At 63.3% G+C, this 112,673-nt stretch carries 107 protein-coding genes and 2 pseudogenes (1 of these 109 running past the window's edge); 56 read left to right on the forward strand and 53 right to left on the reverse strand.

Annotated features, from left to right (window positions below; genetic code table 11):
* Positions 1-451: 451 nt before the first annotated feature.
* Complete coding sequence (locus tag CAG22_RS19455) at positions 452-1,672, reverse strand: CaiB/BaiF CoA-transferase family protein (protein ID WP_085705987.1); 1,221 nt, start codon at positions 1,670-1,672, stop codon at positions 452-454.
* A 14-nt stretch (positions 1,673-1,686) separates the two neighbouring features.
* Positions 1,687-2,868 carry an acyl-CoA dehydrogenase gene (locus CAG22_RS19460; protein WP_003252907.1) on the reverse strand — a complete coding sequence of 394 codons (1,182 nt, stop codon included), beginning with the start codon at positions 2,866-2,868 and terminating at the stop codon, positions 1,687-1,689.
* Between the two features lie 161 nt (positions 2,869-3,029).
* Between CAG22_RS19460 and CAG22_RS19465 the strand changes: the two genes are divergently transcribed.
* From CAG22_RS19465 to CAG22_RS19510, 10 genes are all read left to right on the forward strand, one after another.
* The gene (locus CAG22_RS19465) at positions 3,030-3,929 is read left to right on the forward strand and encodes a LysR family transcriptional regulator (RefSeq protein ID WP_054572517.1); all 900 of its coding nucleotides are present in this window, start codon (positions 3,030-3,032) and stop codon (positions 3,927-3,929) included.
* A gap of 437 nt (positions 3,930-4,366) precedes the next feature.
* On the forward strand, positions 4,367-5,488 hold the full coding sequence (locus tag CAG22_RS19470; RefSeq protein WP_015268506.1) for a Re/Si-specific NAD(P)(+) transhydrogenase subunit alpha: 1,122 nt from the start codon (positions 4,367-4,369) through the stop codon (positions 5,486-5,488).
* Between the two features lie 11 nt (positions 5,489-5,499).
* The gene (locus tag CAG22_RS19475) at positions 5,500-5,814 is read left to right on the forward strand and encodes an NAD(P) transhydrogenase subunit alpha (protein ID WP_003256966.1); all 315 of its coding nucleotides are present in this window, start codon (positions 5,500-5,502) and stop codon (positions 5,812-5,814) included.
* Between the two features lie 2 nt (positions 5,815-5,816).
* Complete coding sequence (locus CAG22_RS19480; protein ID WP_015268505.1) at positions 5,817-7,253, forward strand: NAD(P)(+) transhydrogenase (Re/Si-specific) subunit beta; 1,437 nt, start codon at positions 5,817-5,819, stop codon at positions 7,251-7,253.
* Between the two features lie 186 nt (positions 7,254-7,439).
* A complete protein-coding gene (locus CAG22_RS19485; protein ID WP_013970344.1) occupies positions 7,440-8,933 on the forward strand; it encodes an acetyl-CoA hydrolase/transferase family protein in 1,494 nt (497 codons plus the stop codon).
* A gap of 437 nt (positions 8,934-9,370) precedes the next feature.
* On the forward strand, positions 9,371-9,586 hold the full coding sequence (locus CAG22_RS19490; protein WP_003256968.1) for a DUF1127 domain-containing protein: 216 nt from the start codon (positions 9,371-9,373) through the stop codon (positions 9,584-9,586).
* Between the two features lie 307 nt (positions 9,587-9,893).
* On the forward strand, positions 9,894-10,211 hold the full coding sequence (locus tag CAG22_RS19495; protein ID WP_025337247.1) for a DUF2388 domain-containing protein: 318 nt from the start codon (positions 9,894-9,896) through the stop codon (positions 10,209-10,211).
* Between the two features lie 88 nt (positions 10,212-10,299).
* Positions 10,300-10,593 carry a DUF2388 domain-containing protein gene (locus CAG22_RS19500; RefSeq protein WP_025337246.1) on the forward strand — a complete coding sequence of 98 codons (294 nt, stop codon included), beginning with the start codon at positions 10,300-10,302 and terminating at the stop codon, positions 10,591-10,593.
* A 36-nt stretch (positions 10,594-10,629) separates the two neighbouring features.
* Complete coding sequence (locus CAG22_RS19505) at positions 10,630-10,950, forward strand: DUF2388 domain-containing protein (RefSeq protein WP_003256970.1); 321 nt, start codon at positions 10,630-10,632, stop codon at positions 10,948-10,950.
* Positions 10,947-12,902, forward strand: coding sequence for a DUF4105 domain-containing protein (locus CAG22_RS19510; RefSeq protein WP_085691572.1), 1,956 nt, complete (start codon positions 10,947-10,949; stop codon positions 12,900-12,902). Before CAG22_RS19505 ends, CAG22_RS19510 begins: the two co-directional genes overlap by 4 nt.
* A 126-nt stretch (positions 12,903-13,028) precedes the next feature.
* Here CAG22_RS19510 and CAG22_RS19515 read toward each other — a convergent pair whose 3' ends face one another.
* On the reverse strand, positions 13,029-13,430 hold the full coding sequence (locus CAG22_RS19515) for a GFA family protein (protein WP_085705988.1): 402 nt from the start codon (positions 13,428-13,430) through the stop codon (positions 13,029-13,031).
* Positions 13,431-13,697: 267 nt separating this feature from the next.
* On the opposite strand from CAG22_RS19515, the gene CAG22_RS19520 reads away from it, so the two are divergent.
* From CAG22_RS19520 to CAG22_RS19560, 9 genes are all read left to right on the forward strand, one after another.
* Positions 13,698-15,005, forward strand: coding sequence for a CitMHS family transporter (locus CAG22_RS19520; protein ID WP_015268498.1), 1,308 nt, complete (start codon positions 13,698-13,700; stop codon positions 15,003-15,005).
* Between the two features lie 71 nt (positions 15,006-15,076).
* Positions 15,077-15,847: a TerC family protein gene (locus CAG22_RS19525; RefSeq protein WP_025337243.1), complete on the forward strand. Its 771-nt coding sequence runs from the start codon at positions 15,077-15,079 to the stop codon at positions 15,845-15,847.
* Between the two features lie 351 nt (positions 15,848-16,198).
* Complete coding sequence (locus CAG22_RS19530; RefSeq protein ID WP_085705989.1) at positions 16,199-17,857, forward strand: Na/Pi cotransporter family protein; 1,659 nt, start codon at positions 16,199-16,201, stop codon at positions 17,855-17,857.
* A 30-nt stretch (positions 17,858-17,887) separates the two neighbouring features.
* Positions 17,888-19,294 carry a pitrilysin family protein gene (locus CAG22_RS19535; protein ID WP_075046868.1) on the forward strand — a complete coding sequence of 469 codons (1,407 nt, stop codon included), beginning with the start codon at positions 17,888-17,890 and terminating at the stop codon, positions 19,292-19,294.
* 94 nt (positions 19,295-19,388) lie between these two features.
* On the forward strand, positions 19,389-20,411 hold the full coding sequence (locus tag CAG22_RS19540; protein ID WP_085691568.1) for a DUF5924 family protein: 1,023 nt from the start codon (positions 19,389-19,391) through the stop codon (positions 20,409-20,411).
* 202 nt (positions 20,412-20,613) lie between these two features.
* The gene (locus tag CAG22_RS19545; RefSeq protein WP_025337239.1) at positions 20,614-21,747 is read left to right on the forward strand and encodes an ABC transporter permease; all 1,134 of its coding nucleotides are present in this window, start codon (positions 20,614-20,616) and stop codon (positions 21,745-21,747) included.
* Positions 21,744-22,535: an ABC transporter ATP-binding protein gene (locus CAG22_RS19550; protein WP_015268492.1), complete on the forward strand. Its 792-nt coding sequence runs from the start codon at positions 21,744-21,746 to the stop codon at positions 22,533-22,535. The genes CAG22_RS19545 and CAG22_RS19550 overlap by 4 nt, the downstream gene beginning before the upstream one ends.
* A 3-nt stretch (positions 22,536-22,538) precedes the next feature.
* The gene (locus tag CAG22_RS19555; RefSeq protein WP_046616914.1) at positions 22,539-23,477 is read left to right on the forward strand and encodes an MlaD family protein; all 939 of its coding nucleotides are present in this window, start codon (positions 22,539-22,541) and stop codon (positions 23,475-23,477) included.
* Positions 23,474-24,100: an ABC-type transport auxiliary lipoprotein family protein gene (locus CAG22_RS19560; RefSeq protein ID WP_085691566.1), complete on the forward strand. Its 627-nt coding sequence runs from the start codon at positions 23,474-23,476 to the stop codon at positions 24,098-24,100. The genes CAG22_RS19555 and CAG22_RS19560 overlap by 4 nt, the downstream gene beginning before the upstream one ends.
* Positions 24,101-24,241: 141 nt before the next feature.
* Here the strand turns inward: CAG22_RS19560 and CAG22_RS19565 are convergent, their stop codons facing one another.
* The 6 genes from CAG22_RS19565 to CAG22_RS19590 form a co-directional block, all read right to left on the reverse strand.
* Positions 24,242-25,471, reverse strand: coding sequence for a nucleoside recognition domain-containing protein (locus tag CAG22_RS19565; protein WP_085705990.1), 1,230 nt, complete (start codon positions 25,469-25,471; stop codon positions 24,242-24,244).
* A 270-nt stretch (positions 25,472-25,741) separates the two neighbouring features.
* The gene (gltP, locus tag CAG22_RS19570) at positions 25,742-27,070 is read right to left on the reverse strand and encodes a glutamate/aspartate:proton symporter GltP (protein WP_025337235.1); all 1,329 of its coding nucleotides are present in this window, start codon (positions 27,068-27,070) and stop codon (positions 25,742-25,744) included.
* A gap of 746 nt (positions 27,071-27,816) precedes the next feature.
* On the reverse strand, positions 27,817-28,287 hold the full coding sequence (locus tag CAG22_RS19575) for an inhibitor of vertebrate lysozyme family protein (RefSeq protein WP_025337234.1): 471 nt from the start codon (positions 28,285-28,287) through the stop codon (positions 27,817-27,819).
* A 2-nt stretch (positions 28,288-28,289) separates the two neighbouring features.
* Entirely contained in the window at positions 28,290-28,451 is a 162-nt protein-coding gene (locus CAG22_RS19580) for a DUF1328 domain-containing protein (RefSeq protein WP_003252966.1), read from the reverse strand.
* Between the two features lie 41 nt (positions 28,452-28,492).
* Positions 28,493-28,783: a hypothetical protein gene (locus tag CAG22_RS19585; RefSeq protein WP_025337233.1), complete on the reverse strand. Its 291-nt coding sequence runs from the start codon at positions 28,781-28,783 to the stop codon at positions 28,493-28,495.
* A gap of 174 nt (positions 28,784-28,957) precedes the next feature.
* On the reverse strand, positions 28,958-29,779 hold the full coding sequence (locus tag CAG22_RS19590) for a BON domain-containing protein (RefSeq protein WP_025337232.1): 822 nt from the start codon (positions 29,777-29,779) through the stop codon (positions 28,958-28,960).
* 213 nt (positions 29,780-29,992) lie between these two features.
* On the opposite strand from CAG22_RS19590, the gene algB reads away from it, so the two are divergent.
* Positions 29,993-31,339: a sigma-54-dependent response regulator transcription factor AlgB gene (gene algB / locus CAG22_RS19595; RefSeq protein ID WP_025337231.1), complete on the forward strand. Its 1,347-nt coding sequence runs from the start codon at positions 29,993-29,995 to the stop codon at positions 31,337-31,339.
* A complete protein-coding gene (locus CAG22_RS19600; RefSeq protein WP_085705991.1) occupies positions 31,336-33,117 on the forward strand; it encodes a KinB sensor domain-containing domain in 1,782 nt (593 codons plus the stop codon). The genes algB and CAG22_RS19600 overlap by 4 nt, the downstream gene beginning before the upstream one ends.
* Positions 33,118-33,238: 121 nt before the next feature.
* Here the strand turns inward: CAG22_RS19600 and CAG22_RS19605 are convergent, their stop codons facing one another.
* The 7 genes and pseudogenes from CAG22_RS19605 to CAG22_RS19635 form a co-directional block, all read right to left on the reverse strand.
* On the reverse strand, positions 33,239-34,843 hold the full coding sequence (locus tag CAG22_RS19605; protein ID WP_025337229.1) for an EAL domain-containing protein: 1,605 nt from the start codon (positions 34,841-34,843) through the stop codon (positions 33,239-33,241).
* A 228-nt stretch (positions 34,844-35,071) separates the two neighbouring features.
* Positions 35,072-35,860, reverse strand: coding sequence for an N-acetylmuramoyl-L-alanine amidase (locus CAG22_RS19610; protein ID WP_085588945.1), 789 nt, complete (start codon positions 35,858-35,860; stop codon positions 35,072-35,074).
* Positions 35,861-35,940: 80 nt separating this feature from the next.
* Positions 35,941-37,884, reverse strand: a complete 1,944-nt coding sequence (locus CAG22_RS19615) for a diguanylate cyclase (RefSeq protein WP_085705992.1) — start codon at positions 37,882-37,884, stop codon at positions 35,941-35,943.
* A gap of 27 nt (positions 37,885-37,911) precedes the next feature.
* Positions 37,912-38,744 (reverse strand): annotated as a pseudogene (locus CAG22_RS19620) (endonuclease/exonuclease/phosphatase family protein).
* A gap of 34 nt (positions 38,745-38,778) precedes the next feature.
* Positions 38,779-39,411, reverse strand: a complete 633-nt coding sequence (dsbA, locus tag CAG22_RS19625; RefSeq protein ID WP_025337225.1) for a thiol:disulfide interchange protein DsbA — start codon at positions 39,409-39,411, stop codon at positions 38,779-38,781.
* Between the two features lie 284 nt (positions 39,412-39,695).
* Positions 39,696-40,313, reverse strand: coding sequence for a cytochrome c (locus tag CAG22_RS19630; protein WP_003256951.1), 618 nt, complete (start codon positions 40,311-40,313; stop codon positions 39,696-39,698).
* A 31-nt stretch (positions 40,314-40,344) separates the two neighbouring features.
* A complete protein-coding gene (locus CAG22_RS19635) occupies positions 40,345-40,647 on the reverse strand; it encodes a cytochrome c5 family protein (RefSeq protein WP_015268479.1) in 303 nt (100 codons plus the stop codon).
* A 201-nt stretch (positions 40,648-40,848) separates the two neighbouring features.
* Between CAG22_RS19635 and yihA the strand changes: the two genes are divergently transcribed.
* On the forward strand, positions 40,849-41,481 hold the full coding sequence (gene yihA, locus CAG22_RS19640) for a ribosome biogenesis GTP-binding protein YihA/YsxC (RefSeq protein ID WP_085588940.1): 633 nt from the start codon (positions 40,849-40,851) through the stop codon (positions 41,479-41,481).
* A gap of 399 nt (positions 41,482-41,880) precedes the next feature.
* Here yihA and polA read toward each other — a convergent pair whose 3' ends face one another.
* Entirely contained in the window at positions 41,881-44,628 is a 2,748-nt protein-coding gene (gene polA, locus CAG22_RS19645; RefSeq protein ID WP_085588937.1) for a DNA polymerase I, read from the reverse strand.
* 75 nt (positions 44,629-44,703) lie between these two features.
* On the opposite strand from polA, the gene CAG22_RS19650 reads away from it, so the two are divergent.
* Together CAG22_RS19650 and CAG22_RS19655 are read left to right on the forward strand one after the other, a co-directional pair.
* Positions 44,704-44,991, forward strand: coding sequence for a DUF2782 domain-containing protein (locus CAG22_RS19650; protein ID WP_013970316.1), 288 nt, complete (start codon positions 44,704-44,706; stop codon positions 44,989-44,991).
* A 69-nt stretch (positions 44,992-45,060) separates the two neighbouring features.
* Complete coding sequence (locus CAG22_RS19655) at positions 45,061-46,011, forward strand: homoserine kinase (RefSeq protein WP_024087954.1); 951 nt, start codon at positions 45,061-45,063, stop codon at positions 46,009-46,011.
* 112 nt (positions 46,012-46,123) lie between these two features.
* Here the strand turns inward: CAG22_RS19655 and CAG22_RS19660 are convergent, their stop codons facing one another.
* Positions 46,124-47,080, reverse strand: a complete 957-nt coding sequence (locus CAG22_RS19660) for a zinc ABC transporter substrate-binding protein (RefSeq protein WP_085705993.1) — start codon at positions 47,078-47,080, stop codon at positions 46,124-46,126.
* 18 nt (positions 47,081-47,098) lie between these two features.
* Between CAG22_RS19660 and zur the strand changes: the two genes are divergently transcribed.
* The 4 genes from zur to CAG22_RS19680 all read left to right on the forward strand — a co-directional run bounded on the left by zur (position 47,099) and on the right by CAG22_RS19680 (position 49,967).
* Positions 47,099-47,584, forward strand: a complete 486-nt coding sequence (gene zur, locus CAG22_RS19665) for a zinc uptake transcriptional repressor Zur (RefSeq protein WP_025337220.1) — start codon at positions 47,099-47,101, stop codon at positions 47,582-47,584.
* Positions 47,581-48,357, forward strand: coding sequence for a zinc ABC transporter ATP-binding protein ZnuC (znuC, locus tag CAG22_RS19670; protein WP_025337219.1), 777 nt, complete (start codon positions 47,581-47,583; stop codon positions 48,355-48,357). The genes zur and znuC overlap by 4 nt, the downstream gene beginning before the upstream one ends.
* Complete coding sequence (gene znuB / locus CAG22_RS19675; protein WP_003253007.1) at positions 48,350-49,132, forward strand: zinc ABC transporter permease subunit ZnuB; 783 nt, start codon at positions 48,350-48,352, stop codon at positions 49,130-49,132. The genes znuC and znuB overlap by 8 nt, the downstream gene beginning before the upstream one ends.
* A gap of 127 nt (positions 49,133-49,259) precedes the next feature.
* The gene (locus CAG22_RS19680) at positions 49,260-49,967 is read left to right on the forward strand and encodes a PA5502 family lipoprotein (protein ID WP_046615275.1); all 708 of its coding nucleotides are present in this window, start codon (positions 49,260-49,262) and stop codon (positions 49,965-49,967) included.
* A 114-nt stretch (positions 49,968-50,081) separates the two neighbouring features.
* On the opposite strand, the gene katE is transcribed toward CAG22_RS19680, so the two are convergent.
* Positions 50,082-52,217 (reverse strand): catalase HPII, encoded by a 2,136-nt coding sequence (katE, locus tag CAG22_RS19685; RefSeq protein WP_085588929.1) that lies wholly within the window; start codon positions 52,215-52,217, stop codon positions 50,082-50,084.
* 226 nt (positions 52,218-52,443) lie between these two features.
* Here katE and CAG22_RS19690 point away from each other — a divergent pair, with 226 nt between their 5' ends.
* The 3 genes from CAG22_RS19690 to CAG22_RS19700 all read left to right on the forward strand — a co-directional run bounded on the left by CAG22_RS19690 (position 52,444) and on the right by CAG22_RS19700 (position 54,957).
* Complete coding sequence (locus tag CAG22_RS19690) at positions 52,444-53,451, forward strand: methionine ABC transporter ATP-binding protein (RefSeq protein ID WP_003256960.1); 1,008 nt, start codon at positions 52,444-52,446, stop codon at positions 53,449-53,451.
* Complete coding sequence (locus CAG22_RS19695; protein ID WP_013970307.1) at positions 53,451-54,122, forward strand: methionine ABC transporter permease; 672 nt, start codon at positions 53,451-53,453, stop codon at positions 54,120-54,122. The genes CAG22_RS19690 and CAG22_RS19695 overlap by 1 nt, the downstream gene beginning before the upstream one ends.
* 64 nt (positions 54,123-54,186) lie before the next feature.
* Positions 54,187-54,957, forward strand: a complete 771-nt coding sequence (locus CAG22_RS19700) for a MetQ/NlpA family ABC transporter substrate-binding protein (RefSeq protein ID WP_025337216.1) — start codon at positions 54,187-54,189, stop codon at positions 54,955-54,957.
* A 210-nt stretch (positions 54,958-55,167) separates the two neighbouring features.
* Here CAG22_RS19700 and CAG22_RS19705 read toward each other — a convergent pair whose 3' ends face one another.
* From CAG22_RS19705 to CAG22_RS19725, 5 genes are read right to left on the reverse strand one after another with little or no spacing between them, the layout of a single operon-like run.
* A complete protein-coding gene (locus CAG22_RS19705) occupies positions 55,168-55,800 on the reverse strand; it encodes an SCO family protein (RefSeq protein WP_013970305.1) in 633 nt (210 codons plus the stop codon).
* Positions 55,797-56,690 (reverse strand): heme o synthase, encoded by an 894-nt coding sequence (gene cyoE, locus CAG22_RS19710; protein ID WP_025337214.1) that lies wholly within the window; start codon positions 56,688-56,690, stop codon positions 55,797-55,799. Before cyoE ends, CAG22_RS19705 begins: the two co-directional genes overlap by 4 nt.
* Entirely contained in the window at positions 56,675-57,754 is a 1,080-nt protein-coding gene (locus CAG22_RS19715) for a heme A synthase (protein WP_015268468.1), read from the reverse strand. Before CAG22_RS19715 ends, cyoE begins: the two co-directional genes overlap by 16 nt.
* A gap of 9 nt (positions 57,755-57,763) precedes the next feature.
* Positions 57,764-58,345 carry a hypothetical protein gene (locus CAG22_RS19720; RefSeq protein ID WP_025337212.1) on the reverse strand — a complete coding sequence of 194 codons (582 nt, stop codon included), beginning with the start codon at positions 58,343-58,345 and terminating at the stop codon, positions 57,764-57,766.
* On the reverse strand, positions 58,314-59,051 hold the full coding sequence (locus CAG22_RS19725) for an SURF1 family protein (protein ID WP_075046854.1): 738 nt from the start codon (positions 59,049-59,051) through the stop codon (positions 58,314-58,316). The genes CAG22_RS19720 and CAG22_RS19725 overlap by 32 nt, the downstream gene beginning before the upstream one ends.
* A 63-nt stretch (positions 59,052-59,114) precedes the next feature.
* Between CAG22_RS19725 and CAG22_RS19730 the strand changes: the two genes are divergently transcribed.
* Positions 59,115-59,318, forward strand: a complete 204-nt coding sequence (locus CAG22_RS19730) for a twin transmembrane helix small protein (protein ID WP_003258925.1) — start codon at positions 59,115-59,117, stop codon at positions 59,316-59,318.
* Positions 59,319-59,417: 99 nt separating this feature from the next.
* Here CAG22_RS19730 and CAG22_RS19735 read toward each other — a convergent pair whose 3' ends face one another.
* From CAG22_RS19735 to coxB, 4 genes are read right to left on the reverse strand one after another with little or no spacing between them, the layout of a single operon-like run.
* Positions 59,418-60,305, reverse strand: coding sequence for a cytochrome c oxidase subunit 3 (locus CAG22_RS19735; RefSeq protein WP_003258926.1), 888 nt, complete (start codon positions 60,303-60,305; stop codon positions 59,418-59,420).
* A gap of 16 nt (positions 60,306-60,321) precedes the next feature.
* Entirely contained in the window at positions 60,322-60,888 is a 567-nt protein-coding gene (locus tag CAG22_RS19740; RefSeq protein WP_085705994.1) for a cytochrome c oxidase assembly protein, read from the reverse strand.
* A gap of 10 nt (positions 60,889-60,898) precedes the next feature.
* A complete protein-coding gene (gene ctaD / locus CAG22_RS19745; protein WP_015268463.1) occupies positions 60,899-62,488 on the reverse strand; it encodes a cytochrome c oxidase subunit I in 1,590 nt (529 codons plus the stop codon).
* A 43-nt stretch (positions 62,489-62,531) separates the two neighbouring features.
* Entirely contained in the window at positions 62,532-63,659 is a 1,128-nt protein-coding gene (gene coxB, locus CAG22_RS19750) for a cytochrome c oxidase subunit II (RefSeq protein ID WP_015268462.1), read from the reverse strand.
* A 369-nt stretch (positions 63,660-64,028) separates the two neighbouring features.
* On the opposite strand from coxB, the gene CAG22_RS19755 reads away from it, so the two are divergent.
* The gene (locus CAG22_RS19755) at positions 64,029-64,670 is read left to right on the forward strand and encodes a hypothetical protein (protein WP_085705995.1); all 642 of its coding nucleotides are present in this window, start codon (positions 64,029-64,031) and stop codon (positions 64,668-64,670) included.
* Positions 64,671-64,801: 131 nt separating this feature from the next.
* Here CAG22_RS19755 and CAG22_RS19760 read toward each other — a convergent pair whose 3' ends face one another.
* From CAG22_RS19760 to prlC, 6 genes are all read right to left on the reverse strand, one after another.
* On the reverse strand, positions 64,802-66,334 hold the full coding sequence (locus CAG22_RS19760) for a SulP family inorganic anion transporter (protein ID WP_085705996.1): 1,533 nt from the start codon (positions 66,332-66,334) through the stop codon (positions 64,802-64,804).
* Between the two features lie 191 nt (positions 66,335-66,525).
* Positions 66,526-67,245: a carbonic anhydrase gene (locus CAG22_RS19765; protein ID WP_085705997.1), complete on the reverse strand. Its 720-nt coding sequence runs from the start codon at positions 67,243-67,245 to the stop codon at positions 66,526-66,528.
* Between the two features lie 411 nt (positions 67,246-67,656).
* Entirely contained in the window at positions 67,657-68,715 is a 1,059-nt protein-coding gene (locus CAG22_RS19770; RefSeq protein ID WP_085705998.1) for a PA0069 family radical SAM protein, read from the reverse strand.
* A gap of 77 nt (positions 68,716-68,792) precedes the next feature.
* Complete coding sequence (locus tag CAG22_RS19775; protein ID WP_085705999.1) at positions 68,793-70,787, reverse strand: M3 family metallopeptidase; 1,995 nt, start codon at positions 70,785-70,787, stop codon at positions 68,793-68,795.
* Positions 70,788-70,912: 125 nt separating this feature from the next.
* The gene (locus CAG22_RS19780; protein ID WP_013970292.1) at positions 70,913-71,194 is read right to left on the reverse strand and encodes a YheV family putative zinc ribbon protein; all 282 of its coding nucleotides are present in this window, start codon (positions 71,192-71,194) and stop codon (positions 70,913-70,915) included.
* Complete coding sequence (prlC, locus tag CAG22_RS19785) at positions 71,191-73,242, reverse strand: oligopeptidase A (protein ID WP_256582441.1); 2,052 nt, start codon at positions 73,240-73,242, stop codon at positions 71,191-71,193. The genes CAG22_RS19780 and prlC overlap by 4 nt, the downstream gene beginning before the upstream one ends.
* A 102-nt stretch (positions 73,243-73,344) precedes the next feature.
* Here prlC and CAG22_RS19790 point away from each other — a divergent pair, with 102 nt between their 5' ends.
* Together CAG22_RS19790 and CAG22_RS19795 are read left to right on the forward strand one after the other, a co-directional pair.
* Positions 73,345-73,893, forward strand: a complete 549-nt coding sequence (locus CAG22_RS19790; RefSeq protein WP_003261048.1) for a gamma carbonic anhydrase family protein — start codon at positions 73,345-73,347, stop codon at positions 73,891-73,893.
* A gap of 120 nt (positions 73,894-74,013) precedes the next feature.
* Complete coding sequence (locus CAG22_RS19795) at positions 74,014-74,664, forward strand: HAD family hydrolase (protein WP_085706000.1); 651 nt, start codon at positions 74,014-74,016, stop codon at positions 74,662-74,664.
* A 132-nt stretch (positions 74,665-74,796) separates the two neighbouring features.
* Here CAG22_RS19795 and CAG22_RS19800 read toward each other — a convergent pair whose 3' ends face one another.
* Complete coding sequence (locus tag CAG22_RS19800) at positions 74,797-75,870, reverse strand: aminopeptidase (protein WP_085706001.1); 1,074 nt, start codon at positions 75,868-75,870, stop codon at positions 74,797-74,799.
* An 85-nt stretch (positions 75,871-75,955) separates the two neighbouring features.
* Between CAG22_RS19800 and CAG22_RS19805 the strand changes: the two genes are divergently transcribed.
* Positions 75,956-76,369, forward strand: a complete 414-nt coding sequence (locus CAG22_RS19805) for a hypothetical protein (RefSeq protein ID WP_015268455.1) — start codon at positions 75,956-75,958, stop codon at positions 76,367-76,369.
* Between the two features lie 55 nt (positions 76,370-76,424).
* The gene (locus CAG22_RS19810) at positions 76,425-76,838 is read left to right on the forward strand and encodes a hypothetical protein (protein WP_013970286.1); all 414 of its coding nucleotides are present in this window, start codon (positions 76,425-76,427) and stop codon (positions 76,836-76,838) included.
* 96 nt (positions 76,839-76,934) lie between these two features.
* Here CAG22_RS19810 and CAG22_RS19815 read toward each other — a convergent pair whose 3' ends face one another.
* The gene (locus tag CAG22_RS19815; RefSeq protein WP_003261043.1) at positions 76,935-77,168 is read right to left on the reverse strand and encodes a DUF1161 domain-containing protein; all 234 of its coding nucleotides are present in this window, start codon (positions 77,166-77,168) and stop codon (positions 76,935-76,937) included.
* Positions 77,169-77,241: 73 nt separating this feature from the next.
* The gene (locus CAG22_RS19820; protein WP_013970285.1) at positions 77,242-77,667 is read right to left on the reverse strand and encodes an OsmC family protein; all 426 of its coding nucleotides are present in this window, start codon (positions 77,665-77,667) and stop codon (positions 77,242-77,244) included.
* Positions 77,668-77,819: 152 nt separating this feature from the next.
* Here CAG22_RS19820 and CAG22_RS19825 point away from each other — a divergent pair, with 152 nt between their 5' ends.
* A complete protein-coding gene (locus CAG22_RS19825; RefSeq protein WP_085588901.1) occupies positions 77,820-78,824 on the forward strand; it encodes an LLM class flavin-dependent oxidoreductase in 1,005 nt (334 codons plus the stop codon).
* A 99-nt stretch (positions 78,825-78,923) separates the two neighbouring features.
* Here the strand turns inward: CAG22_RS19825 and CAG22_RS19830 are convergent, their stop codons facing one another.
* Positions 78,924-79,145 (reverse strand): DUF1161 domain-containing protein, encoded by a 222-nt coding sequence (locus CAG22_RS19830; RefSeq protein ID WP_003261041.1) that lies wholly within the window; start codon positions 79,143-79,145, stop codon positions 78,924-78,926.
* A 101-nt stretch (positions 79,146-79,246) separates the two neighbouring features.
* Entirely contained in the window at positions 79,247-79,462 is a 216-nt protein-coding gene (locus CAG22_RS19835) for a dodecin (protein ID WP_013970282.1), read from the reverse strand.
* Between the two features lie 150 nt (positions 79,463-79,612).
* Here CAG22_RS19835 and CAG22_RS19840 point away from each other — a divergent pair, with 150 nt between their 5' ends.
* Positions 79,613-79,936: a YqjD family protein gene (locus tag CAG22_RS19840; RefSeq protein WP_003261039.1), complete on the forward strand. Its 324-nt coding sequence runs from the start codon at positions 79,613-79,615 to the stop codon at positions 79,934-79,936.
* Here the strand turns inward: CAG22_RS19840 and CAG22_RS19845 are convergent.
* A complete protein-coding gene (locus CAG22_RS19845) occupies positions 79,933-80,829 on the reverse strand; it encodes a LysR family transcriptional regulator (protein ID WP_085665589.1) in 897 nt (298 codons plus the stop codon). The two genes, CAG22_RS19840 and CAG22_RS19845, sit on opposite strands and share 4 nt — an antisense overlap.
* Positions 80,830-80,939: 110 nt before the next feature.
* On the opposite strand from CAG22_RS19845, the gene trpB reads away from it, so the two are divergent.
* Together trpB and trpA are read left to right on the forward strand one after the other, a co-directional pair.
* A complete protein-coding gene (gene trpB / locus CAG22_RS19850; RefSeq protein WP_015268451.1) occupies positions 80,940-82,157 on the forward strand; it encodes a tryptophan synthase subunit beta in 1,218 nt (405 codons plus the stop codon).
* A complete protein-coding gene (gene trpA, locus CAG22_RS19855; protein ID WP_085588898.1) occupies positions 82,154-82,963 on the forward strand; it encodes a tryptophan synthase subunit alpha in 810 nt (269 codons plus the stop codon). The genes trpB and trpA overlap by 4 nt, the downstream gene beginning before the upstream one ends.
* Positions 82,964-83,083: 120 nt before the next feature.
* Here trpA and CAG22_RS19860 read toward each other — a convergent pair whose 3' ends face one another.
* Positions 83,084-83,416, reverse strand: coding sequence for a DOPA 4,5-dioxygenase family protein (locus tag CAG22_RS19860; protein ID WP_013970278.1), 333 nt, complete (start codon positions 83,414-83,416; stop codon positions 83,084-83,086).
* A 52-nt stretch (positions 83,417-83,468) separates the two neighbouring features.
* On the opposite strand from CAG22_RS19860, the pseudogene CAG22_RS19865 reads away from it, so the two are divergent.
* Positions 83,469-84,086, forward strand: a pseudogene (locus CAG22_RS19865) (NAD(P)-dependent oxidoreductase).
* Positions 84,087-84,217: 131 nt separating this feature from the next.
* Here CAG22_RS19865 and CAG22_RS19870 read toward each other — a convergent pair.
* Positions 84,218-85,117, reverse strand: a complete 900-nt coding sequence (locus CAG22_RS19870) for a LysR family transcriptional regulator (RefSeq protein ID WP_085664219.1) — start codon at positions 85,115-85,117, stop codon at positions 84,218-84,220.
* A 108-nt stretch (positions 85,118-85,225) separates the two neighbouring features.
* On the opposite strand from CAG22_RS19870, the gene betC reads away from it, so the two are divergent.
* The 3 genes from betC to CAG22_RS19890 all read left to right on the forward strand — a co-directional run bounded on the left by betC (position 85,226) and on the right by CAG22_RS19890 (position 89,397).
* Positions 85,226-86,743, forward strand: a complete 1,518-nt coding sequence (gene betC, locus CAG22_RS19875; RefSeq protein ID WP_085706002.1) for a choline-sulfatase — start codon at positions 85,226-85,228, stop codon at positions 86,741-86,743.
* 14 nt (positions 86,744-86,757) lie between these two features.
* Positions 86,758-87,687, forward strand: a complete 930-nt coding sequence (gene choX / locus CAG22_RS19880) for a choline ABC transporter substrate-binding protein (RefSeq protein WP_085706003.1) — start codon at positions 86,758-86,760, stop codon at positions 87,685-87,687.
* A gap of 144 nt (positions 87,688-87,831) precedes the next feature.
* Complete coding sequence (locus CAG22_RS19890) at positions 87,832-89,397, forward strand: SulP family inorganic anion transporter (RefSeq protein ID WP_085706004.1); 1,566 nt, start codon at positions 87,832-87,834, stop codon at positions 89,395-89,397.
* 138 nt (positions 89,398-89,535) lie between these two features.
* Here CAG22_RS19890 and aroE read toward each other — a convergent pair whose 3' ends face one another.
* Both aroE and hemF read right to left on the reverse strand, forming a co-directional pair.
* On the reverse strand, positions 89,536-90,360 hold the full coding sequence (aroE, locus tag CAG22_RS19895) for a shikimate dehydrogenase (protein WP_085706005.1): 825 nt from the start codon (positions 90,358-90,360) through the stop codon (positions 89,536-89,538).
* A 25-nt stretch (positions 90,361-90,385) separates the two neighbouring features.
* Complete coding sequence (gene hemF / locus CAG22_RS19900; RefSeq protein WP_019098072.1) at positions 90,386-91,297, reverse strand: oxygen-dependent coproporphyrinogen oxidase; 912 nt, start codon at positions 91,295-91,297, stop codon at positions 90,386-90,388.
* A gap of 134 nt (positions 91,298-91,431) precedes the next feature.
* Here hemF and CAG22_RS19905 point away from each other — a divergent pair, with 134 nt between their 5' ends.
* Complete coding sequence (locus CAG22_RS19905) at positions 91,432-92,409, forward strand: NADPH:quinone reductase (protein ID WP_085706006.1); 978 nt, start codon at positions 91,432-91,434, stop codon at positions 92,407-92,409.
* Positions 92,410-92,568: 159 nt separating this feature from the next.
* Here the strand turns inward: CAG22_RS19905 and CAG22_RS19915 are convergent, their stop codons facing one another.
* The 3 genes from CAG22_RS19915 to dprA all read right to left on the reverse strand — a co-directional run bounded on the left by CAG22_RS19915 (position 92,569) and on the right by dprA (position 95,021).
* Positions 92,569-92,877, reverse strand: a complete 309-nt coding sequence (locus CAG22_RS19915; RefSeq protein WP_031324379.1) for a hypothetical protein — start codon at positions 92,875-92,877, stop codon at positions 92,569-92,571.
* 446 nt (positions 92,878-93,323) lie between these two features.
* On the reverse strand, positions 93,324-93,881 hold the full coding sequence (locus tag CAG22_RS19920) for an L-threonylcarbamoyladenylate synthase (protein ID WP_085706008.1): 558 nt from the start codon (positions 93,879-93,881) through the stop codon (positions 93,324-93,326).
* 42 nt (positions 93,882-93,923) lie between these two features.
* The gene (gene dprA, locus CAG22_RS19925; protein WP_085706009.1) at positions 93,924-95,021 is read right to left on the reverse strand and encodes a DNA-processing protein DprA; all 1,098 of its coding nucleotides are present in this window, start codon (positions 95,019-95,021) and stop codon (positions 93,924-93,926) included.
* A gap of 207 nt (positions 95,022-95,228) precedes the next feature.
* Between dprA and def the strand changes: the two genes are divergently transcribed.
* From def to CAG22_RS19950, 5 genes are read left to right on the forward strand one after another with little or no spacing between them, the layout of a single operon-like run.
* A complete protein-coding gene (gene def, locus CAG22_RS19930) occupies positions 95,229-95,735 on the forward strand; it encodes a peptide deformylase (protein ID WP_003260000.1) in 507 nt (168 codons plus the stop codon).
* A gap of 60 nt (positions 95,736-95,795) precedes the next feature.
* Positions 95,796-96,728, forward strand: coding sequence for a methionyl-tRNA formyltransferase (fmt, locus tag CAG22_RS19935; protein ID WP_085706010.1), 933 nt, complete (start codon positions 95,796-95,798; stop codon positions 96,726-96,728).
* The gene (rsmB, locus tag CAG22_RS19940; RefSeq protein ID WP_013970265.1) at positions 96,725-98,035 is read left to right on the forward strand and encodes a 16S rRNA (cytosine(967)-C(5))-methyltransferase RsmB; all 1,311 of its coding nucleotides are present in this window, start codon (positions 96,725-96,727) and stop codon (positions 98,033-98,035) included. Before fmt ends, rsmB begins: the two co-directional genes overlap by 4 nt.
* A 23-nt stretch (positions 98,036-98,058) precedes the next feature.
* A complete protein-coding gene (trkA, locus tag CAG22_RS19945; protein ID WP_013970264.1) occupies positions 98,059-99,432 on the forward strand; it encodes a Trk system potassium transporter TrkA in 1,374 nt (457 codons plus the stop codon).
* Between the two features lie 11 nt (positions 99,433-99,443).
* A complete protein-coding gene (locus tag CAG22_RS19950) occupies positions 99,444-99,752 on the forward strand; it encodes a tetratricopeptide repeat protein (RefSeq protein WP_085706011.1) in 309 nt (102 codons plus the stop codon).
* Between the two features lie 117 nt (positions 99,753-99,869).
* Here CAG22_RS19950 and CAG22_RS19955 read toward each other — a convergent pair whose 3' ends face one another.
* Both CAG22_RS19955 and CAG22_RS19960 read right to left on the reverse strand, forming a co-directional pair.
* Positions 99,870-100,757, reverse strand: a complete 888-nt coding sequence (locus CAG22_RS19955; protein ID WP_015268436.1) for a lysophospholipid acyltransferase — start codon at positions 100,755-100,757, stop codon at positions 99,870-99,872.
* 41 nt (positions 100,758-100,798) lie between these two features.
* Positions 100,799-101,350, reverse strand: a complete 552-nt coding sequence (locus CAG22_RS19960) for a DNA-3-methyladenine glycosylase I (protein ID WP_003260004.1) — start codon at positions 101,348-101,350, stop codon at positions 100,799-100,801.
* Positions 101,351-101,433: 83 nt separating this feature from the next.
* Between CAG22_RS19960 and glyQ the strand changes: the two genes are divergently transcribed.
* Genes glyQ through CAG22_RS19980 form a run of 4 tightly spaced genes read left to right on the forward strand, consistent with a single transcriptional unit; the run spans position 101,434 to position 105,792 of the window.
* Positions 101,434-102,381, forward strand: coding sequence for a glycine--tRNA ligase subunit alpha (gene glyQ / locus CAG22_RS19965; RefSeq protein ID WP_025337182.1), 948 nt, complete (start codon positions 101,434-101,436; stop codon positions 102,379-102,381).
* Positions 102,378-104,429 carry a glycine--tRNA ligase subunit beta gene (glyS, locus tag CAG22_RS19970; protein ID WP_025337181.1) on the forward strand — a complete coding sequence of 684 codons (2,052 nt, stop codon included), beginning with the start codon at positions 102,378-102,380 and terminating at the stop codon, positions 104,427-104,429. Before glyQ ends, glyS begins: the two co-directional genes overlap by 4 nt.
* Positions 104,430-104,432: 3 nt before the next feature.
* Complete coding sequence (gene gmhB, locus CAG22_RS19975) at positions 104,433-104,960, forward strand: D-glycero-beta-D-manno-heptose 1,7-bisphosphate 7-phosphatase (RefSeq protein ID WP_025337180.1); 528 nt, start codon at positions 104,433-104,435, stop codon at positions 104,958-104,960.
* A 46-nt stretch (positions 104,961-105,006) separates the two neighbouring features.
* Positions 105,007-105,792, forward strand: a complete 786-nt coding sequence (locus tag CAG22_RS19980) for a 1-acyl-sn-glycerol-3-phosphate acyltransferase (protein WP_025337179.1) — start codon at positions 105,007-105,009, stop codon at positions 105,790-105,792.
* 362 nt (positions 105,793-106,154) lie between these two features.
* Here the strand turns inward: CAG22_RS19980 and CAG22_RS19985 are convergent, their stop codons facing one another.
* Positions 106,155-107,774: an MFS transporter gene (locus CAG22_RS19985; RefSeq protein WP_075046831.1), complete on the reverse strand. Its 1,620-nt coding sequence runs from the start codon at positions 107,772-107,774 to the stop codon at positions 106,155-106,157.
* Between the two features lie 98 nt (positions 107,775-107,872).
* Entirely contained in the window at positions 107,873-109,519 is a 1,647-nt protein-coding gene (locus CAG22_RS19990) for a GMC family oxidoreductase (RefSeq protein ID WP_085706012.1), read from the reverse strand.
* Between the two features lie 221 nt (positions 109,520-109,740).
* Between CAG22_RS19990 and CAG22_RS19995 the strand changes: the two genes are divergently transcribed.
* Entirely contained in the window at positions 109,741-110,628 is an 888-nt protein-coding gene (locus CAG22_RS19995; protein ID WP_013970255.1) for a LysR family transcriptional regulator, read from the forward strand.
* On the opposite strand, the gene CAG22_RS20000 is transcribed toward CAG22_RS19995, so the two are convergent.
* Together CAG22_RS20000 and CAG22_RS20005 are read right to left on the reverse strand one after the other, a co-directional pair.
* Positions 110,617-111,435 carry a sulfite exporter TauE/SafE family protein gene (locus CAG22_RS20000; RefSeq protein ID WP_085588882.1) on the reverse strand — a complete coding sequence of 273 codons (819 nt, stop codon included), beginning with the start codon at positions 111,433-111,435 and terminating at the stop codon, positions 110,617-110,619. The genes CAG22_RS19995 and CAG22_RS20000 overlap by 12 nt on opposite strands.
* Positions 111,432-112,673: the 3' portion of an FAD/NAD(P)-binding oxidoreductase gene (locus tag CAG22_RS20005; RefSeq protein ID WP_085706013.1), read on the reverse strand. Its footprint extends 30 nt past the window's final position; 1,242 of the gene's 1,272 nt are visible here — the last part of the coding sequence; its start codon lies beyond the right edge, outside the window; the stop codon is at positions 111,432-111,434. The genes CAG22_RS20000 and CAG22_RS20005 overlap by 4 nt, the downstream gene beginning before the upstream one ends.

Raw genomic sequence — 112,673 nt, forward strand, 5'->3', positions numbered from 1 at the left:
TCACAAGCACCCACACGAATTGCTTGATTCGATTTGTTAAAGAGCGTTTGGTTAAGAGCTTTTCGTCTCAACCGAGGCGCGCATTCTACGCTTTCCTCAGGGTCTGTCAAGCGTTTATTTTGAAGTTTTTGCGAGAAACTCGTTTAGCTTCAAACACTTGACTCGCTGCGATCTCTCGTAGCGGGAGGCGAATCATACAGCGTTTAGAAGCGCTGTCAACCATCATCTCAACCGCTGCCGATCATTCGACCGAAGCACTCCTGATACTACCTGAATCGCTTAACCAATTGATTTACAAGAAGTTTTGCGCTTCGACTACGTCAGAAGTGGGGCGCATTATAAGGGGATTCGAAACCGCGTCAACCCTTAATTTCAAGAAACCCTGATATCGCTGAAAAGCAAAGCGGGGAGGCCTGACGGCCTCCCCGCTTTTCACCAAGGCCAAACGCCCTTAAAGCACACCGGTACTGCGCAGCCGCTGCACCTCACCGGCATCCAGCCCCAATACATCCTCCAGCACCACCTCGGTATGTTCACCCAGCAACGGCGGCGCCCGACGGTACTCAACCGGCGTCTCCGACAACCGTATCGGGCTCGCCACCTGCGGCACACTCCCCGCCAACGGATGCGGAATGCTCACCGCCAATCCGCGCGCCAGAACCTGCGGGTCCTGGAACATCTGCGCCAGGTCATTGATAGGCCCGCACGGCACCCCTGCAGCCTCCAGTTGGCTCACCCACTCCGCCGTGGTCTTGAACACCGTGGCCTGGCGGATCAAAGGAATCAGCTCGGCCCGGTTGGCAACCCGCAGCTTGTTGGTAACGAAACGCGGGTCGTCCGCCCACTGCGGCTGACCGGCCACCTCGGCGAACTTGCGGAACTGGCTATCGTTGCCCACGGTAAGGATGAAGTCGCCATCCGCCGTCGGAAAATCCTGATAAGGCACGATATTGGGGTGCGCATTACCCAGGCGACGAGGCGGGTTGCCCGTGGTCAGGTAGTTCATCGCCTGGTTCGCCAGGCAGGCCACCTGCACATCGAGCAACGCCATGTCGATATGCTGGCCCACCCCGGTCTGCTCGCGATGGGCGAGGGCAGCGAGGATCGCCACCGTGGAATACAACCCGGTAAGGATGTCGGTCAGCGCCACCCCTACCTTGACCGGCCCCGCACCTTCTTCACCTTCCGGGCGGCCGGTCAGGCTCATCAGCCCGCCCAACCCCTGGATCATGAAGTCATAACCCGCGCGCCTGGCATAAGGCCCGGTCTGGCCGAACCCGGTGATGGAACAATAGATAAGCCGCGGGTTGATCGCCTTCAGGCTCTGGTAGTCCAGGCCATAGGCAGCCAACCCACCAACCTTGAAGTTTTCGATGACGATATCGGACTTCGCCGCCAACTCACGTACCAGGCGCTGCCCCTCGGCCTGGGTGAAGTCGATGGTAACCGAGCGCTTGTTGCGGTTGGCCGACAGGTAATAGGCCGCCTCACTGGTGTTCTCACCCTCGGCATCCTTGAGGAAGGGCGGCCCCCACGAGCGGGTATCGTCACCACTACCAGGGCGCTCGACCTTGATCACATCGGCGCCAAGGTCAGCGAGAATCTGGCCAGACCATGGGCCGGCCAACACGCGAGAAAGGTCCAGCACCCGCAGATGTGATAGCGCGCCCATGGGCTGGCTCCTTATCAATAGAAGGCCTGGATGCCGGTCTGCGCACGCCCCAGGATCAGTGCATGCACATCGTGAGTACCTTCATAGGTGTTGACCACCTCGAGGTTGACCAGGTGACGAGCCACGCCGAACTCATCGGAAATGCCATTGCCACCCAGCATGTCACGCGCCATGCGGGCAATATCCAGCGCCTTGCCACAGGAGTTGCGCTTCATGATCGACGTGATCTCCACTGCAGCCGTGCCTTCGTCCTTCATCCGCCCCAGACGCAGGCAGCCCTGCAGCGCCAGGGTGATTTCGGTCTGCATGTCGGCCAGCTTCTTCTGGATCAGCTGGTTGGCAGCCAACGGGCGACCGAATTGCTGACGGTCCAGGGTGTACTGACGCGCGGTGTGCCAGCAGGCTTCCGCAGCGCCCAGCGCACCCCACGAGATGCCATAGCGGGCGGAGTTCAGGCAGGTGAACGGGCCTTTGAGACCGCGCACATCCGGGAAGATGTTTTCCTCCGGCACGAACACGTTGTCCATGACGATTTCGCCAGTGATCGAGGCGCGCAGGCCGACCTTGCCGTGAATCGCCGGCGCGCTGAGGCCTTGCCAACCCTTTTCCAGAACAAAGCCGCGGATATCACCCGCATCGTCCTTGGCCCAGACCACGAATACATCGGCGATAGGGCTGTTGGTGATCCACATCTTGCTGCCGGTCAGGCGGTAGCCGCCGTCGACCTTCCGGGCACGGGTGATCATCGAACCCGGGTCGGAACCATGGTTGGGCTCGGTCAGGCCGAAGCAACCGATCCACTCGCCGCTGGCCAGCTTGGGCAGGTACTTCTGCTTTTGTGCCTCGGTACCGAACTCGTTGATTGGCACCATCACCAGCGACGACTGCACGCTCATCATCGAGCGGTAACCCGAGTCGATGCGCTCTACCTCGCGAGCAATCAGGCCGTAGCACACGTAGTTCAGGCCACTGCCACCGTATTGCTCGGGAATGGTGGCGCCCAGCAACCCGACCTCACCCATTTCACGGAAGATTGCCGGGTCGGTCTGTTCATGACGGAAGGCCTCGAGCACACGCGGGGCCAGCTTGTCCTGGGCGAACTGATAAGCGCTGTCACGCACCATGCGCTCTTCTTCAGTGAGCTGCTGATCGAGCAGCAGCGGGTCGATCCAGTTGAAGCTTGCTTTACCGGCCATGAGCGAAATCCTCGAAATAGGGAGCAGTTTCTTGTGCCTTTGAGCCTAGGCCTGATCGGCCGCCGGGACAAACGAGGATTGCGCACCAATTAGTGATAATTTGTCACTTCGTAAATCGGCAAAACACCATATTTACAGCCTTACGAGTGAGGTTGACGTACATGCGCCGCAAGATCCCCAGTACCGCCGCCCTGGTTTGCTTCGAGGCGGCGGCGCGCAACGAGAGCTTTACCAAGGCCGCCCAGGAACTCGCCCTGACCCAGGGTGCCGTCTGTCGGCAGATAGGCGGCCTGGAAGCCTTTCTCAATGTGGAACTGTTCCGCCGCTCGCGTCGCGGCGTAAAACTGACCGAAGCCGGCCTTTCCTACAGCCGCCAGGTGGCCGCCCAACTGGACGCGGTAGAGCGCGACACCTTGTCGGTAATGCGCCAGCAGGGCGCCAACGTGATCGAGCTGGCCGTGGTGCCTACCTTCGGCACCCAATGGCTGCTACCGCGGCTCAAGGACTTCCAGCAGCGCCACCCGGAGGTCACGGTCAACCTCACCAACCGCACCCGGCCATTCCTGTTTGCCGACACCACCTTCGATGCCGCTATCTACTTCGGCGATGCCGACTGGTCCGGCACCCAGTCGCACCGGCTGATGGGGGAAAACCCGGTACCGGTGTGCAGCCCGGCGCTGCTGGGCGGGCAGGGCACACTCGACGCGCAGCGTATTGCCCAACTGCCACTGCTGCAGCAGAGCACGCGTCCCTATGCCTGGCGGCAATGGTTCGGCAGTGTCGGCATGAATGTGGAACGCGACATGACAGGCCCGCGCTATGAACTATTCTCGATGCTCGCCCAGGCGGCCATGCATGAGATGGGCATCGCGCTGATTCCGCCGTTCCTGATCCAGCGCGAGCTGGAGGAGGGTAGGTTGGTGGTCGCTAACAGGCATGCCCTGAGTAGTGACAAGGCCTACTATCTGATGATTCCGGAGCGCAAGGTGGAGTCGGCTTCGCTGCGCGCCTTCCGCGACTGGCTGGTGAGCCAGGCTCAGGCGTATACGGCGAAGACGTAGGCAAGCGCGATAAATTGACTCCGTAGTCAATTATTTTGAACACCTACAGATATATGTATTTGTCGCATCTACATAAACTGTTATGCAGGGTGCAAAAATCCGCTTTAACCCTGCTTACGGCGCGGCTTTGCGGGTTATTTTGCGACATTCACCAAGCCGTAAGCGAATTGACCGCAAAATTTTTGTTTTTTTCTCCTAATCTGCCAATAGCCTATGTTTGACAGGCTGCAGCCTGACCGTTGCGACATACGGTCACAGGGTGACTTGTAGTTTTGACTTCGTTTCGCTCCAGAACCGGTTGAAGGCCTCTGGCTTCGTCTGCAAAATGCTTCGCCCGCCCGGGATTCGGCGGGTCGGCGCTCCACAGCCGCCCCAGCGCACCATCCGAAGTGCGCTGGCTTTTAAAAAGACAAAAGGTCACCGCAGGAGAAATAGTCGTGCACATTGGTGTTCCTCTCGAGACGCAGACCGGTGAGACAAGGGTCGCTGCGACCCCGGAAACCATCAAGAAACTGATTGGCCAGGGCCATCAGGTCACCGTCCAACGGGGGGCAGGGCTCAATGCCAGCATTCCGGACAGTGCCTATGAGGCCGTGGGTGCTTCCCTGGGGAGTGCAGCCGATGCCTACGGCGCCCAATTGGTGCTCAAAGTGGTCGCCCCCAACGACCAGGAACTGGCCCTGATCAACAGTGGCAGCCTCCTGGTGGGCATGCTCAACCCCTTCAACAGCGAGCTGATCGGCAAGATGGCCGAGCGCGGCATTACCGCGTTCGCCCTGGAAGCCGCGCCGCGCACCTCGCGGGCGCAGAGCCTGGACGTGCTGTCGTCGCAGGCCAACATCGCCGGTTACAAGGCGGTGTTGCTGGCTGCCCATCACTACCCACGCTTCATGCCCATGCTCATGACCGCCGCAGGTACCGTCAAGGCCGCGCGCGTACTGATCCTGGGCGCGGGCGTTGCCGGCCTGCAGGCCATTGCCACGGCCAAGCGCCTGGGCGCAGTGATCGAGGCGTCCGACGTACGCCCGGCCGTGAAGGAGCAGATCGAGTCGCTGGGCGCCAAGTTCATCGACGTACCCTACGAAACCGATGAAGAGCGCGAGTGCGCCGAAGGTGTCGGCGGTTACGCCCGGCCGATGCCGGCCAGCTGGATGCAACGCCAGGCCCAGGCCGTGCACGAGCGCGCCAAGCAGGCGGATATCGTCATTACCACTGCGCTTATCCCGGGGCGCAAGGCGCCGACCCTGCTCAGCGCCGAAACCGTCGCGCAGATGAAGCCCGGCTCGGTGGTCATCGACCTCGCAGCAGCCCAAGGCGGCAACTGCCCACTGACCGTCGCCGACCAGGTGGTACAGGAGAACGGCGTGATCATCGTCGGCCCGACCAACCTGCCGGCCCAGGTGGGCGCCGATGCCTCGGCACTGTATGCACGCAACCTGCTGGACTTCATGAAGCTGCTGTTCGACAAGGACGGCGCGCTGGTCATCAACCTCGAAGACGACATCGTCGCGGCCTGCCTGATGTGCCGTGATGGTCAGGTCGTCCGCAAGAACGGCTAAGGAGCACGACAATGGAAGACATGCTGATTTCCCATGGCATCTACAACCTGATCATCTTCGTGCTGGCCATCTATGTGGGCTACCACGTGGTGTGGAACGTCACCCCGGCACTGCACACGCCGCTGATGGCCGTGACCAACGCCATCTCCGCGATCGTCATCGTCGGCGCCATGCTGGCCGCCGCCCTGACGGTGACCCCGGCCGGCAAGCTGATGGGCACCCTGGCGGTGGCCCTGGCCGCGGTCAACGTGTTCGGTGGCTTCCTGGTCACCCGTCGCATGCTTGAGATGTTCAAGAAGAAAACCAAGAACGAGGCGCAGAAGTAAGCATGAGCATGAATCTGGTAACGCTCCTCTACCTCGTCGCCTCGGTGTGCTTCATCCAGGCGCTCAAGGGCCTGTCGCACCCGACTACCTCGCGGCGCGGCAACCTGTTCGGCATGATCGGCATGGGTATCGCCATCGTCACTACGGTCGGCCTCATTTATAAGCTCGGGGCCGAGCTTGCTACCGCCGGCATCGGCTACGTCCTCGTTGGCCTGCTGGTCGGCGGCACCGCCGGTTCGATCATGGCCAAGCGCGTCGAGATGACCAAGATGCCGGAACTGGTCGCCTTCATGCACAGCATGATCGGCCTGGCTGCGGTGTTCATCGCCATCGCCGCGGTGCTGGAACCGCAATCGATGGGCATCGTTGCCGCCATGAGCGACCCGATCCCCACCGGCAACCGCCTGGAACTGTTCCTAGGCGCAGCCATCGGTGCCATTACCTTCTCCGGCTCGGTGATCGCCTTCGGCAAGCTGTCGGGCAAGTACAAGTTCCGCCTGTTCCAGGGCGCACCGGTACAGTTCGCCGGCCAGCACAAGCTGAACCTGATCCTCGGCCTGACCACCATTGCCCTGGGCCTGCTGTTCACCTTCACTGGCCACTACAGTGCCTTCACCCTGATGCTGGTCTTGGCCTTCATCATGGGCGTGCTGATCATTATTCCGATCGGGGGCGCCGACATGCCGGTGGTGGTGTCGATGCTCAACAGCTATTCGGGCTGGGCAGCGGCCGGTATCGGCTTCTCGCTGAACAACTCGATGCTGATCATCGCAGGCTCCCTGGTCGGCTCGTCCGGTGCCATCCTCTCGTACATCATGTGCAAGGCGATGAACCGTTCGTTCTTCAACGTCATCCTCGGTGGCTTCGGTGGTGATACCGATGCCGGCGCGGCGCAAGGCTCCAAAGAGCAGCGCCCGGTAAAGTCCGGCTCTGCCGACGATGCCACCTTCCTGCTCAGCAACGCCGACAGCGTGATCATCGTCCCGGGTTACGGCCTGGCGGTGGCTCGCGCCCAGCACGCGCTGAAGGAGTTGACCGAGAAGCTGAGCCACAACGGCGTGACCGTGAAGTACGCGATCCACCCGGTGGCGGGCCGTATGCCCGGGCACATGAACGTGCTGTTGGCCGAGGCCGAAGTGCCATACGACCAGGTGTTCGAGATGGAAGACATCAACGCCGAGTTCGGCCAGGCCGATGTGGTGCTGGTGCTGGGCGCCAACGACGTGGTCAACCCGGCGGCGAAGAACGATCCCAAGTCGCCGATCGCTGGCATGCCGATCCTCGAAGCGTTCAAGGCCAAGACCATCATCGTCAACAAGCGCTCCATGGCCAGCGGCTATGCCGGCCTGGATAACGAACTGTTCTATCTCGACAAGACCATGATGGTGTTCGGCGACGCCAAGAAGGTCATCGAAGACATGGTCAAGGCGGTGGAGTGACAACGGCCGCTGCAAACCAGCTGATATAAAGGAAGCCCCGGTCAGAATCTGCCGGGGCTTTTCTTTTATTGATCCGGATCAACGGCTCTATTCCAAGGCTTCTCATACGACCATGGTCGTGGGACGGCAAGGGGCGAAGTCTCTAGACTGCGCTGCAGTAGTTTCAGTAGCCCGAGATAACAATCCATGTACCGTGATCGTATCCGCTTGTCCTCCCTGCACAGCAAGGTAATGAGTGCGGCTGATGCCGCTGGTCTGATCGAGGACGGCATGACCGTCGGAATGAGCGGTTTCACCCGCGCCGGCGAAGCCAAGGCCGTACCACATGCACTGGCCGAACGTGCCAAGCAGTCGCCACTGAAAATCAGCCTGATGACCGGCGCCAGCCTGGGCAACGACCTGGACAAGCAACTGACCGAGGCCGGCGTGCTGGCTCGCCGCATGCCGTTCCAGGTCGACAGCACCCTGCGCAAGGCCATCAACGACGGCCAGGTGATGTTCATCGACCAGCACCTGTCGGAAACCGTCGAGCAGCTGCGCAACCAGCAGCTGAAGCTGCCGGACATCGCGGTCATCGAAGCCGTGGCCATCACCGAGCAGGGCCACATCGTGCCAACCACCTCGGTGGGCAACTCGGCCAGCTTCGCGATCTTCGCCAAGCAGGTAATTGTCGAGATCAACCTCTCGCACAACACCAACCTCGAAGGCCTGCACGACATCTATATCCCGACCTACCGCCCGACCCGCACGCCAATCCCGCTGGTCAAGGTCGACGACCGTATCGGCAGCACCGCCATCCCGATCGACCCGGCCAAGATCGTCGGCATCGTCATCAGCGACCAGCCAGACTCGCCGTCCACCGTATTGCCGCCGGATGACGAAACCCAGGGCATCGCCGACCACCTGATCAACTTCCTCAAGAAAGAAGTCGAAGCTGGCCGCATGACCAACAAGCTTGGCCCGCTGCAGGCCGGTATCGGCAGCATCGCCAACGCAGTGATGTGCGGCCTGATCGAGTCGCCGTTCGAAGACCTAACCATGTACTCCGAAGTACTGCAGGATTCGACCTTCGACCTGATCGACGCCGGCAAGCTGAGCTTCGCCTCGGGCAGCTCGATCACCTTGTCGACGCGCCGCAACGCCGACGTGTTCGGCAACCTGGAGCGTTACAAGGACAAGCTGGTTCTGCGCCCGCAAGAAATTTCCAACCACCCGGAAGTGGTCCGTCGCCTGGGCATCATCGGTATCAATACCGCGCTGGAGTTCGACATCTACGGCAACGTCAACTCCACCCATGTCTGCGGCACCAAGATGATGAACGGCATCGGCGGCTCGGGTGACTTCGCCCGTAACGCCCACCTTGCCGTGTTCGTCACCAAGTCGATTGCCAAGGGTGGCGCGATTTCCAGCGTGGTGCCGATGGTCAGCCATGTCGACCATACCGAGCACGACGTTGACATTCTGGTCACCGAGCAAGGCCTGGCCGACCTGCGTGGCCTGGCGCCACGTGAGCGCGCCCGGGCGATCATCGACAACTGTGTGCACCCGGACTACCGCGCAGCGCTGAACGACTACTTTGATCGCGCCTGCCAGCGTGGCGGCCACACCCCGCACATCCTGCGCGAAGCCCTGAGCTGGCATGAGAACCTGGAAGAAACCGGGCGCATGCTGGCTAGCTGATACAAATGAGGAATGGAACGGCGGCCCTGCTTCCGCTGTTCCGGCCTCTTCGCGGGCTTGCCCGCTCCCACAGGTCATGTGCAACCCTCAAGGGCAGCACTTTACCTTGTAGGAGCGGGCAAGCCCGCGAAGGGGCCATAACAGTCAAACCCTTTCATCGATACACTCCCGCCGCAATCTGCAACAGAATCTGTACTACTGTACTGGTGTTTTTGCGCCTTCCCGGCTGAAAAATCCTCTTCATCAAATCAAAGTGCACCAAATAAGGGCGGACCAGTACAGTTACGCCAGTTTCGAGTGCAACAGTAGGGTTACACAGTTAACTGGACCATCGTCTTTCAACCGAACTGTATCTACTGTTATGGACGACAGAGGAGGATCATTGGCATCAGTTAAATCACTACCTAATCCCGCCATAAGCGGAAGGATGAAACATCATGGAACGTACCCTCAGTTCCGGTCTGGTTTTTGAAAGCAACGCCCAACAATCCAACGCTTCGCTGCCGCTGCGCGCTCTGTCCACCTTGCTGCTGTGGCAGCGCCGCATGGCCAGCCGCCGTCAATTGGCTCGCCTGGACGCCCGCCTGCTGGCCGACGCCGGTATCAGCGAGTCGCAGCGTTACGAAGAGCTGAGCAAGCCTTTCTGGCGCTAAGCTCCGGCTTGCCGGCTTCGGCCGGCACCGCGAATTCCCGAAACCCGTTGCAGGTGACTGCGACGGGTTTTTTGTTTGCAGGCGGCATGGTAGAGCCTTTTGCAGGCGGACCTGTACAGTTTGTAAAATCATAAAACAAACCATAACAGTTTATTGGTGCGCTGTTCATTAACATCCAGAAACACCGGCGCGTGATACGCTTGGCGTAACAGTCTGGTAGAACGCACTGTTGAAAAAGTACCGCGACGAGCTGTGCGAGCGTCCGATAAAGCAGAACCACCCGACCCTAGTCCAGGAGTCCACGATCATGTCCCGTAAATACCTGATTGGCGCCGCCCTGATGCTGAGCCTGGCCGGCACCGCAAACGCCACCAGCTTCGTTGTCACCACCGATGCCGTCGTTGGCGCAGTGGCCGCGTCCACCGATGCCACTTCCGATATTTCCTCCTCGTTCCGTGACGACAAGATCGTCCAGGCCGCCCGTGACGACGCCGCCAGCTTCGTTGGCAGCCAGGGCGACATCCGCGGTGCCAAGCTGGAAAGCGCTTTCCTGCACATCCGCTCGCAGATGCCAGCCCTGCAGGCCAGCGACGCGCAACTGGCCCAGGCCATCCTTGCGCTCTGACCCCGGCTGATCCGTTCAGCTGTGCTGGTCACCACCAGCACAGCCGTACTCACCATTGCCGCCCACGTTTCCAGCTGTTGTAGAGCCCATGCGTTATCTGTTGCCGTTGCTGTTCTCCGTTGTTGGCATGGCCAGCGCCCATGCCATGGATACCACTACGCAAAGCCTGGTCATCACCGGCTATGTCACCAGCCAGGTCACCACCGCACCGTTCGACCGCAAACTGGTCCGCCAGGCCCAGGACGATGCCGCTGCCTTCGTCGCCAGCGACGGCCAGATCCGCGGTGCGCGGCTGGAGGCAGCACTGGAATCACTACGCCACAATTGCGCACGGCATACCGTCGGCGATCTGGAACTGGCGCAGGCAATTCTCGTCCAATAATTACATCTGACTCCCTGTATTTTTCGGAGATGCTCCATGCGTAAACCGCTGATTGCCGCTACCCTCGGCATGCTGCTGCTGGCCGACCTGGCCCAGGCACAGACCCTGGTGGCCACCAGCAATATCATCGTGCGGGCCTTTGGCCGTTCGATCGATTTCACCTCTGACACCACCACCTCGATCCGCGATTCCAAAGTGGTGCGCGAAGCCCATGACGACGCCGCCAGCTTTGTCGCCAGCAACGGTGACATCCGCGGCGCCCAGCTCGAGGCCGCCTTCAACACCCTGCGCGAGCGCGTGCCGCAAGCGCGCGACGCCAGCGACCAGGTACTGGCTGAAGCCATCCTCGCGCTGTGAACCGCGTGCGCGCCTGGCTGCTCGGCTGCGCCCTGACGCTGCTCGGCACGCCCGCCCTGGCCGACCTGCAGCTCGAGCTGCAGGCGTCCGGCCTTGACTCGCAGCAGGCCCAAGCCACTCAGGCTCTGCTCGACGAAGCCATGGGCAAGCTGCCCCCTCGCTTCAAGCAACAGCTGAACCGCCGGGTGCGGGTCAGCTGGCGCGACAACATGCAGGCCGACGCCTATGGCCAGGCATCGCTGGTATCTACCCTCGAACTCAATCGCCGCCTGCTGCCCAGCCTCACCGATGGCAGTGCTGCCACCGAGCGCACCAACCGCCCGCATGGCACGGTGCGAGAAGAACTGCTGGCCACCGTGCTGCACGAACTCACCCATATCTACGACCGTGCCCGGCTGTGGCCCAGCGCCGAGAACGCGCTGATCGCCCGTTGCAAGCGCCAGCAAGGTACGTTGGGCAAGGTCGGCCTGCCCGAAGCATGCCGTGGCCAGGCCGAGCGCCGCTTCACACTCAGCGACGACCCGCGCCTACTCGACCTGGCCGGCTGGCAGCAGTACGTGGGCCGACGCGGCGAGCGCGAGCAGCACAACGGCCAGTTCGTGCGCAGCCCCGACAGCTATGAACTGAGCAGCCCCAAGGAGTACATCGCGGTCAACATGGAGTACTTCCTCCTCGACCCGAGCTACGGCTGCCGCCGTCCGGCGCTGAACCAGTACCTGCGCGAACACTTCGGCTGGGCACCGCAGCAGGACAGCTGCGCCAAGGGCCTGCCGTTCATCAATGCCGGCAGCGACTTCGCCCGCCAACCGCTGGGCGAAATCGACCCCGAGCGGGTCTATGAGGTGGACTACCTGCTGGCCGAAGCCAACCAGAACCTGGTCAGCCGCTGGGGCCACAGCATGCTGCGCCTGGTGATCTGCAAGCCGGGCCGCCCACGCGGGCCGGACTGCCGCCTGGACCTCGACCAGAGCCTGGTGCTGTCGTACCGCGCCTTCGTCAACGATGTGCAGCTTTCCAGCTGGGACGGCCTGGTCGGTGCCTACCCCTCGCGCCTGTTCGTGCTGCCGCTGGGCCAGGTGATCGACGAGTACACCAAGACCGAACTGCGCAGCCTGGCCTCGGTGCCCTTGCGGCTCGACCGCGACGAGATCGAGAACCTGGTGCGTCAGGCCGCCGAAATGCACTGGAGCTACGATGGCAACTACTGGTTCCTGTCCAACAACTGCGCAGTAGAGTCGTTGAAGCTGCTGCGCAGCGGCACCGCCAACCCACGCCTGAACGACCTCGACAGCATCATGCCCAATGGCTTGCTGGCTGTGCTCAAGGGCAGGGGGCTCGCCGACACCAGCGTGCTCGACGACCCCCGCGAGGCGCTGCGCCTGGGTTATCGCTTCGACTCCTACCGCGACCGTTACCAGGCCATGTTCGAGGTGTTGAAGAAGCAGTTGCCAATCAAGCAGGACAAGGTCGAGGACTGGCTGGCCCTTGACGCCGAGCAACGGCGGGGCTGGTTCGCCCAGGCCGACCTGCGCACCAGCGCCGCCTTGCTGCTGCTTGAACAGGCCAGCTTGCGCCGGCAACTGCTGCTGGCCCAGGACGAGGTCAAGCAGCGCTACCTGAACGCCGCCGCGCTGAACGATGGCAGCGTCAGCAAGGCCGATGCGACCCTCAGGCAGATGCTCGCCAACAGTGGCTTCCTCAGCCGCCCGGCAGAGTTGCTCGACAGCAAGGGCTACGGGCTGCCGCAGCCGCAGGAGCGCAAGCACCTGGAGCAAGTCAGCAGCGAGCGGCAAGCGCAGTTGCTGCGCTTGAGCACGAGCCTGGACAAAGAGGTGAGGGCGCTGCTGGAGCCGTCGCGGGCCAGGGAGATTGCGGCGGTGGAAGCCAATGTGAAGCAGGTGGGCGAACATCTGCGGGCATTGCACAAGGCTGCAGGAGGCCTGCAGTTGTAAGTATGGCTGTACCGGCCCTATCGCCGGCAAGCCAGCTCCCACAAGACCACCATAGGTCTGAAGGTGGTGGGGTACCTGTGGGAGCTGGCTTGCCGGCGATAGGGCCAGCAGCACCAACACAATCTCTTACAGGTTCTCCTCCGCCTCCGAAGGCAAATCCTCATCCAGATGCAACCAAGGCAACCGGCTACCCACCCAGATATGCCGGTTGGCCCTGACGCGTTCCGGGTGGTCCAGCGTCGCCACCGTCACATCCACCGTCTCCGGGCTATGTGTAGTCACCAATGCCACATGCGCCCCGCAATGCCCACAGAAGTACCGGCTGCAACTGGCCGGTGCCACATAGCAGTTCGGCTCGCCCGCCAGCCACTGGAACCCCGAGCGGGGCACGGTGAGCCAGGTCACCACCAGCCCGCCGCTGACCCGCCGGCAGATAGAACAATGGCAATGGGCAATGTCCGTCAGGTCGCCCGCCAACCGATAACGCAAGGCGCCACAATGGCAGCCACCCTCGGTCACATCCTGCATCACCTACCTCTCGTCGCCTTTGCTTCGGCGAAAGCTGGCTGAAAGCTTGCCCTCATAGGATAGCCCCCACTACCGGCACAAGACCGGTCAGCCAGGGCACCCGGTAACCACCGCGCCCGGCCCAATCAACAACAACAATGGTGATTCTGATGTATTCCTGTGCCCGACTTTCCGTAGCCCCCCTCCGCATGCTCCCCGCACAGCGCCAAGCGCGCTGATCCGCCCGAATCGACGTTCCTTTCGCCGCGCCACGCCTGGAGTATTGCCATGCTGACCTTCCTCGGCTTTGCCATGGTCATCACCTTCATGTACCTGATCATGACCAAGCGCCTTTCGGCCTTGATCGCGCTGATCCTGGTACCGATCCTGTTCGCCCTGTTCGGCGGTTTTTCCGCCAAGATCGGCCCGATGATGCTCGAGGGCATCAGCAAGCTCGCACCTACCGGCGTGATGCTGATGTTCGCCATCCTCTATTTTGCCCTGATGATCGACTCCGGCCTGTTCGACCCGGCCGTGCGCAAGATCCTCAAGCTGGTCAAGGGTGACCCGCTGAAAGTCTCCGTCGGCACCGCAGTACTGGCCCTGGTGGTCTCGCTCGACGGTGACGGCGCCACCACCTACATGATCTGCTGCGCCGCCATGCTGCCGATGTACAGCCGCCTGGGCATGAGCCCGCGGATCATGGCCGGCCTGATCATTCTCGCCGGCGGGGTGATGAACATGACCCCCTGGGGTGGCCCGACCGCCCGCGCCGCCAGCGCCCTGCACGTGGACCCGTCGGACATCTTCGTGCCGATGATCCCGGCCATGCTGTTCGGCGTGCTGGCGATCCTGGCCATCGCCTACATGTACGGCAAGCGTGAACGTGCCCGCCTGGGCGAGTTGCACCTACCCACCGACGACATCGACCACAGCGAAATCACCGTTTCGCAGTACCCGGACGCGCGCCGGCCAAAACTGCTGTACTTCAACGGCGCCCTGACCGCTGCCCTGATGGTCGCGCTGATTGCCGGCGTGCTGCCGCTGCCAGTGCTGTTCATGATCGCCTTCAGCATCGCCATGATCGTCAACTACCCGTGCCTGCAGCAGCAGAAAGACCGCATCGCCGCCCACGCCGGCAGCGTGCTGGCGGTCACCGGGCTGATCTTTGCCGCCGGCATCTTCACCGGCATCCTGTCGGGCACCGGCATGGTCGACGCCATGTCCAAGAGCCTGCTGTCGGTCATCCCCGAGGCGCTGGGCCCATACCTGGCGGTGATCACCGCGATCGTGAGCATGCCGTTCACCTTCTTCATGTCCAACGACGCGTTCTACTATGGCGTGCTGCCGGTGCTGGCCGAAGCTGCCAGCCACTACGGCATCAGCCCGGTGGAAATGGCCCGTGCGTCGATCGTCGGGCAACCGGTACACCTGCTCAGCCCCTTGGTACCCTCCACCTACCTGCTGGTGGCCCTGGCCGGCATCGAGTTCGGCGATCATCAGCGCTTCACCTTGAAGTGGGCAGTGCTGGTGTGCCTGTGCATAATGCTCGCCGCGCTGCTGATGGGCATTTTCCCGCTGTTCAGTAGTCTTTAATAAACGCGTATTTCCCTAACGCGACGCGCCCTGATCCTGGCGCGTCGCCTTTACCGTTCGAAGGAAAACACATGGAATGGCTGACCAGCCCGGAAATCTGGGTTGCCTTTTTCACCCTTACCGCGCTTGAGATCGTCCTCGGTATCGACAACATCATCATGATCTCGATTCTGGTCAGCCGCATGCCCAAGCACATGCAGCCGCGCACCCGGATCTTCGGCCTGGCCCTGGCCATGGTCACCCGTATCATGCTGCTGCTGTCGATCACCTGGGTCATGCGCCTTACCGCCGACCTGTTCGTGGTCCTGGGCCAGGGCATCTCCGGGCGTGACCTGATCCTGTTCTTTGGTGGCCTGTTCCTGCTGTGGAAAAGCTCGCAAGAGATCTATCACGGCCTGGAAGGCGAGGACGAGAACCCGGAAGAGCCGAAAGGCGCGGGTGGCAAGTTCTTCTACACCATCATCCAGATCGCCATCATCGACATCGTGTTCTCGCTGGACTCGGTGATCACTGCGGTGGGCATGGTGTCCCACGTACCGGTGATGATCGCCGCGATCATCGTCGCCGTGCTGGTGATGATGTTGTGCGCCGGCACCATCAGCGACTTCATCGACAAGCACCCGTCGCTGAAGATGCTCGCACTGTCGTTCCTGATAGTGGTCGGTACCGTGCTGATCGCCGAAGCTTTCGACGTGCATGTGCCAAAGGGCTACGTCTACTTCGCCATGGCGTTCTCGCTGGCGGTGGAAGCCATCAACATCCGCATGCGCACTGCCTTGGCCCGCAAGAACGGCAAAGAGCATGAGCCGGTGAAACTGCGCAAGGACATTCCGGGTCAATAAGATCAGGAAGTGCAGGACATAAAGGGCCCTTCGTTCTGTTCGGGGCCCTTTTTTCATTTCTGGGTATCAGAAATGGAGCTGTCCTGTGCCGGCCTCTTCGCGGGTAAACCCGCTCCCACAGGGGCCACACAGGCCTTGAGGTTATGGTGATCCTGTGGGAGCGGGTTCACCCGCGAAGAGGCCGGCACAGGCAATCATTCATTTCCGGTATGTTTCAAATAAACGGCAGCCATGCGAAGCTGGCGACAGCTCCGCAAAACAACTAAAGCTTTGAGTGAGCACTGAAAATTCTTCAAACGCTCACGCTTCGTCTCTTGGCCCTCTGGGCCAATGCAACAGGGGGCCGTCGCCATGCTGACCCTGATCAACCTGCTCTCGGCCGTTACGCTTCTGGTCTGGGGCACTCACATCGTGCGTACCGGCATCCTTCGGGTATTCGGCTCGAGCCTGCGGCGCATCATCAGCCACAACATGAGCAAACGCCCGCTGGCGTTCGTCGCCGGCATTCTGGTCACGGCCATGGTGCAAAGCAGCAACGCCACCGCCATGCTCGTCACCTCGTTCGTCGGCCAGGGCCTGATGGCCATGACCCCGGCCTTGGCAATCATGCTCGGCGCCGATGTGGGTACCGCGCTGATGGCCCGGGTGCTGACCCTGGACCTGTCCTGGCTGTCGCCGCTGCTGATCTTCCTGGGTGTTATCTTCTTCCTCTCACGCAAACAGACGAGGGCCGGCCAGCTGGGCAGGGTAGGCATCGGGCTTGGCCTGATCATCCTGGCATTGGAGCTGATCGTGCAGGCAGCTACGCCGATTACCCACGCCCAAGGCGTGAAGGTGCTGTTCGCCTCGCTGACCGGTGACATCATGCTCGACGCCTTGGTCGGCGCTCTGTTCGCCATGATTTCCTATTCCAGCCTGGCGGCCGTGCTGCTCACCGCAACACTGGCCGGTGCCGAAGTGATCAGCCTGCCGGTGGCCATCGGCCTGGTGGTGGGCGCCAACATCGGTAGCGGGCTGCTGGCCTTCATCAGCACCAGCATGCAAAACGCCGCCGGACGCCGGGTGGCTCTGGGCAGCCTGCTGTACAAGCTGATCGGCCTGCTGCTGATCATCCCCGTGTTGCACCCGCTGGTGGGCTGGATGGACTCACTGAGCTTCAGCCCACAGGAGCTGGTCATCGGCTTCCACCTGCTCTACAACACGCTGCGTTGCCTGATCATGCTGCCCACGGTCAAACCCATGGGCCGGCTGTGCAACACCCTGCTGCCCGAACGGGAAAACGGCAACGGCCAGATTCGCCCGCGCCATCTCGACACCTCGGCGCTGGAAACACCCAGCCTGGCCCTGGCCAACGCCTCCCGCGAAACCCTGCGCCTGGGCGATATCGTCGACAGCCTGCTCGAAGCCATGCTCGGTGCCCTGCGCGGTACCCAGGCCGCCTTGCCGCAGCAGGTCCGCGCCCTCGGCGAGGACGCCGAAGCCTTGTACAGCGCGATCAAGCTCTACCTGGCGCAGATGTCGCGTGAAGACCTCAGCGAACAGGACAACCGCCGCTGGGCAGAAATCATCGAACTGGCGATCAACCTCAAGCTGGCCTGCGACCTGATCGAGCGCATGCTGCGCAAGGTCCAACAGCAGAAAACCAGCCAACGCCGGGAGTTCTCCCAGGTGGGCCTGGAAGAGCTGACCGGCTTGCAGGAACAGCTGCTGGCCAACCTGCGCCTGGGCTTGTCGGTGTTTCTCAGCGCCGACCCGGAAAGCGCCCGCTTGCTGCTGCGGGAAAAACGCCGTTTTCGCGCCCAGGAACGGCGCCTTGCCCACGCCCATGTCAGCCGCTTGCAGCGCAAGGTAGTGCAAAGTATCGAGACCAGTTCGCTACACTTGGAGCTGATCGCCGACATGAAACGGTTGAACTCTTTGTTCTGTAGCAGTGCCTATGTGGTACTGGGCGGCTCGGACACGGGCGGGCTGATGCTCGACAGCGTGCCGGACGAAGCCCGTCTGCCGTGATTTCGCCTACCTGAGGACCCAAGCTCGCCCATGCGTTGCCTGATGTTCGTTTGCCTGCTGATCTGCAGCCTGCCCTCATTCGCCCTCGACCGCTCGCGGGTTGAAGGTTACCTGTTGCCCAACGGCCTGCAGGTCATCCTGAAAAACGGTTATGAACGTGACCATGTGGCGATTCGCCTGGTGGTCGGCGTCGGCCTGGATGACTTCAGTTGCGAGCAGAAAGAGCTGCCGCACCTGCTCGAACACCTGCTGTTCAGCGGCATCGACGAAACTGGCGAGGGCGGCCTGGAAGAACGCCTGCAATCGCTGGGCGGCGAGTGGAATGCCTACACCAGCAGCGCCGACACCACCTTCGTCATCGAAGCCCCGGCGCGCAACCAGCGCAAAATCCTCGACCTGCTGCTGGCGGTGATCCACGACACCCGCATCGATGCCAAGGCCCTGGCCACCGCCAAGCGCATCATAGAGCGCGAGGATGGCGGCCACTATGGCCACCTCCAGCGCTGGCTCGACCGCCAGGACATCGGCCACCCCGCCAGTGACCAGCTGGCCACCGAGCTGGGCCTGAAATGCCCGGAGCGCTCCAACCTCGACGACATGACCCTGGAGCAGGTGAACACCTTGCGTGACCGCTGGTACGCGGCCAACAATATGACCCTGATCGTGGTCGGCGGCCTCGACCGCCTGCTGCCGGCCTACCTGGAGCGCACCTTTGGCGAGCTGCCCGCCACCGAGCCGGAGGAGCGCCGCACCCTGGAAAGCATCGGCCAGCAAGCTGCACAGCGCCGCGACCTGACCCGCGGCTGGCTGGGTGACAGCGTCAAGCTGCACTGGCTGTTCGTCGAGCCGGTGCTGGACAACGACCACCAGGCCACCCTCGACCTGCTGTCGCACTACCTGGACTGGGCGCTGTACGACCAGCTGCGCCTGCGCAACGGGTTGTCCTACGGCCCTTCGGCAAAACGCGAAAGCTTTGGCGACACCGGCCTGCTAAGCCTCAATGCCGACCTGGAGCGCGAGGATATCGACCAGGCGGTCGAGGTGATGCAGAAATTGTTCAACCACCTGCGCAAGGAAGGCCTCGACCCGGACACCTTCGAGCGCATCAAGTACGCCAGCGTCGCCAAGGAAAGCTGGAGCACCCAGGGCAACAGCGCCTTGGCCGACTACTACTGGGGCGCGCTGAATGACTATAGCGACGGGCGCTTCGTCAACCCGGTGCGCAAGCTGCGCCAGGTCAGTCTGGCGCAGGCCAACGAGGCGCTGAAGGAACTGCTCAAGGAAGATGGCTATGTGCGTATCGAGAAACCATTGCTTGGCTATGATGAGCTCTACGGGCTGGTTGCCTTGCTGTTGGGGCTGATCCTGGCAGCGGGGCTGTTGCGCTGGCGTCGGCATGGTCCGGAAAAACCGAGCGGTGCTACACGCGAGCAGTGAAACGACGGTATCCTTTTGCCAGTACCGGCCTCTTCGCGGGCACGCCCGCGAAGAGCCCAGCACAGTCACCTCACCCATTCTGTTGTAGCCCCCAATGCCCCAAATCCCCCACATCGTCCAGCGCATCATCGAACTGCTCAAACGCTACCCCGGCATCATCGCGCTCGGCGGTTTCCTCTCCGGCATCGGCAGTTTCATCCTGGTCGACCGTCAGGCTGGCCTTGCCAGCTGGGTAGCTGTGCTCATGCTGGTCAGCTGGCTCTGGCTGATGCTGGAAAACACCCTCACCGGCCTGTTCGCGCGCACCTTCAACCGCGAAATACCGCAGCCATTGCTGCGCTACGCGACGCAGATGATCCACCAGGAATCACTGTTCTTCGTACTGCCGTTCTTCTTCATCACCACCACCTGGAACAGCGGCCAACTGGTGTTCACCGGCCTGCTCGGTGCCGCCGGGCTGATTTCGATCATCGACCCGCTGTACTACAAGTGGCTGGCACCGCGGCGCTGGCTGTTCCTGGCGCTGCATACCCTGACCCTGTTCGCCGCCCTGCTGACCGCGCTGCCGATAATCCTGCACCTGACCACAGCGCAAAGCTTCAAGCTGGCCCTGATTGCAGCCATGGCCCTGTCGTTCCCCAGCCTGGCCAGCAGCTTCCCGATCAACAACTGGCGCCGCGCCGTGGCCCTGGTGCTGGTCACCCTGTCGGTCGGCGGCGGGGGCTGGCTGCTGCGCTCCTGGGTGCCGCCAGCGACCCTGTGGATGACCGAAGTGGCAGTAAGCACCGAAGTGCTGAACCGCCAGCCGGGCGATTCGCTGCACGAAATTGCTGCCAGCCGCATCCGTAGCAGCGGCCTGTACGCCTACACCGCGATCAACGCGCCACGCGGCCTGAACGAGCGGATCTACCATGTGTGGCAAAAGGACGGCCAGGAAGTCGACCGTATTGCCTTGGACATCCACGGCGGGCGCAAGGAGGGTTACCGGGCCTGGACGCACAAGCAGAACTTCCCGCCGAACCCGGTGGGCAAGTGGCAGGTGAGGGTACTGACCGAAGATGGGCAGGTCATTGGCGTGCTGCGCTTCAAGGTGGTCGACGAAGCGCCCGCGGGGTGAGTGAAAGGGGCCGCTTTGCGGCCCATCGCCGGCCAGCCAGCTCCCACAGGGCCAGCGACAACCCGCTCCATGTGGGAGCTGGCTGGCCGGCGATGGGCTGCAAAGCAGCCCCCAAGGTCCGTGAAGACAGCACATAATCACCAAACAGCCCATGCCCGCTGCGCTATGATCAGGCCCTAAGCCTTAGCGCCGAGTCAGTAGCATGGAGCCGATGACCACCCCCAGCGCCACCCTGGACACCAGTAGCCAACCGGCCTGCCTGCGCATTACCGGTGACTGGACCCTGGCGCACTACGCCAGCCTCAAGCGTGAGAGCGAGCGCCTGCGCGCGCAATACGCTGCCGATACCGTCGCCGACCTCAGCCAACTGGGCCGCCTGGATACCGCCGGTGCCTCGCTGCTGGCCGAACTGCTCGGCTCCGAGCGCCTGTCGCGCTGCACCCACGGCCTGCCCGAAGCCAGCCGCGCCCTGCTCAAGAACGTCTACTGCTCGGTGCAGGACTACTGCATCCCGGTCAAGGAACCCGAGCGTAACGTGCTGCTGTTGCTGCTGGAACGCATCGGCTGCGCCGTCGGTACCTTGTGGCAAGACACCATGCAGGTGCTCGGCTTCGTTGGCCTGATCCTCGAAACCCTGCTGCGCCGCGCCCTGCAACCTCATCGCTGGCGCTTCACCCCGGTCGTGGCGCACATCGAACAGACCGGCCTGGACGCCGCGCCCATCGTCGCCCTGCTGACCTTCCTGGTGGGGGCGGTGGTGGCCTTCCTCGGCGCCACGGTGCTGGCCGATTTCGGTGCGACCATCTTCACCGTCGACCTGGTGGCATTCTCGTTCCTGCGCGAGTTCGCCGTGCTGCTGACCGCTATCCTCATGGCCGGCCGCACCGCCAGCGCGTTCACCGCGCAGATCGGCTCGATGAAGGCCAACGAGGAAATCGATGCCATCCGCACCCTTGGCCTGAACCCCATGGAGATGCTGGTGGTGCCGCGCGTACTGGCGCTGTTGATTTCGCTGCCCTTGCTGACCTTCATCGCGATGATTTGCGGCATCGTCGGCGGTGCGGTGGTGTGCGCGCTGTCACTGGACATCTCGCCAGCCATGTTCCTGTCGCTGCTGCAAAGCGACATCGGCGTACAGCACTTCCTGGTCGGCCTGGCCAAGGCACCGTTCTTCGCCTTCCTGATCGCCGCCATCGGCTGCCTGGAAGGCTTCAAGGTCAGCGGTAGCGCCGAATCGGTGGGCGCACACACTACCTCGGCGGTGGTGCAGTCGATATTCGTGGTCATCGTGCTGGATGCGGTGGCCGCACTGTTCTTCATGGAGATGGGCTGGTGAGTGGCCAGGAACGCGTGATCGAGGCCCGCGGCATCTGCAACCGCTTCGGCCGCCAGAGTGTGCACGAAAACCTCGACCTCGACCTGTATCGCGGCGAGATCCTCGCCGTGGTCGGCGGCTCGGGCAGCGGCAAGTCGGTGCTGCTGCGCAGCATCGTCGGCCTGCGGCGGCCCGACGAAGGGCAGATCAAGGTGTTCGGCCAGGACCTGGCCGGCCTGCGCGAAGAGCAGCGTTCACTGGTCGAGCGGCGCTTCGGCGTGCTGTTCCAGAAGGGCGCGCTGTTCTCTTCGCTGACCGTCACCGAAAACGTGGCGTTGCCGCTGATCGAGCACGCCGGGCTGTCCCGCGCCGATGCCGAGCACCTGGCCGGAGTGAAACTGGCCCTGGCCGGGCTACCGATCTCGGCCGCCGACAAGTACCCGGCCTCGCTGTCGGGGGGCATGATCAAGCGCGCCGCGCTGGCCCGTGCCCTGGCACTGGACCCGGACATCCTGTTCCTCGACGAACCCACCGCTGGTCTGGACCCGATCGGCGCCGCCGCCTTCGACCAGTTGATCCTGACCCTGCGTGACGCCCTGGGCCTGTCGGTGTTCCTCATCACCCACGACCTCGACACCCTGTACACCATTACCGACCGCATCGCCGTGCTGTCGCAGAAGAAGGTCCTGGTGGCCGGCCCGCTGGCCGAGGTCGAGCAGACCAACGACGCCTGGATTCAAGAATACTTTCATGGCCCACGCGGGCGCGCAGCCGAGCAGGCCGCCACCCGTGCCGGGCAGGAGCGCTGAGCAATGGAAACCCGAGCCCATCACGTTCTTATCGGCCTGGTCACCGTCCTGGTGGTGGCCGGCGCCATGCTGTTCGGCCTGTGGCTGGCCAAGTCGAGTGTCGACGACGCCTTCAAGGACTACGAAGTGGTGTTCAACGAAGCCGTCTCCGGCCTGTCCCGCGGCAGCCCCGTGCAGTACAACGGCATCAAGGTAGGCGACGTGTCCACCCTGCGCCTGGACCCAAAAGACCCGCGCCGGGTACTGGCACGGGTGCGCCTGAGCGCCGACACCCCGGTGAAGGAAGACACCCAGGCCAAGCTGACCCTGGCCGGCGTGACCGGCAACTCGTTCATCCAGCTCAGCGGGGGCACCCCGCAAAGCCCCGAGTTGAAAGGCAAGGACGGCAAGCTGCCAGTGATCATCGCATCGCCCTCGCCAATCTCGCGCCTGCTCAATGACAGCAGCGACCTGGTGACCAACATCAACCTGCTGCTGCACAACGCCAACCAGATGTTTTCCGAGGACAACATCGGCCACCTCAGCAACACCCTGTCCAACCTCGACAAGACCACCGGCGCCTTCGCTGGCCAGCACGGCAGCATCACCCAGGCCATCGAGCAACTGGTGCAGGTGGGCAAGCAGGCCAGCGCCACCCTGGCCGAAACCCAGGCACTGATGCGCAATGCCAACGGCCTGCTGGGCAGCGAAGGCAAGCAGGCAATCGGCAGCGCCGAGCAGGCCATGCAGTCACTGGCCGAGAGCACGGCCACCATCAACCGCCTGCTCGAGGACAACCGCGAAGCCATCGGCGACGGTGCCCAGGGCCTGAACCAGCTGACCCCAGCGATTCGCGAGCTGCGCGAAACCCTCAACGCACTCAAAGGCATTTCCCGGCAACTGGAGGCCGACCCTAGCGGCTACCTGCTCGGCCGCGACAACAACAAGGAGTTCCAACCATGAAACCGTCGCTGCGCCTGCTGGCCCTGGCGGCTGCACTGAGCCTGGCCAGTGCCTGCTCGATCCTGCCGCAGAGCGAGCCCGTCGACCTGTACCGTCTGCCGGTGAACCAGCCCGGCCGGACGGCGCCGGCGCTGGACTGGTCATTGCGCCTGAACAAGCCGCTGGCCAGCGAAGTGCTGGCCGGGCCACGGATTGCCGTGATTCCCCAGGGCGATGTGGTCAGCAGCTACAAAGGCGCGCGCTGGAGCGACGCAGTACCGGTGCTGCTGCGCAACCGCCTGCTCGACGGTTTCCAGCGTGACGGCCAGGTACAGCGCCTTAGCGCCGACGACAGCAACCTGCAGGCCGACTACGAGCTGGCTGGCGAGCTGCAGGCGTTCCAGGCCGAATACCGCGAGGGCGGGGCGGTGGAGGTAGTGATCCGCTATGACGCACGTCTGGTCCAGGGCCGCAGCCAACGCATTCTGGCCAGCAAACGCTTCGAAATCCGCCAGCCGCTGGCCGACAAGCAGGTATCAGCGGTGGTTGCCGGCTTCGGGAAGGCCTGCGACCAGCTGACCGGGCAGGTGGTCAGTTGGACCATTGCCCAGGCGGGTAGTGCACAGCCACCATCAGTCCGTTGAGTCAGGCCCGGTTCTATCTCCTGTCAGGGCCTCATCGCCGGCAAGCCAGCTCCCACAGGTACTTCGCATGCCTTGAAGTCTGTGAGGTCAAGGTGGGAGCTGGCTTGCCGGCGATGGGCCGCAAAGCGGCCCCAAAAAAGGTCAGGCGAAGAACCAGTAGCAGACGAAGATCGCTGCGATGACACCGGACAACTCCGCCAGCAATGCGCAACCGACGGCATGGCGCACGCGCTGGATACCCACCGCACCAAAGTAAACCGCCAGCACGTAGAAGGTGGTTTCGGTACTCCCCTGAATCGTCGCCGCCACCAGCGCCGGGAAGCTGTCCACACCGTGGGTCTGCATGGTCTCGATCAGCATCGCCCGCGCCGCACTGCCGGAGAACGGCTTGACCAATGCCGTGGGCAGGCCTTCGACGAAGCGGGTGTCCAGGCCCAGCCAGGTCACCGCATGGCGAATACCGTCCAAGGCCAGCTCCAGGGCGCCTGAGGCCCGCAATACACCCACCGCCACCAGCATCGCCACCAGGTAAGGCAACAGGCCCTTGGCCACATCGAAGCCTTCCTTGGCGCCTTCGACAAAGGCTTCATACACCTTCACCCGCTTCAAGGCGCCGATCACCAGGAACAGGATGATCACGCCAAACAACGTGAGGTTGCCCAGGATCGACGACAGGCTCGCCAGCGCGGCCGCCGAGAGGGTGCCGAGAAAGGCCATGAACCCGCCCAGCAGCAATGCACCGGGGATCAGGTAGGCGAGCACTACCGGGTCCCACAGGCGCAGGCGCTGCATCACCGCCACCGACAGCAGGCCGACCAGGGTCGAGACACTGGTGGCCAACAGGATGGGCAGGAACACCATGGTCGGGTCCGCCGCGCCTTGCTGGGCCCGGTACATGAAGATGGTCACCGGCAGCAGCGTCAGCGACGAGGCGTTGAGCACCAGGAACAGGATCTGCGCATTGCTCGCCGTGGTGCTACTGGGGTTCAGCTCCTGCAGTGCGCGCATGGCCTTCAGGCCGATCGGCGTGGCGGCGTTGTCCAGGCCCAGGCCGTTGGCGGCGAAGTTCATGGTGATCAGGCCCAGGGCCGGGTGGCCGGGCGGGACTTCCGGCATCAGTCGGGCAAACAGCGGGCCGAGCACCTTGGCCAGCCACTCGACGATGCCAGCCTTCTCGGCGATCTTGAGAAAGCCCAGCCACAGGGTCAGCGTGCCGAACAGCAGCACCACCACCTCGACCGACAGCTTGGCCATGGCAAAGATGCTCTCGACCATCGCCGCGAAGATGCCGGCGTTGCCGCCTACCAGCCATTGGGCCAGGGCGGACACTGCCGCCACCAGGAAAAAGCCAAGCCAAAGGCCGTTGAGCATCCGTGTGTTCCCCCTGAAAAATGCCCGAATGATAGCGTATCGGGGCGTAAGGCTGGAGACCGCAGACCTGACACAGGACACTGTGGGAGCGGGCGTGCCCGCGAAGTAGGCAACGCGGTGGATGGCACCGGCTTCGCCGGTGTTCGCGGGCAAGCCCGCTCCCACAGGGATCGCGCAGGCCTCGAGAAAAGGGTCCGCGAGCAGCCTGGAATCTCACAGGCAACAAAAAGCCCCGACAAGTCGGGGCTTTTGGTCAAACAGCAGTCAGGCTCAGCGCTTGGCAGCTTCGCCAACCATGGCCGCTTCCTGCTTGCCGGCCATCAGCGAGGCGTAGTACTTCTCGCCCTTGGCGGCGTCGTACATACCCTCCCAGCGAGCAATGACCAGGGCTGCCAGGGCGTTACCCACAACGTTCAAGGCGGTACGGGCCATGTCCATGATGCGGTCGACACCGGCGATGAAGGCCAGGCCTTCCAGCGGGATGCCCACGCTGCCCAGGGTGGCCAGCAGCACCACGAAGGAAACACCCGGTACGCCAGCGATACCCTTGGAAGTGACCATCAGGGTCAGCACCAGCAGCAGCTGCTGGCTCCAGGACAGGTCGATACCGTACAGCTGGGCAATGAAGATGGCCGCGATGCTCTGGTACAGGGTCGAGCCGTCGAGGTTGAACGAGTAGCCGGTCGGTACCACGAACGAGCAGATCGACTTCGGTGCACCGTACTTCTCCATCTTCTCGATCACACGCGGCAGCACGGTCTCCGAGCTGGAGGTGGAGTAGGCGAGGATCAGCTCATCTTTCATGATGCGCATGATCTTGATCACCGAGAAGCCGAACAGGCGGGCAACCAGGCCCAGCACCATGAAGGCGAAGAAGGCGATGGCGAAGTACACCAGCAGCACCAGCTTGGCCAGCGGCAGCAGCGAGCTGAAACCGAAGTTGGCGACGGTCACGGCGATCAGGGCGAACACGCCGATAGGGGCGTAGTTCATGATCATGTGGGTGACCTTGAACATGGTCTCGGAAACCGCCTGGAAGGTACGCACCAGCGGGTCGCGCAGCTCTGCCTGCAGGCTCGACAGGCCCAGGCCGAACATTACCGAGAAGAAGATGATCGGCAGCATTTCGCCACGCATCAGCGCTGCGAAGATGTTCGACGGGATCAAGTTCAGCAGGGTTTCGATGAACGCGTGCTCATGCTGCACTTCGGCCGCGGTAGCCTGGTACTTGGAGATGTCCACGGTACCCAGGGTGCTCATGTCGATGCCGGCGCCCGGGTGGAACAGGTTGGCCAACACCAGGCCCACGACGATGGCGATGGTGGTCACCACTTCGAAGTAGATGATGGTCTTCAGGCCGATGCTGCCCAGTTTCTTCGCGTCGCCAACCCCGGCGATACCCACGATCAGCGACGAAATCACGATCGGGACGACGATCATCTTGATCAGGCGAATGAAGATGTCACCAGCGGGCTGGAGGACGTTGCTGATCCACCATGCCTTTTCTGCACTGAAATGATTCAGTAGCGCGCCGATTGCAACACCCAGGACCAGACCGATGACGATCTGCCAGGCGAGGCTCAGTTTTGCCTTCTTCATGTCTTTACCCTTTGTTCTAGTGGTCATGGGCACCCAACGGAAACGCGCGTAACAGAGCCGTTGGCAAGGTCACGAGCAGCAGATGCTTCCGTCCGGCACCTTCATGTAAGGACACCGCAGGCGAGCGACAGGGCGCTCGGGCCGGCGAAAAAGGCGGCAACTATTGCGATGGCAAAGGGGGAAATCTAATGCCGGAAGCGCATACCCCATGCCGTTTATGCATAACATTTTTGACCAAAACGGGAGGTTCGCAAGTGCTTGATTTACAACGTTCGGAATCCCGAACAAGACCAAACCGCCATATTTAGGCAGATTTGGCAGGGTAAGAAGAACAGGGGCGATGGCTTGTTCGACAATCCGAATGGCCGAAATGCCACTTGAACGAGCGCCAGGTTGATCGAAAAAAAATTGATGTACGGTCGAGACAAAATGTGTCTCGAAGAGAAAATCGCGCAGGGAAGAGACGTTTCCTACATGGCTCCTCGGAAGTCAGGTCTGGCCAGATGCCCCTATGGCATCGCCGACCTGAAACTTCCGATTCCGCCTTTCCTGACCCGGCCCATTGCTGGAGGCACTCCCTGTACCCCTAGGCCACTCCGATCCTGCAACAATCAGAACAGCCCGGCCCCTTGGTCATGAGCAGCCCCTCCTCGGGGCGGCGCATCATAGAAGGCTGAAAATATAGAAAGGTTCAGCTTCTATTTCGTGACAGTGCATGACCTTTTCTCCGTACCGGGTGCAAATGCTCAGTACCAGTTCGGGTCACGCTTGAGCTGCTCCTGCAGCATCGCCTTCATGCCGTCGTCCGGCTTACCCAGCCAGCGGTACTGCGCGTGACGGGTGGGCGACTTGTCGCTCGGCAAACCTTCGGGTACCTCCACGAGCATCCCGTAGGCATCGTCCTTGTCCCAGCTGAACGCCACGATCAGGCGCTTGTAGGTGCAGTTGTCCTGGCGTTCGCACAATGGGCCGACCAGGTACTTGTCGCCGTCTTCGGTAACGGCAGACATCTGCTGCTGGGCACTGCCGGTCAGATTGACCACCCAATCAGGCAGACGTTCCTCGCCTTCAATCGTGTCCTGCCAGGTTTCCCGGTACTCCGGGTCCGAGCCGAGCAGCTGGTCGACTCGGACCTGGCCGTCATTGGCCGCCATCGCCGCCGCACTGCCGCCCAGTAACAGGGCGGCAGCCAGGGATGTCCAACGCTTCCTGCCCATCTTCAACCTCGTCCACGTCCAAAGAAGAAGGAGGCTACGAACAGCACCAAGAAGACAATGAACAGAATCTTCGCGATACCGGTGGCAGCGCCCGCGATACCACCGAAGCCCAGTACGGCGGCGACAATGGCGATGATGAGGAAAGTGATAGCCCAACTCAGCATGGTGGTTCTCCTTTCTTTTTTGAAATCGTTAAGGCCAGCGGTCAGAACACCCAGCGGTCCTGGGGTACGACCCTTTCCAGGGTGGCCGGTGACGCGGTGGCCTGGCCAGTTGGAAGCGGGTCGGCGGCCTTGACCAAGGTATTGGCACGGGTTGCCTGAATCTGCGTCAACAGGGCGGTCTGCGCCGCCACTTGCTCGGTCAGGCGCGCGGTCTGCCAGCTGTAATAGAAGAGGCCAGCGGCCAAGGTCAGCAACAGCGCCAGGCCGAGTGAAAGCACCTGGCTCAGGGGCAGTGCAGCGCTCTGCAAGCGGTTGACGGATTGGCGGGTCATGCCGGCTCCTCCTGCTGTAATTCTTGTTCAAACCTGAACAGGTAATTGCAGCCTGCATGCCAGCCTTACGAATCAAATAAACTCCATTTAAATCATATAGTTATGTGAATTCTGCAAAACCGGCAAGGACGTATCCTGCACGATGCCGCCCTGGCAGTCGTGCGAATTGCACGATCAGCCCTCGACCTTGGTCGCCACCTTGAGCAGGTCGGCATCCACCCCGCGCACGCCGATGATCTGCCGGGCGATTTCCACGGCAATGGTTTTCTGCTCGCTGCTGACCACCTCGCCCGAAAGCCGCACCAAACCCTCCTCGCTGGCCACTTTCAGGTTCAGGCCATCGAGGTTACGGCTGAAGCGGTAGCTGTTCTGGATCTTGTCGATGATCCAGCTGTCGCTCGGTTGCGGCCCAGTCGGCGTCCCCACCGGGGTTTCCCGGGCCTTGGCCATGGCGGCGCTATCGAGGCTGACCAGGTTGTTGACCAGGTGCACACCCTCGGTGGTACGCGCCACCACGCCGGCCAGCTCCTTGGCCTCGGCACTGTCGACCTTGCCGCGCAGGGTCACCACACCTTCGCTGCTCTGTACGTCTATAGGCGCCTTCTCGGTGGTGCGGCTCCATAACAGCCGCGCACGGATCACCGCGGCCAGGGTGGCATCCTCCAGGCGCTGGGCATAGGCACGCAGCGCCAGCGGGCGCTCCACCAGCTGGGCATTGACCCGCAGCTGGTTGTCGACTTGCTCGATGCCACGGGTAGCCAGCGCCACATGCTCGGCCAGCTGGCGTTCGACGTCGTTCTCCACCTCACCGGAAAGCCGCGCCTGCTTGCCGTCCACCTCGACCTGGATACGGAACGGGTCGAGCATGCGGTTCAGCGACAGGGCAGTTTGCAGGGCCCCCTCCAGGCGGGCGTCCTGCACCGGGCCGGCGAATGCCGGGGTGAACATCGGCAGCAGGGTGGTTGCCAACACGGCGGTGCGAATGGAAAAGGACATGGCAGTGCCTCCTTTTGTAGAGCAAAAGCTAAAAATCCTCGCAACCAATGTGCCACCGCAGACCTCTAAGGAAATCATCGGGATATCGAGGCCTTCCAGGCGTTGATTGGCCATTGGCTAGCATGCAAAGGACAGGTTCCTTCACAATGGACCATGCAACTTGCCCGATTTTTCCCACACTAAATGAAGATCTTTCCTAAAGGAGCGCAGCACATGGAGTCAGCCCAGGACAACCAAGGCCGCATTCTGCTGGTGGATGACGAGTCCGCGATCCTGCGCACCTTCCGCTACTGCCTGGAGGACGAGGGCTATAGCGTGGCGACGGCCAACAGCGCTGCTCAGGCCGAAGCCCTGCTGCAGCGCCAGGTATTCGACCTGTGCTTCCTCGATTTGCGCCTGGGCGAGGACAACGGCCTCGATGTGCTGGCGCAGATGCGTATCCAGGCCCCATGGATGCGGGTGGTGATCGTCACCGCACACTCGGCGATCGATACGGCGGTAGACGCGATCCAGGCAGGCGCCGCCGATTACCTGGTCAAACCGTGCAGCCCCGACCAGCTGCGCCTGGCTACCTCCAAGCAGTTGGAAGTGCGCCAGCTTTCCGCGCGCCTGGAGGCCCTGGAAGGTGAAGTACGCAAACCCAAGGACGGCCTCGACTCGCACAGCCCGGCCATGATGGCGGTACTGGAAACCGCCCGCCAGGTCGCTACCACCGACGCCAACATCCTCATCCTTGGCGAGTCGGGCACAGGTAAAGGTGAGCTGGCCCGGGCCATCCACGGCTGGAGCAAGCGCGCGCGCAAATCCTGCGTGACCATCAACTGCCCGTCACTGAACGCCGAGCTGATGGAAAGCGAGTTGTTCGGCCACACCCGCGGCGCCTTCACCGGCGCCAGCGAAAGCACCCTGGGGCGAGTCAACCAGGCTGATGGGGGCACGCTGTTCCTCGACGAGATCGGCGATTTCCCACTGACCTTGCAGCCCAAACTGCTGCGCTTCATCCAGGACAAGGAATACGAGCGCGTCGGCGACCCGGTCACCCGTCGCGCCGATGTGCGGATTCTCGCCGCCACCAACCTCAACCTCGAAGAGATGGTGCGTGAAAGCCGCTTCCGCGAAGACCTGCTGTATCGCCTGAACGTCATCACCCTGCACCTGCCGCCCCTGCGCGAGCGCAGTGAAGACATCCTGACCTTGGCCGACCGCTTTCTCGCCCGCTTCGTCAAGGAATACTCCCGGCCTGCCCGCGGCTTCAGTGACGAAGCCCGTACGGCCCTGCTCAACTACCGCTGGCCCGGCAACATTCGCGAATTACGCAACGTGGTGGAGCGGGCCAGCATCATCTGCCCGCAGGAACGCGTGGAAATCAGCCACTTGGGCATGGGCGAGCAGCCCGCAGGCAATGCCCCGCGGGTTGGCGCCGCGCTGAGCCTGGATGAGCTGGAACGCGCCCACATCGGTGCGGTGCTGGCCGCAAGCGACACCCTGGACCAAGCCGCCAAGACCCTGGGGATCGATGCCTCCACCCTGTACCGCAAGCGCAAGCAGTACAACCTATGAGGTGGCCGCCCATGAAGCTGCGCACGCGGCTTTTCCTCAGCATTTCGGCGCTGGTCACCGTGGCCCTGCTCGGGCTGCTGCTGGGCTTGGTCAGCGTGCTGCAGATGGCCACGGTGCAACAGCGACTGGTGCGCGATACCACCCACGCCCTGGAAATCGGGCTGAAGTTGCGCCAGAACCTTGGCGAACAGTTGACCCTGATGCTCGATGACGAGACCGCCCCGGAAAACCTGCGGCTGCTGCAGGACAACTTCCAGACCCTACTCAACCAAGGGCTGGACCAAGGTGGCGAGCGCACCGGCTTCAGCAAGGCCAGCAGCAATTACCAGGCTTTCCTCCAGGCCTACCGCGACAGCCCGGCGCCTTCGCGCAGCATGGGGGTTGAACAACCACTGGGGGCCGCGTTCAACCAGGTCCGCACCGACCTGATCGATTCCCACAAGCAGGCCTTGGAGCACATCACCCGCAGCGAGGAGCACACCCGCGACCACGCCTTGCTGGTCAGCGGCGTACTTGGCCTGATGGGCTTGATGGTGCTGGTACTGGGCTTCATCACCGCGCACAACATTGCCCGGCGCTTCGGCCAGCCGATCGAAGCCTTGGCCATAGCGGCCGACCAACTCGGCAAGGGTAATTTCGACGTAACCCTGCCGGTCACCCAAGCCACCGAACTTAACCAGCTGACCCGCCGCTTCGGCCTGATGGCCGATGCCTTGCGCAAGCACCAGGCCACCAACGTCGATGAACTGCTGGCCGGCCAGCAACGCTTGCAGGCGGTACTGGACAGCATTGACGATGGCCTGCTGATCATCGACCGCCAAGGCCGGCTGGAGCACCTCAACCCGGTGGCGCAGCGCCAGCTGGGCTGGACCGATAGCCGCGTGGGCAGCAGCCTGGCCGAAGCCCTGCAACGCCCGGAGCTGGAACAGCAGCTACGCCAGGTACTGCGCGGCGGCAACCTCGACCGCCAGCCGGACGACCTGAACATGGAGGTCGATGACGAAACGCGCCTGCTCGCCTACAGCCTGACTCCGGTCAGCCACCCGCAAGGGCCTATCCTGGGCGCGGTGATGGTGCTGCACGATGTAACCGAGCAGCGAGCCTTCGAACGCGTGCGCAGCGAATTCGTGCTGCGTGCTTCCCACGAGCTGCGCACCCCGGTGACCGGCATGCACATGGCCTTCGGCCTGTTGCGCGAGCGGCTCAAGTTTCCGCCCGAGGCGCGCGAACATGACCTGCTGGAAACCATCGGCGAGGAAATGCAGCGCCTGACCCAGTTGATCAACGACCTGCTCAACTTCAGCCGCTACCAGAGCGGGATGCAGAAGCTCGAGCTGGCTCCCTGCGCCATCGACGAATTGCTGGAGCGTGCACAACAGCGCTTTGCCGAGCCGGCGGTGAACAAGCAGATCGAGCTGATCACGGAGCTGGAGCCGCCGCTGCCGCGTATCCAGGCCGACGTCTCCCAACTCGACCGGGTGCTGGACAACCTGTTGCACAACGCCATCCGCCATACCGCCAGCGGCGGGCGTATCCGCTTGCATGCACGACGGCATGCGGAGCGGGTGATCATCAGTGTCGAGGACAACGGAGAGGGCATTGCCTATGGGCAACAGGGGCGCATCTTCGAGCCCTTCGTGCAGGTAGGGCGCAAGAAAGGCGGCGCGGGGCTGGGGCTGGCGTTGTGCAAAGAAATCGTGCAGTTGCATGGCGGGCGCATGGGCGTGTTTTCCCGACCGGGGCAGGGGACCCAGTTCTACATGGCACTGCCGGTCTGAATGTTGCCTGTCCTGGCCCCATCGCCGGCAAGCCAGCTCCCACAGGGATCGCACCGCACCTGAGGTCATTGCAATACCTGTGGGAGCTGGCTTGCCGGCGATGAGGCCGGTGCAGGATCACTCAATGCTCAACCCGCCGCGGCAGCCGTCCGCGGGTCACCAGTTCGGCAAACTGCCGGGCATTCAGTGGCCGGGCAAAAAGCCAGCCCTGGCCATAATTGACCCCTTCGCTGTTCAGCAGCACCGCCTGGTCTTCACACTCGATGCCTTCGGCAATCACCCGCAGGTGCAGGTCGTGGGCCATGCGGATGATATGCGGGGCAACACCGCTGCTGGCGGCGTCATGCCCAAGGGCATCGATAAAGGCCTTGTCGATCTTCAGGCAGTCCACCGGCAGGGTCTGCAGGTAGGCCAGGCTGCAATAACCCGTACCAAAATCGTCGATCAGCACCTGATGCCCTACTGCACGCAACGCCTGCAGATTGTCGCGCGCCACCACCACATCGATCAGGCCGCGCTCGGTCACTTCGAAGGCAATCTGGCTGGCCGCCACCCGGTGCATTGCCAGCAAGCGCGCAGCTACCCGGCCAATACGCGGCACCATCACATCGCAAGCTGCCAGGTTCACCGAAATGTACAAGTTGGGGTGCGAGCGCAGCAGTTGCCCTAACTGTTCCAGCACACGCTGCAGGACAAAGTCGGTGATCTGGCGAATCTGCCCGGTGTTTTCCGCCAGCGGGATGAACAGGTCCGGGCTGGTCAGGGTGCCGTCCGGGCGACGCCAGCGCACCAGGGCCTCGGCTCCGACACAGCGCCGGCTGTCGAGCTCGAAAATCGGCTGGTAGAGCACCTGCAGTTCGCCGCGGCGCAAGGCATTCTGCAATTCCGAGCTCATCGACCGCCGCTGCAGGATCAGTTGCAGCACCAGCCAGCCAATGCAGCAGGCCGCCAGCACACTGCCGGGGAACAGGAGCCAGAGCATGCCATTCATCCTCAACGGCAGGCTCGCCCGCGGGGCAATCAGCACCAGCTGGTAGTCCGGTGACTTGGTCGGCATACGGTAGATCAGGCGGTCGCTGAGCTCGAGCAGCGACTTGTGGCTGGTCGACCAGGCCGAGGGTGGCGGCCATACCTGTGGTGGGCCCAGCACAGGGATGGCCCGGGTACCGTTGTCCAGCACCACCACAAGGCTGCCGCCAGGGGGCAGGTCGACCACATCGGTCAGGTGGCCACGAGAGGTGGATACCACGAACTTGCCCCGCCCCAGCATCAACGCGGCCAGGTTTTCGTTCGGCTCGGTCGTTGTGTTCAGCCAGTAGCTGTAGGTCGGCCCCTGGATGTCGGGGACCCGCAAGGGTTCGAACGCCCGCTCATCACCGCGGTTCGAACAGGCGATATCCCCATCCACGTATGCCGCTTCATAAATGAAGCGTGAGCTCAGGCCTACCTGCTGCAATGCCGTCAGCATCGCCGGGCTGCAGCCGCGCAAGGGCTGCGCCTGCAGCAGGTCGACCCCTTCGCGCAACTGGCCGAACACCTGCTCGAGGCGCTCGAGAAAGCGCTCGCCCTGGGCATTCATCTGTGCGCTCTCGCTTTGCTTCATCTGTTGCAGGGCAATGCCGATGCTGGCAGAGAGCAACAGTGCCGCACTGGCCAGTGCTGCCAATGTGGCCAGCATCCAGGGACGGTAAAAAATTTGGCGCATCAAGGCGATGAAGGCTGACATCGAAGGCATCCAGTTGATAACTAAGGTATAGCAACTGAATCAGGAATCACCTCGCCGTTTGGCGTTTCGCTACAATCGCCGGGGCCTGCTGTAGGAGCGGCGTTGTGTCGCGATAGGGCCGCAAAGCGGCCCCGGCAGTTTGTGCTGGAACCAAGATCCTGGGGCTGCTGTGCAGCCCGTCGCGACACAAGGCCGCTCCTACACAAGAGCCCGTCCCACCTTGGCAGCTCAACGCATCCGGTTGAGCACCTGCAGCATCGCGGCCGTCTGCGCATCCGGCATGCCATCGAAGCGCTGCGGGCGGAAACGCATCTGGAACGCGGCGATCACATGGCGGGTGGCAACATCCAGTACCCCGGTCTGCTCGATCGCATAGCCAAACCGCGCCAGCTCCTGCTGATACCAGCCAACGCTCGGCGGGTTGACGCTGAAATAGGCTTGCTGCCGTGCCACGGCATTTGCATCCGGCCAGACACCCAATCCGGCGTCGGCCAGGCGCTTCCACGGGAACAGCGGCCCCGGGTCAAGCTTGCGCAGCGGCGCGATATCGCTGTGGCCAATGATGTGCCGTGGCTCGATGTTGTTGCGTTTGACGATGTCCTTGAGCAGCGCGATCAGCGCCTGGACCTGCGCTTCGCTGTAAGGGTGCCAGACCCGGCCATTCGGCGTGTCGGTGAAGCCCGGGTTGACGATTTCGATACCAATGGACGAGGAGTTCAGCCAGGTCCGACCCTGCCACTGGCTATCACCGGCATGCCAGGCGCGGCGGTTTTCATCCACCAGCTGATACACCGTCGCCGGGCCGTCACCAATCAGGTAGTGGCTGCTGACTTCGCCATGGGTCAGCAACGCCAGGGAACGCTCCAGCGAAGCATTGGTGTAATGCAAGACCACGAACTGGATGCGGTTGTCCTGGTTGACCGAAGGGTGGCTACGGTCGATGCGCAGGCCTGTCGAGCAACCGGCGACAGACAACAGCAGAAAGGAAATCAGGGTTTTTTTAAGCGTGGAAAGCACGTCAGTAGCCTCAGCGTATGAGCGCTACAGTATAACGTGCTCCCCAAGGGCCGTGCTTGCCGCGAGTCAGCGGCTGCCGGCTATGCCTGCTCGACGCGGTTGCGCCCCGACTCCTTGGCCCGGTACAGCGCCGCATCGGCGCGCTTGAGCACCTGGTCGCCGCGCTCGCCGGAACGGAATGCACCCAGGCCGATGGACGTGGTGATCACCACCCGTTCGCCCTTGAAGTGGAACGGGCACGCCTCGACCGTGGCCCGTAGCACCTCGGCTATCTGGGCAGCGGCGGCCGGCGAGGTCTGCGGCAGCAACAGCACAAACTCCTCGCCGCCGAAGCGGGCGATGAAGTCACCGCTGCGCAGGCGCTTGCGCAACTGGTCGGCGACAATCTTCAGTACCTTGTCCCCGGCCAGGTGCCCATAGCTGTCGTTGATACGCTTGAAATGGTCCAGGTCGAGGATCGCCATCGCCAGGTGGCCGCCGTGTGCCTGCCATTCGAGCATTTCGCGCTCGACCCGCTCGCTCCAGGCCGCACGGTTGGGCAAGCCGGTGAGGGGGTCGAGTAAGGCCTTCTGGCGCTGCTCTTCAAGGTGCTCGCGGTAGCCGAGCGCCTCCTGCTCCATGTTCGCCACCCGCTCCGACAGCCCTTGCAGGCGCCCAGCCAGCTCCTGTTCGCGGCGATCACGCTCGTGCTTGTGCTCGTCCATGGTCACCAACAGGCCTTCCAGGCGGTTTTCCAGGATGTGCTTGAGGCTGTCGACGTCGGCGGCACCTTGCACACTGCTCTGCAGCCCGTCGACGTGCTCACGCAGCTGGGTATCCAGCTCGCGGGCAGCCGAGCTGTTGTCGGCGTGACCGGCGCTGGCCTCGTGCAGGTGGCTCTGGAAACCTTCCAGGCGTTCGTTGAGCTGCTGCAGGTAGGTTTCGAATTCGTGCTGGCCGCTGTCGGTGATCGCCAGCATGAGCACAGCCAGGTCATCCAGCACCGGGATCAGCTCATACCAGTTCAAGCCGCGGGCGACCCGTTCACGCATCTCGAGCGCTTGGGCCTTGTGTCGCTCCGGCAGGCTGAGGTCATCGAGCAGGCCGATCAGGGTGTGCTCGATGTGCTCGGCAACCTGGCTGTAGGGCGGCTCCACCGCGTAGGGCAGGGCATAGGGGCCGTCTTCGCCGAAGGTTTGTTCGAGTGTTTGCGCCGGTCCTGCTTCAGCCGGAGGCTCGCTGGCGACAGCTTCCGGTGCCGGCACATCGTCCGGTAGCGGCTGCGGCAGCGGGGCTGGTGACAGTTCGGCCGTTTCGATCAGCGCCGGGCCAGGTGCCTCCAGCGCGGGCTCTGGCACTACGGGCGCCTCGACAACAGATGCTGATGAGGCTGGCAGCGGCTGCAGCGCGTCCACGTCGTCGGGCTGCGGAGCACCGACGTTGGCCGGTGCTGCCAAGGGCTGCGCCTCGGCAACCGGCAGCGTCAGCGGCACAAGCGCTGGCTCGCCTTGCGCGTCATCCTCGCGGCTGCCGAACAAGCGCTGCAAGAAGCCGGGCCGGGCGTCCTCCCCCGACTTGCCCAGGGCTGACAGCGCGCGGCCCTGCAAGCCGCTCAACTCGCCCAGCAACGGTGGCAGGTCGCGTGACTGGGCCACGCCACCGTCGAGCTTCTTCGCCAGCTTTTTCAACGGCCGCGACACATCGTTCGGCAATGGCAGGCCTTGCAGTTGGTCGACCAGCGCGGTCAGCGCATCGCTGACCTGATTCATGCGAGCTTCCCGGCGCTGTTCGGAGTCCAGCACCGCCTTCTCAAGACGCGGAATCAGCCCGGCAAGGCCAGCGTCCATGTTGTCGCTGCGGATAACCTCGCGCATTTCCTTCATGCACTGGTCCACCACCTTGTCACTGCCTTCGGCAGCCAGGGTGCTGCGTACCAGGCCGCGACGCAGCAGGTCGAGACGGGCGTCCCAACGGCGCTCGAGCTTTTCCTGCTGCTCGATGCTTTTCAGGTATTTTTCTTTCCAGCGCTCAGCGTCTTCAGTCATGCCCGGGTCCGCAAACGGTGATGGCAATTAGCTCAGGACCGGCAGCGTATCCACAGTCAATGCATCAGGCAATCGAATCTCGACAGCAACGGGAAGGTGGTCGGAAATTGGCTGCGCCAGCACCTCGACACGCTCCAGCGTGAGGCTTGGGCTGAGCAGAATGTGGTCCAGGCAACGCTGTGGACGCCAGCTGGGGAAGGTGGCCTCGACTTGTGGGGCAATCAGGCCCAGGTCGCGCAACGGCGAGTGCTCCAGCAGGTCGGTGGCATGGGTATTCATGTCGCCCATCAGCACCTGGTGGCGGTAACCGCCAATCAGCTCGCGGATGTAACCCAGTTGCAGGGCGCGGGTCTTGGCACCGAGGGCCAGGTGCATCATCACCACGATCAGCGCATCTTCGCCCTCGCCAAAGCGCACCAGAATCGCACCACGCCCAGCCGGGCCGGGCAATGGGTGATCCTCGAGCAGTTGTGGCTTCAGGCGGCTGAGCACGCCATTGCTGTGCTGGGCAAAACGCCCAAGGTTGCGGTTGAGTTGCTGGTACCAATAGGGGAAGGCACCCAGGTGGGCAAGGTGCTCGACCTGGTTGACATAGCCCGAGCGCAGGCTGCCGCCATCGGCCTCCTGCAAGGCCACCAGGTCGAAGTCACCCAGCAGTTGGCCAATCTTCTGCAGGTTGCCGGCACGCCCGTTGTGCGGCAGCAAGTGCTGCCAGCTGCGGGTCACGTAATGCCGGTAGCGCTCGGTGCTGATGCCCACCTGGATGTTGAAACTGAGCAGCCGCAGACGACCATCCTCGGGCAGGCCAGGGGCCTGCAGGTGATGCTCGTTGACCTGCGGCTGGTGCAGGCCAATGCCACGCGCGGTTCTGAAGCGGCGCATGGGTTACGCCGCTTACTTAGCGGCGCGCTCCTTGGCGATCAGCTGGTCGGCAACGTTCAGTACGCCTTCCGGCCCGCCGGCAGTACCCAGGTCGAAGCGGTACTTGCCGTTGACCACCATGCTCGGTACGCCGGTGATCTCGTATTTCTTCGCCAGTTCCTTGGCCTGGTTGACCTGGCCCTTGATGGCGAACGAATTGAAGGTGGCGAGGAACTTGTCCTTGTCCACGCCCTGGGTGGCGAGGAAGTCGGCCATGTCCTGCGGGTCGGTCAGGCGCTTTTTCTGGTTCTGGATGGCATCGAACACCGCGGCGTGTACCTTCTGCTCGACGCCCATGGCTTCGAGGGTCAGGAACATCTGGCCGTGGGCGTCCCATGGGCCACCGAACATGGCTGGTACGCGCTTGAAGTTGACGTCCTTGGGCAGTTTTTCGACCCACGGGTTGATGGTCGGCTCGAAGTGGTAGCAGTGTGGGCAGCCGTACCAGAACAGCTCGACCACTTCGATCTTGCCAGGCACGGAAACCGGAACAGGGTTGCTCAGCTCGAGGTATTCCTTGCCGGCGACAGGCTCGGCGGCCTGGACGGCAGTCATACCGAATACGCTGGCAGCGACCAGCGCGGCGCTGAGAATCAGTTTACGCATGCTTTACTCCTGGGCAGTCATTGGTCGCCACGACGCGACCTGCACTGAGACAGGCCGGGAAGGGGCCGAGTTCTGTAGTGTAACGGCTGCGGACGGAAAAAAGGGCGGTCCGCCCGCCCTTTCATCATTGGCCTACAACATTAACTGAAGGTTAATGCGCCGCCTGTGATGGCCCTATCGCCGGCAAGCCGGCTCCCACCTCGAGCGCATCGACCTCAAGCCATTGCAGCATCTGTGGGAGCTGGCTTGCCGGCGATAGGGCCATCACAAGCGGCCGAAGGGCCTCAGTGCAGGCCCTGGATGTAGCTGGCCAGCGCCTCGATGTCGTGGTTGCTCAGCTTGCCGGCGATGGTGCGCATGGTCATGGCATCGCCATCGTTGGTGCGGTTGCCTTCGCGGAAGTCGGTGAGCTGCTTGGTCACGTACTGTGCATGTTGCCCGCCCAGGTGCGGGAAGCCGGCCAGGGCGATACCCGCGCCGTTCGGCGAGTGGCAGCCGGTGCAGGCAGGCATGCCTTTTTCCAGGTCGCCGCCGTTGAACAGCGCCCGGCCACGTTCGACCAGCTTGGGATCGGCCGCGCCCACGCTGCCTTTCTGGCTGGAGAAGTAGGCGGCGATATCGGCCAGGTCCTGGTCGCTGAATGCGGCCAGCATGCCGGTCATCTCAAGTACGGTACGCTTGCCCGACTTGATATCGTGCAATTGTTTTTCGAGGTAGCGCTGGCCTTGGCCGGCCAGTTTCGGGAAGTTCGGTGCCAGGCTGTTGCCGTCGGGGTTGTGGCAGGCGCCACAGACGGCCGTCTTGGCCTGGCCGGCGGCGGCATCGCCTTTGACGGGTTGCGCAGCAGTGGCCGCACCTGCGACACCCAAGGTCAACAGCAGACTCACGACTAGTTTGTTCATCAGCTAATCCAACACGGCTAAGGGTGAAATGTTATGTATCGGGACTGCCACTCATCCAAAGGATGACCAAACGGTAGTCCTCGGCACTGCAGTCCATGCACAATCCACGCGGCGGCATAGCCTTGAAACCCTGGGTCACGTGCTTCACCAGTACATCCATGCCTTGCGCCAGCCTTGGCTCCCATGCTGCCCGGTCACCCTGCCTGGGTGCCTGTGGCAACTGCCCGGTGTGACAGGCCGCACACGTGCGGTTGTACAACACCTCGGGATCCTGTGTAGCCTGTGCGCTGAAAAACGGCAGGAACATACCGACAGCAAGCAGCCATTTCGCCATGCGGAACGACCTTCAGGGTTGGGGGCCGCGCTGCGTTCTGTTGCGCGAGCTATTGTTCGACACCCCATGCCCGTTCTCCTTCGCCGGGAGAATGAGCACACAAAAACTGGGGCATTATATACTTCCGCCATCCAAACGGAAACGACACCGCTTGCCAGGCTCGGGCCTATAGAGTCAGGCAACACCCACATCGGATATCCCATGCAAGTCAAGAACCCCATCCTCGGCCTCTGCCAGAAAGCCAAATTCGCCCTCAGCGCTGCCAAGGTCGAACAATGCCCGGACGACCAGGGTTACGAGGTGGCTTTCGCCGGCCGCTCCAACGCCGGCAAATCCAGCGCCCTCAACACCCTGACTCATGCCAGCCTGGCGCGCACCTCGAAAACCCCCGGGCGCACCCAGCTGTTGAATTTCTTCAGTCTGGACGATGAACGGCGTTTGGTCGACCTGCCAGGCTACGGTTATGCAAAAGTCCCGATTCCGCTCAAGCAGCACTGGCAGAAACACCTGGAAGCCTACCTGGGCAGCCGGGAGTGCCTGCGTGGCGTGATCCTGATGATGGACGTGCGCCACCCGATGACCGACTTCGACAAGATGATGCTCGACTGGGCCAAGGCCAGCAGCATGCCGATGCACATCCTGCTGACCAAGGCCGACAAGCTGACCCACGGCGCGGGCAAGAACACTCTGCTCAAGGTGCAGTCGGAAATCCGCAAGGGTTGGGGCGACGGCGTGACCATCCAGCTGTTCTCGGCGCCCAAGCGCCTGGGCGTGGAAGAGGCCTACCGGGTGCTGGCGGACTGGATGGAGCTGGAAGACAAGCCAGCTGCTTGAGGGCCCTATCGCCGGCAAGCCAGCTCCCACAGGTACAGCACAGGCCTTGAGGGCAGTGATACCCCTGTGGGAGCTGGCTTGCCGGCGATGAGGCCAACACGGCCGAGGCAAATTCCGGGCAAAAAAAACCCCGGACTTCGTATGGGGAGGGGGAAGTTCGGGGTCCAAGTCCGGACCGCTAGGGCGGGGTCCAGATATCTGCCAACACTTAACACAACATAGGAGCATCGAAAGGCTTCACCAGCCATTCAGTTACTCTGAGTTCCGCTTCACCGGTTTAGTTCCAAAGCCCTGAAAACTATTTGCGATAGTTTCATGAAGCCTCAGCACCACTGGCACTGAGCGGTGCCAGGATCCGCATCCCTACATCACGGATCCTACACAGCTTTCCCCGCCCGATCAGTGAGCTTCGTCCCAATTCGCACCAATTCCTGCCTCGACCAGCAGCGGTACATCCAGCTGCGCGGCCTTGCTCATGTGCTGGCGAATTTCATCTTTCACCTGCTCCACCAGGTCCTCGCGCACTTCCAGCACCAGTTCGTCGTGTACCTGCAGGATCACCCGGGCGTCCAGCCCGCTCTCGCTCAGCCAGTTATCCACATTGACCATGGCCCGCTTGATGATATCGGCCGCAGTGCCCTGCATCGGGGCGTTGATCGCCGTGCGCTCGGCGCCTTTGCGCAGGGCCGGGTTCTTGGCATTGATATCCGGCAGGTACAGGCGGCGGCCGAACAGGGTTTCGACAAAGCCTTGCTCCGCCGCCTGGGCGCGGGTGCGCTCCATGTAGGCCAGCACGCCCGGGTAGCGAGCGAAGTAGCGGTCGATGTAATCCTGCGACTGCTTGCGGTCGACGCCGATCTGCTTGGCCAGGCCAAAGGCGCTCATGCCGTAGATCAGGCCGAAGTTGATGGCCTTGGCACTGCGGCGCTGGTCGGTGGTGACGTCTTCCAGGGCTACGCCGAATACTTCCGCCGCCGTGGCGCGGTGCACGTCCAGGTCGTTGCGGAAGGCATGCAGCAAGCCTTCGTCCTTGGCCAGGTGGGCCATGATGCGCAACTCGATCTGCGAGTAGTCCGCCGCCAGCAGCTTGTAGCCCGGGCTGGCGACGAAGGCCTGACGGATGCGCCGGCCTTCGGCAGTGCGGATCGGGATGTTCTGCAGGTTCGGGTCGCTGGACGACAGCCGGCCGGTGGCCGCTACCGCCTGCTGGTAGGAGGTGTGGATACGCCCGGTGCGCGGGTTGATCTGCCCCGGCAGCTTGTCGGTGTAGGTGCTCTTGAGCTTGCTCAGGCTGCGGTACTGCATCAGTACCTCCGGCAGCGGGTAGCCTTGCTCGGCCAGTTCGTCGAGCACCGCTTCTGCCGTGGATGGCTGGCCCTTGGTGGTCTTGCTCAGCACCGGCATGCCCAGCTTGTCGTAGAGGATCGCGCCCAGCTGCTTGGGCGAGCCGAGGTTGAACTCCTCACCGGCCAGCTCATAGGCACGCTGCTCCAGCTCGGCCATCTTCACCCCCAGCTCACCGCTCTGCACCTGCAGCAGCGCGGCATCGACCAGCGCCCCCTGGCGCTCGATCTTGGCCAGCACCGGCACCAGCGGCATCTCGATGTCCATCAGCACCGGCTGCACGCTCGGCGTCTGCGCCAGGCGCGCCTGCAGCGCCTGGTGCAGGCGCAGGGTGATGTCGGCGTCTTCGGCAGCGTAGGGGCCGGCCTTGTCCAGGTGGATCTGGTTGAAGGTCAGCTGCTTGGCGCCCTTGCCGGCGATGTCCTCGAAGGCGATGGTGGTGTGGTCGAGGTACTTCAGCGCCAGGCTGTCCATGTCGTGACGGGTGGCGGTGGAGTTCAGCACGTACGACTCGAGCATGGTGTCGTAGGCAACGCCGCGCATTTCTATGGCGGGCGAGCCATTGGCGAGGATGTTGATGTCGTACTTGGCGTTCTGCCCGACCTTGGCCTTGGCCGGGTCTTCCAGCAGCGGCTTCAGCGCCAGCAGCACGGCGGCGCGGTCCAGCTGGACCGGCGCGCCTTCATAGTCGTGGGCCAGCGGCACATAGGCCGCTTCATGCGGCTCGACGGCGAACGACAGGCCGACAAGCTGCGCCTGCTGTGCGTCCAGGCCAGTGGTCTCGGTGTCGAAGGCGAACAGTGGCGCCTGACGCAGCTTCTCCAGCCAGAAGTCGAAACGTTCCTGGTCGAGAATGGTTTCGTACCTGGGCTCGGTCTTGGCCACCGGCTCCGCGATCGGCGCGATGTCGTCACCGGCCTTGGCAGCGTCACGCTGCACCTCGGCGACCCAGCTCTTGAATTCCATCTCGGTGTACAGCGCCAGCAACGCGTCGCGATCAGGTTCGCCGCACACCAGGGCATCTACTTCGATATCCAGGGGCACGTCGACCTTGATGGTAGCCAGCTCATAAGACAGGAACGCCGCGTCGCGGTGCTCTTCCAGCTTGGCCGGCAGGGTCTTGGCGCCGCGAATGGCCAGCGTCGGGACCTTGTCCAGGTTGGCGTACAGGTCGCTGAGGCCGCCGCCGATACCGGTCAGCAGGCCCACCGCGGTTTTTTCGCCCACGCCCGGCACACCGGGGATGTTGTCGACCTTGTCGCCCATCAGCGCCAGGAAGTCGATGATATGTTCCGGGCCGACGCCAAATTTCTCGTGCACGCCAGCCACGTCCAGCACGCTTCCGGTCATGGTGTTGACCAAGGTAATGTGCCCGTCCACCAGCTGCGCCATGTCCTTGTCACCGGTCGAGATGATCACCGGGCGGCCCAGCGCGGCGCTGCTGCGCGCCAGGGTGCCGATCACGTCGTCGGCCTCGACCCCCTCGACGCACAGCAGCGGGTAGCCCAGCGCCTTGACGCTGGCGTGCAGCGGCTCGATCTGCACCCGCAGGTCGTCCGGCATGCTTGGGCGGTTGGCCTTGTATTCGGCGAACATGGCATCGCGGAAGGTGCCACCCTTGGCGTCGAACACCACCGCGAACAGGCTGTCGGGGTATTGCTTGCGCAGGCTCTTGAGCATGTTCAGCACCCCCTTCACCGCGCCGGTCGGCATGCCTTTGGAGGTAGTCAACGGCGGCAGCGCGTGGAAGGCGCGGTACAGGTAGGAGGAACCGTCCACCAGGACGAGGGGCGCTTGGCTCATGAGCAGAATCAACCTTTTCGACGGGTCCGGCGCTAGAATAGCCAGAATCATTGACGACAAAGGGACAAGGTTATCATGCGTACACTCAATCGCCTGTTACTGCTCGGTCTGTTGGCCACCATGCCTGTCGTCACCCTGGCGGCGGACGACGCCCCCTCGGCCGATCCCGAGGTGACCATTCGCACGGAAGGCGACAAAACCATCCAGGAGTACCGGCAGAACGGGTTCCTGTATGCGATCAAGATCACGCCGAAAAACGGCAAGCCTTATTTCCTGGTACGCGCCGATGGCTCTGATGGCAATTTCATTCGATCCGACCAGCCGGACATGCTGATTCCGTCCTGGAAGATCTTCGAGTGGTAATCTGACGCGCACCGTTCACATCAACCCGGCACTTCCCGGCGGAAGTGCCCGTATGGGCATTTTTTCATCATGTCAGTCTTCACCCCCGTGACCCGGCCTGAGCTGGAAACCTTTCTGGCGCCGTACGCGCTGGGTCGTCTGCTCGATTTCCAGGGCATCGCCGCCGGCACAGAGAACAGCAATTTCTTCGTCAGCCTCGAACAGGGGGAGTTCGTCCTGACGCTGATCGAGCGCGGGCCCAGCGAGGACATGCCGTTCTTCATCGAGCTGCTGGACACTTTGCACGCAGCCGACATGCCGGTGCCCTATGCCATACGCGACCGCGACGGCAATGGCCTGCGCGAGCTGTGCGGCAAGCCGGCGCTGCTGCAGCCACGGCTGTCGGGCAAGCACATCAAGGCACCGAACGCCCAGCACTGCGCCCAGGTTGGCGAGCTGCTGGCGCACATTCACCTGGCTACCCGCGAGCACATCATCGAGCGCCGCACCGACCGCGGCCTGGACTGGATGCTGGCCTCGGGTGCCGAGCTGCTGCCGCGCCTTACCGCCGAGCAAGCCGCGCTGCTGCAGCCGGCGCTGGATGAAATCAGCGCGCACAAGGCACAGATCCTGGCCCTGCCACGGGCCAACCTGCATGCCGACCTGTTCCGCGACAACGTGATGTTCGAGGGCACCCACCTGACCGGTGTGATCGACTTCTACAACGCCTGTTCCGGGCCGATGCTGTATGACATCGCCATCACCGTGAACGACTGGTGCCTGGATGAACACGGCGCGATCGACGTGCCACGCGCCCAGGCATTGCTGGCGGCCTATGCGGCACTGCGGCCGTTCACCGCGGCCGAAGCCGAGCTGTGGCCGGAGATGTTGCGGGTAGGCTGCGTGCGCTTCTGGCTGTCGCGCCTGATTGCAGCGGAATCGTTTGCCGGGATGGATGTGATGATCCACGACCCGAGCGAGTTCGAAGTGCGTTTGGCGCAGCGTCAGCAGGTGGCTTTGCACCTGCCGTTTGCCCTCTAGTCCAGCTTCTGCTTCTTCGCGGGCATGCCCGCTCCCACGGGGATAACACAAACCTCAAGGTTGTCGTTGTACCTGTGGGAGCGGGCGTGCCCGCGAAGAGGCCGGTACAGGCTTACAACTGCTCCAGGCACCCAACCAGGTCGCCACTCAGCTTCTCCAGCAAGCGCTCATAGCCCTTGCCATCCACCGGGTCGGTACCGCCCAGGGCATCCAGCTCGGCCAGGCGAACCGGCAGCCCGGCGGTCAAGGTCTCGGCCAGCCTCGGCCGCAGCGGCGGTTCGCTGAACACACAGGTCTTGCCCACTTCCTGCAGGCGCTTGCGCATGGCTGCCACGTGCTGCGCACCCGGCTGCACCTCGGACGCCACGCTGAACACCCCGGTGTGCTTCAGGCCATACTCGGCCTCGAAATAGTCGAACGCTTCGTGGAACACGAAGTAAGGCTTGCCGGCAATCCCGGCCACCCGCGCCTTGATCCGCCCATCCAGTGCGTTCAGGCGTTCGTCGAAGGCCTTGAGGTTGCTCTGGTAGCGCGCCGCATTGGCCGGATCGATCTGCGCCAGGTCAGCCGCCATTTTCGCTGCAATAACCCGCGCGTTGACCGACGATAGCCACAGGTGCGCGTCCAGGCTGCCCGGGCGGTGGTCATGATCATGGTCGTCGTGGTCTTCTTCCTCGTGGGAATGGCTGTCCTCGCCAAAATGCCGCAGCTTCATGCCCGGTAGCGCCTGCACGGCCACCGTGGCCTTGCTGCGATTGCCCAGTACCCGCGGCAGGAAGCCCTCCATGTCCGGGCCGATCCAGTACAGCAGGTCGGCATCGCCCACCCGCCGTACGTCGGACGGGCGCAGCGCGTAGTGGTGCGGCGAAGCACCCGGCGGCAGCAATACCTCGGGGTTGCCAACACCATTCTGCACGGCGGCGGCAATCTGCTGCAGGGGTTTGATACTGGTCAGCACGCGCACGTCGGCCTGGGCGGAAAATGCGATGAAAGCGACAAAAAGGACTAGGAATCGGGACACGGTGAATACTCGAGTCGTCAGAAACAGGTAACATAATAACGTCTCCATCCAGAACCGTCGCTGCCCATGTCCATCACGCCGCTGGCCAACCGTCCTCACGATCATTCCCATTGCGTACACAGCGCACTGGCTGAAGCCGACGCCTTGTGCACCCGCCAGGGCCTGCGCCTGACCGCGCTGCGCCGTCGAGTGCTGGAACTGGTGTGGCAAAGCCACAAGCCCCTGGGCGCCTACGATATCCTCGCCGTGCTCAGTGAGCAGGACGGCCGCCGCGCCGCGCCCCCCACGGTGTACCGTGCGCTGGACTTCCTGCTGGAAAACGGCCTGGTGCACCGCATCGCCTCGCTCAACGCCTTCATCGGCTGCAGCCACCCGGAACACCTGCACCAGGGGCAGTTCCTGATCTGCCGGGCCTGCCATGTGGCCATCGAGCTGGAACAGGACAGTATCAGCGACGCCATCATCAGCAGCGCCAAGGGCGTGGGTTTCACGGTCGAGACCCAGACGGTGGAAGTGGTCGGTCTGTGCAGCAATTGCCGGAGCGCGGCATGAGCGATGCACTGATCCGCCTGGAGCAGGTCGGCGTCACCTTCGGTGGCGAGGCGGTGCTCGACAGCATCGACCTGTCGGTCGCACCTGGCCAGATCGTCACCCTGATCGGCCCGAACGGCGCGGGCAAGACCACCCTGGTGCGCGCCGTGCTCGGCCTGCTCAAGCCGCACCGCGGCAAGGTATGGCGCAAGCCGAAACTGCGCATTGGCTACATGCCGCAAAAGATCCAGGTCGATGCCACGCTGCCGCTGTCGGTGTTGCGCTTCCTGCGCCTGGTGCCCGGTGTAGACCGCGCGGCAGCCTTGTCGGCGTTGCAGGAAGTGGGTGCCGAGCAGGTCATCGACAGCCCGATCCAGACCATTTCCGGCGGCGAGATGCAGCGCGTGCTGCTGGCCCGCGCCCTGCTGCGCGAACCCCAGCTACTGGTGCTCGACGAGCCGGTGCAGGGCGTAGACGTGGTCGGCCAGACCGAGCTGTACAACCTCATTACCCGCCTGCGCGACCGCCACGGCTGCGGCGTGCTGATGGTTTCCCACGACTTGCACCTGGTGATGAGCGCCACCGACCAGGTGGTGTGCCTGAACCGCCACGTGTGCTGCTCGGGCCACCCCGAGCAGGTAAGCGGCGACCCGGCATTCGTCGAGCTGTTCGGCCAGACCGCCGCACCCAGCCTGGCCATCTACCACCACCATCACGACCACAGCCACGACCTGCATGGCTCGGTGGTCGCCCCTGGCACCCATGTTCACGGAGCGCACTGCAAGCATGGCTGATTTTCTTCTCTACGCCCTGCTTGCCGGTTTGTCCCTGGCGCTGGTGGCCGGCCCACTGGGCTCCTTCGTGGTGTGGCGGCGCATGGCCTATTTTGGCGACACCCTGTCCCACGCCGCCCTGCTCGGCGTGGCCCTTGGCTTTGCCCTGGACGTCAGCCCGGCGCTGGCGGTAACCGTGGGCTGCCTGTTGCTGGCGATCTTGCTGGTGACCTTGCAGCAACGCCAACCGCTGGCCTCCGATACCCTGCTCGGCATACTCGCCCCCAGCACATTGTCGCTGGGCCTGGTGGTGCTGAGCTTCATGCATGATGTACGCATCGACCTGATGGCCTACCTGTTCGGCGACCTGCTGGCCATCAGCACCACCGACCTGGCCTGGATCCTCGGCGGCAGCGCGCTGGTGTTGCTGCTGCTCGCTGCGCTGTGGCGGCCGTTGCTGGCAGTCACCGTGCACGAAGAGCTGGCCATGGTCGAAGGCCTGCCGGTGGCCGGGCTGCGCATGGCGCTGATGCTGCTGATCGCGGTGGTGATTGCCGTGGCCATGAAGATCGTCGGCGTGCTGCTGATCACCTCGCTGCTGATCATTCCTGCCGCTGCGGCGCAACGTCACGCCCGTTCTCCCGAGCAGATGGCCCTGGGCGCCAGCCTGCTGGGCGTGACCGCGGTATGCGGTGGCCTGGCCATGTCCTGGTTCAAGGACACCCCCGCCGGCCCGTCGATCGTGGTCTGCGCGGCGGTGCTATTCTTGCTGAGCCTGGCCCTGCCAAAACGCTGAAAAACAGGGCGCGTGAAGGCGCGCCCTGCAACCTTTTCGCACGTAAAGGGTCTGTAAGACTTGTTTTCGAGCGTGCGCACCTGGGTGTAGACTTGCTCGCTTTTTGCGCAAATAGAGAGTCGCAGGAATGAAGCCGTTCGCCTCCCGTTATCTGCTTGTTGCCGCGTTTTCCCTGTTCCTGGCTGCGTGTTCCAGCGCGCCGGTCGAACAGGCCACCGCACCTGCCCAAGCCGATGCCTGGCAGCAGTTGCAACAGAACATCGCCAGCAACGAGCTGGCCACCGCCGAAGACCAGCTGGCAGCCCTGCAGGCCCAGGCGCCGGATGACGCGCGCCTGGAGCAATACCAGCGCCAGCTTGCCGAAGCCTACCTGCAACGCAGCCAGATCTTCCTGCAGAAGGGTGATGTGAACGCTGCCGCCACCGCCCTGGCCCGTGCCCGCGCGCTGATGCCGCAAGCCCCGGCGGTGACTGGTGGCGACGCCGTGACCCAGGCGCGCAAGGCCGAACTGGAGAAGGCTGAAGCGGCGCTGAAAGCGGCCGAGGCCAAGCCCAAGGCGCGCATCATCGACCCGGCTGCACCGAGCACCGTCGTGGCCTTGAAGACCACCGACAGCCGCGCCATGCGTCGCCAGCTGGATGACATTGCCGCCGATGTGGTGAGCTACCAGTGCGATGTGGTGTTCCAGGTGCCGCGCACCGAGGATGCGCCTTGGCTGAAGACCTTGCTGGAGAAGCGCGTGCGCAAGATCGACAGCGGGTTCGAGCTGAAGCAGAAGCACGAGATTCAGCGGTCGCTGCCGGCGCAGGTAGTTCTGGTTCCGCATCAGCAATAAGCCTCCCGGGCCCTATCGCCGGCAAGCCAGCTCCCACCTCGACCGCACCAATTTCAAGCCTGGTGCAGTACCTGTGGGAGCTGGCTTGCCGGCGATGGGCTGCAAAGCGGCCCCTTAGGCAGGCACAGCCTCCGCAGCCGCCTCCCGCTCCCACACCCGATGCCCTTCTACCGCTTTGACGAAGGCATCCACGGTCTTCTGCTCATCCCCCAGCAGCAACCCCTTGTCTTCTTTCAGCCCCAAGCTGCCCAAAAGCTCTTTGGTCAACACCATCGCCTTCAGGTGCTTGTAGCCCTCCAGCAGGAAATGCTTGGCCAACCCGCTGGTCGCCAGCGCATCGGTCGAAGCCTTGCCACCCGGCACGACAATTCCGTCGAACATGATCGATGGCATCCCCTCCATGGAAGCATCCACCGGCAGTTGCTTGCCGTCCGCAGCCTTCACCGGTGCTGAGGTCGGCCCCAGGAGCAATGGCCGGGCACTGTGTGCTTCCAGGGCCTTGACCAACTTGTCCACGCTGGCAGCGTCTACGCCATCTGCTACCAGCACGGCAATCTTGCGCCCCTTGATGCCAACCGAGCCCGGGTGGTTCATCTGGCTCAGGGCAGGCGACTGCGCAAGCTGGCTTCCCTTCACTTGAACAGTGCCCGCGCTCGGAGCAGGCAAACCGAGGTTGGCAGCAACCGCAGCCGCCAGCTTCAGGTCGATGTTGGCGAGAATCTCATTCACTTCCCGAGCACGGATCGTCTCCCGCTCCACCTTGCCCAGTTCAAAGCTGTAGGCCTTGATGATGTGCTGCTGCTCGGTCGGGCTCATGCTCTGGAAGAACAACCGCGCCTGCGAAAAATGGTCGCCGAACGAATCGCTGCGCTGGCGGATCTTGTGTGCATCGATACGCTCCTGGTAGCTCTCGAAGCCGCCATCCTGCGCGGCTGGTGGCGTTTCCTTCGGCCAGCCACCGTCGATGGAATTGGGCTCGTAGGATGCGCGACCTTTGTGAACCACATGCTGATGCAAGGCGTCACGCTGGTTGTTGTGGTTAGGAGCGACGGGGCGGTTGACGGGGATCTGGTGGAAGTTGGGCCCGCCCAGGCGGCTAAGCTGCGTGTCGGTGTAGGAGAACAGCCGCCCCTGCAGCAAGGGGTCGTTGGTAAAGTCGATACCAGGCACGATATGACCCGGGCAGAACGCCACCTGCTCCACTTCAGCAAAGAAGTTGTCCGGGTTGCGATTCAAGATCATCTTGCCCAAAGGTGTAACCGGCACCAGTTCTTCCGGGATGATCTTGGTCGGGTCCAGCAGGTCGAAATCAAATTTGTGCTCGTCGGCTTCCGGCACAATCTGCACACCCAATTCCCATTCAGGGTAATCGCCCGTCTCGATAGCCTCCCACAAGTCGCGACGCTGGAAATCAGCGTCCTTGCCTGCCAGCTTCTGCGCTTCGTCCCATAGCAAGGAGTGCACACCCTGGCGCGGCTTCCAGTGGAATTTGACGAAACTGGCTACGCCCTGGGCGTTGATCAGGCGGAAGGTATGCACCCCGAAACCTTCCATCATCCGCAAGCTGCGCGGGATAGCACGGTCCGACATCGCCCACATGACCATATGGGCCGACTCCGGTACCAGCGAGACGAAATCCCAAAAGGTGTCATGGGCCGAAGCGCCGGTCGGGATCTCGTTGTGCGGCTCTGGCTTTACGGCGTGGACGAAATCCGGGAATTTGATCGCATCCTGGATGAAAAACACCGGCATGTTGTTGCCCACCAGGTCGAAGTTGCCTTCATCGGTGTAGAACTTGACCGCAAAGCCCCTCACGTCACGCACGGTGTCGGCTGAGCCACGCGGGCCCTGTACCGTGGAAAATCGCACGAACACGGGCGTGATTTTCTCCGGGTCCTGCAGGAAGCCCGCCTTGGTCAGCTCTGCGTGGTTGCCATAGCTCTGGAAATAGCCATGCGCCCCCGTCCCTCGCGCATGCACGATGCGCTCAGGGATGCGTTCGTGGTCAAAGTGCGTGATCTTCTCGCGCATGATGAAATCTTCGAGAAGCGAGGGGCCTCGATCTCCGGCCTTCAGCGTGTTCTGGTTGTCAGCGATGCGCACCCCCTGGTTGGTGCGCAGCGCATGACCCGTCGCATCGCTACGGTCAGCCTCCAGGCTCTGTAACTTGGCGTTGGTGTTGGCCCGGTCCGGGGTCTGGGTGCCAGCGGCTTCGCTGTGCTTCGGCGCGTCCGTGTTCTTGCTGGGCATGGTCGGCTCTCCTCGTCAGTCTTCAGGCGTACCCGTTTCGGGCTTGTGCAAGTAGTGACCGGGAGGCTTTGCCGAGCGTTCAATCAGGATTACCGGTTGTCGCGATATGCCCGAAGGATTGGTGCATTACGAAATAAATGCTAAGAACAGCTATGGGAAAAGGCTAAAATGCGCGACCCCAGCCAACCGCTGACCCAAATTCCATGCGCCCCACAAGGTTCGCTACGTGATCGAGTTCCAACAGGTACACAAGACCTACCGCGTCGCCGGTAGGGAAATCCCCGCACTGAATCCGACCAGCCTGACCATCGAAGATGGCCAGGTGTTCGGCCTGATCGGCCATTCCGGCGCCGGCAAGAGCACCATGCTGCGCCTGATCAACCGCCTGGAAGAGCCTTCCGGCGGCAAGATCATCGTCGACGGCGAAGACGTTACCGCGTTCAACGCCAGCCAGCTGCGCGGTTTCCGCCAGCAGGTCGGGATGATTTTCCAGCACTTCAACCTGCTGGCCTCCAAGACCGTCGCCGACAACGTTGCCCTGCCACTGACCCTGGCCGGCGAGCTGTCGCGCAGCGAAATCGACAAGCGCGTGACCGAGCTGCTGGCCCGCGTCGGCCTTTCCGACCACGCCAGAAAGTACCCGGCGCAGCTGTCCGGTGGCCAGAAGCAGCGCGTGGGCATCGCCCGCGCCCTGTCCACCAACCCGAAGATCCTGCTGTGCGACGAGGCCACCAGCGCCCTCGACCCGCAAACCACCGCCTCGGTCCTGCAATTGCTGGCCGAAATCAACCGTGAGCTGAAGCTGACCATCGTGCTGATCACTCACGAAATGGACGTGATCCGCCGGGTCTGCGACCGCGTGGCAGTGATGGACGCCGGCCAGATCGTCGAGCAGGGCTCGGTGGCCGAGGTGTTCCTGCACCCGCAGCACCCCACCACCAAGCGCTTCGTCCAGGAAGACGAGCAGGTCGACGAAGGCGAGCAGCGGGACGACTTCGCCCATGTGCCGGGCCGTATCGTGCGCCTGACCTTCCAGGGCGACGCCACCTATGCGCCGCTGCTGGGCACCGTGGCCCGCGAAACCGGCGTGGACTACAGCATCCTCGCCGGGCGTATCGACCGCATCAAGGATGTCCCCTATGGCCAGCTCACCCTCGCCCTGATCGGCGGTGACATGGAAGCGGCGTTTGCCCGCTTCAAGGCAGCTGACGTACATATGGAGGTACTGCGTTGATGGACGCCCTGAATTTCTTTGCCAACGTCGACTGGGCCGAAATCTGGCTGGCCAGCGTCGACACCATGATCATGCTGTTCGGCTCGCTGTTCTTCACCGTGCTGCTCGGCCTGCCGCTGGGCGTGCTGCTGTTCCTGTGCGGGCCGAAACAGATGTTCGAGCAGAAGGGTGTGTATGCGCTGCTGTCGCTGATCGTCAACATCCTGCGCTCGCTGCCGTTCATCATCCTGCTGATCGTGATGATCCCGATCACCGTGCTGATCACCGGCACTTCGCTGGGCGTTGCCGGCGCCATTCCGCCGCTGGTGGTAGGTGCCACGCCGTTCTTCGCGCGCCTGGTGGAAACCGCCCTGCGTGAAGTGGACCGCGGCATCATCGAAGCCACCCAGTCGATGGGCGCCACCACCCGCCAGATCATCACCAGCGCACTGCTGCCGGAGGCCCGCCCGGGCATCTTCGCGGCCATTACCGTCACCGCCATCACCCTGGTGTCGTACACCGCCATGGCCGGTGTGGTCGGTGCCGGCGGCCTGGGCGACCTGGCCATCCGCTTCGGCTACCAGCGTTTCCAGACCGACGTGATGGTCGTCACCGTGGTGCTGTTGCTGGTACTGGTTCAAGTCCTGCAGAGCGTGGGCGACAAACTGGTCGTGCATTTTTCCCGTAAGTAACCCCAATGGGGTCGGCCCGGCCGACCCGTTCGGGGGCCGTCGCGGCCCTCACAAGGAGTGATCAATGAAGAAGCTGCTTGCTGTTGTCGCCGCTGTCGCGGCCTTCTCGGCCCACGCCGAGTCCCTGACCGTTGCCGCTACCCCGGTACCGCACGCCGAGATCCTCAACTTCGTCAAACCTGCACTGGCGAAAGAGGGCGTGGAGCTGAAGGTCAAGGAATTCACCGACTACATCCAGCCGAACGTGCAGGTGGCCGAAAAGCGCCTGGACGCCAACTTCTTCCAGCACCAGCCGTACCTGGATGAGTTCAACAAGGCCAAGGGCACCAACCTGGTGAGCGTTGCCGGCGTGCACATCGAACCGCTGGGCGTGTACTCGACCAAGATCAAGAAGCTGGACGAGCTGTCCTCCGGCGCCACCGTGGTCATCCCCAACGACGCCACCAACGGCGGCCGCGCGCTGCTGCTGCTGGACAAGGCCGGTGTGATCAAGCTGAAGGACAACAAGAACATCCTGTCCACCGTGAAGGATGTTGCCGAGAACCCGAAAAGCCTGAAGTTCCGTGAGCTGGAAGCAGCCACCATCCCGCGCGTGCTGACCCAGGTCGATGCTGCCCTGATCAACACCAACTACGCGCTGGAAGCCAAGCTGAACCCGGAGAAAGACGCCCTGGTCATCGAGGGCAGCGACTCGCCTTACGTGAACATCCTGGTTGCCCGCCCGGACAACAAGGACTCGGACGCCATGAAAAAGCTGGCTGCTGCGCTGCACTCGCCTGAGGTGAAGCAGTTCATCAACGAGAAGTACAAAGGCGCTGTGGTTCCGGCGTTCTGATCCGAAATCCCCGGGGCCGCTTTGCGGCCCATTCGCCGGCAAGCCAGCTCCCACAGGTACAGCGCCAGCCTCAGGCCCTGTGAGGTCCCTGTGGGAGCCGGCTTGCCGGCGATTTGCCCTGGCAGCCAAACCATGAGGACCGAGACGTACGCCGGACTTTGTGGGAGCGGCCTTGTGTCGCGATAGGCCTGCGCAGCAGGCCCAAAAATCTCAATCCCGCTTCACAAGCCCGGGCAACTGCGCCACCAGCTTCTGGTTGTTGAACGGCGCCCGAATGAACCCGCGCTGACGCCCATCCGGCCCCACAACCGCCAGGTTGCCGCTGTGATCCACGGTATACCCCGGCTTGCTGGTATCGGCCGGAATGAACGGAATGCTCAAGGCATTGGCCAGCTTCTGGGTATCCTCGATCGACCCCGCCACCCCGACGAAATCCTTGTCGAAATAACCCAGGTACTGCTTCAGCTGGTTCGGCGTGTCGCGGTTCGGGTCAACGCTCACCAGCACCACCTGCAGCCGGTCGACGGCCTCCTTGGGCAGCTCGCTCTTCACCTGGCGCAGCTGGGCCAGGGTGGTCGGGCAGATGTCCGGGCAGTAGGTGTAGCCGAAGAACAGCAGCGACCATTTGCCCTTCAGGTCATCCAGTTGCACCGGCTGGCCGTCCTGGTTGGTCATGGTCACATCGGCCACGGTACGGCTCTGCGGCAGCAGGATGATGCCGGCATCGATCAGCTCGGTGGGGTTGGGCTGGTCGCGGCCATTGAGCACCTTGTTGACGGTCAGGCCCAGGATCAACGCGACCAGGGCAACGAGGATGAAGACGGTTTTCTGGGTTCGGGTCATAGGTTCAGCAACAGGTAGTGGTCGAGGAGCAACGCGATGAACAGCGCGAACAGGTAGCCGATAGAGTACTTGAAGGTGCCGATCGCTGCGTGCGGCCGGCTGCCACGGTACAACACCCAGGCCCATTGCAGGAAGCGCAGGCCCAGCACCAGGGCGCAGGCCAGGTACAGCGGGCCGCTCATGTGGATGGCGTACGGCAGCAGGCTCACCGCCAGTAATACCAGGGTGTACAGCAGGATATGCAGCTTGGTGTAGCGCTCGCCGTGGGTCACCGGCAGCATCGGGATATCGGCCTTGGCGTATTCCTCCTTGCGGTGGATGGCCAAGGCCCAGAAGTGTGGTGGGGTCCAGGCGAAGATGATCAGCACCAGCAACAGGGGCTCGGCGCTGACATGGCCGCTGACCGCCACCCAGCCCAGCAACGGCGGGGCGGCGCCAGCCAAGCCGCCGATGACGATGTTCTGCGGCGTGGCGCGCTTGAGAAAACCGGTGTAGAGCACCGCATAGCCGAGCAGGGAAGCCAGTGTCAGCCAGGCGGTGAGGGCGTTGGTGAACACCAGCAGCAGGGCCATGCCCAGTAGCGCCAGCGCCAGGGCGAACAGCAGCGCCGGCAGCGGCTCGACCCGGCCCTGGGCCAGCGGCCGCTTGTGGGTACGCGCCATCAGCGCGTCGATGCGTCGGTCCACCACATGGTTGACCACCGCCGCGCCGCCTGCACAAAAGCCGATGCCCAGGTTGCCGAACAGCAGCACGCTCCAGCTGACACCCGCACGGGTGGCAAGGAACATACCCGCCAGCGAGGTGATCAGCATCAGCACCACCACCTTGGGCTTGGTCAGCTCCAGGTAATCACGCCAACTGGCCCTCTGTGTGCTCAGAAGCGTCGCCACGAATCATTCCTCATGTGGTGGGAAATGCCCACGCCAGCCACGGGCCGCAGGCGCCAGCCATGGCCGACACCCACGCGAACTTTGTCGACCACACGGATGCGGTAGTTCACCAGCACCATGCTCAGCAGCAACAGCGCCCCACCAGCGTTGTGCGCCACGGCTACGGCCAGCGGCAGGTGCAGCAGCACATTGCTGATGCCCAGGCCGACTTGCACCACCAGCGCCAGCAGCACCAGCCGCGCCAGGCCAGGGAGGCCGCAGCGGTGCAGCTTCCAGCTGAGCATCAGCAGCACGCAGGTCACCAGCAATGCGCCCAAGCGGTGGCTGATGTGGATGGCCGTGCGCGCATCACTGTCCAGTTGCCCGCCCAGGTAATTGGGCCCGACGTGCTGGGTCAGATGGAACCCGTTGCTGAAGTCCGCCGCCGGCCACCACTGGCCGTGGCAGGTGGGCAGGTCGATGCAGGCGACGGCCGCGTAGTTGGCACTGACCCAGCCGCCCAGGGCGATCTGGCCGATCACCACCAGCAAGGCCAGCGCAGCGATCCGACGCAGGCTCAATGGCAGCTTTGGCAAGGGCGCAAAGGCCCGGGACAGACGCAGGGACAACAGGAACAACAAACTCAGGGTAGTGAAGCCGCCGAGTAGATGCGCGGTGACCACCTGCGGCCACAGCTTGAGGGTGACCGTCCACATGCCGAAGGCTGCCTGGGCGAGCACCACGCCCAGCAGCAGCAAGGGCAGGCGGTAAGGCTGGCCATCGCGGGCATGCCGGCGCAGCGCCTGCAAGGCGAGCAGGGCGATCACCATCGCCAGGGTGCCGGCGAAATAGCGGTGGACCATCTCGGCCCAGCCCTTGGCGGCTTCCACCGGGTGTTCGGGGAAATGCAGCTCGGCATGAGCCAGCTGCGCTTCGCTCTTGGGCACGCTGATGAAGCCGTAGCAACCCGGCCAGTCCGGGCAGCCGAGGCCGGCGTGGGTCAGGCGGGTATAGGCACCGAGCAGGACGACCAGCAGTGCCAGCAAGGTGGCGAACACAGCAAGGCGGAATCCGGGTCTGGCCATGGCAGGCTCCTAGCCGATGTTGGACAGCTTGAGCAGGTGGCGCAGGTCGTCCAGCACATGCTTGCCGTTGACCTTGGCGTCGTAGCGCAGCACCAGGTTGCCGTGTGGGTCGACGATCCACAGCTGCGGGCCGGCCTCGCCGACCTTTTGCAGGTAGCGTTGCGCATCCAGCGGGTAACGCTGCAACTGTGGGTATTCGCGGCCGAGCAACGCCTGGTAGTCGGCACTTGCCGGCTGGGCGGCCGCCAAGGCATGGCTGGCACGGCTGGCATCACGGCCCAGGCCGACCTGGATCTGCCGGGCCAGGTACACCAGCCGCTGGCAATCCTCGGCACAGGCTGTGGGTGTGCTCACCAGCAGCTGCCAGCGCTCGTCCTGGCCCGCCACGCCGATATCGGAAAGGCTCTCACCGTTGCCGATCATCACGCCGTGGTAGCTGCGGCCGTCCGGCACCCAGAACTTGAGCTTGTACATGCTGGTGGCCAGAACCATCGGCCCGAGCACCACCAGCAGAATCAACAGCAGCTGCAAACGCCCGCGGGCTCTGGGTTTGCTACGTTCAGGCACTTCCAGTGGAGTGGCGGTGGCCATGGCGTTTCTCCTTGTTGTGGTGCCAGCCGAAGTAGAGGTAGAGCAGTACCAAAGTGGTTGCCAGGGCAAACCACTGCACGGCGTAACCCAGGTGTTTTTCCGGGCCCATGGCAACGACCGGCCAGTCCAGGCGATAGGTCGCCGGGCCGGGCTCCAGGCGCAGCTCATGGGCGAAGCCTTCGCGATCGAGCTGTTGCCATAGCTGCGCGGCATCCACGGCAGTCAGCAGGTGCGGCCATTGGCCGCCTGCAGGGTCGGGGTGCAGCTGGAACGTGCTGCCAGGCGCGACATACACCGAAGCGTCCAGCGCCAACGCCTGGGCAGGGGTATCGAAATGCACCGGCACGCGGCGGTCCGGCCAGGGCAGCCAGCCGCGGTTGACCAGCAGCCACACGCCGCTGGCCTGATCATGGAAGGGTTGCAGCAGCTCGACACCGGCCTGGCCATCACGCATGCGGTTGTCCAGCAGCAGGCTGTGCTCGGCGTCGAAGCGGCCATAGAGATGCACGCGGCGGAAGGCATTGTCCTGGTTCGCTGTCAGCTGGGCCGTGGCCACGGGCGCTTCGACCCGCCGCTCGGCATAGGCGGCCAGCAGCACGCGCTTTTCCTCGGCACGGCCGAGTTGCCAGCAGCCAAGCGCGATCAGCCCCGGCAGCAGCGCAAGCACCACAAGGGTTGGTACCCAGCCCGGACGAAACGGCCTCATCGGAGCCTCGTCGGGCCGATCGCTATACTTATCCACATCACCGCATCCCCCCGGAGTATCGCCATGCTCAAGGCCGCGATTGTCCTGATGCTGTTGGCCACGATTGCCAGCCTGTTCAGCGGCCTGGTGTTTCTGGTCAAGGACGATGAAAACTCGACCCGTTTATTGAAAGCGCTGACCGTGCGAGTGACCCTGGCGGCGCTGACCATCGGCCTTGTCGCCTGGGGCTTCATCAGCGGTCAGCTCGTATCTCATGCCCCTTTCTGAAGTTTTCACCTGACCCTGTGGGAGCGGGCATGCCCGCGAATGCGATGTTGAATGTACCGACGCATTCGCGGGCGCGCCCGCTCCCACAGGGTTCTCTATTCACAGCACATAGACAAAGATGAACAACCCCACCCACACCACATCGACGAAGTGCCAGTACCAACTGGCCGCCTCGAAACCAAAGTGTTTCTCCGGGTTGAAATGCCCGCGCAAGATGCGCACGAACATCACGATCAGGATGATCGTGCCCAAGGTCACGTGCGCGCCGTGGAAGCCGGTGAGCATGAAGAACGTCGCGCCGTAGATACCCGACCCCAGCGTCAGCCCCAGCTTGGTATAGGCCTCGTGGTACTCGTAGGCCTGCAACGCGATGAAGCTGGCGCCCAGGACGATGGTCAGCGCCATCCAGAATTTCAGCGGGCCACGGTGGCCGCGACGCAGGGCATGGTGGGCGATGGTGATGGTCACGCTGGAGCTGACCAGCAAGATGGTGTTGATCAGCGGCAGGTGCCACGGGTCGATCACTTCCTTGGGCGGCGGGAACAGTTTCGGGTCGGGCGTGTGCAGCAGCGGCCAGGTGAATTCGAAGGTCGGCCACAACATGTGCGCAACACCCTTGGCCCCTTCACCGCCCAGCCACGGCCCGGCCAGCACGCGCACGTAGAACAGCGCACCGAAGAAGGCCAGGAAGAACATCACCTCGGAGAAAATGAACCAGCTCATGCCCCAGCGGAACGAGCGGTCCAGTTGCGGGCTGTACAGCCCCGCGCGGCTCTCCCGCACCACCGAACCGAACCAGCCAAACAGCATGTAGGCCAGGAACAACGCGCCGATGAAGAAGATCAGCGGCCCGTGCGACTCGGGGTGGCCGGCCTTCATGTCGTTGAACCAGGTACCCAGGCCGAACACCGTGATGAACATGCCGATGGTGGCGATGATCGGCCACTTGCTCTGCGCCGGAACGTAGTAGTGCTCATGACTTGCCATTGCTGTTCTCCTTCCCTTAACGGGCGCCCTGGACGTCCTGGGTCGCGACATGCGCGACCGGCGGGTGGCGAGCGGTGATGTCGAACAAGGTGTAGGCCAGTGTCAGGTGCTTCACGCTGGCCGGCAGGTCGCGGTCGACGATGAAGCGCACCGGCATCTCGATGCGTTCGCCGGGCTGCAGCACCTGCTGGGTGAAGCAGAAGCACTCGGTCTTGTGGAAGTACGCCGCGGCCTCGGCCGGGGTGATGCTGGGGATGGCTTGCGCACTCATCGGCCGGTCGGTCGGGTTGTGGGCGATGAAGATCATCTGGTTCACCGCACCCGGGTTGACCTCCAACTGGTCGGCGGTGGAATAAAAGTCCCAGACCATGTCGCTGGCATTGGTCGACATGAACTGCACCCGCACCGAACGCGTCGGGTCGCTGACCTGGCTGCCTTCGTACTGCCCTCCGGTCTTGCCGTTGATGCCGAAGGCCTTGCACATCACGTCATAGATAGGCACCAGGGCGAAGCCGAAGGCGAACATCACCACCGTCAACATCAACAGGCGCAATACCAGGCGTTTCAGCGAAAGGCCGTTCATGGCACGGTTCCTATTTCACTTCCGGTGGCGTCTGGAAGGTGTGGTAGGGCGCAGGCGAAGGGATCGACCACTCCAGGCCCTCGGCGCCATCCCATGGCTTGGCCGGTGCCGGCGCGCCGCCGCGGATGCACTTGATGACGATGAACAGGAAGAAGATCTGCGTGGCGCCGAACATGAACGCGCCGATCGACGACACCATGTTGAAGTCGGCGAACTGCAGGTTGTAGTCGGGGATTCGCCGTGGCATGCCGGCCAGCCCCACGAAGTGCATGGGGAAGAAGGCCATGTTCATGCCGACGAACGATAGCCAGAAGTGCAGCTTGCCAAGGGTTTCGTCGTACATGTGGCCGGTCCATTTCGGCAGCCAGTAGTAGGCCGAGGCGAAGATGCCGAAGATCGCCCCAGGCACCAGCACATAGTGGAAGTGCGCCACCACGAAGTAGGTGTCGTGGTACTGGAAGTCTGCCGGAGCGATGGCAAGCATCAACCCGCTGAAACCGCCGATGGTGAACAAGATGACGAAGGCGATGGCGAACAGCATCGGCGTTTCGAAGGTCAGCGAGCCTTCCCACATGGTGCTGACCCAGTTGAACACCTTCACCCCGGTAGGCACGGCGATCAGCATGGTGGCGTACATGAAGAACAGCTCGCCGACCACGGGAATACCGACCACGAACATGTGGTGGGCCCAGACGATGAACGACAGGAAGGCGATGGCGCCGGTGGCGTACACCATCGAGGTGTAGCCGAACAGCGGCTTGCGCGAGAACGCCGGGATGATCGAGCTGACCGCGCCGAAGGCCGGCAGGATCATGATGTACACCTCAGGGTGGCCGAAGAACCAGAACACGTGCTGGAACAGCACCGGGTCACCACCGCCGGCGGCACTGAAGAAGCTGGTACCGAAGTGGATGTCCATCAGCATCATGGTCACGACGCCGGCCAGCACCGGCATCACCGCAATCAGCAGGAATGCGGTAATCAGCCAGGTCCAGACGAACAGTGGCATCTTCATCAGGGTCATGCCCGGGGCGCGCAGGTTGAGGATGGTGGCGATCACGTTGATCGCGCCCATGATCGAGCTGATGCCCATCAGGTGGATGGCAAAGATGAAGAAGGTGACGCTGGCCGGCGCGTAGGTGGTGGACAGCGGGGCGTAGAAGGTCCAGCCGAAGTTGGGCCCGCCGCCCGGGCTGAACAGGGTCGAGACCAGCAGCAGGAAAGCCGCCGGCAGCAGCCAGAAGCTGAAGTTGTTCATCCGCGGCAAAGCCATGTCGGGCGCGCCGATCATCAGCGGGATCATCCAGTTGGCCAGGCCGACGAAGGCCGGCATCACCGCACCGAACACCATGATCAGGCCGTGCATGGTGGTCATCTGGTTGAAGAACTCCGGCTGGACGATCTGCAGGCCGGGCTGGAACAGCTCGGCGCGGATCACCATGGCGAACGAACCGCCGAGCAGGAACATGATGAAGCTGAACCACAGGTACATCGTGCCGATGTCCTTGTGGTTGGTGGTCAGCACCCAGCGCATCAGGCCCTTGGCCGGGCCGTGCGCATGGTCATGGCCGTGGGCGTGGTCGTCGATCACTGCACTCATGTCCTGTCTCCTGCAATCCATTGATTGCCGCGAGTAACCCGGTTCATTGCGCTTCTGCCTGCTTCAGCGCCAGCACGTCCTTCGGCGTGACCATGTCACCCTTGTTGTTGCCCCAGGCGTTGCGCTCGTAGGTGACCACGGCGGCGATGTCGACTTCCGAGAGCTGCTTGCCGAACGCGGCCATGGCAGTACCGGGCTTGCCGTGGAAGACGATGCCCAGGTGGGCTTCCTTCGGCCCGGTGGCGATCTTCGAGCCCTTCAGCGCCGGGAACATCGGCGGCAGGCCCTGGCCTTCGGCCTGGTGACAGGCCACGCAGGTGGTGTGGTAGACCTTGTCACCACGTTCCACCAGCTCCTCCAGGGTCCATTCCTTGCTGGTCAGCTCCTTGAGCTTGGCAGCTTCGGCCTTGCGCTCGCCCAGCCAGGTGTCGTAGTCGGCCTTGGACTTGACCTCGACCACCACCGGCATGAAGCCGTGGTCCTTGCCGCACAGCTCGGTGCACTGGCCGCGGTAGATGCCGGGCTTCTCGATACGGGTCCAGGCTTCGTTGACGAAGCCGGGGATGGCATCACGCTTGACCGCGAAGGCCGGCACCCACCAGGAGTGGATGACGTCGGCGGCAGTCACCAGGAAACGCACCTTGGCGCCCACCGGCAGCACCAGCGGCTGGTCGACTTCGAGCAGGTAGTGCTCGTCCTTGGGTGCCTTGTTGTGGATCTGCTCGGTGGGGGTGGCCAGGTTGCTGAAGAACTCCACGTCCTGGCCCAGGTATTTGTAGTGCCACTTCCACTGGTAGCCGGTAACCTGGATATCGATGTCCGACTCGCTGGCATCGTAGATGTCGATCAGGGTCTTGGTGGCCGGGATGGCCATGGCCACCAGGATCAGGAAGGGGACCACGGTCCAGAGGATTTCCACCCAGGTGTGCTCGTGGAAATGCGCAGCCTGCTGGCCGGTGGAACGGCGGTGGATGACCATGGACCAGAACATCGCGCCAAAGACAACGATGCCGATGATCACGCAGATCCAGAAGATGGTCATGTGCAGGTCGAAGACGGCGTTGGAGACTTCCGTCGCCCCTGGGTGCATGTTCACGGTCCAGGCGGCGTTCGCCTGACCAAAAACCGACCACAACAGGAGGCCCATCCAGACATGTGGATGTCGCATCATTGCGGGTTCCCCTTCTCGTTCTTGTAGTCCCGGAGGCGTGGCCTGCGGCAAGAGGGAACGGTGGTCAAGACTGCCTGGCTTCGACGACCGAGCCCCTGCTAAAAGCAGTTGGGCCTCATCAACGAATCACGTTCACCGGGAGTATAGACAGCGACCAACGGCACGCAACGAAGGCCGTGAAATGAACTTCATGAAAGGGCCGAACGTCCCGAAAACCGCGCGCTTGATAGGGTATGGCGCAATAATGGCATTTCGATATGCCTGAGCATGCACACGTTTGTGCGACTTATAACAAATACGTCTTAGGTATTCTGTATACCGAGCTAATTTAGTGTCTTCCGTTTGAAACGTAATGTCCCTGGAGTTGTCATGAACATCGCTGCTGTACGCGAGCAGGTAAGCCAAGCCCATCAACACGAAGGCCAGACCGGCCAACTGAAAAAGCGTCTCGAGCTGCAACTGCCCCACCTGCACCCCTCGATCCAACTGCCTGAGCAGGACGCCCAGGGTACTTTGGCGCGCTTCGTCAGCGCCTACATCGAACAGGTTCCGGAACTGCTGGAGGCCGCCCATGAGGTCGCCCGCGAGGCCGGGATCGAATCGCAGATCAAACCTGTACTGAAAATCGCCGAAGCCTACTTCCTGCAGCCGCCCAGCGTGATGCAAGGGCATGTGGGCCTGGACTGCCTGCTGGATGAGGCCTACCTGGCGCACCGCCTGGTGGAAGAGGTGAACGACCTGTACATCCGTCACTTCCAGCAACCGTTGATCCCGGTCGACACCACCGTCGCCAACCTGATTGCCCACCAGTTGATTGGCGAGACGTTTGCCAACCAGCTGGATGAAGTGGTGCACCACTCGGTGGATGAAATGTTGAATGATGAAAGCTTCGCGGTGGAATCGGTGGAGGCCTACCGCGAGAAATTGAGCAGCCCGGAAACAGGCGCGGCGTGGAAGCGCTGGCCGTGCCTGTCACGGCAGCTGGGGGTGGAGCTGGACCAGCCGGCCTGAGGTTCCTGGCCCGGCCTCTTCGCGGGCACGCCCGCTCCCACAGGGAAAGCACATGCCTTGATGACTGTGGATTACCTGTGGGAGCGGGCGTGCCCGCGAAAGGGCCGGCTCACGCAGCAAAGATTCCGGCTCTAGGCCCCAACCCCGGCGGTAGTCCGCATCCGCCCCTCGATCCGCCGCTTCAAGCGCCGCTGCTCGATCAGCAACCGCGACCCATTTGCCGAATTACTGCGACCCCAATCTTCAAGCAGCTCAAGGCACGAGTGGTCGATATAGCTGAGGTTACCCAACGGCACATGCAGCGTGGTCCCCGCCGGCACGCTATCCAGCACCTGGGTCAGCGCCGGCACCTTGAGGAAGGTGGCCGCGCCACTAAGCCGCAATTCCATGTGCCCAGCCTTCTCCAGGCTGACCAGGTTGATCTTCAACCGCGCCGCCTTCAGTGCCAGCTTCAGCAAGGTCAGGGCAAAGCCCAGCAATACGCCAGTCAGCAGGTCGGTAAAGATGATCGCCAGCGCCGTCGCCGCGTAGGTGAACATCGGCATACGGCCATAGCGGCCCAACCCACGAAACGCCTTGAAATCCACCAGCTTGATCCCGGTAAACACCAGCACACCCGCCAGGCTCGCCACCGGGATCTGCTGCAGCACACTGCTCAGCGCCACCACGAACGCCAGCAGCCACAGGCCATGGAAGATCGCCGAAGCCCGGGTCTGCGCACCCGCCTGCACATTGGCCGAGCTACGCACGATCACCCCGGTCATCGGCAACGCGCCGAGTACCCCGCACAGCATGTTGCCGATGCCTTGGGCCGACAGCTCACGGTCGAAGTCCGAACGCTGGCCGCTGTGCATGCGGTCAACCGCAGCAGCCGACAACAAGGTTTCGGCGCTGGCGATGAAGGCCAGGGCAAAAGCGGCGACCAACAGGGTAGGGTCGGCCAGTTGCATCAAGTCACCAGGGCGGATCCAGTCGATGGCCTCGGACAGGTCGGCCGGCACCTGTACGCGGTTCACCGGCAAGGCCAGCCACATGCTGATGGCCGTCATGGCCGACACGCCCAGCAGGGCACCCGGGACGAAGCGCAGCCGCTGCGGCCGCAGGCGCTCCCAGCCCCACATGATGGCGATGGTGCCCAGGCCCAGCGCACCGGCCATCCAACCGGAGCCGGCGCTTTCCTGTGGCAGGGCCGCGGCCACGGTCGCCGGGAACTCCAGCAGGTTCTGCATGCCGGATGGTTGCGGCGCGGTGTCGAACATCACATGCACCTGCGACAGCACGATCAGCACGCCAATCCCCGCCAGCATGCCGTACACCACCGCCGGCGCGGTAACCCGGAACCAGCAGCCCAGGCGCAGGCGCCCGGCCAGCAACTGCAGCAAGCCGGCCAGCAGCAGGATCGGCCCGAGCATGGCCATGCCATGCTGGCGTACCAGCTCGAACACCAATACCGCCAGGCCGGCGGCCGGGCCACTGACCTGCAGCGGCGAACCGGCAAGGAAACCTACGACAATGCCGCCGATAATGCCGGTAATCAGGCCTTTGGCCGGCGGCATGCCCGAAGCGATCGCAATGCCCATGCACAACGGCAGGGCCACCAGGAAGACCACCACCGACGCTAGCAACTCACGCGGCAGGGCCGCTTTCAACTGTGTAATGTTCACCGTGTTTCTCCTTTCTCTGTCACACAGCCATTCCGCTGGCCGTGGGCACGTTTGCCCCTGACGAGCGCGCAGGCGCGGGCCGCCAGCGGGCGTGCCGGCAGGCAGTCAGGGAATTCAAGGCAGCCGAAGGCCGCGCCACACCCCTGCAGGGTGCAGCCGGCTATCAAGGTTCAAGCGGGTGGATGGGTCGCTTAGTAGCGGCCTCTCGGAGTAGCGCAGGGGACCGGCTCGCCAGCAGCCAGGGGCATGAAGGTATCGCTGGCGGCGTCGTAGGCTTCGATCTTGCTGGTCTCGATGTCGTAGACCCAGCCATGGATGTACAGCTCACCGGCTGCCAGGCGCGAAGCCACCGAAGGGTGGGTGCGCAGGTGATGCAGCTGGGCGATGACGTTTTCCTTGGTCAGCACTTGCATGGTTTCGTGTTCGCTGCCGCACGAGCAGTTGTTCTCGACCACGGTGCGGGCCACTTCGGCGTGGCGCAACCAGGCGGACACGGTCGGCATCTTGGTCAGCGATTGCGGGTTGAGTACCGCACGCATGGCGCCACAGTCGGAGTGGCCGCAGACGATGATGTGATGCACTTTCAACGCCAGCACGGCGTACTCGATTGCGCTGGAAACGCCGCCGTTCATCTGGCCATAAGGCGGTACCACGTTACCGACGTTACGGGTCACGAACAGGTCACCAGGCGAACTCTGGGTGATCAGCTCGGGAACGATGCGCGAGTCGGCGCAGGTAATGAACATGGCACGCGGGGTTTGCGCGGTGGCAAGCTTCTTGAACAGCTCTTGCTGCTCGGGGAAAACGTCATGGTGAAAACGCAGGAAGCCGTCGACGATGTGCTTCAGGGCGGCATCGGCGCTCTCCGCGGGGATCTGCGGTACGACCTTGGATGGGTCCTTGACGGGCATGATTCATCCTCTTGACGGTGTGTAGGTAAATCCATTTTACCGGTGAAAGATTCTGGCTATGCAGGGATTTAGATGACACGCACGGGCCATAGATCACAGTCGGTGAAGACTGATTTCCTACGCTAGCGGGGAAAACTTAACTGAAACTTAATTCGAAGGCTCTAGAACGGGTGTTCCAGATAGAAAAGGCGGGTATTGGATAATAGCAAAAAAACATCAACTGCCAAGAGCCATTACTGCAATTATCAACTTGGATTAGTTGCATTGAGGGCTGGCAATGCGCCCCATGCGGGAACCCGGAACCTGTGGGAGCGGGCGTGCCCGCGAAGGAGGCAACTCGGTACTGGCACCGGCTGCGCCGGTGTGCGCGGGCGCGCCCGCTCCCACAAGGGCCGTGCAATGGGTCCAACATCAGAACAGCGCCATCTGCCCACCCGGCGGGCAAAACGCCGAACACTCCAGCGCCTGCGCTTCTCGCCCCTCGAACTCCAGCCGTTTCATGGCCTTGGCAAAGCGCTGCGCCAGCAACTCGGCAAACACGCCTTCACCGCGCATGCGTGCACCAAACCGGCTGTCATACAGTTCGCCGCCGCGGCTCTGGCGGATCAGGCTCAATACATGCGCCGCCCGCTGCGGGTAATGGTCCTGCAGCCATTGTTCGAACAACGGTGCCACTTCCAGCGGCAGGCGCAACATCATGTAGGCTGCGCTCTGTGCACCTGCCTCCCTCGCCGCCTCCAGCAGCCGCTCCAGTTCACTGTCGTTGATCATCGGAATCATCGGCGAACACAACACGCCCACCGGCACTCCCGCCTCGCGCAACACGCGGATCGCCCGCAAGCGCGCCTTGGGTGACGCCGCACGCGGTTCCAGCACCCGTTTCAAGTCATCGTCCAGCGTGGTCAGGCTGATCATCACCCGCACCAGGCGCTGGCGAGCCATCTCGGCCAGCAGGTCAAGGTCGCGCAACACCAGCGACCCCTTGGTGACGATAGTCACCGGGTGGTGAAAACGCAGGAGCACTTCGAGCAGGCGTCGGGTCAGCAGTTGTTCACGTTCGATCGGCTGATACGGGTCGGTATTGGAACCCAGGTTGATCGGCGCGCACACGTAACCCGGTTTGCTCAGTTGTTGCGCGAGCACCTCGGCGGCGTTGGTCTTGGCAATCAGCTTGGTCTCGAAATCCAGGCCGGGGGATAGGTCCCAGTAGGCGTGGGAAGGGCGGGCATAGCAGTAGATGCAACCGTGCTCGCAGCCACGGTAAGGGTTGATGGAGCGGTCGAAGGGCAGGTCGGGCGAGGTGTTGCGGCTGATCACCGACTTGGCCGTCTCTACCCGCACCTCGGTGCTCTGGGTTTGCGGCACCTCCTGGTACCAGCCGTCATCCTCCGCCACCGAATGGCTGGGGGCAAAGCGGTTGTGCGGATTGTGCGCCGTGCCACGGCCCTTTTGCGGTGCTGGAGGAATCATGGCCTACCCCGGATACTGTATTCATATACAGTATATTGCCTGCCTGATTCTTTCCAGCACCTCCGGTCAGCGCACCTTCACTTCAAGCCATGCCAACGCAGAAAAGGCAGTTGGCTCGACTGCCGGCCGAGGAACACCTCGATACCTTCATGCAACGGTCGCGATGCCCCTGGGGCAAGCAATGCCTCCTGCAGCGCCTGGCCTGTGGCCCGGTCCAGCAGGCCTTGGGCCTCGAAGCGGGTGAACAGGTCGAAGGCGTGCACGTCCGACCACAGATAGGCGTAGTAACCGGCATCGTAGCCGTTTACCAGATGGTCGAAGGCATGCGCCGGGTGCTCGAAATCGGCCAGGGGCCAGTAGCCACAATGCTCACGGGCATCGCCCAGGCGCTGCTCGAGGGACCGGCCATCGTTCGGCATGCCATGCAGGTCCAGGTCGAACAGCGCCATGCTCAGTTCGCGCGCGGTTTCTTCCACACCTTGCTGCCGCAAGCGGCGCAGGCACTCATCGACCCGGGGCCGGGAAAGCTTGCTGCCATCCTGGAGCGGCGAAGAGATCTCCACCAGGTAATCCGCGTCCCAGACCCAACGTTCGAACAGCTTGCCGAACAGCTCCACGCCATCGGTACCGAGTTCGGTGACGTTGGACATCACGTGGTTGGTCGTGCGCACCAGCAAATGGTGCAAGGCATGGCCAAACTCATGGAACAGCTTGCGCAGTGACAGATGGTCCAGCAACGGCTGGCTACCCGGCAGCGCTGCAGGCACGTCGCTGTAGACCACCACCGAGGCTGCCTGGAAGATGCCCTCGGCATCGACCCGGCGGTTGCGAATGTAGGTGGTGAACACCGAGTCAGGTTGCTTGCCGGCATGCTGTACGGCGTCCAGGTACAGGAAACCGATCAAGGCGTTGTCCTGCCACACCTCGAACGGTTGCACGCTGTCATCCCAGGTTGCCAGCGGCTTGGCCAGCAGCGTTACGCCAAACAGTTTTTCCGCCAACTGCTGCAATGCGCTGACCACGGCATTCAGCGGGAAGTGTTCGCGCAAGGCTTCGGTGGAAAGCACCTCGCGCGACGAGGCCTGCAGGTACGCAATGTCCCAGGGTTGGACATTCCTCAGCCCTTTGGCTGCGGCCTGGCGCTGCATATCTGCACGACACTGCAGCACGGCCGGCCGCACATGGTCGGCCAGATCATGAAGAAAGCCGCGCACCTGGGCAACCGAACCTGCGCTCTTCATCTGCAGGCTCTGCTCCAGATGGCTGGCAAAGCCGAGCAGGTGGGCCTTTTCTTCCAGCAGCCTCGCCAGTTGCTCCAGGTGCGAGCGATTATCCTGCTGTTGGCCAAGGCCGACGCCTCGGGTGTTGTAAGCCCGGTATACGCGCTCACGCAGTTGCCGGTTGTCAGCATGTTTGAGCACGGCCTCGGTGGTCGCGCTTTCGCATGCAATCAACCAACCCGGCTCACCCGCCTCCTGTGCCCTTGTAGCCAGCTCGTCACGGATGCGTTGAGGTACACCGCTCAGTTCGGATTCATCCGTGATGCTCAGCCCTGGCCGGTTGATGTTGCTGCGAAACGCCTCCCGCGCAGTGCCGATCTGTTTCAGCAGTTCGGCCAGGCGAACCTTGCCTGCGGGGTCGAGCGATGCGCCACTGGAGGCGAACTTGTGCAGATGCCAGCGCAACGTGGCGCGTTTCTGGGCATCCAGCTGCTTGCCGATGTCGCTGTTGGCCAAGCGCTCATACAGGGCCTGCAGTGCGGAGTTGGTGAATTTCTGTTCGAACCGCTCCGTAGCCTTGGCGAAGAAGTCGAAAATGGCACCAGCCCAGGCTTCATCCCGACCAACCAATGGCGAGGCGGCATACAACACCGTCAGAAGCTGACTATCCAGCCCGTCCACCGCCAGCACCATGTCATCCCAGGTGGGCAGTGCCTGCTGGTCGCGGATGATGCGTTCGATGCCTTGCTCGTGCGCCAACAGCACGTGGTCGAAGGCAACTTGCATGTTTTGAAGCGTGATCGACGGATAATCGACGGGGATATGGCTATTTTGCAGAAGGGGGTTGTCCATGGTGCAACACCTTGCTCGTAGAGAAGAGCAGGCGAGCTTGCATGGCCAGCGTGCAGCAGGTGGCCTGACTATCTACCACCCGGAGCATGCCGGCCCGGGCACGGCGCCCGGGCGGCACGACGGCTTTATTCAGCCGGTTTCTTAAGCTTCGGGTTGGGGAAGAACTGCACCGTCTGTACCTTGGCCGGCGCGGCTTTCGGCTCCAGATGGTTGACCCGGGTGCCGAGCTCCTTCGGCACCGACAAGCCCTGCTCGTTGAGGGTGTCGGTAAAGCCGCAGGCCACGCACTCGCGGTGCGGTACGCCGTCTTCGTTCCACATCATCAGCTTGTCGGTCTCGCTGCACGCCGGGCATACCGCCCCGGCAATGAAGCGTTTCTTGGTCTTGTTCACGGCTACCTCGCTCATGCAGCAGCGTCCTCGCTCAGGCCACTATGGCGCAGCAAGGCATCGATGGAAGGCTCACGGCCACGGAAGTCGACGAACAGCTCCATCGGCTCGCGCGAACCACCGCGTGCCAGGATAGCCTCGCGGAAGGCACGGCCGGTTTCGGCGTTCAGCACGCCTTCTTCCTCGAAGCGCGAGAAGGCGTCGGCCGACAGCACTTCGGCCCACTTGTAGCTGTAGTAGCCCGCGGCATAACCACCAGCGAAGATGTGCGCAAAGCTGTTGGGGAAGCGGTTGTACGCCGGTGGGCGCATGACCGACACCTCGTCGCGCACGCCTTCGAGCACCTGCAACACGCTGCGGCCGTCGCCATGGGTGGCATGCAGCTCGAAGTCGAACAGCGAGAACTCCAGCTGGCGCACCATCATCATGCCCGACTGGAAGTTCTTCGCCGCCAGCATCTTGTCCAGCAGGTCCTGGGGCAGTGGGGCACCGGTTTCGTAGTGGGCGGAGATCAGTGCCAGGCCTTCCGGCTCCCAGCACCAGTTTTCCATGAACTGGCTCGGCAGTTCGACCGCGTCCCAGGCCACGCCGTTGATGCCGGATACACCGGCATGCTCGATGCGGGTCAGCATGTGGTGCAGGCCGTGGCCGAACTCGTGGAACAAGGTGGTGACTTCATCGTGGGTCAACAGCGCCGGCTTGCCGGGCGCGGCCGGGGTGAAGTTGCACACCAGGTTGGCCACCGGGCTCTGCAACTGGCCAGCGGCTGTGCGGCGACGGTCACGCGCGCCATCCATCCAGGCGCCGCCACGCTTGTTGGCGCGGGCGTAGAGGTCGAAGAAGAAGCGGCCGACGTGCTGGCCGTTTTCCTTGATCTCGAACAGGCGCACATCCGGGTGCCAGCTGTCGAAGCCCTTGAGTTCGGCGATCTCGATGCCGTACAGGCGCTGCACGATGCTGAACAGGCCACCCAGCACCTTGTCGATCGGGAAGTAGGCGCGCAGGGCCTCCTGCGACACGCTGTAACGTTGTTCGCGCAGCTTCTCGCCGAAGTAGCCGGCGTCCCAGCTGGCCAGTTCAGGGCAGCCCTGCTCGGCGGCGTAGGCCTTGAGCTGCTCCAGGTCCTGGGCGGCGAACGGCTTGGAACGCTTGGCCAGGTCACGCAGGAAGCTCAGCACCTGGTCGCTGGACTCGGCCATCTTGGTGGCCAGGCTCAGCTCGGCGTAGTTCTTGTAGCCCAGCAGTTCGGCCAGTTCCTGGCGCAGGCCGAGGATTTCCTGCATCACCGGGCCGTTGTCGAACTGGCCGGCATTCGGGCCCTGGTCCGAGGCGCGGGTGCAGTAGGCGGCGTACAGCTCTTCGCGCAGGGCGCGGTCGCTGGCGTAGGTCATCACCGCGTAGTAGCTGGGGAATTCCAGGGTGATCAGCCAGCCGTCGAGGCCCTTGGCCTGGGCGGCGGCGGCCATCTGCGCCTTGGCCGAGTCGGTCAGGCCGGCCAGCGCGGCTTCGTCGGTAACGTGCTTGGTCCAGGCCTGGGTAGCGTCGAGCAGCTGGTTGGAGAAACGGCTGCCCAGCTCGCTGAGCTTGCTCTGCACTTCGGCGTAGCGTTGCTGTTTATCCGCCGGCAGGTCGATACCCGACAGGCGGAAGTCACGCAGGGCGTGCTCGAGGATAGTCTTTTGCGCCACGTCGAAACCGGCGGCCTCGGGGCTGTTGATCAGCGCCTGGTAGGCTTCGAACAGCGCACGGTTCTGGCCCAGTTCGGTAGAGTAGGCGCTCAGCGCTGGCAGGCACGACTCGTAGGCTTCGCGCAGCTGCGCGCTGTTGCACACCGCATTGAGGTGGCTGACCGGGCTCCAGGCGGCGCCCAGGCGGTCGTTCAGCTCGTCCATGGCCAGCACCAAGCCAGCCCAGGTAGGGTTCTTGCCCTGCTTTTCGAGGATCTCGGCAATGGCTTTACGGTTGTCGGCCAGGATCGCTTCGATCGCCGGCAATACGTGTTCGGCACGGATTTGCGAGAAGGGCGGCAGATCGTAGGACTGCAGAAGCGGGTTGTTCGCACTCACGGTTTGGATACCTTGGCAGAAGAAACACTGCCCCATCTTAATTACAATCGACGCCGACCGCAGCAGGCAGCCTGCCTATCGGCACAGATGAGAGACGCTATCATGGCTATCCGAAGCTTCCAGCAACACACTCCGAAAGTTGGGCCCAGGGCCTTCGTCGACCGATCGGCGGTAGTGCTGGGCGACGTGGAAATCGGTGAAGACAGCTCCGTCTGGCCGTTGACCGTGATACGCGGCGACATGCACCGCATCCGCATTGGCGCGCGTACCAGCGTGCAGGACGGCAGCGTGCTGCACATCACCCATGCCGGCCCGTTCAACCCGGACGGCTTCCCGCTGATCATCGGTGACGAAGTGACCATCGGCCACAAGGTCATGCTGCATGGCTGCACCCTGGGCAACCGCATCCTGGTCGGCATGGGCAGCACCATCATGGACGGCGCCATCGTCGAGGACGAAGTGATCATCGGCGCCGGCAGCCTGGTACCACCGGGCAAGCGCCTGGTCAGTGGCTACCTGTACATGGGCAGCCCGGTGAAACAGGCCAGACTGCTGAACGACCAGGAACACGCATTTTTTGCCTACAGCGCCAGTAACTACGTGAAGCTCAAGGACCAGCACCTGGCCGAAGGCTACGATCAACCGGAATAACCCCTTCGCGGGCGCGCCCGCTCCCACAGGTCTAGCGAAGCCTTCAAGGCCAGTGCCGTACCTGTGGGAGCGGGCAAGCCCGCGAAGAAGGCCACGCAGCACTCAAGTGGAACCCCGCAAATGCACCAGCAAAACATCCTCTTCGACCTCGACGGCACCCTGACCGACCCGCGCCAGGGCATCACCCGCTCGATCCAGTATGCCCTGGCCAAACTGGGCATCGACGAGCCGGACCTGACCCGCCTCGAGCACTTCATCGGCCCACCCCTGCTGCAGGCCTTCATGCAGTTCTACAGCTTCGACGAAGCCAAGGCCTGGGAGGCGGTGAACTTCTATCGGGAACGCTTCAGCGTCACCGGCCTGTACGAAAACCTGGTGTTCGAAGGTGTACCGGAGCTGCTCGAGGCCCTGAACGGCCAGGGTCGCACGCTGTACATCGCCACCTCCAAGCCGTGGAAGTTCGCCCGTGAAATCGCCCGGCACTTCGCCTTCGACCACCACTTCAAGGTGATCTACGGCAGTGAACTGGATGGCACGCGCACCAACAAGGTCGAGCTGATTCGCCACCTGCTTGATGAAGAAGGGCTGGACCCGGCGCAGACGCTGATGATCGGCGACCGCAAGCATGACCTGATCGGTGCGCGCAGCAATGGCTTGCAGGCGGTGGCGGTGGGGTACGGGTTTGGTAGCCAGGAAGAACTGATGGCGGAAGAGCCAGCCTACCACTTTGCTACTTTGGCCGAGATGCATCAGGCATTTCTCAAGGCTTGATGGCCATTGGGGCTGCTTTGCAGCCCATCGCCGGCAAGCCAGCTCCCACAGGGGTAGCACATGGCTTGAGGTCAATGCGGTCGAGGTGGGAGCTGGCTTGCCGGCGATGGGCCGCAAGGCGGCCCCAAAATCTCACCGGCTAACCATCAACCGCCGTAACGCCGCCTTCCTCTCATCGATCGGCAACCGCCCCAATTGCTCGACCCGTTGATAAAAACGCTGCCAATCCCCGTCAACCTCACGGAACACCGCCGCAAACGCCGGTACCCACTGGTCATACAGCCCGAACGGCAGCAACTTGGCATTGCTCATCGGCCCATACACCCAGGCGTCATAGCGCTTGTCACCACCCCACTGGGCATCACGCACCTGTCGGTATTCCCGCCTAAGCCGCTCGAACTCCGCCTGCTTGGCCGCCCGCTTCTGCGCATCATCCAGAGGCCCGGCATAAATCGCCTGCAACCGCTCGCGGCTGGCAAGCACCAACCGTACGAATTGCTCACGCTGCTGCCCCTGCTCCCCGCCAGAGGCAGCCAGGCCCCGCGCCACGCGCCATTGCCGCGTGCCTTCCTGCTCGACGAAGGAAGCAAACGACTCGTTGAACTCGGTGTCGTCCTGCACATAGAAGCGCTGGTGGGCCAGCTCATGGAAGATCAGCGTGGCCAGGCGCTCGTCGCTCCAACCCACCATCGACGACAGAATCGGGTCGTCGAACCAGCCCAGGGTCGAATAGGCCTCCACGCCGCCCACGTATACATCCATGCCGTCCTGGCGCATCAACGCCGCCGCCCCACGCGCCGCGCCTTGCTGGTAATAGCCGCGATAGGCCACACACCCTGCGATCGGGAAGCAGTGCGTCACTGGCTGCAACGACAGCTCGGGGGTGGCGAACACATTCCATACCACATAGGGCCGGCCAAGGTCGGCGTACACCCGGTAGCTGCGGTTGTCCGGCAGCTTCAGCTGCTGGCTGGCAAATGCCCGCGCCTGCTTGGCGTGCTCCAGGCGCGCGCGCAATTGCGCTGAAGTGGCCGGGTTGGCCACTACCTGATCCACTGGCTGCCGTGCGCGTAGCAGCTGCCACTGGCCCTCGGCCAAATGCCCATAGTAGGCGGCGCTGCTGCAACCGTTCAGCAGGAGCACCGCCAGCAGGGGAACCAAACGGGTGAAAACAAGGTCGAGTGGCCCAGGGCCTGAGCGCTGCATAAGAATAAGTCGAAGCATCCGGGACTGTCTGACTCGCTCAAGGCCGATTCACTCCAAGACTATCTCGCCAAGGGGGAGTTTCGCCATGCGTGCACTGTTGGTCACCGGCTCACTGTTGCTGATATCCGCCTGTTCGACCTTGCCAGACCCGGACCCGAACCAGGCCTGGATCGACCTCACGCCCTACGACAACACCTCGCTGCACGCCGTGCAGGTAGATGAGCGCGACTGGGCCGACAGCCGTTACTTCGAAGTACAGCCCGGCAGCCACGAGCTGACCGTGCGCTACCAGTTTCCGGTTACCCCCAGCAATATCGGCCCGGTCGAGGAGCCGTTGTGGCGGGATTGCCAGGTCAAGCTGACCTTCAAGGATTTCAGTGCCGGCCAGCGCTACCAGCTGCAGGCTGGCAGCATCGGTTTCCGCCCCTGGATCAAACTCTACGACCATCAGCAAAAACTGGTTGGCCAGGGCTTGCCTGCAGGCTGCCAGCGCACCTGAAACGCACAAACGGCGCTATGCTTGTAGCCTATGAATCGCAAGTGGGAGTCTTGCCATGCGCCAGCCCATGATGCTGATCGCCCTCAGTGCACTGGGGGCTTGCGCCAGCCCCTTGCCGCCCGTCGACCCCAAGCAGGCCTGGGTCGACCTGTACACCATGACTCCCGGCAGGGTGATCATGGCCGACCGCCTCGACGGCAAGCGCCTGGAGGATGGCCGCTACTTCCAGGTGACGCCAGGCAAGCACGAACTGGTAGTGCGCTTCGATTACGAGATATATGGGGGCGGCCTCATGACCCAGCCCAGGGACCGTACCTGCTACCTGACCGTGCGCTTTGACAACTTCAAGGCCGGTGAACGCTATCGCCTGGAGGCACGGGCGCCGGTGATGGAACCGCAGGTGCTGCTGTATGACGGCAGCCGCAAGGTGGTGGTGAACGAGCCTAGCGAGGTGTTTTGCATTCCTTGACCTGGGGGCTGCATGCTCCTACAGGAGATACGCGATCCCTGTAGGAGCGGCCTTGTGTCGCGATAGGGCCGCAAAGCGGCCCCCAAAATCCTGAACCTACCGATCATTCTTCTGATAAATGATCTTCTTGGTCCCACCATCGCAGGTCCCGACGACCATGTTCTGGTCCTTGACCTCGCTGTTGGGCACGATCTCCAGGGTATAGGACGAAACACCCTGGGCCTGGATCTTGGCCTCGATCTCGGCTTTGAGCTCCTCGCACGGCTTGACCGCCGCCAACGCAGATGTGGCGACCAGGGAAGCCAACACGGTGATTGCTACGCGAATCATGAAACGGCTCCTGAAAGGGCAGCGTGCTGCCGACGCTGTTTAGACTACAACAAACCGCCCTCATTGCACTGCTTCAACCCACCAGCGCCGCATCCAGGCTGATCTTCGCGTTCAGCACCTTGGACACCGGGCACCCGGCCTTGGCCTTGTCGGCGATCTGCAAGAACTGCGCTTCACTCGCCCCAGGCACCTTGGCCCTGAGCACCAGATGCACCGCCGTAATGGCAAAGCCATCAGCTTGCTTGTCGAGTGTCACTTCGGCAGCGGTGTCGATCCTGTCCGGGGTGAACCCCGCTTCGCCCAGCATCATCGACAGTGCCATCGAGAAGCAGCCGGCGTGCGCCGCGCCGATCAGCTCCTCCGGGTTGGTCCCGGGCGAGCCCTCGAAACGGGTATTGAAGCCGTAGGGGTTCTGCTTTAGCGCGCCGCTTTCGGTAGAAAGCAGGCCTTTGCCGTCCTTCAGGCCACCTTGCCAGATCGCCGATGCTGTCTTTTTCATGATGCCTCCTGGTCTCGGGTTACATGCTTATGGCTTCAGAGGTCAGCCGCCTACGGCAAGTTCAGAGCAATCGCACGGCAAGCATTGAATCCGTCGAATGTGCCCATACAGAGTTGAAAAGGCCTGTGGCCAAACACCTTTGCGGAGGCTCCATGACGCAGCTGCGTGACCTGAAGATTTCCACCCTCGACCTGGTGCCGGTACGCGCCGACGCCGGCCCGGCGCAGTCGCTGCGCAACTCGCTGGACCTGGCGCAGCACGTCGAGCGCTTTGGCTACAACCGCTTCTGGGTAGCCGAGCACCACAACATGGACGGCATCGCCAGTTCGGCGACTTCGGTGCTGATCGGCTATCTGGCCGGGGGCACCTCGAGCATTCGCGTGGGCTCTGGCGGGGTCATGCTGCCCAACCATGCGCCGCTGGTGATCGCCGAGCAGTTCGGCACCCTGGCCAGCCTGTACCCGGGGCGCATCGACCTGGGGTTGGGCCGCGCGCCAGGTTCCGACCAGATGACCGCCTACGCCCTGCGCCGCGACCGCGCCGGCGGCCCGGATGACTTCCCGGACGATGTCGAGGAACTGTCACGCTACCTTGGCCCGCGTACCGATGATCAAAAAGTGATCGCCGTGCCAGGGCACGACACCGACGTACCGATGTGGCTGCTCGGCTCCAGCCTGTTCAGCGCTCAACTGGCCGGCATGCGCGGCATGCCCTACGCCTTCGCCTCGCACTTTGCGCCGCGCTACATGCACGAGGCGATCCGCGTGTACCGCAACCACTTCAAGCCCTCGACCACATTGGACAAGCCGTATGTGATGCTGGGCATCCCCATGGTGGTGGCGGAAACCGACGAAAAGGCCGAGTACCTGGCCACGTCGGTGTACCAGCGCATCCTTGCGCTGATTCGCGGGCAGAGCCTGATGCAGAAGCCGCCGGTGGAAAGCATGGACGGGCTGTGGCTACCCCATGAACGGGATGCGGTGGGCAGCTTCCTCGGCCTGGCGATGATCGGCAGTCCGCAGAAGGTGCGGGCCAAGGTGGAAGTGCTGCTGGAGCAGACCGGGGCAGATGAACTGATCTTTACCTGTGATTTGTATGAGCATGCGGACCGGATTCGGTCCTATGAACTGATGGCGCAGGCTCTCAAGACCGCGTGATCTTCTTCGCGGGCTTGCCCGCTCCCACAGGGAATGCACAGATGCTGGAACCTGTGGAGTACCTGTGGGAGCGGGCGAGCCCGCGAAGAAGCCAGCACATTAGCCGCGCCGGTACACAATCTCCTTGGTACCAGCCTCGCAGCTGCCAATCACCTTGCCGGCCGGGTCGCCCTTGTCGACGATCTCCAGCTTGTAGCCGGTAACACCCTTGGCATCCAGCTTGGCCGCAATCTCTGCCTTGAGCTCCTCGCACGGCTTGCCCGCCGCCAGCGCACCACCGGCCAGGGTCATCAGGCCCAGCGCCAGAATCAGTTTGTTCATCACTCGCTTTCCTTGTGCAGATGAAATCAGAAAGGGCGCCCGCCAAGGCGCCCCCTCCCTAAATACCCCATCATGCCGGGCTCATCCAGCCCGGCAGTGTTTCAGCTATTGGCGATACGGAAGCCGACCTTCAGCGTGACCTGAAAGTGCGCCGCTTTGTTGTCACGGATATGGCCACGGGTATCTATCACTTCGAACCACTCCAGGTGCTTGATGCTCTTGCCGGCTTCGGCCAGGGCATTGTTGATCGCCTCTTCGATGCTGGTGGTCGAAGACCCCACCAGTTCGATCTTCTTGTAGGTGTGATGATCGGTCATGAGCGCTCTCCTCGGATGATGGTGAGATTGAGCCTAGCAGCGCAGGCCTGGTTTACCTGCGAGCGGTCACCATTGGCGAAAGTTCGATCGCACTTTCCCGCGGGCCCACGGTCGCAATCCTTACAGTCCATACTGCAAAGGAGAGTCAACATGCACCGCAATTCGCTGCGTAGAACGTCCCTGGAAAGCATGGAAGCGGAGATCGAGAGCCTTCTGAAAAGCCTGGAAAACCTCAAGCATGATGCGTCGGAGGAGTCCCAGAAATCGGTGAAGGCAATCCGCAGCAACGCCGAGAGTGCCCTGCGTCATTCGCGCCACCTGTTGAGCGATGCCTACGAGGAAGTGAAGCACCGCACCCGCCAGACCGGCATCGCCACCCGCGACTATGCCCAGGAACACCCGTACACCACCGCCGGCGTCGCCATTGGCGCGCTAGGCCTGCTGGCGGCGTACCTGATGTGCAAACGCAACTAAGCGCCCTGTCGCGCCAGTTCTGCCCTTAGCCACTGCGCCAACTGCTCGGCGCGCCCGTCCGCGGCGCGCCTGGGCACCCACAGCGCCAATGCCGCAGGGGTAGGTGAAAAGCCCCATGGCGCATTCAAACGGCCCGCCCGCAGGTCATCAGCGACCAGCGGCTGCGGCGCAATCGCCACACCCAACCCGGCCACCGCAGCTTCCAGCAGGTAATACAGGTGCTCGAAAGCCTGGCCATAGTGCAGGGTCGCCGGCTCCAACCCCTGTTCCAGCGCCCAGGTCGGCCAAGCCTGCGGACGCGAGGTGGTATGCAGCAAGGCTTCGCCCAGCAAGGCCTTGGCCGGCGCGCCCTGCAAGCGCTCGAAACCGGCGAAATGCGGGCTGAGCACCGGCCCGATGCGCTCCTCGGCCAGCACATGCACCTGCATGTCCGCCGGCCATGGCGGCTCGGCATACACCAGCAGCGCATCCAGCCCTGGCCGCCGCGGGTCCAGATCGCCTTCACCGGCCGACAGGTGCAGGCGCAGCTCAGGCAAATCCGCCTGCAACCGCCCCAACCGCGGGATGAACCAGCGCGCCAGCAGGCTGCCCGAGCAGCCCAGCACAAACGGCGCCTCGCTGACATCGTGGCTGAGCTCGGCGCACACGCTGCGCAGGCGGTCGAAGGCTTCGCTACTGGCATCGCGCAGACGTACGCCGGCATCTGTGAGTTTGATGCCACGCCCGTCCTTCACGAACAGCGCGACGCCCAGGTGCTCTTCAAGTACCTTGATCTGCCGGCTGACGGCGCCATGGGTGACGTGCAGCGCTTCGGCCGCCTGGCTGACGCTGTTGAGCCGTGCGGTAGCCTCGAAGGCCCGCAGGGCGTTTAGGGGAGGGAGGTCGTGGGCCATTTTACCTGTGAGTTTTTCTGACAAGTTTGCGCAATCTTATCGGTTTTCAGCCGGGCTTGCCGTGGTTAGAGTAAAGCCCATCACTCATTCATTACGCCCTGGAGCGCCCCATGACCCAGTCCCAATACCGCCCCGGCCCCGACGCCAACGGCCTGTTCGGCTCGTTCGGCGGCCGCTACGTGGCCGAAACCCTGATGCCACTGGTGCTGGACCTGGCCCGCGAATACGAAGCGGCCAAGGCAGACCCCAAGTTCCTCGAAGAGCTGGCCTACTTCCAGCGCGACTACATCGGCCGCCCCAACCCGCTGTACTTCGCCGAGCGCCTGACCGAGCACTGCGGAGGCGCGAAGATCTTCTTCAAGCGTGAAGAACTCAACCACACCGGCGCGCACAAGGTGAACAACTGCATTGGCCAGGTGCTGCTGGCCAAGCGCATGGGCAAGAAGCGCCTGATCGCCGAAACCGGCGCCGGCATGCACGGCGTGGCCACCGCCACCGTCGCTGCCCGCTTCGGCCTGCCTTGCGTGATCTACATGGGCGCCACCGACATCGAGCGCCAGCAGGCCAACGTGTTCCGCATGAAGCTGCTGGGCGCCGAGATCGTCCCGGTCACCGCCGGCACCGGCACCCTGAAGGACGCCATGAACGAGGCCCTGCGCGACTGGGTCACCAACGTCGAAGACACCTTCTACCTGATCGGCACCGTGGCCGGCCCGCACCCGTACCCGGCCATGGTCCGCGACTTCCAGTCGATCATCGGCAAGGAAACCCGCGCCCAGCTGCAAGAGAAGGAAGGCCGCCTGCCAGACAGTCTGGTTGCCTGCGTCGGTGGCGGCTCCAACGCCATGGGCCTGTTCCATGAGTTCCTCGAAGAGCCAAGCGTGCAGATCATCGGCGTCGAAGCCGGTGGCCATGGCGTGCACACCGACAAACACGCCGCCAGCCTGAACGGCGGGGTACCGGGCGTGCTGCACGGCAACCGCACCTACCTGCTGCAGGACGAAGACGGCCAGATCACCGACGCCCACTCGATTTCCGCCGGCCTGGACTACCCGGGCATCGGCCCGGAGCACGCTTACCTTCACGAAGTGAAGCGTGTCGAGTACGTCAGCATCACCGACGACGAAGCGCTGGATGCGTTCCACGCCACCTGCCGCCTGGAAGGCATCATCCCGGCCCTGGAAAGCTCCCACGCCCTGGCCGAAGCGATCAAGCGCGCACCGAAGCTGCCCAAGGACCACCTGATGGTCGTGTGCCTGTCGGGCCGCGGCGACAAAGACATGCAAACCGTCATGAACCACATGGCCGCCCAGGAGAAACAGGCATGAGCCGTCTTGAACAACGCTTCGCCGAGCTGAAGGCCGAAGGCCGCTCGGCACTGGTCACCTTCGTCACCGCGGGCGACCCGGGCTATGACGCCTCGCTGCAGATCCTCAAGGGCCTGCCGGCAGCCGGTGCCGACGTGATCGAGCTGGGCATGCCGTTCACCGACCCGATGGCCGACGGCGTGGCCATCCAGCTGGCCACCCTGCGTGCCCTGGAAGCCGGCCAGACCCTAGCCAAGACCCTGCAGATGGTTCGCGAATTCCGTGTGGATAACCAGGCCACACCGATCGTACTGATGGGTTACTACAACCCGATCCACCGCTTTGGCGTGGAGAAGTTCGTGGCCGAAGCCAAGCAAGCGGGTGTCGATGGCCTGATCATCGTCGACCTGCCGCCAGAGCACGACGCCGAACTGGCGACCCCGGCCCAGGCAGCGGGTATCGACTTCATCCGCCTGACCACCCCGACCACAGACGACGCGCGCCTGCCGCGCGTGCTGGAGCGCAGCTCCGGGTTCGTCTACTACGTGTCGGTGGCCGGTGTGACCGGCGCCGGCTCGGCGACCACCGAGCACGTGACCGAAGCCATTGCCCGCCTACGTCGGCATACCGATCTGCCGATCAGCGTTGGTTTCGGCATTCGTACGCCGGAGCAGGCTGCGGCCATTGCCCGCCTGTCGGACGGCGTGGTGGTGGGCTCGGCACTGGTCGACAAGATTGCCCAGGCCAAAGATGCCGATCAGGCCGTGAACGATGTATTGAGCCTGTGCTCGGCACTGGCTGAAGGGGTGCGCGGCGCCCGCCGTTAAACCGCGTCGCCTTCATCGCCGGCAAGCCAGCTCCCACAGGTACAGCGCCGCCCTCAGGCCCTGTGATATCCCTGTGGGAGCTGGCTTGCCGGCGATGAGGCCAGTACAGACCATGAAGATCTAGCCCCCAAATATCGACAGATCCAGCGGCCGCACCGCCCCCATCCAGATCGCATGGTCACGGTGGTCCGCCAGTTCATCACCGGTCAGCGGGTGCATGAACACCACCAACCCCTTCCGATACAGCGCCAACCACGGCAGCACCACCCCCACAAACTCCGGCTCGAAGGCCAGCTGGCAGCTCCAGTCCGGGTGCGGCCCCACCGGTTTCTGGTGCATGCGCCCCATGGTCACGGGAAACAGCCGCGCCGCCTCCTCGCACAGTTCACGGGCCTGGTCCATGGTCGCTGCGTCGTAGTAAACGTGGGCGTGGTAACCCTTGATCCTCTGCACGATAACTCCTGATTGCGGTCCAACCATCACCACCTGCAAAGGGAGTGATGCAGTGAAAAACGCCGAAACCCCAGTGTTCAAACTGGTCCTGTTCGGGCCTGAAAGCAGCCTGGGCAACGCCCTGATGGTAGAGCTGCTGTCGCGCCAGCACGAAGTCACCGCCGTGGTCGACGACCTCAACCGCCACGCGCCGCGCCCCGGCCTGCATTTCAAGATAGGCGGGCTGGGCGATGCCGACCAGGCGGAGCAGGGCGCGGCAGGCGGGTCGGCAGTAATTGCCCTGTTGTCGACGCTGGCGCCGGGCGATCTGCCCGGGCAAGCCCGCATGAGCGAGGCGCTGGTGGCGGGGCTGAAGCGTACGACTATACGCCGGCTGCTGCTGGTGGGCGATTTCGATGTGCTGGATTAGCCGGGCAAGTACAGCGAGGCGGAGCGGGAGTGTGTGGACCAGGTGGTGGACGGGTTACAGCGCAGTGCGTTGCACTGGACGCTGATCAATGCCCCGCAGGAACTGGCCGGGTTGGGGATGGAGCATTTTCGCAGCACCGAAGGTACGCTGGAGCCGGGGTTGGCCGAGCCGTTGCGGCACCTGGCCAGGGTCGCGGCAGGGATGGTGGATATGCTGGAGCTGGATTTGCACCGGGGCGAGCATCTGAACTTCGTGGTCTAGATTGCCGGGGCTGCTGTGCAGCCCATCGCCGGCAAGCCAGCTCCCACAGGGACGGCGCCATGCCCCAGGCTTGTACAGCACCTGTGGGAGCTGGCTTGCCGGCGATGGGCCGCAAAGCGGCCCCGGGGATGTCACAGGCTGCGCTCGCGCTCCAGCCAATCCACAAACCGCTCGATCAACGCCCCACGCCGCTTGCGTGGTGGCAGCACCGCGTAATACCCGCGCGCCGAGCGCAAACTCCCCTCCAACGGCCGGCATAGCAACCCTTGCTCCACCAGCCCATCCACCAGGTGCCCCCAGCCAATCGCCACCCCTTGCCCGGCAATCGCCGCCTGGATCAGCAACGTATAGTTATCAAACCGCAACTGCCCGGCCGGCGGCGGGCTGGCCACGCCAAACCCGCGAAACACCCCCGCCCAGTCAAACCAACGGCTAGCCTGCTCGCCCTTCAAGTGCAGCAAGGGCAATCGTTGCAAAGCCACGGCTGACAAGGGTTTGCCATGAATCAGCCGGGGGCTGCACACAGGGAAAACCTCCTCATCGAACAGCCAGCGGCTCTCGCCCTGGTGAAAACGCCCGTCGCCAAACAGCACCGCCACATCGATGTCCGGTCGCAACATGCCCTGGCTGCGCTCACCGGTCACCAGGCTCACGTCCACCTGTGGATAAGCCTCGTGAAAACGCTGCAGCCGTGGCATCAGCCAGAACGCCGCAAAGGCGAAGTCGGTAGCCACCTGCAGCACTTCGCGCTGGCCGCGCCCACTGGCCTGGGCGATGCCGTCCTCCATGGCCTGCAGGCCCTGATGCACCTGTTCGAACAGCACCTGGCCAGCCTCGGTCAGCTCGATACCCCGGTAAATGCGGTCGAACAGGCGCGTGCCCAACTGTGCCTCCAGCCGTTTTACTTGCTGGCTCACCGCTGGCTGCGTGGTACCCAGCTCCAGCGCCGCGGCGGTAAAGCCGCGCAACCGTGCGGCGGCCTCGAACACGCGCAAGGTATCCAGCGACAGCTCGGCAAGGTGGTCAAACATAAGCGTGGCTAATCCCAGTCATTGCCCACCGTGGGCTTTACCCATGTTATCCACAGTCGCATCTTGATAGGCAAGCGGTTCGCATAACCCTCAAAGATGGAAGCCACCATGACGCGCCCGAATATCCTGTTCATCATGGCCGACCAGATGGCCGCGCCCTTGCTGCCGATCTACGCCTCTTCGCCGATCCAGATGCCGCACCTGAGCCGCCTTGCCGAACAGGCGGTGGTGTTCGACTCGGCTTACTGCAACAGCCCGTTGTGCGCGCCGTCGCGCTTCACCCTGGTCAGCGGCCAGTTGCCCAGTCGCATCGGCGCCTACGACAACGCCGCCGACTTCCCCGCCGATGTGCCGACCTACGCCCACTATCTGCGCCGCCTTGGCTACCGCACCGCGCTGTCGGGCAAGATGCACTTCTGCGGCCCGGACCAGCTGCATGGCTACGAAGAACGCCTGACCAGCGATATCTACCCGGCCGACTACGGCTGGGCAGTGAACTGGGATGAACCGGACGTGCGCCCGAGCTGGTATCACAACATGTCCTCGGTACTGCAGGCCGGCCCGTGCGTGCGCACCAACCAGCTGGATTTCGACGAGGAGGTGGTGTTCAAGGCGCGCCAATACCTGTACGACCATGTGCGCGAAAACGATGGCCGACCGTTCTGCCTGACCGTGTCGATGACCCACCCGCACGACCCCTACACCATCCCCCGGCGCTATTGGGATCGCTACGAGGGTGTGGATATCCCCATGCCCCGCGCCGAATTCGACCAGGCAGAACTCGACCCGCACTCGCAGCGCCTGCTGAAGGTCTACGACTTGTGGAACAAGCCGCTGCCTGTGGACAAGATCCGTGACGCCCGCCGTGCCTACTTCGGCGCCTGCAGCTACATCGATGACAACATCGGCCTGCTGCTGCAGACCCTGGAGGAATGCAACCTGGCCGACGACACCCTGATCGTGTTCTCCGGCGACCACGGCGACATGCTTGGCGAGCGTGGCCTCTGGTACAAGATGCACTGGTTCGAGATGTCGGCGCGGGTGCCGCTGCTGGTGCACGCGCCGAAGCACTTCGCGCCAGCCAGGGTCAGCGCCTCGGTGTCCACCTGCGACCTGCTGCCGACCCTGGTCGAGCTGGCCGGAGGTGCTGTGGATAACCACCTGCACCTGGATGGCCGCTCGCTGGTCGGCCACCTGCAAGGGCAGGGCGGCCATGACGAAGTGATCGGCGAATACATGGCCGAAGGCACCGTCGGCCCGCTGATGATGATCCGCCGCGGGCCGTACAAGTTCGTGTACAGCGAAGACGACCCATGCCTACTCTATGACCTGAGCCGCGACCCGCACGAGCGGGAGAACCTCACCGGCAGCCCGGAACACCAGGCGCTGCTGCAGGCATTTGTCGATGAAGCACAACAACGTTGGGATATCCCCAGCCTGCGCCAGCAGGTTCTTGCCAGCCAGCGGCGCCGCCGCCTGGTGGCCGAGGCGCTGGCCATCGGCAAGCTGAAAAGCTGGGACCACCAACCGCTGGTGGATGCCAGCCAACAGTACATGCGCAACCACATCGATCTCGACGACCTCGAGCGCAAGGCACGTTATCCACAGCCCGCCCCCCTGGATTGAGAAAAGAGGCCGCCATGCACAAGTTCTCCGCCGCCGTGTTCGCCCTGGCCCTGAGCCTGGGTACCGCCACGGCCCACGCCGCCGACAGCGACGCGCAATGCACCACCGTGAAGATGGCCGACCCCGGCTGGAGCGACATCGCCACGACCAACGCCTTGGCCCGCCTGCTTCTGGAAAGCCTGGGTTACCAGGTGAAAATCGACAGCCTGGCCGTGCCGATCATCTACGGCGGCCTCAAGGATGGCCGCGTCGATGCCTTCCTCGGCAACTGGATGCCGGCACAGCAGGGCTTTCATGACAAGTTCATCGCCAACGGCGATGTGCAGCAGCTTTCACGCAACCTGGAAGGAACCGAGTTCACCCTGGCAGTGCCCGACTATGTGTGGAATGCCGGGGTGAAGGATTTCGCCGACTTGCAGAAACACGCCGACCAGTTCGACAAGAAGCTGTACGGGATCGGTTCCGGGGCACCGGCCAACCTGTCGTTGAAGGAAATCATCGACAAGAATGAATTCAACCTCGGCCAGTGGAAGCTGGTGGAGTCCAGCGAGCAGGCGATGCTGGCGCAGGTCGACCGAGCGATGAAGAAACAGCAGTTCATCACTTTCCTCGGCTGGACCCCGCACCCGATGAACGTGAAGCTGAAGATGCATTACCTGACCGGCGGGGAGAAGTGGTTTGGCAGCAAGGGCGAGGTGTATACCCTGACCCGCAAGGGTTATCCACAAGCCTGCCCGAATGCGGCCAAGCTGCTGGGTAACCTGAAGTTCACGCTGGACATGGAAAACACCATCATGGCCGAAGTTGTGGACAAGAAGATGAGCTTCGATGATGCGGCCAAGGCTTGGCTGAAGGCGCACCCCGAGTTGCTGGAAGGGTGGTTGGCCGGGGTGACGACCAAGGCCGATGGCAATGCGCTGGAGGCCGTCAAAGCCAAACTGTAACCTCACAAGCAAAACCTCTATCCCTGTGGGAGCGGGCATGCCCGCGAACACCGGCGAAGCCGGTGCCATCCACCGCGGCGGCTTCTTCGCGGGCGCGCCCGCTCCCACAGGGATTGGCGAAACAGTAAGGAATGTGGATAACCCATGCATCGCCTCACTCACCTGCTGCCCTTCCTCTCCTGGCTCCCCCGCCAATCGGGCCGCAGCCTGCGCCAGGACCTTCTGGTGGGCCTGAGCGGTGCAATCCTCGCCCTGCCGCAATCCATCGCCTATGCCCTGATCGCCGGCCTGCCGGCCGAGTACGGGCTGTACGCCGCCATCGTGCCAGTGCTGATCGCCTGCCTGTGGGGCTCGTCCTGGCACCTGATCTGCGGACCGACTGCTGCCATCTCTATCGTCCTCTACGCCAGCATCAGCCCGCTGGCCGTGGCCGGCAGCGCCGACTATGTCACCTTGGTGCTGCTGCTGACCTTCGTCGGCGGCATCTTCCAGTTGCTGCTGGGCCTTTTGCGCTTCGGCGCACTGGTCAATTTCGTCTCCCACTCCGTGGTGCTCGGCTTCACCCTGGGCGCCGCTGTCGTCATTGCCCTGGGCCAGCTGCCCAACCTGCTGGGCATGGACCTGCCAAGCCAGGCTACGGCGTTGAAGACCGTGCAGGACCTGGCCAGCCATGCCGGCGAGGTCGACCTGCCGTCCTTGATTCTGGGCCTGGCCACAGTGGTGATCGGCGTGGCCTTCAAGCTCTGGCGCCCACGCTGGCCCAGCCTGTTGATAAGCCTGATTTTGGTAAGCCTGCTGGCCTGGCTGCTGCCCGGGTTCTTTGGCCATGTGCCGCGTGTGCCGGCATTCACCGGCCAGCTGCCACCCTTCAGCCCACTGCCCTTGCTGGATGTGGAACTGATCCTGCGCCTGCTACCCAGCGCCGTGGCAGTGGGCATGCTCGGGCTGGTCACCAGCCTGTCGATCGCCCGCTCGTTGTCGGCACGTTCGGAGCAGTTGATCGACGCAGACCAGGAAATACGCGCACAGGGCCTGTCGAACATCGTCGGTGCGTTTTTCTCTGGCTACCTGTCTTCCGGCTCCTTCACCCGCTCCGGGCTGAGCTACGACGCCGGCGCCCGCTCGCCCATGGCCGGGGTATTCTCGGCGCTGTGGGTGGCTGTGTTCGCCGTTGCCGGGGCCGGTCTGATCGCGCACCTGCCGATTCCGGCCATGGCCGGCAGCATCCTGCTGATCTGCTGGGGGTTGGTGGACCACCGGGGGATTCGTGCGCTGTTCCGGGTCAGCCGCTCGGAGTTTCTGGTAATGGCGCTGACGGCGGCAGCGACCTTGTTGCTGGAGCTGCAGACGGCGATCTATGCCGGAGTGCTGGCGTCGCTGTTCTTCTATCTGAAGCGCACTTCACGGCCACGGGTACAGCAGAGCCGCGAAGGGGAGGCGGACGTGCTGCGGGTGGGCGGGTCGATCTTCTTTGGTGCGGCGCATTACCTGCAGGTGCGCTTGCAGCGCTGCCAGGGGCCGCATGTGGTGATCGATGCGCGGCAGGTGAACTTCATCGATTACTCGGGTGTGGATATGTTGCACCGCGAGGCGCGGCGGTTGCGGCGGGCGGGGGGGAGTCTGACCCTGCACCGGGCCAGGCCGCAGGTGATCGAGGAATTGCAGAAGCTGGAAGGGGTGGAGTTGTGCCCGATCCGGTTTGAGGAGTGAGGCTGAGATATTGGGGCTGCTTTGCAGCCCATCGCAGGCAAGCCAGCTCCTACAGGGACAGCGCCGGCCTCAGGCCTTGTGATATCCCTGTGGGAGCTGGCTTGCCTGCGATGGGCCGCAAAGCGGCCCCCAACAATCTCAGCCCCGAGCCAGCTGCCGGCGCAACTCAGCCAACACTGGCGCCGTATCCGGCCGCACCCCACGCCAGATAAAGAACGCCTCAGCCGCCTGCTCAGCCAGCATCCCCAGCCCATCCAGCACCTTGGCCGCCCCCAGCTTCTCTGCCCACTGGCAAAACGGCGTAGGCTCCTTGCCATACATCATGTCGTAGCAAACCGTGCGCCCCGCCTCGACCAGGCTGTCGGCAATCGGCGGCAACTCACCGGCCAGGCTCGCCGAAGTGGCATTGATGATCACATCCACCGGCTCCTGCAACCAGGCAAACCCGCTGGCCACCACCGGCCCCAGTTCATCGAACTCACGCGCCAGCTGCTCGGCCTTTTCCACGGTCCGGTTGGCAATCACCAGCGACTGCGGCTTGTGCGCCAGGATCGGCTCCAGCACGCCACGTACCGCGCCACCAGCACCCAGGATCAGAATGCGTTTGCCCGCCAGCTCGACCCCGGCATTCACCGTCAGGTCGCGCACCAGGCCAGCGCCATCGGTGTTGTCGCCCTGCAGGCTGCCATCGGCCAGCTTGCTCAGCGTGTTCACCGCGCCAGCGCGCCGGGCACGCGGGGTCAGGCTGTCGCACAGGCGGAAGGCCTCTTCCTTGAACGGCACGGTGACGTTGCCACCGCGGCCTTGCTTGAAGAAGCCGCGCGCGCAGTCACTGAACTCGTCCAGCGGCGCCAGCAGGGTGGCGTATTCCAGGTCCTGGCCGGTCTGTTCGGCGAACAGGCGATGGATCAGCGGCGACTTGCTGTGGCCGATGGGGTTACCAAAAACGACGTACTGGTCCATGACGGCTCCTTGATTATCCACAGGCTTACTGGCCGAGCCAGTCGCGGTCCTGCAGGAAGTACTCGGTCAGGCGCGCTTCTTCACTGCCGGGCGCGGCCTTCCAGTCATAGCCCCAGCGCACCTGCGGCGGCAACGACATGAGGATGGACTCGGTGCGGCCACCGGACTGCAGGCCGAACAGGGTGCCACGGTCGTAGACCAGGTTGAACTCCACGTAGCGGCCACGGCGGTATTCCTGGAACTCGCGCTGCTGCGGGGTGTAAGGGGTGTCCTTGCGGCGCTGGATGATCGGCAGGTAGGCGTTGACGTAGGCGTCGCCGATGGCGCGGATGAAGGCGAAGCAGGTGTCGAAGTCCCACTCGTTCAAGTCATCGAAGAACAGGCCGCCGATGCCACGTGGCTCGCCACGGTGCTTGAGGTGGAAGTAACGGTCGCACCAAGCCTTGTAGCGCGGGTACACGTCGGCGCCGAACGGCGCGCAGGCCTGCTCGGCCACACGGTGCCAGTGGATGCAGTCTTCTTCATTGCCGTAGTACGGTGTCAGGTCGAAGCCGCCGCCGAACCACCAGACAGCCTCTTCACCTTCCTTTTCGGCGATGAAGAAGCGCACGTTGGCGTGGGAAGTGGGCACATGCGGGTTGTGCGGGTGGATCACCAGCGACACGCCCAGGGCCTCGAAGCCACGGCCCGCCAGCTCGGGGCGGTGGGCACTGGCCGACGGCGGCAGACCGGCGCCGAACACGTGGGAAAAGTTGACCCCGCCTTTCTCGATCACCTTGCCATCGCCGATCACCCGCGTGCGGCCCCCGCCACCGGCTTCGCGCACCCAGGCGTCCTCGACGAAGCGGGCGCCGCCGTCTTCAGCTTCGAGGGCAGAGCAGATGCGGTCTTGCAGGTCGAGCAGGTAGGCTTTCACGGCCTCGGTGCGGCTAGTCATCGGGTCACCAGGAACGGGCAGGGAAGAATTCGCCGCGTAGCATACCACCCCCAGCCCGCGCGCCGCAGTTGACGGCGATCAAGCAAAGGCGTCCGATAGAAGACCTTTCCCGACCCATACGACAGGAGTGCGAGATGGCCAAGCGTATCCAGTTCAGCCAGCATGGCGGCCCGGAAGTGCTGCAGTTTGTGGAGTTTGAACCTGCCCCGCCAGGGCCACAGCAGGTGCGTGTGCGTAACTATGCAATCGGCCTGAACTTCATCGATACCTACTTCCGCAGCGGGCTGTATGCGCCGCCATCCCTGCCTTCGGGGCTGGGCACGGAAGCGGCTGGCGTGGTCGAGGCCGTGGGCGAGGGCGTGACCCGGCTGAAAGTGGGTGACCGCGTGGCCCATGCCGGCGGCCCGCTGGGCGCGTATAGCGAGGTGCACACGCTGCCGGAAGCCAACTTGGTGAAGCTGCCCGACAACATCAGCTTCGAGCAGGCGGCAGCGGTGATGCTCAAGGGTTTGACCGTGCAGTACCTGCTGAAGCAGACCTATGAGGTGAAGGCGGGTGACGTGATCCTGTTCCACGCAGCAGCTGGCGGCGTGGGTTCGTTGGCTTGCCAGTGGGCCAAGGCCTTGGGCGCCAAGCTGATCGGGACCGTGAGCTCTGCCGAGAAGGCCGAGCGGGCCAAGGCGCTGGGGGCGTGGGAGACCATCGATTACAGCCGTGAAGACGTGGCCAAGCGGGTGCTGGAGCTGACCGACGGCAAGAAATGCCCGGTGGTGTATGACGGTGTGGGTGCCGACACCTGGCTGACCTCGCTGGACTGCCTGCAGCCGCGCGGGTTGATGGTGAGCTTTGGCAATGCCTCGGGGGCAGTGAGCGGGGTGAATCTGGGGATTCTGGCGCAGAAGGGCTCACTGTATGTGACCCGGCCCACGTTGGCGACCTATGCCAACAATGCCGAGAATACCCAGGCCATGGCCGATGACCTGTTTGCGATGATTGGTAGCGGCAAGCTGGTTGTGGATATCCAGCAGCGGTATCCGCTGAGTGAGGCGGCCAAGGCACAGGCGGAGCTGTCGGCTCGGCGGACTGTGGGTTCCACAATTCTGCTTCCTTGAGTTCACTCCCACAGGTACTGCACCGGCGTTGAATACCGCGCTATCCCTGTGGGAGCGGGCATGCCCGCGAAGCAAGCACCGCGGTGCATGGCACCGGCTGCGCCGGTGTTCGCGGGCGCGCCCGCTCCCACAGGTACTGCGTCGGCCTTGAATATGGCGCTATGCCTGTGGGGGACGGGTGGTTGGTATCGACTCGATACCATCGAGAATCGCCTCCACCAATCCCTCCGCCAGTTCAATGGAATGCAGGCTCGACCAATACATGCCACGGCCTTCTTCGCGCAGGTACTCGAGGGCTTTCGAGCCCGTTTCGTAGGCGCCTCGCAGATACAGAGCTACATGAACCAAGGCGTCCTCGGCGGAAATGTTCGGGTTTACGGTGAACAGCGGTTCGTGGCCGGCGTCGCAGCGGCCGAAGGGGCGGGTGGATGTGCAGGGTAGGGGTGGATCGGGGACAATCTTCTTCATCACTAGATCTCGCTTCATGGCACCACCCAGTCGTTACCACACGAATAGGTGGCAGCTGTACGCAGGGTGGTAAACCGGGTGGGAGATCTAAAACCCAGCAGGCACGAAGCCTCCTGCGAACAGCCGCCATGGACTGCCAAGATCACCCAGAACCCGGGTTACCACACCCGATCGCCGAGTTATTCGGCGACGGCTGAAGCCTAAGGGCAGAGGTTCCCACTGAGAAGGTGATGGCAGAGGACGCGGCTCGTAGGATATTTCCCAAGCCACAAGCTGGACAGCCATTCGAGACAAAATCAGAAAAATCTGCGGGGTTCTGGGGCCGCTTTGCGGCCCAATCGCCGGCAAGCCAGCTCCCACAAGGTCCAGCATTGCCTTCAAGCCTTGTGAAATCCCTGTGGGAGCTGGCTTGCCGGCGATCGAGGGCGAAGCCCTCGCCGGCGGTATCAGCCTGGACGAACGACTTCGCCAGTCACCAGGTCACGAATCACACTCGGGTTCTTCCTTCCACCCAATGCGCCACCCAGCACCAGATCCAGCTGACCATGGAAGTACTGCTCCACCCGCAACCGGGTCTTCGCCGCCGGGCGCCCGCCCGGGTTGCACGAAGTGGAAATCAACGGCCCCACCAACGCACAAAGCTCACGTACCACCGGGTGGTCACTGACCCGCAGTGCCACGGTGTCATGTTGCCCGGTAACCCATTCGGGCAACAGGTTCTGGTGCGGTACCAGCCAGGTGTTCGGCCCCGGCCAGGTGCTGCCCATGCGGTCGATCCAGTCTTCGGGGAAGTCCTCGAACAAGAAGTCGAACTGGCGGATGTTGTCGGCTACCAGGATCAGGCCTTTATCCACTGGCCGCGACTTCAGCGCCAGCAGGCGATACACCGCGTCCTCGTTCCACGGGTCGCAGCCCAGGCCCCAGACCGCTTCCGTCGGGTAGGCGATCACTGCGCCCGCCCGGATCTCACGTGCGGCTTGTTGCACACGAAAACTGCTCACCATTTCTGTTACTCCGCCTATATACCTTGCTTGTGAGCAGTGTACTTAGCCCGCGCGGGCAAACCAACGCCCGGCTTCATTGCTGACCCGGCCTTCCAGCTCCAGTTCGGTCAGCTGCGCCAGCACGTCGGCCAGCGGCAGCTCGCTGCAGTGGGCCAGGCTTTCGCTGGTTTGTGGCGCAGCATGCAGCAGGGCGAGCAGGGGATGGTCGAATTTATCCACAACCGCAGGCGGCAGGTTCTGCCAGCCCTGCAGGCTTTCCAATATCTGCTCCACGCTCTCCACCAGCAGCGCGCCGTCACGGATCAACTGGTGGCAGCCCTTGGCACCGGGGTGGTGAATGGAGCCCGGTATGGCATACACCTCGCGGCCTTGCTCGGCAGCCAGGCGTGCGGTGATCAGCGAGCCACTGGCCAGGCTGGCCTCGACCACCAGCACGCCCAGCGACAGGCCACTGATGATGCGATTGCGCCGCGGGAAGTTGCCGGGCAGCGGCCCGGCATCCAGCGGGTACTCGGAAACCAGCGCGCTGCCGTTGTCGATCATCGCTTGCGCAAGCGACTTGTGGCGCTGTGGATAAAGTTTTTGCAACCCCGTACCGAGCACGCCAATCGTGCCCCCACCTGCCTGCAATGCGGCCCGATGAGCGGCACCGTCGATGCCCACGGCCAAGCCACTGGTAATGGTGAAACCGGCCTGCGCCAGGTAGCGGGAAAATGCCGCAGCGGTGTCGAGCGCCGGGGGTGAAGCACGCCTGCTGCCCACAATTGCCAGCTGTGGGCGCTCGAGCAAGGCGGGGTCGCCAGCGACGAAAAGCAGCGGAGGGGCATCATCGATTTCCGCCAAGAGTGGCGGGTAGCCAGGGCCGTCCCACATCAGCAAATGCTGGCCCGGGAGCTCTAGCCAGGCCATTGCGGCCAGTGCACCCTCACGTACTTCGGCACTGCGCCGGGCATCGATGGTGGCCTGTGGTATGCCCAATGCGCGCCACGCGCCGGCCGGTGCGCACAGTGCCGACGAGGCGCTGCCAAAGGCCTCCAGCAAGGTGTTAAAGCGACGCAATCCCGTTTCCGGCAGCCGGTGCAGGCGTAATCGCGCCTCCAGTTCGGCAGGCGGAAGAGGCGACGAATGGTAGGTCTGCATGGGGATCATCCTTGATCGAATTGGGGCCATCGACGTGGCACAAACTGTGGATAACTTTGTTGATAACGCTTTGACAACCTGTCCATCGAATGGGCTATAAGCGGCCCTTGAAAACCCTAGCCGAGCTTTGCCAGGTGCTGAAATCCCCGTTTCCCTTTATTATGTGTGCTCAGTTTTCAACCGAACGCACAGTGACTGCCTGACCTTATGGCCATCTTGAACATTCTCGAATTCCCGGACCCGCGCCTGCGCACCATCGCCAAGCCGGTGACGGTGTTCGACGACGCCCTGCGTCAGCTGATCGACGACATGTTTGAAACCATGTACGAAGCCCCTGGCATCGGCCTGGCCGCCACCCAGGTCAACGTGCACCAGCAGGTCGTGGTCATGGACCTCAGTGAAGACCGCAGCGAGCCGCGCGTCTTTATCAACCCCACGGTCGAAGAGCTGACCCATGACATGGGCCAGTACCAGGAAGGCTGCCTGTCGGTACCTGGCTTCTACGAGAACGTCGACCGCCCGCTGCGTGTGCGGGTCAAGGCCCAGGACCGCGACGGCAAGCCGTACGAACTGGAGTGCGAAGGCCTGCTGGCGGTGTGCGTACAGCATGAATTCGATCACCTCAACGGCAAGCTGTTCGTCGACTACCTGTCGCAGCTCAAGCGCGACCGGATCAAGAAGAAGCTGGAAAAGCAGCACCGCCAGCAAGCCTGATCCCCACCTTCCAGAAGGCTTGCTCCGGCAAGCCTTTTTCTTTTTTGAAGCGAGAACTCCATGCGCATCGTCTTTGCAGGCACTCCAGAGTTTGCCGCCGAACACCTCAGGGCCTTGCTCGACAGCCCCTACGAGATCGTGGCCGTCTACACCCAGCCCGACCGCCCGGCCGGCCGCGGCCAGAAGCTGATGCCGAGCGCGGTCAAGCAACTGGCTGTGGCCCATGACATCCCGGTGTTCCAGCCGCCGACCCTGCGCAACGCCGAAGCCCAGGCCGAACTGGCCGCGCTGAAGCCGGACCTGATGGTGGTGGTCGCCTATGGCCTGATCCTGCCGCAGGTGGTGCTGGATATCCCGCGCCTGGGCTGCATCAACAGCCATGCCTCCCTGCTGCCACGCTGGCGCGGTGCCGCACCGATCCAGCGCGCCGTGGAAGCCGGCGACGCCGAGAGCGGTGTGACCGTGATGCGTATGGAAGCGGGCCTGGACACCGGCCCGATGCTGCTCAAGGTGGTCACCCCGATCAGCGCCGAAGACACCGGCGGCAGCCTGCACGACCGCTTGGCCGAGATGGGCCCGCACGCAGTCGTCCAGGCCATCGCCGGCCTGGCCGATGGTTCGCTGCAAGGCGAAGTTCAGGACGATGCCCTGGCTACCTACGCGCACAAGCTGAACAAGGACGAAGCGCGCATCGACTGGAGCCGCCCGGCCGTCGAGCTGGAACGCCTGATCCGTGCCTTCAACCCGTGGCCGATTTGCCACAGCACCCTCGATGGCGAAAGCGTGAAAGTGCTGGCCGCCAACTTGTCCACAGCGACAGGCACCCCCGGCGAGATCCTCTCCGCCAGCAAGGACGGCCTGGTGGTCGCCTGCGGTGATCAGGCGCTGAGCCTGACCCGCCTGCAACTGCCCGGCGGCAAGCCGCTGAACTTCAGCGACCTGTTCAACAGCCGTCGCGAGAAATTCGCCAGCGGCAAGGTGCTGGGCCAATGAACCCACGCCTCGCCGCCGCCCGTGCCCTTGCCGCTGTGCTCAGTGGCAAGGCCTCGCTGAACAGCTCGCTGCCGGCGCAACTGGACAAGGTCGATGAACGCGACCGCGGCCTGACCCAGGACCTGGCGTTCGGCACCGCGCGCTGGCAGCCACGCCTCGACCTGCTGGCCGCGCAGCTGCTGCAGAAGCCGTTCAAGGCCGCCGATGCCGATGTGCAGGCGCTGCTGCTGGTCGGCCTGTACCAGCTGTTCTACAGCCGTATCCCGGCCCACGCGGCCATTGGCGAGACTGTCGGATGTGCCGACAAGCTGAAGAAGCCGTGGGCCAAGGGCCTGCTCAATGCCGTGCTGCGCCGTGCCCAACGCGAAGGCGAAGAGTTGCTGGCCGGCATGGAGCGCGACCCGGTGGTACGCACCGCCCACCCGCGCTGGCTGCAGAAGTCGCTCAAGGCCTTCTGGCCGGAGCAGTGGGAGGCCATCTGCGCCGCCAACAACGCCCACCCGCCGATGATCCTGCGGGTCAACCGCCGCCACCACAGCCGCGATGCCTACCTGGCACTGCTGGCCGAGGCAGGTGTTGGCGCCAGCGCCTGCCAGTACAGCCGTGACGGTATCGTGTTGGCCGAAGCCTGCGATGTGCGCGGCCTGCCAGGCTTTGCCGAAGGCTGGGTGAGCGTTCAGGACGAAGCCGCGCAACTGTCCGCCGACCTGCTGGAACTGGCCCCCGGCCAGCGCGTGCTCGACGCCTGCTGTGCACCGGGCGGCAAGACCTGCCACCTGCTGGAAGCCGAAGCCGGCCTGGCCCACGTGGTGGCCATCGACCTCGAAGCCAAGCGCCTGACCCGCGTGCGCGAGAACCTCGACCGCCTGCAACTGGACGCCGAGCTGATCGCCTGCGATGCCCGCGACACCGCCAGCTGGTGGGACGGCAAGCCGTTCCAGCGCATCCTGCTCGACGCACCATGCTCGGCCACCGGCGTGATCCGCCGTCACCCGGACATCAAGCTGACCCGTCAGGCCGACGACATCCCGGCCCTGGCCACGCTACAAGGCGAGCTGCTCGATGCCCTGTGGCCGACCCTGGAAGTGGGCGGCATGCTGCTGTACGCCACCTGCTCCAGCCTGCCGACCGAGAACACCGAAGTGATCGATGCCTTCCTCGCCCGCACCCCGGGCGCCCGTGAGCTGGACCTGGCCACCGAAGCCGGCCTGCGCCAGCCCCACGGCCGCCAGTTGCTGGCCCAGGAAGGCGGCCACGACGGTTTCTACTATGCCAAGCTGATCAAGATCGCCGCTTCGCGCGGATAAGAACAAAAGGTAGGGAGTAGCGGATGAAGATCATCATCCTCGGCGCAGGGCAGGTAGGCGGTACGCTGGCGGAGCACCTGGCCAGCGAAGCCAACGACATCACCGTGGTCGACACTGACGGCGACCGCCTGCGCGACCTGGGCGACCGCCTGGACATCCGCACCGTGCAAGGCCGCGGCTCGCTGCCTACGGTGCTGCGCCAGGCCGGTGCCGACGACGCCGACATGCTGGTGGCGGTAACCAACAGTGACGAGACTAACATGGTCGCCTGCCAGGTGGCCTATTCGCTGTTCCACACGCCGACCAAGATCGCCCGGGTGCGCGAGTCGGCCTACCTGACCCGCGAAGAGCTGTTCGACAACGACCATATCCCGGTCGACGTGCTGATCAGCCCCGAGCAGGTAGTGACCAACTACATCAAGCGCCTGATCGAGCACCCAGGCTCGCTGCAGGTAATCGACTTCGCCGAAGGCAAGGCCCAGCTGGTGGCAGTGAAGGCGTACTACGGTGGCCCGCTGGTAGGCCAGCAACTGCGCCAGATCCGCGCGCACATGCCCAACGTCGACACCCGCGTGGCGGCCATCTTCCGCCGCGACCGCCCGATCACCCCGCGGGGCGACACGGTGATCGAAGCCGACGACGAAGTGTTCTTCATCGCCGCGAAGAAGGACATCCGCGCGGTGATGGGTGAGCTGCGCCGTATCGACGAAACCAACAAGCGTGTGGTCATCGCCGGTGGCGGGCAGATCGGCGAACGCCTGGCCGAGGCTATCGAAAGCCGCTACCAGGTGAAGATCATCGAGATGAGTCCGGCCCGTTGCCGACACCTTTCCGACACCCTGGAAAGCACCGTGGTGCTGCAGGGCAGCGCCTCGGACAAGGACCTGATGCTGGAGGAGAACATCGCCGACGCCGACATCTTCCTGGCCCTGACCAACGACGACGAGGCCAACATCATGTCGTCGCTGCTGGCCAAGCGCCTGGGTGCGCGCAAGGTGATGACCATCATCAACAACCCGGCCTATGTCGACCTGGTGCAGGGTGGCGACATCGACATCGCCATCAGCCCGCAGCTGGCCACCATCGGCACCCTGCTGGCGCACGTGCGCCGGGGCGACATCGTCAGCGTGCACTCGCTGCGCCGTGGCGCTGCCGAAGCTATCGAAGCGGTGGCGCACGGGGATTCGAAGTCGAGCAAGGTGGTCGGCAAGGCGATCGAAGACATCGCCCTGCCGCCGGGCACTACCATCGGCGCGATCATTCGTGACGAAGAGGTGATGATTGCCCACGACGACACCATGATCGAATCGGGCGACCATGTGATCCTGTTCGTTGTGGATAAAAAGCATATTCGGGATGTGGAGAAGCTGTTCCACGTCGGCTTGAGTTTCTTCTAGGAGCACAGGGCATGCGCGAATCGCTGGAGAAGATGCTGGCCAAGGGTGTGGATAACCCGTTGTTGAGGTTCGGCCTGGGCAAGGCCTGGCTGGACGAAGGCAATGGCGCTGAAGCGGCGGTGCATCTGGCACGGTGCGTGGAACAGGACCCGAAGTACTCGGCGGCGTGGAAGCTGCTGGGCAAGGCGCATCAGCTGCAGGGTGACCTGGCGGCGGCGCGCAAGGCCTGGGAGGAGGGGATCATGGCGGCGCAGGCCCATGGGGACAAGCAGGCCGAGAAAGAGATGACCGTGTTTCTGAAGAAACTGAACAAGGTCTGAAATCGCCGGGGCTGCTTTGCAGCCCATCGCGACACAAGGCCGCTCCTACAGGAGACCGCGATCCCTTGTAGGAGCGGCCTTGTGTCGCGAAAGGGGCGCGAAGCGCCCCCAGAAATATCAGTACCAGCGCGCCTCGCCAGCCGGGCGCTTCTTGAAGCGCTTCATGCTCCACATGTACTGGCTCGGGTACTCGCGCACATAGCGCTCGACTACCTTGCTCATCGCCGCTGCCGACACGGTCACGTCGGTGCTGTACATCTCTTCTGGCGCCGCCTCCAGGAACACCTTGAAGCCCGAGCCATCCGGCAGCCGCAGGGCATGCAGGAACACCCCCACCGCCTTGCCCCCGGCCAGCATGTTCGGCACGAACTTGCTGGTCAGCGCCTGGGTACCCAGGAACGGCACGAACACCCCCGCCGACTCTGCCGGCTCCGGGTCGGCAGGAATACCCACCTGGCCACCACGGCGCACTTCCTTGATCACGCTGAGGATGCCTTCCTTGGTCGAAGGCGCGACGCGGTTGCCCATCTGCACCCGCTGCTCGCGCAGCAGGTCATCCACCGCCTTCAGCTTCGGCGGGCGGTAGAAGATGATCGGTTTGCACTGGTTGCAGTAGAAGTGGTTCAGCACTTCCCAGTTGCCCAGGTGGCTGGTGATGCCGACCACGCCCTTGCCCGAGGCCAGGGCCTGCTCCAGCACTTCCAGGCCGTGCACTTCCTTGACCAGCTCCAGCGAGCGCTGCGGCGGCCAGATCCAGGCACAGGCACTTTCGACGAAGGATTTACCGATATCCTTCAACGCGCGGCCAACAAGCTGCTCGCGCTCGGCCGGGTCCATCTCCGGGAAGCACTTGGCCAGGTTGATGCGCACGACATTGCGCGAGCCGTTGGGGATCTTCCACATCAGCCAGCCGATACCGGCGCCGACGCGCTGCACAGCGCCCCAGGGCAGCTTGGCAAACAGACGCAGCACCCCGACCATCAGGGCGCCCTTGAACTTTTCCACAGGCGAATTCCTTATTTCAGCAAGGCGCGCATTGTAACCCCTCAGCGCAACAAGGCGGCGTAGCGATCGCAATCGGTGGTGTGGTCCATGACCATGCCGGTGGCCTGCATGAAGGCATAGCAGATGGTCGGGCCAACAAACGTGAAGCCGGCTTTCTGCAGGGCTTTGCTCATCGCCTTGGCTTCATCGGTAACCGCTGGCACCTCGCTGCGGCCCGTGAAGTGATTGATCTTCGGCGCACCACCAACGAATGACCAGAGCCAGTCGGCGGGGTTGTCCACAGCCAGCCAGGCCTGGGCATTGCGCCTGGCAGCCTTGAGCTTGAGGCGGTTGCGGATGATGCCGGCATCCTGCATCAGCTCCTCGATGCGTTCGTCGCTCATGACGGCGAGTTTCACCGGATCGAAGCCGTGCATCACCTCGCGATAACGCTCGCGTTTACGCAATACGGTGATCCACGAAAGCCCCGCCTGGAACCCTTCGAGCAAAAGCATCTCGAACAGCAACGCCGGGTCACGCTGGGGCGTTCCCCATTCCTGGTCATGGTAGGCCTGGTACAACGGATCGTCGGTACACCAAAAGCAGCGTGGCATAAGGCTCCAATGAGTAGAGGGCGAGGCGAATCAGGTTATACTCCCGCTCTTTACATCCGCATCCCCAGATACAGGTGAATTTCGTGAGCCAGCCTACGCCAGCCGTGCGTACCTTCCAAGACCTGATCCTCGCCCTGCAGAACTACTGGGCCGAGCAAGGTTGTGTGGTGCTTCAGCCCTACGATATGGAAGTAGGCGCCGGCACTTTCCACACCGCTACATTCCTGCGCGCCGTGGGTCCAGAAACTTGGAACGCCGCCTATGTGCAGCCTAGCCGTCGCCCTGCCGACGGGCGGTATGGCGAAAACCCCAACCGCCTGCAGCACTACTACCAGTTCCAGGTGGTACTGAAGCCCAACCCGGCCAACTTCCAGGAGCTGTACCTCGGCTCGCTGAAAGCCATCGGCCTGGACCCGCTGGTCCACGACATTCGCTTCGTCGAAGACAACTGGGAATCGCCGACCCTCGGCGCCTGGGGCCTGGGCTGGGAAATCTGGCTCAACGGCATGGAAGTCACCCAGTTCACCTACTTCCAGCAGGTAGGCGGTATCGAGTGCTACCCGGTCACCGGTGAAATCACCTACGGCCTGGAGCGCCTGGCCATGTACATCCAGGGCGTCGACTCGGTGTACGACCTGGTGTGGGCCGACGGCCCGTTCGGCAAGGTCACCTACGGCGACGTGTTCCACCAGAACGAGGTGGAGCAGTCGACCTACAACTTCGAGCACGCCAACGTCGAGAAGCTATTCGAGCTGTTCGACTTCTACGAAAGCGAAGCCAACCGCCTGATCAAGCTGGACCTGCCGCTGCCGACCTATGAAATGGTCCTGAAGGCCTCGCACACCTTCAACCTGCTGGACGCCCGCCGCGCCATCTCGGTAACCGAGCGCCAGCGCTACATCCTGCGTGTACGTACCCTGGCCCGGGACGTGGCGCAAAGCTATCTGCAAGCCCGCGCACGCCTGGGCTTCCCGATGGCCACCCCTGAACTGCGTGACGAAGTGTTGGCTAAGCTGGAGGCTGCACAATGAGTGCTCAAGATTTCCTGGTAGAACTGGGCACCGAAGAGCTGCCACCGAAGGCCCTCGCCAGCCTCGGCGAAGCCTTCCTGGCTGGTATCGAGAAAGGCCTGCAGGCCGCTGGCCTGAACTACACCGGCAAGCAGGTTTACGCCGCGCCGCGTCGCCTGGCCGTGCTGATCCGCCAGCTGGACGTGCAGCAGCCTGACCGCAGCATCAATATCGACGGCCCGCCCCTGCAGGCTGCTTTCAAAGACGGCGAGCCGACCCAGGCTGCCTTGGGCTTTGCCAAGAAATGCGGTGTGGATCTGTCGGAAATCGACCAGACCGGCGCCAAGCTGCGCTTCTCCCAGCACATCCCGGGCAAGGCCACCGCTGGCCTGTTGCCGACCATCGTCGAAGATTCGCTCAACGACCTGCCGATCCCCAAGCGCATGCGCTGGGCGGCCAGCCGTGAAGAGTTCGTGCGCCCGACCCAATGGCTGGTGATGCTGCTGGGCGACCAGGTGGTCGACTGCACCATCCTGTCGCAGAAGGCCGGCCGTGAATCCCGTGGCCATCGCTTCCACCACCCGGAAAACGTGGTCATCACCACCCCGGCCAACTACGTCGAAGACCTGCGCAAAGCCTACGTGCTGGCCGACTTCGCCGAGCGCCGCGAGCTGATCAGCAAGCGTACCGCCGAACTGGCCATGCAGCAGGAAGGCAGCGCCATCGTGCCGCCGGCACTGCTGGACGAAGTGACCGCCCTGGTCGAGTGGCCAGTGCCGCTGGTGTGCTCGTTCGAGGAGCGTTTCCTCGAAGTGCCACAGGAAGCCCTGATCACCACCATGCAGGACAACCAGAAGTACTTCTGCCTGCTGGACAGCGAAGGCAAGCTGCTGCCGCGCTTCATCACCGTGGCCAACGTCGAGAGCCGCGACCCGAAGCAGATCGTGCAAGGCAACGAGAAGGTCGTGCGCCCACGCCTGACCGATGCCGAGTTCTTCTTCAAGCAGGACAAGAAGCAGCCGCTGGAAACCTTCAACGAGCGCCTGAAGAACGTGGTGTTCCAGGCTCAGCTGGGCACTGTCTACGACAAGGCCGAGCGCGTTTCCAGACTGGCTGCGTTCATCGCCCCGCTGATCGGCGGCGACGCCCAGCGCGCCGGCCGTGCCGGCCTGCTGTCGAAGTGCGACCTGGCCACCGAGATGGTCGGCGAGTTCCCTGAAATGCAGGGTGTGGCCGGTTACTACTACGCGCTCAACGACGGTGAGCCGGAAGACGTGGCCCTGGCCCTGAACGAGCAGTACATGCCGCGCGGTGCTGGCGCCGAGCTGCCGCAGACCCTCACCGGTGCTGCCGTGGCCATCGCCGACAAGCTCGACACCCTGGTCGGCATTTTCGGCATCGGCATGCTGCCTACCGGCAGCAAGGACCCGTACGCCCTGCGCCGTGCCGCCCTGGGCGTGCTGCGTATCCTGATCGAGAAGCAGCTGGACCTGGACCTGACCGGTGCGGTCGAGTTCGCGGTCAAGCAGTTCGGCGCCAAGGTCAAGGCCGCCGGCCTGGCCGAACAGGTGCTGGAGTTCATCTTCGACCGACTGCGTGCGCGTTACGAAGACGAAGGCATCGACGTGGCCACCTACCTGTCGGTACGTGCCCTGCAGCCAGGTTCTGCCCTGGACTTCGACCAACGCGTACAGGCTGTACAAGCCTTCCGCAAGCTGCCGGAAGCCGAGGCCCTGGCCGCGGTGAACAAGCGCGTGTCGAACCTGCTGAGCAAGGCCGAAGGCGCCATCGCCGATCACGTCGAGCCGAAGTACTTCGACAACGCCAACGAGTTCTCCCTGTACTCGGCCATCCAGCAGGCCGACCAGGCCGTGCAACCGATGGCTGCTGCACGCCAGTACAGCGAATCGCTGGCCCGCCTGGCGGCGCTGCGTGACCCGGTCGACGCCTTCTTCGAGGCGGTGATGGTCAACGCCGAGGATGCCAAGGTACGCGCCAACCGTTATGCCCTGCTCAGCCGCCTGCGCGGCCTGTTCCTGGGCGTGGCCGACATTTCGCTGCTGGGGTAAGCCTTGAAACTGCTGATTCTCGACCGTGACGGAGTAATCAACTACGACTCCGACGCCTACATCAAGACGCTGGACGAGTGGGTGCCGATCCCTGGCTCGGTCGAAGCGATCGCGCAGTTGAGCAAGGCGGGCTGGACGGTGGCCGTGGCCACCAACCAGTCCGGCATTGCCCGTGGCTACTATGCGCTGGCAACCCTCGAGGCCATGCACGCGCGCCTGCGCGCGCTGGTGGCCGAGCAGGGCGGCGAGGTGGGTCACATCGTGTATTGCCCGCACGGGCCGGACGAAGGCTGCGATTGCCGCAAGCCCAAGCCTGGCATGCTGCGGGCGATCGCCGAGCATTACCAGGTCGGCCTGGAAGGCGTCTGGTTCGTTGGCGACAGCAAAGGTGACCTGGAGGCCGCCCTGGCCGTCGGTGCACAACCCGTGCTGGTGAAAACCGGCAAGGGCGAGCGGACCCTGGAAAAAGGCGTCCCGGAAACTACACTGATTTTCGACGATCTGGCAGCTATCGCCAGAGAACTAATTTAAACAGTGCGCCTTCGGGCGCATTTTTCTCAGGCGGGCATGCCCCGCAATGGTACAAGCCACTATGTCGATCCTGCAGGCGATCAGAATCTTTCTTTTTTACCTGCTGCTGGGCACCAGTTCGCTGCTGTGGTGCTCGCTGAGCTTCTTCGTCGCGCCGTTCCTGTCGTTCCCCAAGCGCTACAAGTTCATCAACGTGTACTGGTGCCGTTGCGCGTTGTTCCTGGTGCGCACCATCCTGGGTATCGACTACAAGATCACTGGCGCCGAGAACGTGCCTGATGAGCCTTGCGTGATCCTGTCCAACCACCAGAGCACCTGGGAAACCTTCTTCCTTTCCCAGTATTTCTCGCCGCTGAGCCAGGTGCTCAAGCGCGAGTTGCTGTACGTGCCGTTCTTCGGTTGGGCCATGGCCATGCTGCGGCCGATCGCGATCAACCGCGATAACCCCAAGGAAGCCCTGCGCCAGGTAGCCAGCAAGGGTGACGAGCTGCTCAAGCAGAAGACCTGGGTGCTGATCTTCCCGGAAGGCACCCGCGTGCCATTCGGCACCATGGGCAAGTTCTCCCGTGGCGGTACCGCGCTGGCAGTGAATGCCGGGCTGCCGGTGCTGCCGATTGCCCATAATGCCGGCAAGTTCTGGCCGAAGACCGGTTGGGGCAAACGCGCCGGCACCATCGAGGTGGTGATTGGCGAACCGATGTACGCCAACGGCACCGGGCCACGGGCCATCGCCGAGCTCAACGACCGCGCCGCGGCGTGGAACGAAGCGACCCAGCGGGCCATGGGTTCGCTGCCGCCAGCAGAGGAAAAACCCCAGGAACAGATGGCCTGACCATCTGTGGATAACTTGTGAACTGTTTTTGGATTAAAAGCCTGAAGTGATAGCTAAGTGTTTGAATTAGCTGTTTATTTCTGTGTATGACATTTTTCTGAAAATCGTGCATAAGTTTTTTTGGGGCATAAGAAAACCGGCTTTTACAGCCGGTTTTTTTATGGGTTCGGAAGCAGGATTGCACCATCTGTGGGAGAAGACTGTGGGAGCGGCCTTGCGTCGCGAAAGGGCCGCAAGGCGGCCCCAGCAATTCATGCATCACAGCTGAAATCCTGGGGCTGCTGCGCAGCCCAATCGCGACACAAGGCCGCTCCCACAACAAGCGCGTCAGCGCCTGAGCATTTGGTGCAGGCCTTGAGCTGTCAGATCTTGTCGATATCCACATCCTTGGTTTCTTTCAGGCAGAAGATCCCCACCACCAGGCTGACCCCGGTCACCAGCACCGGGTACCACAGCCCGTAGAAGATATCCCCGGTATACACCACCAGCGCGAACGACACCGTTGGCAGGAAGCCACCGAACCAGCCGTTGCCGATATGGTAGGGCAGCGACATCGAGGTGTAGCGGATGCGGGTCGGGAACAGCTCGACCATCACCGCCGCCAGCGGGCCATAGGTCATGGTCGCGATCAGGATCATCGCCACGATCAGCACCACCACCATCACCTGGTTGACCTGCCCAGGGTCGGCCTTGGCCGGGTAGCCGGCCTGTTCCACCGCCGCACGCATGGCCGCTTCGTCGAAGCCGTTGATGGTCTTGTCACCGATGTTGACCACCACATCGCTGCCGGCCACATCCACCGAGCTGTACGGTAGGCCCTGCTTGACCAGGAAGGTCTTGACCTTGTCGCACGGGCTGTCGAAACGCGCCTTGCCCACCGGGTCGAACTGGAAGGTGCAGCCTTGCGGGTCGGCAGTGACAACGATCGGCGCCTGGCGGCTGGCCGCATCGATCTGTGGGTTGGCGTAGTGGCTCAGCGCCTTGAACAGCGGGAAGTACAGCACCGTAGCCAGGAGCAGGCCGAGCATCAGGATCGGCTTGCGGCCAATACGGTCGGACAACCAGCCGAACAACACGAAGAACGGCGCACCAATGACCACGCTGATGATCAGCAGGGTATTGGCCTGGGCCGGGTCCATCTTCAGCATCTGGGTCATGAAGAACAGCACGTAGAACTGCGCCGTGTAGAAGGTCACAGCCTGCCCGGCGTTGATGCTGAAAAGGGCGGTGAGCACCACTTTAAGGTTCGGCCAGGAGGTGAACGACTCACGGATCGGCGACTTGCTGACCTTGCCCTGGGCCTTCATTTTCACGAAGGCCGGCGACTCGTGCATGCTCATGCGGATCCAGGTGGAAATCGCCAGCAGCACGATCGACAGCAGGAACGGCAGGCGCCAACCCCAGGTTTCGAACTGGTCGCCACTGATATAGCGGCTGCCCAGCACGACCACCAGTGACAACAACAGGCCAAGGGTGGCGGTGGACTGGATGAAACCCGTGTGGAAACCGCGCTTGCCGGGCGGCGCATGCTCGGCCACATAGGTTGCCGCACCGCCGTATTCACCACCCAGCGCCAGCCCCTGCAGCATGCGCAGCACCACCAGGATGATCGGTGCCGCGATGCCGATGCTGGCGTAGGTGGGCAACAACCCCACCGCGAAGGTGGACAGGCCCATCAGCACGATGGTAACCAGGAAGGTGTACTTGCGCCCGATCATGTCGCCCAGCCGGCCGAACACAAGCGCGCCGAATGGCCGCACCAGGAAGCCGGCGGCAAAGGCCATCAGGGCGAAGATGAAGGCGGTGGTATCGTTCACGCCAGCGAAGAACTGCTTGCTGATGACCGCTGCCAGCGCACCATAGAGAAAAAAGTCATACCACTCGAAAACTGTCCCGAGGGATGACGCGAAAATGATCTTGCGTTCTTCACGACGGCTGGAGCTGCTGGCCGCCGCACCCTGCTCTTGGATGTAATCCGACATCGTTGCTGTCCTCGGCCCGCAGGCCACAGTGATTATTCTTGTTGTTCCACTGTCGGCAGCTTCTGACCGCCAGCTGCCGGTACTGCACGCACCCGGGGTCAGGGCGTCGGTATCGCGTCTTCGTTCAGATAGGTCTGGGTGGCAGCTCCTTTGAGGATCAGTTGCGCCGCCTTCTCGGCGATCATCAGGGTGGGTGAACAAGTATTGCCGGAGGTGATCTGCGGCATGATCGAGGCGTCCGCCACGCGCAGGCCGGGGATGCCGTGTACGCGCAACTGGTTATCCACAACGTCCAGTTCGCCATTGCCCATGCGGCAGGTGCCTACCGGGTGGAAGATGGTGGTGCCGATCTTGCCGGCGGCTTCGAACAGCTCTTCTTCGGTTTGCAGGGCTGGGCCCGGCAGGTATTCCTTTGGGTCGAACGCAGCGAGGGCAGGGGCCTGGACGATTCGCCGGGTAAGGCGAATTGAATCGGCGGCGACGCGCAGGTCCTGGGGGTCGCTGAGGTAGTTGGGGTCGATCAGCGGTGTGCTGTTCATGTCGCTGCTGCGGATATCGATACGCCCGCGGCTGGCCGGGCGCAGGTTGCACACCGAGGCGGTAAAGGCCGGGAACCTGTGCAGTGGCTCGCCAAAGCGCTCAAGTGACAGCGGCTGCACGTGGTACTGCAGGTTGGCGGTGGCCTGCTCCGGGCTCGAACGCACGAACGCGCCCAGTTGGCTCGGCGCCATGGCCAGCGGGCCACTGCGGTCATAGAGGTAGCGCAGGCCCATGCCCATCTTGCCCCACAGGCTGTTGGCCATCTGGTTCAGGGTACGGGTATTGCGGATCTGGTAGATCAGGCGCAGTTGCAGGTGATCCTGCAGGTTGCCGCCAACACCGGGCATGTCGTGACGCACGCCAATGCCCAGGCTTTCCAGTAACTGCCGCGGGCCGATGCCGGAGCGCTGCAGGATACCGGGAGAGCCTACAGCGCCCGCACAGAGGATGATCTCGCGACGTGCCGCAAACTCGTGCCAGGCACCCTGCCAGAACGCCTTTGCCGCCCGTGCACGGGTGTTGTTGAGCAGCACCTGGTCAACCTGAACGCCGGTCAGCACGGTGAGGTTGGGGCGATCCTTGATCGGTCGCAGGAAAGCCTTGGAAGCGTTCCAGCGCACACCGCTGCGCTGGTTGACCTGGAAATATCCACAGCCCTGGTTGTCGCCGGTATTGAAGTCATCGACCTTGCCGATGCCGCTTTGCTCGGCGGCATCACGGAAGGCATCGAGGATCGGCCAGCTATAGCGCTGGCGCTCGACCCGCCATTCGCCATCACCACCGTGGTGCTCGCTGGCGCCGGCAAAATGGCTTTCGCTGGCCTTGAACAGCGGCAGTACGTCCTTCCAGGCCCAGCCGTCGTTGCCTTGCTCGGCCCAACGGTCGTAGTCGGCGGCCTGGCCGCGCATGTAGATCATGCCATTGATCGAGGAGCAGCCACCCAGCACCTTGCCGCGTGGATAACCCAGCGCACGACCGCCCAGGCCGGGCTGCGCCTCGGTCTTGAAGCACCAATCGGTGCGCGGGTTGCCGATGCAATAGAGGTAACCGACGGGGATATGGATCCAGGGATAGTTATCGCGCCCACCCGCTTCCAGCAGCAGCACTCGGCAGGAAGGGTCGGCGGACAAACGATTGGCCAACAGGCAACCGGCGGGACCGGCCCCTACGACCACGTAGTCGAAGACAGAATCGGCTGATGGCATGTGCAACCTCGGGCCTGATTATTATTCTTGTCCCGATCCATCTTAGTGAGTAATTTCGTGGAGGAAACACGAGATTTCGCGCAGCCGCTGTGCGTTTTAGCACAGTGGTAAGTCTGTACTGGCCTCTTCGCGGGCACGCCCGCTCCCACAAGGTAACGCGATCCCTGTGGGAGCGGGCGTGCCCGCGAAGAGGCCGGAACGAACTGCCAAAAAGGATCAGCATGTTCGACTGGAACGATCTGCGGTTTTTCCTCGAGTTGCAGCGCAGCGGCCGCCTGCTTACCGCCGCCAAGCGCCTCAACACCACCCACAGTACCGTGGCCCGGCACATCGAGAGCATCGAGCAAAGCCTGGGTACTGCGCTGTTCGTGCAGCATGCCCAGGGCTATGAACTGACCCCCTCGGGCCAGGCCCTGCTCAAGCACGCCGAAGCCATGGAAAACGTCGCCCTGCTGGCGCAGGAAGAAATCACCCAGGCCATCACGCCGCTGGGCAAGATTCGCCTGGGGGTGACCGAAGGCATCGGCATCATGTTCTTCACCCCGCGCATGAATGCGCTGTTCGACCGCTACCCCGGCCTGGAAGTGGAGCTGGTGGCGGTACCGCGCTTCGTCAGCATCCTCAACCGCGAGGCAGAGATCAGCATCCACCTGGAACGGCCCAACGCCGACCTGCTGATCACCCGCAAACTCACCGACTATCGCCTGGCCCTGTACGCCAGCCAGGACTACCTGGATCGCGCGCCCCCGCTGCGCAACCGCGAGGACCTGGCCCGGCACAGCTGGATCGGCTACGTCGACGACTTGCTGTTCAGCCAGGAACTGCTGTTTCTCAACAGCTTCTGCCGGGCCCCCAACGTGGTGTTTCGCAGCACCAGCGTGATCGCCCAGCAAACCGCCGCCCGCGCCGGGTTGGGCATCGCCGTACTGCCCAACTACATGGCCCGCCACGACCCGACACTAGTGCGCGTGCTGCCTGGCGAAACCATCCAGCGCAGCTACTGGATCTGTACCCGCCGCGAACTGCACAAGTCGGTGCGCCTGCGGGTAGTTTGGGACTACCTGCTGGCGCTGTGCGCGGCAGAACAGAGCGAGCTGCTAGCCCAGTAGCGCCTTGCCGGCCAGCAGTAGGGCCGCAGCCCAACCGGCCACGGCAAACATCTGCTGCAAGCGCGGCCCGGCCAGCCTGGCCGCCAATGGCCGCGCCAGCAGCAGGCCGAGCACCGCACCGACGGCGAACGGGGCGCCAACCTGCCAGTGCATGACCCCTGCCAGGCTGGCGCTGACCACACTGCCGGTGGACACCAGCGCGATCACCGCCAGCGAGGTGGAGACGATGCTGGCCATGCGCAGGTTGGTGTAGCGGTTAAGGGCCGGGATGATGACAAAGCCACCGCCCACGCCGAGCAGGCCGGATAGCAGCCCTGACAATGCACCGGTGAAGGCCAAGGCGCGCGCGCAGGGCAGGGTCCAGCGCAAACGGCCGTGCAGCGGGTTCAGCACGCAGGGTTCGATGTAGCGATGGGCATCATTGGCTTCGCCGCGCAGTTCCTTGGCCGCCTTGCGCCAGATGCGCAGGCAGGCATAAACCAGCACCCCGGCGAACACCAACTGCAGTGGCGTGTTCGGCAAGCGGTGCGCCAGCATCAGCCCGAACGGCGCCGCTGCCACACCGATCAATGCGATGAACAGCGCCGCCCGGTAGCGCACCAGGCCCTGACGCAAGCCCAGCACAGCACCCACCGCCGCCGCCATGCCTACGGCCAGCAGGCCGACCGGTGCCGCCTCGACCATCGACAGCCCCAGGCCGAACACCAGCAAAGGCACTGCGAGAATGCCACCGCCGGCACCGGTCAACGCCAGCACGGCACCGATGATCGCGCCCAGGCCCGCTCCCAGTATTTGATGTTCGATCACCGCCGGCCCTCGGCTACCAACGGCTGTGGCCGTGCCAGCCACTCGCGGCCCTTGAGCATGCCTTTCCAGTACAAGGGTGGCAGCACCTGCGCCTTGAGCAACCAGGCCAGACGTGTCGGCTTGCGGCCATCCAGCAACCAGTTGGGGAAGCTTGGAGCCAGCTTGCCGCCATAGGTGAACTCGGCAAGGACGATCTTGCCGCGCTCGACGGTGAGCGGGCACGAGCCATAACCATCGTACTGGGCCAGGGTAGGCAACCTGCCCAGGGCCACCAACACGTTGTTGGCCACGACCGGGGCCTGCTTGCGTGCAGCGGCGGCGGTCTTGGCATTGCTGGTGTTGGTCACGTCCCCAAGGGCATGGACGTTGGTGAAGTGGCGATGGCGCAGGGTGTGCGGGTCGACATCGACCCAACCGGCACTGTCGGCCAACGGGCTTTCACGAATGAAGTCCGGTGCCACCTGCGGCGGTACCACGTGCAGCATGTCGAAGGCCTCGATTCGGGTTTCGCTGCTGCCATCGGCCAAGGTGCGCACGAAGGTGGCGCGCTTGTTCGGGCCGTCCACGGCGACCAGGCAGTGGGAAAAATTGAGGTCCACGGCGTACTTGTCGATGTACTTCATCAGTGCGGGAACGTAGTCCGCCACTCCGAACAAGACTGCGCCGGCATTGAAGAAGCTGGCTTTCACAGCCCCCAGGTGACCGTGCCGCAGCCAGTGGTCGCAAGACAGGTACAGCGCCTTCTGCGGCGCGCCTGCGCATTTGATCGGCATGGGCGGCTGGCAAAACAGGGCTCGGCCTCGCTTGAGCTTCTGTACCAGTTCCCAGGTGTAGGGCGCCAGGTCGTAGCGGTAGTTGGAGGTGACGCCGTTGCGGCCCAAGGTCTCGCTGAGGCCATCAATGGCCGCCCAATCCAGCTTGAGGCCGGGGCAGACCACCAACTGTTCATAACTGATGGCGCGGCCGCCTTCTAGGAGGACCAGTTGGCCCAGCGGGTCGAACCCCTGCACACGTGCCTTTATCCAGCGCACGCCGCGCGGAATGGTCGAGGCCATGGTGCGGGCAGTGCTTGGCGCCTTGAACACACCGGCACCGACCATGGTCCAGCCGGGCTGGTAGTAATGCACTTCGGCGGGGTCGATCAAGGTCACATCCAGCGACGGGTCACGGCTGATCAGGCTGGAAGCGGTGGCGATTCCGGCAGCGCCGGCACCGACGATGACCACTTTGTGGTGGTC

It is taken from the genome of Pseudomonas sp. B8(2017), assembly GCF_002113575.1.
Taxonomy (GTDB): Bacteria; Pseudomonadota; Gammaproteobacteria; order Pseudomonadales; family Pseudomonadaceae; genus Aquipseudomonas; species Aquipseudomonas putida_Z.

Excerpts from the sequence above, each read along its gene's own strand:
- CAG22_RS19455 (WP_085705987.1), bottom strand. The coding sequence starts at position 1,672 with ATGGGCGCGCTATCACATCTGCGGGTGCTGGACCTTTCTCGCGTGTTG.
- CAG22_RS19460 (WP_003252907.1), bottom strand. The coding sequence starts at position 2,868 with ATGGCCGGTAAAGCAAGCTTCAACTGGATCGACCCGCTGCTGCTCGAT.
- CAG22_RS19465 (WP_054572517.1), top strand. The coding sequence starts at position 3,030 with ATGCGCCGCAAGATCCCCAGTACCGCCGCCCTGGTTTGCTTCGAGGCG.
- CAG22_RS19475 (WP_003256966.1), top strand. The coding sequence starts at position 5,500 with ATGGAAGACATGCTGATTTCCCATGGCATCTACAACCTGATCATCTTC.
- CAG22_RS19480 (WP_015268505.1), top strand. The coding sequence starts at position 5,817 with ATGAGCATGAATCTGGTAACGCTCCTCTACCTCGTCGCCTCGGTGTGC.
- CAG22_RS19485 (WP_013970344.1), top strand. The coding sequence starts at position 7,440 with ATGTACCGTGATCGTATCCGCTTGTCCTCCCTGCACAGCAAGGTAATG.
- CAG22_RS19490 (WP_003256968.1), top strand. The coding sequence starts at position 9,371 with ATGGAACGTACCCTCAGTTCCGGTCTGGTTTTTGAAAGCAACGCCCAA.
- CAG22_RS19495 (WP_025337247.1), top strand. The coding sequence starts at position 9,894 with ATGTCCCGTAAATACCTGATTGGCGCCGCCCTGATGCTGAGCCTGGCC.
- CAG22_RS19500 (WP_025337246.1), top strand. The coding sequence starts at position 10,300 with ATGCGTTATCTGTTGCCGTTGCTGTTCTCCGTTGTTGGCATGGCCAGC.
- CAG22_RS19505 (WP_003256970.1), top strand. The coding sequence starts at position 10,630 with ATGCGTAAACCGCTGATTGCCGCTACCCTCGGCATGCTGCTGCTGGCC.
- CAG22_RS19515 (WP_085705988.1), bottom strand. The coding sequence starts at position 13,430 with ATGCAGGATGTGACCGAGGGTGGCTGCCATTGTGGCGCCTTGCGTTAT.
- CAG22_RS19520 (WP_015268498.1), top strand. The coding sequence starts at position 13,698 with ATGCTGACCTTCCTCGGCTTTGCCATGGTCATCACCTTCATGTACCTG.
- CAG22_RS19525 (WP_025337243.1), top strand. The coding sequence starts at position 15,077 with ATGGAATGGCTGACCAGCCCGGAAATCTGGGTTGCCTTTTTCACCCTT.
- CAG22_RS19530 (WP_085705989.1), top strand. The coding sequence starts at position 16,199 with ATGCTGACCCTGATCAACCTGCTCTCGGCCGTTACGCTTCTGGTCTGG.
- CAG22_RS19535 (WP_075046868.1), top strand. The coding sequence starts at position 17,888 with ATGCGTTGCCTGATGTTCGTTTGCCTGCTGATCTGCAGCCTGCCCTCA.
- CAG22_RS19540 (WP_085691568.1), top strand. The coding sequence starts at position 19,389 with ATGCCCCAAATCCCCCACATCGTCCAGCGCATCATCGAACTGCTCAAA.
- CAG22_RS19545 (WP_025337239.1), top strand. The coding sequence starts at position 20,614 with ATGGAGCCGATGACCACCCCCAGCGCCACCCTGGACACCAGTAGCCAA.
- CAG22_RS19555 (WP_046616914.1), top strand. The coding sequence starts at position 22,539 with ATGGAAACCCGAGCCCATCACGTTCTTATCGGCCTGGTCACCGTCCTG.
- CAG22_RS19560 (WP_085691566.1), top strand. The coding sequence starts at position 23,474 with ATGAAACCGTCGCTGCGCCTGCTGGCCCTGGCGGCTGCACTGAGCCTG.
- CAG22_RS19565 (WP_085705990.1), bottom strand. The coding sequence starts at position 25,471 with ATGCTCAACGGCCTTTGGCTTGGCTTTTTCCTGGTGGCGGCAGTGTCC.
- gltP (WP_025337235.1), bottom strand. The coding sequence starts at position 27,070 with ATGAAGAAGGCAAAACTGAGCCTCGCCTGGCAGATCGTCATCGGTCTG.
- CAG22_RS19575 (WP_025337234.1), bottom strand. The coding sequence starts at position 28,287 with ATGGGCAGGAAGCGTTGGACATCCCTGGCTGCCGCCCTGTTACTGGGC.
- CAG22_RS19580 (WP_003252966.1), bottom strand. The coding sequence starts at position 28,451 with ATGCTGAGTTGGGCTATCACTTTCCTCATCATCGCCATTGTCGCCGCC.
- CAG22_RS19585 (WP_025337233.1), bottom strand. The coding sequence starts at position 28,783 with ATGACCCGCCAATCCGTCAACCGCTTGCAGAGCGCTGCACTGCCCCTG.
- CAG22_RS19590 (WP_025337232.1), bottom strand. The coding sequence starts at position 29,779 with ATGTCCTTTTCCATTCGCACCGCCGTGTTGGCAACCACCCTGCTGCCG.
- algB (WP_025337231.1), top strand. The coding sequence starts at position 29,993 with ATGGAGTCAGCCCAGGACAACCAAGGCCGCATTCTGCTGGTGGATGAC.
- CAG22_RS19600 (WP_085705991.1), top strand. The coding sequence starts at position 31,336 with ATGAGGTGGCCGCCCATGAAGCTGCGCACGCGGCTTTTCCTCAGCATT.
- CAG22_RS19605 (WP_025337229.1), bottom strand. The coding sequence starts at position 34,843 with ATGTCAGCCTTCATCGCCTTGATGCGCCAAATTTTTTACCGTCCCTGG.
- CAG22_RS19615 (WP_085705992.1), bottom strand. The coding sequence starts at position 37,884 with ATGACTGAAGACGCTGAGCGCTGGAAAGAAAAATACCTGAAAAGCATC.
- dsbA (WP_025337225.1), bottom strand. The coding sequence starts at position 39,411 with ATGCGTAAACTGATTCTCAGCGCCGCGCTGGTCGCTGCCAGCGTATTC.
- CAG22_RS19630 (WP_003256951.1), bottom strand. The coding sequence starts at position 40,313 with ATGAACAAACTAGTCGTGAGTCTGCTGTTGACCTTGGGTGTCGCAGGT.
- CAG22_RS19635 (WP_015268479.1), bottom strand. The coding sequence starts at position 40,647 with ATGGCGAAATGGCTGCTTGCTGTCGGTATGTTCCTGCCGTTTTTCAGC.
- yihA (WP_085588940.1), top strand. The coding sequence starts at position 40,849 with ATGCAAGTCAAGAACCCCATCCTCGGCCTCTGCCAGAAAGCCAAATTC.
- polA (WP_085588937.1), bottom strand. The coding sequence starts at position 44,628 with ATGAGCCAAGCGCCCCTCGTCCTGGTGGACGGTTCCTCCTACCTGTAC.
- CAG22_RS19650 (WP_013970316.1), top strand. The coding sequence starts at position 44,704 with ATGCGTACACTCAATCGCCTGTTACTGCTCGGTCTGTTGGCCACCATG.
- CAG22_RS19655 (WP_024087954.1), top strand. The coding sequence starts at position 45,061 with ATGTCAGTCTTCACCCCCGTGACCCGGCCTGAGCTGGAAACCTTTCTG.
- CAG22_RS19660 (WP_085705993.1), bottom strand. The coding sequence starts at position 47,080 with ATGGAGACGTTATTATGTTACCTGTTTCTGACGACTCGAGTATTCACC.
- zur (WP_025337220.1), top strand. The coding sequence starts at position 47,099 with ATGTCCATCACGCCGCTGGCCAACCGTCCTCACGATCATTCCCATTGC.
- znuC (WP_025337219.1), top strand. The coding sequence starts at position 47,581 with ATGAGCGATGCACTGATCCGCCTGGAGCAGGTCGGCGTCACCTTCGGT.
- znuB (WP_003253007.1), top strand. The coding sequence starts at position 48,350 with ATGGCTGATTTTCTTCTCTACGCCCTGCTTGCCGGTTTGTCCCTGGCG.
- CAG22_RS19680 (WP_046615275.1), top strand. The coding sequence starts at position 49,260 with ATGAAGCCGTTCGCCTCCCGTTATCTGCTTGTTGCCGCGTTTTCCCTG.
- katE (WP_085588929.1), bottom strand. The coding sequence starts at position 52,217 with ATGCCCAGCAAGAACACGGACGCGCCGAAGCACAGCGAAGCCGCTGGC.
- CAG22_RS19695 (WP_013970307.1), top strand. The coding sequence starts at position 53,451 with ATGGACGCCCTGAATTTCTTTGCCAACGTCGACTGGGCCGAAATCTGG.
- CAG22_RS19700 (WP_025337216.1), top strand. The coding sequence starts at position 54,187 with ATGAAGAAGCTGCTTGCTGTTGTCGCCGCTGTCGCGGCCTTCTCGGCC.
- CAG22_RS19705 (WP_013970305.1), bottom strand. The coding sequence starts at position 55,800 with ATGACCCGAACCCAGAAAACCGTCTTCATCCTCGTTGCCCTGGTCGCG.
- CAG22_RS19715 (WP_015268468.1), bottom strand. The coding sequence starts at position 57,754 with ATGGCCAGACCCGGATTCCGCCTTGCTGTGTTCGCCACCTTGCTGGCA.
- CAG22_RS19720 (WP_025337212.1), bottom strand. The coding sequence starts at position 58,345 with ATGGCCACCGCCACTCCACTGGAAGTGCCTGAACGTAGCAAACCCAGA.
- CAG22_RS19725 (WP_075046854.1), bottom strand. The coding sequence starts at position 59,051 with ATGAGGCCGTTTCGTCCGGGCTGGGTACCAACCCTTGTGGTGCTTGCG.
- CAG22_RS19730 (WP_003258925.1), top strand. The coding sequence starts at position 59,115 with ATGCTCAAGGCCGCGATTGTCCTGATGCTGTTGGCCACGATTGCCAGC.
- CAG22_RS19735 (WP_003258926.1), bottom strand. The coding sequence starts at position 60,305 with ATGGCAAGTCATGAGCACTACTACGTTCCGGCGCAGAGCAAGTGGCCG.
- CAG22_RS19740 (WP_085705994.1), bottom strand. The coding sequence starts at position 60,888 with ATGAACGGCCTTTCGCTGAAACGCCTGGTATTGCGCCTGTTGATGTTG.
- ctaD (WP_015268463.1), bottom strand. The coding sequence starts at position 62,488 with ATGAGTGCAGTGATCGACGACCACGCCCACGGCCATGACCATGCGCAC.
- coxB (WP_015268462.1), bottom strand. The coding sequence starts at position 63,659 with ATGATGCGACATCCACATGTCTGGATGGGCCTCCTGTTGTGGTCGGTT.
- CAG22_RS19755 (WP_085705995.1), top strand. The coding sequence starts at position 64,029 with ATGAACATCGCTGCTGTACGCGAGCAGGTAAGCCAAGCCCATCAACAC.
- CAG22_RS19765 (WP_085705997.1), bottom strand. The coding sequence starts at position 67,245 with ATGCCCGTCAAGGACCCATCCAAGGTCGTACCGCAGATCCCCGCGGAG.
- CAG22_RS19770 (WP_085705998.1), bottom strand. The coding sequence starts at position 68,715 with ATGATTCCTCCAGCACCGCAAAAGGGCCGTGGCACGGCGCACAATCCG.
- CAG22_RS19775 (WP_085705999.1), bottom strand. The coding sequence starts at position 70,787 with ATGGACAACCCCCTTCTGCAAAATAGCCATATCCCCGTCGATTATCCG.
- CAG22_RS19780 (WP_013970292.1), bottom strand. The coding sequence starts at position 71,194 with ATGAGCGAGGTAGCCGTGAACAAGACCAAGAAACGCTTCATTGCCGGG.
- CAG22_RS19790 (WP_003261048.1), top strand. The coding sequence starts at position 73,345 with ATGGCTATCCGAAGCTTCCAGCAACACACTCCGAAAGTTGGGCCCAGG.
- CAG22_RS19795 (WP_085706000.1), top strand. The coding sequence starts at position 74,014 with ATGCACCAGCAAAACATCCTCTTCGACCTCGACGGCACCCTGACCGAC.
- CAG22_RS19800 (WP_085706001.1), bottom strand. The coding sequence starts at position 75,870 with ATGCAGCGCTCAGGCCCTGGGCCACTCGACCTTGTTTTCACCCGTTTG.
- CAG22_RS19805 (WP_015268455.1), top strand. The coding sequence starts at position 75,956 with ATGCGTGCACTGTTGGTCACCGGCTCACTGTTGCTGATATCCGCCTGT.
- CAG22_RS19810 (WP_013970286.1), top strand. The coding sequence starts at position 76,425 with ATGCGCCAGCCCATGATGCTGATCGCCCTCAGTGCACTGGGGGCTTGC.
- CAG22_RS19815 (WP_003261043.1), bottom strand. The coding sequence starts at position 77,168 with ATGATTCGCGTAGCAATCACCGTGTTGGCTTCCCTGGTCGCCACATCT.
- CAG22_RS19820 (WP_013970285.1), bottom strand. The coding sequence starts at position 77,667 with ATGAAAAAGACAGCATCGGCGATCTGGCAAGGTGGCCTGAAGGACGGC.
- CAG22_RS19825 (WP_085588901.1), top strand. The coding sequence starts at position 77,820 with ATGACGCAGCTGCGTGACCTGAAGATTTCCACCCTCGACCTGGTGCCG.
- CAG22_RS19830 (WP_003261041.1), bottom strand. The coding sequence starts at position 79,145 with ATGAACAAACTGATTCTGGCGCTGGGCCTGATGACCCTGGCCGGTGGT.
- CAG22_RS19835 (WP_013970282.1), bottom strand. The coding sequence starts at position 79,462 with ATGACCGATCATCACACCTACAAGAAGATCGAACTGGTGGGGTCTTCG.
- CAG22_RS19840 (WP_003261039.1), top strand. The coding sequence starts at position 79,613 with ATGCACCGCAATTCGCTGCGTAGAACGTCCCTGGAAAGCATGGAAGCG.
- CAG22_RS19845 (WP_085665589.1), bottom strand. The coding sequence starts at position 80,829 with ATGGCCCACGACCTCCCTCCCCTAAACGCCCTGCGGGCCTTCGAGGCT.
- trpB (WP_015268451.1), top strand. The coding sequence starts at position 80,940 with ATGACCCAGTCCCAATACCGCCCCGGCCCCGACGCCAACGGCCTGTTC.
- trpA (WP_085588898.1), top strand. The coding sequence starts at position 82,154 with ATGAGCCGTCTTGAACAACGCTTCGCCGAGCTGAAGGCCGAAGGCCGC.
- CAG22_RS19870 (WP_085664219.1), bottom strand. The coding sequence starts at position 85,117 with ATGTTTGACCACCTTGCCGAGCTGTCGCTGGATACCTTGCGCGTGTTC.
- betC (WP_085706002.1), top strand. The coding sequence starts at position 85,226 with ATGACGCGCCCGAATATCCTGTTCATCATGGCCGACCAGATGGCCGCG.
- choX (WP_085706003.1), top strand. The coding sequence starts at position 86,758 with ATGCACAAGTTCTCCGCCGCCGTGTTCGCCCTGGCCCTGAGCCTGGGT.
- CAG22_RS19890 (WP_085706004.1), top strand. The coding sequence starts at position 87,832 with ATGCATCGCCTCACTCACCTGCTGCCCTTCCTCTCCTGGCTCCCCCGC.
- aroE (WP_085706005.1), bottom strand. The coding sequence starts at position 90,360 with ATGGACCAGTACGTCGTTTTTGGTAACCCCATCGGCCACAGCAAGTCG.
- hemF (WP_019098072.1), bottom strand. The coding sequence starts at position 91,297 with ATGACTAGCCGCACCGAGGCCGTGAAAGCCTACCTGCTCGACCTGCAA.
- CAG22_RS19905 (WP_085706006.1), top strand. The coding sequence starts at position 91,432 with ATGGCCAAGCGTATCCAGTTCAGCCAGCATGGCGGCCCGGAAGTGCTG.
- CAG22_RS19915 (WP_031324379.1), bottom strand. The coding sequence starts at position 92,877 with ATGAAGAAGATTGTCCCCGATCCACCCCTACCCTGCACATCCACCCGC.
- CAG22_RS19920 (WP_085706008.1), bottom strand. The coding sequence starts at position 93,881 with ATGGTGAGCAGTTTTCGTGTGCAACAAGCCGCACGTGAGATCCGGGCG.
- dprA (WP_085706009.1), bottom strand. The coding sequence starts at position 95,021 with ATGCAGACCTACCATTCGTCGCCTCTTCCGCCTGCCGAACTGGAGGCG.
- def (WP_003260000.1), top strand. The coding sequence starts at position 95,229 with ATGGCCATCTTGAACATTCTCGAATTCCCGGACCCGCGCCTGCGCACC.
- fmt (WP_085706010.1), top strand. The coding sequence starts at position 95,796 with ATGCGCATCGTCTTTGCAGGCACTCCAGAGTTTGCCGCCGAACACCTC.
- rsmB (WP_013970265.1), top strand. The coding sequence starts at position 96,725 with ATGAACCCACGCCTCGCCGCCGCCCGTGCCCTTGCCGCTGTGCTCAGT.
- trkA (WP_013970264.1), top strand. The coding sequence starts at position 98,059 with ATGAAGATCATCATCCTCGGCGCAGGGCAGGTAGGCGGTACGCTGGCG.
- CAG22_RS19950 (WP_085706011.1), top strand. The coding sequence starts at position 99,444 with ATGCGCGAATCGCTGGAGAAGATGCTGGCCAAGGGTGTGGATAACCCG.
- CAG22_RS19960 (WP_003260004.1), bottom strand. The coding sequence starts at position 101,350 with ATGCCACGCTGCTTTTGGTGTACCGACGATCCGTTGTACCAGGCCTAC.
- glyS (WP_025337181.1), top strand. The coding sequence starts at position 102,378 with ATGAGTGCTCAAGATTTCCTGGTAGAACTGGGCACCGAAGAGCTGCCA.
- CAG22_RS19980 (WP_025337179.1), top strand. The coding sequence starts at position 105,007 with ATGGTACAAGCCACTATGTCGATCCTGCAGGCGATCAGAATCTTTCTT.
- CAG22_RS19985 (WP_075046831.1), bottom strand. The coding sequence starts at position 107,774 with ATGTCGGATTACATCCAAGAGCAGGGTGCGGCGGCCAGCAGCTCCAGC.
- CAG22_RS19990 (WP_085706012.1), bottom strand. The coding sequence starts at position 109,519 with ATGCCATCAGCCGATTCTGTCTTCGACTACGTGGTCGTAGGGGCCGGT.
- CAG22_RS19995 (WP_013970255.1), top strand. The coding sequence starts at position 109,741 with ATGTTCGACTGGAACGATCTGCGGTTTTTCCTCGAGTTGCAGCGCAGC.